This is a genomic window from Neolewinella aquimaris (genome assembly GCF_014197245.1).
In the GTDB taxonomy this organism is placed as follows: Bacteria; Bacteroidota; Bacteroidia; order Chitinophagales; family Saprospiraceae; genus Neolewinella; species Neolewinella aquimaris.
In genome coordinates this window covers 1-115343 of record NZ_JACIFF010000005.1, presented here as the reverse complement: position 1 = coordinate 115343, position 115343 = coordinate 1, and the positions used below count along the sequence as shown (strand labels likewise).

Annotated in this window: 98 protein-coding genes and 1 tRNA gene (1 of these 99 running past the window's edge); 33 read left to right on the top strand and 66 right to left on the bottom strand. The window is 58.2% G+C overall.

All coding sequences use genetic code 11. The features are described 5' to 3' along the window. On the bottom strand, positions 1–196 hold the 5' end (the start) of the coding sequence (locus GGR28_RS10720; protein WP_183495786.1) for a GDSL-type esterase/lipase family protein. 464 nt of this gene lie to the left of the window's left edge; 196 of the gene's 660 nt are visible here — the first part of the coding sequence; the start codon lies at positions 194–196; its stop codon lies off the left edge, out of view. A 130-nt stretch (positions 197–326) separates the two neighbouring features. On the opposite strand from GGR28_RS10720, the gene hisF reads away from it, so the two are divergent. After that, complete coding sequence (gene hisF / locus GGR28_RS10715) at positions 327–1091, top strand: imidazole glycerol phosphate synthase subunit HisF (protein WP_183495785.1); 765 nt, start codon at positions 327–329, stop codon at positions 1089–1091. On the opposite strand, the gene GGR28_RS10710 is transcribed toward hisF, so the two are convergent. Beyond that, on the bottom strand, positions 1081–1560 hold the full coding sequence (locus GGR28_RS10710) for a hypothetical protein (protein WP_183495784.1): 480 nt from the start codon (positions 1558–1560) through the stop codon (positions 1081–1083). The genes hisF and GGR28_RS10710 overlap by 11 nt on opposite strands. Before the next feature lie 39 nt (positions 1561–1599). Here GGR28_RS10710 and hisIE point away from each other — a divergent pair, with 39 nt between their 5' ends. From hisIE to GGR28_RS10690, 4 genes are all read left to right on the top strand, one after another. Continuing rightward, positions 1600–2211: a bifunctional phosphoribosyl-AMP cyclohydrolase/phosphoribosyl-ATP diphosphatase HisIE gene (gene hisIE / locus GGR28_RS10705; RefSeq protein ID WP_183495783.1), complete on the top strand. Its 612-nt coding sequence runs from the start codon at positions 1600–1602 to the stop codon at positions 2209–2211. A 121-nt stretch (positions 2212–2332) separates the two neighbouring features. Further along, the gene (locus GGR28_RS10700) at positions 2333–2779 is read left to right on the top strand and encodes a GatB/YqeY domain-containing protein (RefSeq protein WP_183495782.1); all 447 of its coding nucleotides are present in this window, start codon (positions 2333–2335) and stop codon (positions 2777–2779) included. 16 nt (positions 2780–2795) lie between these two features. Further along, positions 2796–3887 (top strand): LptF/LptG family permease, encoded by a 1092-nt coding sequence (locus tag GGR28_RS10695; RefSeq protein ID WP_183495781.1) that lies wholly within the window; start codon positions 2796–2798, stop codon positions 3885–3887. 76 nt (positions 3888–3963) lie between these two features. Next, positions 3964–4785 carry a prohibitin family protein gene (locus GGR28_RS10690; protein WP_183495780.1) on the top strand — a complete coding sequence of 274 codons (822 nt, stop codon included), beginning with the start codon at positions 3964–3966 and terminating at the stop codon, positions 4783–4785. On the opposite strand, the gene GGR28_RS10685 is transcribed toward GGR28_RS10690, so the two are convergent. The 14 genes from GGR28_RS10685 to GGR28_RS10620 form a co-directional block, all read right to left on the bottom strand. Beyond that, on the bottom strand, positions 4782–8834 hold the full coding sequence (locus GGR28_RS10685; RefSeq protein WP_183495779.1) for a tetratricopeptide repeat protein: 4053 nt from the start codon (positions 8832–8834) through the stop codon (positions 4782–4784). The two genes, GGR28_RS10690 and GGR28_RS10685, sit on opposite strands and share 4 nt — an antisense overlap. Before the next feature lie 448 nt (positions 8835–9282). Continuing rightward, positions 9283–10068: a hypothetical protein gene (locus tag GGR28_RS10680; protein ID WP_183495778.1), complete on the bottom strand. Its 786-nt coding sequence runs from the start codon at positions 10066–10068 to the stop codon at positions 9283–9285. A 90-nt stretch (positions 10069–10158) separates the two neighbouring features. After that, the gene (locus tag GGR28_RS10675) at positions 10159–11178 is read right to left on the bottom strand and encodes a beta-ketoacyl-ACP synthase III (protein ID WP_183495777.1); all 1020 of its coding nucleotides are present in this window, start codon (positions 11176–11178) and stop codon (positions 10159–10161) included. A gap of 92 nt (positions 11179–11270) precedes the next feature. Further along, on the bottom strand, positions 11271–12812 hold the full coding sequence (locus GGR28_RS10670; RefSeq protein ID WP_183495776.1) for a sodium:solute symporter: 1542 nt from the start codon (positions 12810–12812) through the stop codon (positions 11271–11273). Between the two features lie 57 nt (positions 12813–12869). Then, entirely contained in the window at positions 12870–13175 is a 306-nt protein-coding gene (gene trxA, locus GGR28_RS10665; RefSeq protein ID WP_183495775.1) for a thioredoxin, read from the bottom strand. A 309-nt stretch (positions 13176–13484) separates the two neighbouring features. Further along, entirely contained in the window at positions 13485–15614 is a 2130-nt protein-coding gene (gene ligA / locus GGR28_RS10660; RefSeq protein WP_183495774.1) for an NAD-dependent DNA ligase LigA, read from the bottom strand. Positions 15615–15652: 38 nt separating this feature from the next. After that, the gene (gene gldE, locus GGR28_RS10655; protein ID WP_246416625.1) at positions 15653–17110 is read right to left on the bottom strand and encodes a gliding motility-associated protein GldE; all 1458 of its coding nucleotides are present in this window, start codon (positions 17108–17110) and stop codon (positions 15653–15655) included. A 76-nt stretch (positions 17111–17186) separates the two neighbouring features. Next, positions 17187–17621: a single-stranded DNA-binding protein gene (locus GGR28_RS10650; RefSeq protein WP_183495773.1), complete on the bottom strand. Its 435-nt coding sequence runs from the start codon at positions 17619–17621 to the stop codon at positions 17187–17189. Between the two features lie 92 nt (positions 17622–17713). Then, positions 17714–18802 carry an A/G-specific adenine glycosylase gene (gene mutY, locus GGR28_RS10645; RefSeq protein ID WP_221233864.1) on the bottom strand — a complete coding sequence of 363 codons (1089 nt, stop codon included), beginning with the start codon at positions 18800–18802 and terminating at the stop codon, positions 17714–17716. A 93-nt stretch (positions 18803–18895) separates the two neighbouring features. Beyond that, entirely contained in the window at positions 18896–19417 is a 522-nt protein-coding gene (locus tag GGR28_RS10640) for an RNA polymerase sigma factor (RefSeq protein WP_183495772.1), read from the bottom strand. A gap of 303 nt (positions 19418–19720) precedes the next feature. After that, entirely contained in the window at positions 19721–20971 is a 1251-nt protein-coding gene (gene nusA, locus GGR28_RS10635) for a transcription termination factor NusA (RefSeq protein WP_183495981.1), read from the bottom strand. 5 nt (positions 20972–20976) lie between these two features. Continuing rightward, positions 20977–21447 (bottom strand): LSm family protein, encoded by a 471-nt coding sequence (locus tag GGR28_RS10630; RefSeq protein WP_183495771.1) that lies wholly within the window; start codon positions 21445–21447, stop codon positions 20977–20979. 156 nt (positions 21448–21603) lie between these two features. Further along, on the bottom strand, positions 21604–23319 hold the full coding sequence (locus GGR28_RS10625) for a SulP family inorganic anion transporter (protein WP_183495770.1): 1716 nt from the start codon (positions 23317–23319) through the stop codon (positions 21604–21606). 5 nt (positions 23320–23324) lie between these two features. After that, on the bottom strand, positions 23325–24701 hold the full coding sequence (locus GGR28_RS10620) for an MBL fold metallo-hydrolase (RefSeq protein ID WP_183495980.1): 1377 nt from the start codon (positions 24699–24701) through the stop codon (positions 23325–23327). Between the two features lie 235 nt (positions 24702–24936). Here GGR28_RS10620 and GGR28_RS10615 point away from each other — a divergent pair, with 235 nt between their 5' ends. The 4 genes from GGR28_RS10615 (at position 24937) to GGR28_RS10600 (ending at position 30809) form a co-directional block, all read left to right on the top strand. Further along, the gene (locus GGR28_RS10615; RefSeq protein WP_183495769.1) at positions 24937–25509 is read left to right on the top strand and encodes a heme NO-binding domain-containing protein; all 573 of its coding nucleotides are present in this window, start codon (positions 24937–24939) and stop codon (positions 25507–25509) included. Then, complete coding sequence (locus tag GGR28_RS10610; RefSeq protein ID WP_183495768.1) at positions 25484–26275, top strand: sensor histidine kinase; 792 nt, start codon at positions 25484–25486, stop codon at positions 26273–26275. The genes GGR28_RS10615 and GGR28_RS10610 overlap by 26 nt, the downstream gene beginning before the upstream one ends. A gap of 8 nt (positions 26276–26283) precedes the next feature. Next, positions 26284–26715, top strand: coding sequence for a response regulator (locus tag GGR28_RS10605; RefSeq protein WP_183495767.1), 432 nt, complete (start codon positions 26284–26286; stop codon positions 26713–26715). 227 nt (positions 26716–26942) lie between these two features. After that, on the top strand, positions 26943–30809 hold the full coding sequence (locus GGR28_RS10600) for a PI-PLC domain-containing protein (protein ID WP_183495766.1): 3867 nt from the start codon (positions 26943–26945) through the stop codon (positions 30807–30809). 166 nt (positions 30810–30975) lie between these two features. On the opposite strand, the gene GGR28_RS10595 is transcribed toward GGR28_RS10600, so the two are convergent. Continuing rightward, positions 30976–31968: an AAA family ATPase gene (locus GGR28_RS10595; RefSeq protein ID WP_183495765.1), complete on the bottom strand. Its 993-nt coding sequence runs from the start codon at positions 31966–31968 to the stop codon at positions 30976–30978. A gap of 700 nt (positions 31969–32668) precedes the next feature. Between GGR28_RS10595 and thiL the strand changes: the two genes are divergently transcribed. The 7 genes from thiL (at position 32669) to GGR28_RS10560 (ending at position 39709) form a co-directional block, all read left to right on the top strand. Further along, positions 32669–33700 (top strand): thiamine-phosphate kinase, encoded by a 1032-nt coding sequence (thiL, locus tag GGR28_RS10590; RefSeq protein ID WP_183495764.1) that lies wholly within the window; start codon positions 32669–32671, stop codon positions 33698–33700. Between the two features lie 142 nt (positions 33701–33842). Then, positions 33843–34130, top strand: coding sequence for a Sec-independent protein translocase subunit TatA/TatB (locus GGR28_RS10585; RefSeq protein WP_183495763.1), 288 nt, complete (start codon positions 33843–33845; stop codon positions 34128–34130). A gap of 131 nt (positions 34131–34261) precedes the next feature. After that, on the top strand, positions 34262–35806 hold the full coding sequence (gene lysS, locus GGR28_RS10580) for a lysine--tRNA ligase (protein WP_183495762.1): 1545 nt from the start codon (positions 34262–34264) through the stop codon (positions 35804–35806). A gap of 27 nt (positions 35807–35833) precedes the next feature. Then, a complete protein-coding gene (locus GGR28_RS10575) occupies positions 35834–36745 on the top strand; it encodes an aldo/keto reductase (RefSeq protein ID WP_183495761.1) in 912 nt (303 codons plus the stop codon). A gap of 5 nt (positions 36746–36750) precedes the next feature. Then, positions 36751–38166 carry a GMC oxidoreductase gene (locus GGR28_RS10570; RefSeq protein ID WP_183495760.1) on the top strand — a complete coding sequence of 472 codons (1416 nt, stop codon included), beginning with the start codon at positions 36751–36753 and terminating at the stop codon, positions 38164–38166. 16 nt (positions 38167–38182) lie between these two features. Continuing rightward, entirely contained in the window at positions 38183–38986 is an 804-nt protein-coding gene (lgt, locus tag GGR28_RS10565) for a prolipoprotein diacylglyceryl transferase (protein WP_183495759.1), read from the top strand. Positions 38987–39094: 108 nt separating this feature from the next. Continuing rightward, on the top strand, positions 39095–39709 hold the full coding sequence (locus tag GGR28_RS10560; RefSeq protein WP_183495758.1) for an HAD family hydrolase: 615 nt from the start codon (positions 39095–39097) through the stop codon (positions 39707–39709). A 409-nt stretch (positions 39710–40118) separates the two neighbouring features. On the opposite strand, the gene purQ is transcribed toward GGR28_RS10560, so the two are convergent. The 4 genes from purQ to GGR28_RS10540 are packed head-to-tail and all read right to left on the bottom strand — an operon-like array spanning position 40119 to position 43457. Further along, the gene (gene purQ, locus GGR28_RS10555) at positions 40119–40826 is read right to left on the bottom strand and encodes a phosphoribosylformylglycinamidine synthase subunit PurQ (protein ID WP_183495757.1); all 708 of its coding nucleotides are present in this window, start codon (positions 40824–40826) and stop codon (positions 40119–40121) included. Between the two features lie 28 nt (positions 40827–40854). Further along, positions 40855–41565: an NAD-dependent deacylase gene (locus GGR28_RS10550; protein ID WP_183495756.1), complete on the bottom strand. Its 711-nt coding sequence runs from the start codon at positions 41563–41565 to the stop codon at positions 40855–40857. Further along, positions 41565–42323 (bottom strand): enoyl-CoA hydratase/isomerase family protein, encoded by a 759-nt coding sequence (locus tag GGR28_RS10545; RefSeq protein ID WP_183495755.1) that lies wholly within the window; start codon positions 42321–42323, stop codon positions 41565–41567. The genes GGR28_RS10550 and GGR28_RS10545 overlap by 1 nt, the downstream gene beginning before the upstream one ends. A gap of 39 nt (positions 42324–42362) precedes the next feature. After that, positions 42363–43457 (bottom strand): L-dopachrome tautomerase-related protein, encoded by a 1095-nt coding sequence (locus GGR28_RS10540; protein WP_183495754.1) that lies wholly within the window; start codon positions 43455–43457, stop codon positions 42363–42365. A 188-nt stretch (positions 43458–43645) separates the two neighbouring features. Here GGR28_RS10540 and dusB point away from each other — a divergent pair, with 188 nt between their 5' ends. Continuing rightward, entirely contained in the window at positions 43646–44644 is a 999-nt protein-coding gene (gene dusB / locus GGR28_RS10535) for a tRNA dihydrouridine synthase DusB (protein WP_183495753.1), read from the top strand. On the opposite strand, the gene ypfJ is transcribed toward dusB, so the two are convergent. From ypfJ to GGR28_RS10510, 5 genes are read right to left on the bottom strand one after another with little or no spacing between them, the layout of a single operon-like run. After that, positions 44639–45532, bottom strand: a complete 894-nt coding sequence (gene ypfJ, locus GGR28_RS10530) for a KPN_02809 family neutral zinc metallopeptidase (protein ID WP_183495752.1) — start codon at positions 45530–45532, stop codon at positions 44639–44641. The genes dusB and ypfJ overlap by 6 nt on opposite strands. Positions 45533–45553: 21 nt before the next feature. After that, positions 45554–46279, bottom strand: a complete 726-nt coding sequence (locus tag GGR28_RS10525) for a DUF4197 domain-containing protein (protein WP_246416623.1) — start codon at positions 46277–46279, stop codon at positions 45554–45556. A 56-nt stretch (positions 46280–46335) separates the two neighbouring features. Next, positions 46336–46815: a dihydroneopterin aldolase gene (gene folB / locus GGR28_RS10520; protein WP_183495750.1), complete on the bottom strand. Its 480-nt coding sequence runs from the start codon at positions 46813–46815 to the stop codon at positions 46336–46338. Continuing rightward, entirely contained in the window at positions 46812–47570 is a 759-nt protein-coding gene (locus GGR28_RS10515; RefSeq protein WP_183495749.1) for a tetratricopeptide repeat protein, read from the bottom strand. Before GGR28_RS10515 ends, folB begins: the two co-directional genes overlap by 4 nt. After that, positions 47570–48133 (bottom strand): RNA polymerase sigma factor, encoded by a 564-nt coding sequence (locus GGR28_RS10510; RefSeq protein ID WP_183495748.1) that lies wholly within the window; start codon positions 48131–48133, stop codon positions 47570–47572. Before GGR28_RS10510 ends, GGR28_RS10515 begins: the two co-directional genes overlap by 1 nt. Positions 48134–48335: 202 nt before the next feature. Between GGR28_RS10510 and GGR28_RS10505 the strand changes: the two genes are divergently transcribed. After that, positions 48336–49115 (top strand): septal ring lytic transglycosylase RlpA family protein, encoded by a 780-nt coding sequence (locus GGR28_RS10505; RefSeq protein WP_183495747.1) that lies wholly within the window; start codon positions 48336–48338, stop codon positions 49113–49115. Positions 49116–49118: 3 nt separating this feature from the next. On the opposite strand, the gene GGR28_RS10500 is transcribed toward GGR28_RS10505, so the two are convergent. After that, positions 49119–50369: an ABC transporter permease gene (locus GGR28_RS10500; RefSeq protein WP_183495746.1), complete on the bottom strand. Its 1251-nt coding sequence runs from the start codon at positions 50367–50369 to the stop codon at positions 49119–49121. Between the two features lie 224 nt (positions 50370–50593). Between GGR28_RS10500 and queA the strand changes: the two genes are divergently transcribed. Further along, positions 50594–51658, top strand: a complete 1065-nt coding sequence (gene queA, locus GGR28_RS10495) for a tRNA preQ1(34) S-adenosylmethionine ribosyltransferase-isomerase QueA (RefSeq protein WP_183495745.1) — start codon at positions 50594–50596, stop codon at positions 51656–51658. Between the two features lie 194 nt (positions 51659–51852). Here queA and GGR28_RS10490 read toward each other — a convergent pair whose 3' ends face one another. The 3 genes from GGR28_RS10490 to GGR28_RS10480 all read right to left on the bottom strand — a co-directional run bounded on the left by GGR28_RS10490 (position 51853) and on the right by GGR28_RS10480 (position 56790). Further along, positions 51853–55449: a hypothetical protein gene (locus GGR28_RS10490; protein ID WP_183495744.1), complete on the bottom strand. Its 3597-nt coding sequence runs from the start codon at positions 55447–55449 to the stop codon at positions 51853–51855. Positions 55450–55511: 62 nt separating this feature from the next. Beyond that, a complete protein-coding gene (locus GGR28_RS10485; RefSeq protein WP_183495743.1) occupies positions 55512–55946 on the bottom strand; it encodes a hypothetical protein in 435 nt (144 codons plus the stop codon). 52 nt (positions 55947–55998) lie between these two features. Beyond that, positions 55999–56790 carry a ParA family protein gene (locus GGR28_RS10480; RefSeq protein WP_183495742.1) on the bottom strand — a complete coding sequence of 264 codons (792 nt, stop codon included), beginning with the start codon at positions 56788–56790 and terminating at the stop codon, positions 55999–56001. Between the two features lie 698 nt (positions 56791–57488). Between GGR28_RS10480 and GGR28_RS10475 the strand changes: the two genes are divergently transcribed. After that, a complete protein-coding gene (locus GGR28_RS10475; protein ID WP_246416622.1) occupies positions 57489–60044 on the top strand; it encodes a TonB-dependent receptor in 2556 nt (851 codons plus the stop codon). A 121-nt stretch (positions 60045–60165) separates the two neighbouring features. Here GGR28_RS10475 and GGR28_RS10470 read toward each other — a convergent pair whose 3' ends face one another. Next, positions 60166–61353, bottom strand: a complete 1188-nt coding sequence (locus GGR28_RS10470; RefSeq protein ID WP_183495741.1) for an MFS transporter — start codon at positions 61351–61353, stop codon at positions 60166–60168. Then, complete coding sequence (locus tag GGR28_RS10465) at positions 61346–63031, bottom strand: M3 family oligoendopeptidase (protein ID WP_221233863.1); 1686 nt, start codon at positions 63029–63031, stop codon at positions 61346–61348. Before GGR28_RS10465 ends, GGR28_RS10470 begins: the two co-directional genes overlap by 8 nt. A gap of 136 nt (positions 63032–63167) precedes the next feature. Here GGR28_RS10465 and rpoN point away from each other — a divergent pair, with 136 nt between their 5' ends. From rpoN to GGR28_RS10445, 4 genes are read left to right on the top strand one after another with little or no spacing between them, the layout of a single operon-like run. Then, on the top strand, positions 63168–64664 hold the full coding sequence (gene rpoN, locus GGR28_RS10460; RefSeq protein WP_183495740.1) for an RNA polymerase factor sigma-54: 1497 nt from the start codon (positions 63168–63170) through the stop codon (positions 64662–64664). A 55-nt stretch (positions 64665–64719) separates the two neighbouring features. Then, the gene (locus tag GGR28_RS10455) at positions 64720–65013 is read left to right on the top strand and encodes a GNAT family N-acetyltransferase (protein ID WP_183495739.1); all 294 of its coding nucleotides are present in this window, start codon (positions 64720–64722) and stop codon (positions 65011–65013) included. Beyond that, the gene (locus GGR28_RS10450; RefSeq protein WP_183495738.1) at positions 65014–66096 is read left to right on the top strand and encodes a glycosyltransferase; all 1083 of its coding nucleotides are present in this window, start codon (positions 65014–65016) and stop codon (positions 66094–66096) included. It abuts the gene before it with no gap. 17 nt (positions 66097–66113) lie between these two features. Next, complete coding sequence (locus tag GGR28_RS10445; RefSeq protein WP_183495737.1) at positions 66114–66656, top strand: PepSY-associated TM helix domain-containing protein; 543 nt, start codon at positions 66114–66116, stop codon at positions 66654–66656. 96 nt (positions 66657–66752) lie between these two features. On the opposite strand, the gene GGR28_RS10440 is transcribed toward GGR28_RS10445, so the two are convergent. Next, positions 66753–67307: a thioredoxin family protein gene (locus GGR28_RS10440; protein WP_183495736.1), complete on the bottom strand. Its 555-nt coding sequence runs from the start codon at positions 67305–67307 to the stop codon at positions 66753–66755. A gap of 189 nt (positions 67308–67496) precedes the next feature. Between GGR28_RS10440 and GGR28_RS10435 the strand changes: the two genes are divergently transcribed. Together GGR28_RS10435 and GGR28_RS10430 are read left to right on the top strand one after the other, a co-directional pair. Next, positions 67497–68696, top strand: a complete 1200-nt coding sequence (locus GGR28_RS10435) for an ATP-grasp domain-containing protein (protein WP_183495735.1) — start codon at positions 67497–67499, stop codon at positions 68694–68696. Between the two features lie 88 nt (positions 68697–68784). Further along, complete coding sequence (locus tag GGR28_RS10430; protein ID WP_183495734.1) at positions 68785–69630, top strand: DUF2911 domain-containing protein; 846 nt, start codon at positions 68785–68787, stop codon at positions 69628–69630. Between the two features lie 73 nt (positions 69631–69703). On the opposite strand, the gene GGR28_RS10425 is transcribed toward GGR28_RS10430, so the two are convergent. Then, a complete protein-coding gene (locus GGR28_RS10425) occupies positions 69704–70717 on the bottom strand; it encodes an SDR family oxidoreductase (RefSeq protein ID WP_183495733.1) in 1014 nt (337 codons plus the stop codon). A gap of 77 nt (positions 70718–70794) precedes the next feature. On the opposite strand from GGR28_RS10425, the gene GGR28_RS10420 reads away from it, so the two are divergent. Together GGR28_RS10420 and GGR28_RS10415 are read left to right on the top strand one after the other, a co-directional pair. After that, entirely contained in the window at positions 70795–71319 is a 525-nt protein-coding gene (locus tag GGR28_RS10420) for a GAF domain-containing protein (RefSeq protein ID WP_183495732.1), read from the top strand. A 40-nt stretch (positions 71320–71359) separates the two neighbouring features. Continuing rightward, complete coding sequence (locus GGR28_RS10415) at positions 71360–72157, top strand: segregation and condensation protein A (RefSeq protein WP_319936725.1); 798 nt, start codon at positions 71360–71362, stop codon at positions 72155–72157. A gap of 8 nt (positions 72158–72165) precedes the next feature. On the opposite strand, the gene apaG is transcribed toward GGR28_RS10415, so the two are convergent. The 6 genes from apaG to GGR28_RS10385 all read right to left on the bottom strand — a co-directional run bounded on the left by apaG (position 72166) and on the right by GGR28_RS10385 (position 77373). Continuing rightward, positions 72166–72561: a Co2+/Mg2+ efflux protein ApaG gene (gene apaG, locus GGR28_RS10410; protein WP_183495731.1), complete on the bottom strand. Its 396-nt coding sequence runs from the start codon at positions 72559–72561 to the stop codon at positions 72166–72168. Between the two features lie 11 nt (positions 72562–72572). Further along, on the bottom strand, positions 72573–72950 hold the full coding sequence (locus GGR28_RS10405) for a DUF3127 domain-containing protein (RefSeq protein ID WP_183495730.1): 378 nt from the start codon (positions 72948–72950) through the stop codon (positions 72573–72575). An 86-nt stretch (positions 72951–73036) separates the two neighbouring features. Beyond that, entirely contained in the window at positions 73037–73498 is a 462-nt protein-coding gene (locus GGR28_RS10400; RefSeq protein WP_183495729.1) for a Fur family transcriptional regulator, read from the bottom strand. An 18-nt stretch (positions 73499–73516) separates the two neighbouring features. Further along, entirely contained in the window at positions 73517–75742 is a 2226-nt protein-coding gene (locus GGR28_RS10395; RefSeq protein WP_183495728.1) for a RelA/SpoT family protein, read from the bottom strand. Positions 75743–75808: 66 nt separating this feature from the next. Further along, a complete protein-coding gene (locus GGR28_RS10390; RefSeq protein ID WP_183495727.1) occupies positions 75809–76720 on the bottom strand; it encodes an LpxD N-terminal domain-containing protein in 912 nt (303 codons plus the stop codon). A 26-nt stretch (positions 76721–76746) separates the two neighbouring features. Beyond that, the gene (locus GGR28_RS10385) at positions 76747–77373 is read right to left on the bottom strand and encodes an SH3 domain-containing protein (protein ID WP_183495726.1); all 627 of its coding nucleotides are present in this window, start codon (positions 77371–77373) and stop codon (positions 76747–76749) included. A 367-nt stretch (positions 77374–77740) separates the two neighbouring features. Here GGR28_RS10385 and GGR28_RS10380 point away from each other — a divergent pair, with 367 nt between their 5' ends. Next, the gene (locus GGR28_RS10380; RefSeq protein ID WP_183495725.1) at positions 77741–78406 is read left to right on the top strand and encodes a hypothetical protein; all 666 of its coding nucleotides are present in this window, start codon (positions 77741–77743) and stop codon (positions 78404–78406) included. A gap of 24 nt (positions 78407–78430) precedes the next feature. Further along, on the top strand, positions 78431–79345 hold the full coding sequence (locus tag GGR28_RS10375; RefSeq protein WP_183495724.1) for a nucleotidyltransferase family protein: 915 nt from the start codon (positions 78431–78433) through the stop codon (positions 79343–79345). Here GGR28_RS10375 and GGR28_RS10370 read toward each other — a convergent pair. The 13 genes from GGR28_RS10370 to GGR28_RS10310 form a co-directional block, all read right to left on the bottom strand. Continuing rightward, positions 79334–80152: a sulfurtransferase gene (locus tag GGR28_RS10370; RefSeq protein ID WP_183495723.1), complete on the bottom strand. Its 819-nt coding sequence runs from the start codon at positions 80150–80152 to the stop codon at positions 79334–79336. The two genes, GGR28_RS10375 and GGR28_RS10370, sit on opposite strands and share 12 nt — an antisense overlap. 25 nt (positions 80153–80177) lie before the next feature. Beyond that, a complete protein-coding gene (locus tag GGR28_RS10365; RefSeq protein WP_183495722.1) occupies positions 80178–80600 on the bottom strand; it encodes a DUF2141 domain-containing protein in 423 nt (140 codons plus the stop codon). A gap of 98 nt (positions 80601–80698) precedes the next feature. After that, positions 80699–81118 carry a BrxA/BrxB family bacilliredoxin gene (locus tag GGR28_RS10360; protein WP_183495721.1) on the bottom strand — a complete coding sequence of 140 codons (420 nt, stop codon included), beginning with the start codon at positions 81116–81118 and terminating at the stop codon, positions 80699–80701. Between the two features lie 244 nt (positions 81119–81362). Continuing rightward, positions 81363–82781 carry a TonB-dependent receptor gene (locus tag GGR28_RS10355; protein ID WP_183495720.1) on the bottom strand — a complete coding sequence of 473 codons (1419 nt, stop codon included), beginning with the start codon at positions 82779–82781 and terminating at the stop codon, positions 81363–81365. 232 nt (positions 82782–83013) lie between these two features. Next, complete coding sequence (locus GGR28_RS10350) at positions 83014–83955, bottom strand: N-acetylornithine carbamoyltransferase (protein WP_183495719.1); 942 nt, start codon at positions 83953–83955, stop codon at positions 83014–83016. A gap of 53 nt (positions 83956–84008) precedes the next feature. Continuing rightward, positions 84009–85157: an aspartate aminotransferase family protein gene (locus GGR28_RS10345; protein ID WP_183495718.1), complete on the bottom strand. Its 1149-nt coding sequence runs from the start codon at positions 85155–85157 to the stop codon at positions 84009–84011. A 65-nt stretch (positions 85158–85222) separates the two neighbouring features. Continuing rightward, positions 85223–86188 (bottom strand): N-acetyl-gamma-glutamyl-phosphate reductase, encoded by a 966-nt coding sequence (gene argC / locus GGR28_RS10340; protein ID WP_183495717.1) that lies wholly within the window; start codon positions 86186–86188, stop codon positions 85223–85225. Further along, positions 86185–87381 (bottom strand): argininosuccinate synthase, encoded by a 1197-nt coding sequence (locus GGR28_RS10335; RefSeq protein ID WP_183495716.1) that lies wholly within the window; start codon positions 87379–87381, stop codon positions 86185–86187. The genes argC and GGR28_RS10335 overlap by 4 nt, the downstream gene beginning before the upstream one ends. Before the next feature lie 18 nt (positions 87382–87399). Beyond that, positions 87400–87978: a GNAT family N-acetyltransferase gene (locus GGR28_RS10330; protein WP_183495715.1), complete on the bottom strand. Its 579-nt coding sequence runs from the start codon at positions 87976–87978 to the stop codon at positions 87400–87402. A gap of 310 nt (positions 87979–88288) precedes the next feature. Then, positions 88289–91222, bottom strand: coding sequence for a right-handed parallel beta-helix repeat-containing protein (locus GGR28_RS10325; RefSeq protein WP_183495714.1), 2934 nt, complete (start codon positions 91220–91222; stop codon positions 88289–88291). A gap of 190 nt (positions 91223–91412) precedes the next feature. After that, positions 91413–91487, bottom strand: a tRNA-Gln gene (locus tag GGR28_RS10320). Between the two features lie 57 nt (positions 91488–91544). Then, positions 91545–92303: a metallophosphoesterase gene (locus GGR28_RS10315; protein WP_183495713.1), complete on the bottom strand. Its 759-nt coding sequence runs from the start codon at positions 92301–92303 to the stop codon at positions 91545–91547. A gap of 90 nt (positions 92304–92393) precedes the next feature. Further along, the gene (locus tag GGR28_RS10310) at positions 92394–92639 is read right to left on the bottom strand and encodes a GlsB/YeaQ/YmgE family stress response membrane protein (protein WP_183495712.1); all 246 of its coding nucleotides are present in this window, start codon (positions 92637–92639) and stop codon (positions 92394–92396) included. A 225-nt stretch (positions 92640–92864) separates the two neighbouring features. Here GGR28_RS10310 and GGR28_RS10305 point away from each other — a divergent pair, with 225 nt between their 5' ends. Next, positions 92865–94100 carry a LamG-like jellyroll fold domain-containing protein gene (locus GGR28_RS10305; protein WP_183495711.1) on the top strand — a complete coding sequence of 412 codons (1236 nt, stop codon included), beginning with the start codon at positions 92865–92867 and terminating at the stop codon, positions 94098–94100. 116 nt (positions 94101–94216) lie between these two features. Here the strand turns inward: GGR28_RS10305 and GGR28_RS10300 are convergent, their stop codons facing one another. Then, positions 94217–94990 carry a hypothetical protein gene (locus GGR28_RS10300; protein ID WP_183495710.1) on the bottom strand — a complete coding sequence of 258 codons (774 nt, stop codon included), beginning with the start codon at positions 94988–94990 and terminating at the stop codon, positions 94217–94219. 17 nt (positions 94991–95007) lie between these two features. Then, the gene (locus tag GGR28_RS10295; RefSeq protein WP_183495709.1) at positions 95008–95967 is read right to left on the bottom strand and encodes a CotH family protein; all 960 of its coding nucleotides are present in this window, start codon (positions 95965–95967) and stop codon (positions 95008–95010) included. Between the two features lie 220 nt (positions 95968–96187). Here GGR28_RS10295 and GGR28_RS10290 point away from each other — a divergent pair, with 220 nt between their 5' ends. Then, positions 96188–97516, top strand: a complete 1329-nt coding sequence (locus tag GGR28_RS10290) for a GntP family permease (protein WP_183495708.1) — start codon at positions 96188–96190, stop codon at positions 97514–97516. Between the two features lie 52 nt (positions 97517–97568). On the opposite strand, the gene GGR28_RS10285 is transcribed toward GGR28_RS10290, so the two are convergent. From GGR28_RS10285 to GGR28_RS10235, 11 genes are all read right to left on the bottom strand, one after another. Then, the gene (locus tag GGR28_RS10285) at positions 97569–98495 is read right to left on the bottom strand and encodes a bestrophin family protein (RefSeq protein WP_183495707.1); all 927 of its coding nucleotides are present in this window, start codon (positions 98493–98495) and stop codon (positions 97569–97571) included. 72 nt (positions 98496–98567) lie between these two features. Next, positions 98568–99668 carry a glycine cleavage system aminomethyltransferase GcvT gene (gene gcvT / locus GGR28_RS10280; protein ID WP_183495706.1) on the bottom strand — a complete coding sequence of 367 codons (1101 nt, stop codon included), beginning with the start codon at positions 99666–99668 and terminating at the stop codon, positions 98568–98570. A gap of 10 nt (positions 99669–99678) precedes the next feature. Beyond that, a complete protein-coding gene (locus GGR28_RS10275) occupies positions 99679–100671 on the bottom strand; it encodes a sensor histidine kinase (protein ID WP_221233862.1) in 993 nt (330 codons plus the stop codon). A 3-nt stretch (positions 100672–100674) separates the two neighbouring features. Next, on the bottom strand, positions 100675–101700 hold the full coding sequence (locus GGR28_RS10270; protein ID WP_183495705.1) for a hypothetical protein: 1026 nt from the start codon (positions 101698–101700) through the stop codon (positions 100675–100677). 209 nt (positions 101701–101909) lie between these two features. Beyond that, positions 101910–103307, bottom strand: coding sequence for a tetratricopeptide repeat protein (locus GGR28_RS10265; protein WP_183495704.1), 1398 nt, complete (start codon positions 103305–103307; stop codon positions 101910–101912). A 6-nt stretch (positions 103308–103313) separates the two neighbouring features. Next, a complete protein-coding gene (locus GGR28_RS10260) occupies positions 103314–104690 on the bottom strand; it encodes a hypothetical protein (protein ID WP_183495703.1) in 1377 nt (458 codons plus the stop codon). Further along, positions 104683–105435: a type III pantothenate kinase gene (locus GGR28_RS10255; protein ID WP_183495702.1), complete on the bottom strand. Its 753-nt coding sequence runs from the start codon at positions 105433–105435 to the stop codon at positions 104683–104685. The genes GGR28_RS10260 and GGR28_RS10255 overlap by 8 nt, the downstream gene beginning before the upstream one ends. 80 nt (positions 105436–105515) lie before the next feature. After that, positions 105516–107042, bottom strand: coding sequence for a bifunctional phosphoribosylaminoimidazolecarboxamide formyltransferase/IMP cyclohydrolase (gene purH / locus GGR28_RS10250; RefSeq protein ID WP_183495701.1), 1527 nt, complete (start codon positions 107040–107042; stop codon positions 105516–105518). After that, positions 106996–108000 carry a hypothetical protein gene (locus tag GGR28_RS10245; RefSeq protein WP_183495700.1) on the bottom strand — a complete coding sequence of 335 codons (1005 nt, stop codon included), beginning with the start codon at positions 107998–108000 and terminating at the stop codon, positions 106996–106998. The genes purH and GGR28_RS10245 overlap by 47 nt, the downstream gene beginning before the upstream one ends. A 466-nt stretch (positions 108001–108466) precedes the next feature. Further along, complete coding sequence (locus tag GGR28_RS10240) at positions 108467–110101, bottom strand: ABC-F family ATP-binding cassette domain-containing protein (RefSeq protein ID WP_183495699.1); 1635 nt, start codon at positions 110099–110101, stop codon at positions 108467–108469. Between the two features lie 214 nt (positions 110102–110315). After that, complete coding sequence (locus GGR28_RS10235) at positions 110316–112460, bottom strand: catalase (RefSeq protein ID WP_183495698.1); 2145 nt, start codon at positions 112458–112460, stop codon at positions 110316–110318. 455 nt (positions 112461–112915) lie between these two features. Between GGR28_RS10235 and katG the strand changes: the two genes are divergently transcribed. Next, on the top strand, positions 112916–115240 hold the full coding sequence (gene katG, locus GGR28_RS10230; RefSeq protein ID WP_183495697.1) for a catalase/peroxidase HPI: 2325 nt from the start codon (positions 112916–112918) through the stop codon (positions 115238–115240). Positions 115241–115343 lie beyond the last annotated feature (103 nt).

Sequence of the window (115343 nt, the reverse complement as noted above, 5' to 3'; positions counted from 1 at the left end):
GGTGGCCGGGCAAATCTTCCGCTACGGTATTCCACTTTACAATCGAGGACGAGCCGACGAACAAGATCACACCGGGCGCTACGGGCTCCACCTCATCGGCTGCCTCAAAGGCCTGAATGGAAGACTCGAACCGGGTCGCATCCTGGGCGGTGAGGAGCGAGCAGGACAGCAGAAGGGAGAATAATAGGTAGCGCATTATAAGTTGTTGGGCGGGTTCGCGGGAGCGGTGAAAATACCGTGGCAGCCCGTGAATTTACTCCTTCCCGAAGTAGTGTTCAACAACCTCCCGTCGGCGGGCGGCGTTCCCCGGCTTTAACTTCTTCCCCGTGCTCGCAAAAAGAATCATACCCTGCCTCGACATCAAGGACGGCCGAACCGTAAAGGGCGTCAATTTCGTCAACCTGCGCGACGCCGGCGACCCCGTCGAGCTCGGTGCGAAGTACAGCCTGGCCGGGGCCGATGAGCTGGTCTTCCTCGACATCACCGCCACCCACGAACGCCGCAAGACCCTGGCCGACCTGGCCCGCGACATCGCCCGCCACCTCAACATCCCCTTCACGATCGGCGGAGGAATCAAGGCCCTGGAGGACGTTCACGTTCTGCTCGACGCCGGGGCCGATAAGGTTGCCGTGAACTCCGCCGCCGTACGCCGCCCGGAACTGATCGACGAGCTGGCCTACGCCTTCGGCAACCAGTTCGTCGTGCTGGCGGTCGATGCAAAATTGGTCGACGGGGACTGGTACGTCCACCTCAACGGCGGCCGCATTAAGACCGAGCAAAAGCTGTACGACTGGGTCGGAGAGGCGCAGGAGCGGGGTGCCGGTGAGATCCTCTTCACCAGTATGGACCACGACGGCACCAAAGCCGGTTTTGCCAACGATGCCCTGGCCCGCATGAGCGAGCAACTGAGCATTCCTATCATCGCCAGCGGCGGAGCGGGAAACAAGGAACACTTCGCCGAAGTCTTCACCAAGGGCAAGGCGGATGCCGGACTGGCCGCCAGCATTTTTCACTTCGGGGAGGTAGAGATTTCCGACCTCAAGGACTATCTGGCCGGGGAGGGCGTACCGGTGCGGCCGATCAGCCGATGAAGGCCTCAGCACCCGCGGCCAGCGTAGCGAAAAACATCAGGGCGGTAAAGCCCAGGTAAGCGATGGTCAGTATGCCGTACAGCTTGAACAGTCGGGCCAGCGCACCCAGCGCATCGCTCACGGCCCGAGAATTCCCGTGATCGATGCCCACGGTCGCTTCGGCCCCGAATTTGTACAGCAAATAAGACAAATAGAACAAGAGCAGGAAGATGGCGGCGTAGACGGCAAGCGTGATGGTGAGCAAGACTCCCCCACCGTTAAACGGGGCCATTCCTCCCGTCGCCCCGACAAGTGCAAGGAAGGTTCCGCCGAATAAGACCGCCACCAGCAGAAAAATACCGACAAATGCCATGCTTACGATACCCAGAAAGCGACCCCACTTGCCGGCTTTGCGTAGGTTTGCGGCATCTTGGCGGGTCAGGGTCAGTTCGCTGCCGTAGCCGTCGTCTAGGGTGGAGGATCGTTCCATATGATCGGGAGGGGTAAGTAAGTGATTAAGATAACGTCAATGCAAGTAACCAGCGATACCGTAGCAGCACTCGATTTCGGTAAAGAAAACGGCTTGATTCCCGCAATAGTGCAGGACGGCACGACCCGCGTGGTCCTGATGCAGGGATACATGAACGCCGAAGCACTGACCAAAACCCTGGAAACGGGCCGGGTCACCTTCTTCAGCCGCAGCAAGCAGCGCCTCTGGACCAAGGGGGAATCCTCCGGCAACGTCCTGAACCTCATCCGCATCGATGCCGACTGCGACCGCGATTCCCTCCTCATCCAGGCCACTCCCACCGGCCCCGTCTGCCACACCGGCTCCGATACCTGCTGGGACCACCAGAACGAGGGCGACTTCATCGCTCACCTCGAACGCACCATCCAGGACCGCCGCGACAACCCCAGCGAAAGCAGCTACACCACCTCCCTCCTCCGCCGCGGCATCAACAAAGTCGCCCAAAAAGTAGGCGAAGAAGCCGTCGAGCTCGTCATCGAAGCCAAGGACAACGACAAGGACCTCTTCCTCGGCGAAGCCGCCGACCTCATGTACCACTACCTCGTCCTCCTGGCCGCTAAGGGCTACACCCTCGCAGAGGTAAAGGACGTCCTCCGCAAACGTCACAAATAAGGCGGGAACGCAGGAGCAATCCCCTCCCGCAACCAATCCACACCCCCGGGCTGTTATCCCCTCAATCCCCCACCCCCTCAATCCTTCAATCCCTCACCCCTTCCCTCCCTCAATCCCTCCCATGACCCTCCAAGAACGCATCACCCCCGACCTCAAAGCCGCCATGCGCGCCAAGGACCAGGCCGCCCTGCGGGGCATCCGCGCTATCAAGAACGCCATCCTCCTGCAACAAACCGACGGCAGCGGCGATACCCTGGATGAGGCCGGCGAGATCGCCCTCCTGCAAAAGCTCGTCAAGAGCCGGCAGGAAAGCCTCGACATCTACGAAAAGCAGGGCCGCGAGGACCTCGCCCAGCCCGAGCGGGAGGAGATCGAGGTGATCAGCCGCTACCTGCCCGAGCAGCTGTCAGACGAAAAGATCGAAGCCCTCGTTAAGGAAGTGATCGCCGAAACCGGTGCCACCTCCATGCGCGATATGGGCAAGGTGATGGGCCAGGCCAATGCACGGGCCGCCGGTCGGGCCGACGGCAAGCAGATCGCCGCCACCGTCAAACGACTGTTGGCTTAGGAGTTCCCTACTTACTATGCTGAAGAAACTGGATTGGTACATAATTGGGAAGTTCCTCCGCACCTTTTTCTTTACGGTGCTGATCTTCTCGATGGTGAGCATGATCATAGACTTTAGCGAAAAGGTCGAACGCTTCATCGAGTCGGACATCACGAAGGAGATCATCGCCTTCGAGTACTTTCCGACTTTCCTGCTCTTCATTCTCGGATTCCTCTGGCCTATGCTTACGCTGATCGCCGTGATCTTTTTCACGGGGCGGATGGCGGACAATTCCGAGATCATCAGCATCCTCAATGCCGGGGTGAGTTTCTGGCGACTGATGCGGCCCTACCTTATCTCGGCCGGCTTCCTTTTCCTGCTCTACCTGGCAGGGATTCACTACCTAGTGCCCATGGCCAACGCCCACCGGACGGAGATCGAACGCGTGTACTTCAGCAGCGGCCGCGATGAGGGAAAGACGACCAACGTACACTTCTTCGTCGCTCCCGACACGAAGGTCTACATGACCCATTACAGCAAACGGGACAGCGCGGCGCGCAACTTCCGGATCGAGCACCTCGTCGACAATCAACTGATCAGCCTCACCAAGGCCCGGTCGGCTAAGTTCGTGGATGGCGACCCGGCGATTTGGCGGCTCGATAACTACGAGATGCGCACCTTCGACGGCCTGCACGAGACGATTACGATTGGGGGAAGGGAAACCCTCGATACCGTCCTCAACCTACGGCCCGAGGACTTCGTCGACTACCGCGAGCAACAATCGGCCCTCACCACGCCGGAACTCCTCTCCCAGATCCGCAAGCAGCGGGAACGCGGTGCCGGCAACATCCGCAAGTACGAGGTCGAACTGGCCCGCCGCTCGGCCGAACCGTTCACCATCTTTATCCTAACCCTGATCGGGCTGTCGGTCGCCGGCCGGAAGGTTCGTGGTGGAATGGGTATTCAGCTGGCCCTCGGGATTTTTATGGGAGCGCTCTTTGTCTTTCTCAGCCGCTTCGCCTCCACCATAAGCGCCGGCACCAATCTGCCCGTATTCCTGGGTATGTGGATGCCCAACCTGATCTTCTTCGCCGCGGCCATGTTCTTCGTGTCGCGCGCCCAACGCTAGACTCACATCTAATCCGGGTGTCATTTGTTAAATTCAGACGTGCCCGCTCCGCGGTTGGCCGCTAAATACCAAGATAATGGACCAGAAAAAGTTAATGACCTGGGGAATCATCGGATTCTTCCTCCTCATCATATTCGCAATGATCAGTAGTGCCACCTTCGTTACCATCGATTCGGGTGAACGGGGCGTGCTATTCCGGCGATTCGCAGGACTTGAGAAAGAACACATCTTTGCCCCCGGCTTCCACGTGGTTGCCCCCTGGAATAACATGTACGTCTACGAGGTGCGTGAGTCGCAAATCGAGGAGGCGATGGAAGTCCTTTCCAGCAACGGCCTCAATATCAGGGTAGACGTTACCGTTCGGGTACGCCCGAACTTTGCTGATGTCGCCCTACTGCACGAAACCTTCGGTAGGGACTATATGGAACGACTCATCCGCCCCGAGGTACGTTCGAGCGTACGTCAGGTCATCGGCAAGTTTACTCCCGAGGAACTCTACTCCACCAAGCGCGATGAGGTACAGACCCTGATCACCCAGGAACTGTCGAATACCCTGACCAACAACTACATCGACCTCCGCGCCATTCTCATTCGCGATATCGAACTGCCCGACAAGGTGCGTACCGCCATTGAAGAGAAGCTTGAGGCCGAACAGGGCTCACTCAAGTACGAATACATCCTCACGCGGGAAAAACAGGAAGCCGAGCGGCGGCTCATTGAGGCTCAGGCCAAGGCCGACGCCAACCGTATTCTTACCGCCAGTCTCTCGGAGAACATTCTCCGGGACAAGGGCATCGAAGCGACCCTCGAACTCGCGAAGTCTCCCAATAGCAAAGTGGTGATCGTAGGCGATGCGGGCAGTAGCGGCCTTCCCCTTATTCTCGGCGGCGGCAATTAAGCCGACTGCCGCAGGTGAGACAAGTGGTAGTTGTAGACAAATTTAGGCGTCTCTTCGTACAATTGCTCGTATAGTTTGAGCGCGCGCTGGCGGGAGGCATCGTCCGTCTTTCCGCTGATGTTGTAATAAGCGAGGTAAGCCTCCGCTTCCTGCTCTACCGTGAGGGTAGCCGACTCGAGCAGTTCCTCGATGACGCCCTTCGCCTCCACCGCATTCGCTTCATCGTAGGCGACCAGACAGCGGGCGTGCAGGAGCCTGGCACCGAACAGCACGTCGGGGTTACCCAGGTCCTCGGCAACCGCTAGCGCTTCCCTTTCTACTTCCTTAACGGCATCCAATTGTCCGTCTGCCAATAGCACGAGCCCTTTCTCGTACAGGCTGGCCCCCAGCACCAGGCGGTTGTTGGTGGAACGGGCAATTTCGATCGCCTGGTCGTAATATTCTCCCGATAGGTCGTACTTCGCCTGGAGGTAATAAATATCGCCGAGGGTGTTAACTGCCTTCGCCACCCCCTTGCGGTAACCCAGGTCACTACTGATCGACAGACAGCGATCGAGGTGGGCGATGGCCTTCGAGAAGTTGCCCATCACGCTGTTGATGTCACCCAGTAGCCCTTCGGTAACGGCAATACCCTGGCGGTCGCCGATCTCGTAACACATCTTGAGGTCCTGTTCGTACAGCTCAAGCGCCGCTCCGTATTTACCCTGTCTTTCCTTAATGTTGCCGAGGCTTCCGAGTCCGATGGCCTGCAGGCGCCGGTCGCCCAGCTCACGCGCGAGTTGCAGCCCCTGCCGGTGGTGATTGAGGGACAGATCGTAATCGCCGCTTTCGAAGTATACGATCCCCAAATTGGTGTGCAGGGTGGCGAGCCCCATTTTATCGTTGCTCGCCTCGTGCCGTGGAATTTGATCCCGGATGACCGCAATTGCCTCCTCGTAACTGCCGAGGTTCATGTACGTAAGTCCCAGGTGACTGATCGTGCCGGCGGAAGTGGTCGTCCCGGCCTCACTCAGGCCGCTGTCGAGCGATTTTTTGTAGTAGGTAAGGGCCTTGTCGTAGTGATTGGTGCGAAAGTACAGGTTGCCCATGTTGCTGTACGCCCGTGCGATGCCGAAGATATCGTCTACCGACTCGAATAGACCGGCGGCTACTTTCAGAAAATCCATGGCCATATCGTACTCCCCCCTGAGGGTGTGTAGTTGTCCCAGGGCATTGTTGGTGCGCCCCAGCAGCACCACGTCGCGGCTGGTCTTGGCTATATATTGGGCCTCCTCGTAGGCCACTTGTGCCTCTTCCCAGCGGCCCACGATCTCGTAGATCCCTCCCTGGCTGAGGTAGATGTTGACGCTGATGTCCTCGCTCGGGCTCTGGCTCAGCTTTTCGATCAGGCGTTTATAGAGGTCGAGGGCCTGCTGATTCTGGTAGTTGGCCCGGGCGTAACTGGCAGCCTTGCTCAGGTACTCGATCGTCTTTTCGTTCTCTCCGCTGTGTTCGTAATGGAAGGCCAGGTCGACGTAGCGTTCCTCGATGTTGTCTCCGTATAGTTTCTCGATTGCCCGGGCGATCTGCCGGTGGAGTTGCTGCAGGCGGGTGGTGAGCTGCATTCCGTATACGGCTTCCCGGAGCAGGCTGTGGCGAAAGATGTAGCGCAACTCGTTCATGGCACTCCATATCTGGCCGCGCTCGGCTACCTCAATCTGCTCCTCCAGCAGCTGCATGATATTTTCCGTCCCGTTAAAGCCGGCATCCATACGCATCACCTCGGTCAGTACCGGGATATCGAACTCACGCCCGATCACCGCCGCCGCCTTCACCGTTTCCCTGACCATGTCCGACAGCCGGTCGATACGCGCCGTCAGGATGGAGGTGATACTTGTCGATAATTTGATGCTCTCGTCGCTGAGGTGTAGCAGACCGTCGCTTTTCTCGTGCAGCAACTCATTTTCCCGGAAATACTCCAGGATCTGTTCGAGGTAGAAGGGATTGCTGTTGGTTGCCCGGAGGAGCGTTTTCAGGGTAGGATCGGAGATGGCTCCCCCCAGCGTGGACTCCGCAAGTTCGCGCACGGCCTGGGTGGTGAGCCCGCCGATCTCTACCGAAATGATGGGTAGCTGCAACTGTTCACGCAGGCTCTCGGGCACCAGCTGTGGATATTGGCCGTCATCGTCCGGGCGGGCGGTGGCAACAATCAACAACGGAAGTTGCTCAATTCTTCTTACCAGTTCCCTTACTATCGTGAGGCTGTCCTCATCGATCCAGTGGATGTCCTCCAGTTCCAACACCGTAGGCTGAAGCAGGCACTCGGCGATAATTAGCGTAACGATACCGTCAATGGTGTTCTGGTAGCGCCCCTGGGCGTCGAGCTGGGTCCACAGGGAACCCGGCATCACGATCCCCAGCTGGGCCGCGAGTACGGATTGGGTGCGCACCAGTTCTTCGGCAAGCTGGCGGGCCCTGTCCGTACCCCTACGCTGAAGGCTCAGTTGCAACCGGTCGATCTTAAACTGGAACCGGCGCAGGTTCTGTTCCGTCCCGAGGTCAATGCTCTGGCGGAAGAGGCGCTCGAGCATGTAGGTGAAGGGGTTAAAGGACTTGCGCAGAATTTGGTCGCAGCTTCCGAGCAGCCAGTTGACTGCCTCGATCTTGTTCATGCGGTGGCGCAGCTCGTAGGTCAGGCGACTCTTGCCGATGCCGGCTTCCCCCCGAACGTGAGCGATCCCCGCCGGCCGGCGCTCGTGCAGCGGGGCGGAAAATTCCAGAAGTCGCGCAATTTCCTCATTTCTACCGATGGGCTTCCCTCCGTAGCTGGGCTTACCGATCGACTGCCGACGTCCCTCGAGAGCGAAGGTGGCTTCCGGCTCCTTGATCCCCTTATACCTCAGCTTACCCTTGGGCATAAACCGGAACTGGGGATTGGCGGCAATCTCTCCGTCGACCAGTACTTCCTTCCAGTCGGCCTCCGCCATAATCCGTGCGGCCAGGTTCACCCGGTTACCGACGCAGGCGTACTGCGCCCGCTCCTTTCCCCCCACGATACCGGTGAAGGCCGTTCCCACGGTCATACCCATTCGGAAGCGGAAGCTTCGTTTGGTAGACGCACTCAGTGCCTCCAGTTCCTGCTGCACCACCAGGGCAAATTCGACCGCCCGCGTCACGTTGTTCTCGTAAGAAACCGGAGCCCCGAAAAAAATGACCATCAGGGCCCCCTTGTCCCCGTAATCGACTTCCTTAAAGTAGCCGCCGAAATCTTTCACCTGATTCAGGACCACCGTAGCAAATTGGTCGAGCTCATCGTGGGTACGTACGGCATCGAAGGATAGAAAACACGACACCACCGTGCGAAATTCCCCCGCCTGATCGTAACGGACCACCTCCGGCGGCAGAAAGGCAACGGCCGTCTCCGCATCAATGACGGGCAGGGCAACCGGCTCAATCTCAAGGTCTATCACGGTCGACACGTCACCCAGTACCCGGTAGGCACCCGTGGCGACCTCCTCCGTGTAGACGATACTCCCCTCAATGAGCGTATGCACAAAATCACTCACCACAATTTCCTGTTCTCCGGCGAGGGTCTGGCACTTTGCCGCCTGATCGATCGCCGGCCCGCGGAAGTAAAAGGCCCGAAGTTCTTCTCCGACGATTCCGTAGCGTACCGTACCGGCCGCCACGCCTGCCTTGATTCCGATCCTGAATTTGTTGCCGAATTTGTTGCCCCGGTCACGGAACAGTTGTCGGGCACGCTCCGCCGTACGCAGCAGATGCATGGCGTGAACGCGGTCTAGCGGCAGGGGAAACACTGCCGTAAAGGCATCGCCCGCGAAATAGGGGATGATCCCCCCCGAAGCGTACACCAATGCCACCAGCGGCTCGAACACCTCATTGAGGATCATCGACAGCTGCTCGGCACCCGTAAGTCCCTGCTGCATCAGGGTCTCGGTGAGGGGAGTAAAACCCGATAGATCGATGTTGAGGGTAAAGGCCCGCAGCTCACCGTGTAATTCACCGGCAATAAGCTTCTGCTGTATGAAAGGAGGAATAAGCGGCTGCACGATTAGATGGATGGGGCCGGATAAAGATAGTCCGTCGCTGAAAATAAAAAACGGCCCCCCGCATGTACGGGCGACCGTTGGTGATTCTTATGTAATCTTAGGTATTTTACCGCGGGGTGCAACCACCGCGGCCTAAAAGTGACGCGTGCCGTCGAGTAATGCGGACGTAAGACTCAGGCCACCACCCAGCGCACAGGCGGCCATCAGAACGAAAAGAATAGTCATGAGTTGAAAGTTAGAAATGAAGACTTTGGTACGATCAGAAAGCCCCGGAAGCATGGGTTTTGCGCGTTACTACATTCAATACACGCCTTTACTTCCGGGCTTGCGTGCAATAAACATAATTACGGCAAGCTATCCAAGCGCTCCGAACCTGCTTTTCACATTTCTTTCCATTTCTTCCCCTTCCGCTCCTACTACCCTGCTAAACAGCACGGTAGCCGTCGATCTACTCTACCTGAATATCGACAATCATAATGGGGGTTTCACCGCTGCGGGGCGCATCATCCCGGCCCTGAACCCATTGGTAGATCCTTAGTTGGTCGTTGTGCTCCGCAATCTTGACCGCATAAAGCCCACCGAGCTGCCGGGCGCTGACGATCTCCGGCTCCTGTTCCTCCGTGTCCGCTCCGCTGAAAATGTAGTACGCGTGGCCCACGGGTGGGGGCGGTACGTCGGAAAGATCAACGAGGGCTACCCCGACTCCGGCCAGCACGTGTACGTGTATCGTGCCCGTATCCATGGGCTGATCGATGGACGTCAAGTTTTCCCAGTTTGCCGCCGCTGCTTCGATGGCCGCCCGGCTCCGCTCCATGTCGAGGCGGTGACTGGCATCGTCCTGGGCGTGAAGCGCCCGCTCGGTGATGAGCTCGCCCCGAACGTTTTCCTTAAGCCGGAAGAGGTATCCGCTGAGAAAAACCAGCAAGAAAATAATTGCGATGAGCACGTAACGCCAAATGTTGAGCGTGTGGTTGTGCTCCATCATGGCGGTAATCATCTCGTGGTCGAGATCCTGAAAATCCTCCGCACTGCGGGCCTCCCGACCGGGCGGCGGCGGGCCGATGTTGCGTGAGTCGGCGTAGGCGTTCAGGTCTTCGCGCAGCCGCTCCACTTCCTGCTCGAGAAAAGGGTCCTCACGCATCAACTGCTCGACCTCGGCCATCCGCTCCGGCCCTAACAGGCCGAGCACATACTGATCCAACAGTCCGCTTCGCTTGAGTTCTTCCCTATTCATATACTTCCCCGGGGTACTACTTTCTGAAAACACCGCGCATCCTTCATTGTGCGTCCGGTAGTACCTAAAGACCAATTGTAGTCCGCATGTTTAAATTTCCGGCGGGGACGCAGGAGCAGGGTCATAGGACCACTTGAGATACAGGGCACCCCAGGTGAACCCACCGCCAAAAGCAGTGAGGATCAGGTTGTCCCCCTTACGGAGCCGGGGTTCGTAATCCCAGAGACAGAGCGGCAGGGTCCCGGCCGTCGTATTGCCGTAGCGTTCAATATTCACCATCACCTTATCTAGGGGAAAGTCGACCATTTTACTCACCGTCTGGATGATCCGGATGTTGGCCTGGTGGGGCACCAGCCAGTTGACGGTATCGGTAGTCAGGCCGTTACGCTCCATAACTTCCAGGACAACGTCCGACATGCCCTTTACGGCAGCCTTGAAGACGGGCCGTCCGTTTTGCCGGACGAAGTGTTCGCGGGCCATGACGGTGTCGACGGTGGCCGGTCTGCGGGATCCGCCCGCGACGAGGTAAAGGTGTTCCTCTCCACTTCCGTCGCCGTAGTGGCGGTAGTCCATGAAACCGGTACCGTCGGTGGTCGGCTCCAGCATAACGGCCCCGCAACCATCGCCAAAAATGACGCAGGTGGTCCGGTCGGTATAGTCGATGATGGAAGACATCTTGTCGGCGCCCACTACGATTACCTTCTTGTGCTGACCGGCCTCGATGAATTTCGCCCCTACGGTAAGGGCGTAAAGGAAGCCGCTACACGCCGCGCTGACGTCGAAGCCGAAGGCGTTGTTGATGCCTGCTTTGTAACAAGCCACGTTGGCCGTATCGGGAAAGATACTATCTCCCGTCACGGTCGCGCATATGACCAGCTCCACGTCGTCGGGATCGGTATCGGTCTTTTTCATCAGGCCGCGCAGGGCTTCGGCCACCATGAAGGAAGTGCCCATGTTGTCTCCCTTCAGGATGCGGCGTTCGCGAATCCCGGTACGGGTGGTGATCCACTCATCGCTGGTATCGACGATGGTGGCCAGCTCGTCGTTGGTGAGCACGTAATCCGGTACGTATCCTTGTACCCCCGTAATGGCGGCGCGAATTTGACTCATGGTTAGTGGGGTAAGCTGAATTTAGGGCCACAAGGTAAGTAGGTCGCCCCCGCCCCACAACTCAGATTGCGGCACGATTGCCGGTGGCTAACCTATATCCGATCGGTTTCACTGAACTCGCTCAGCGCGATCAGCCCCAGAAAGGTGAGTAAGCCGTTGAAGGCTAGAATGAGAAATCCGAACTGAAATCCACCGAGCAGTTCCGCCGAATAGGTATCGACCAGAATGGACGCCACCGGAGAAAGCAGACAAATCAGCACGAGTGCGGGCACTTCCAGGCCGCCGATGGTAACGACCTCACGTACCCGATAATTCGTCAGCAAGCCGAAGGAGAACAGGCCCAGCAGCGGCCCGTAAGTGTAGCCGGCTGCCTTGAATAAGCTGTTGATGACCGCCTCGTCGTTGATCAACTGGAAGGCCATGATGACACAGAACAGCAGTACGGAGAAGCCGGAATGCACCAACAAACGCCGCGTTTTGTCCGAATCACGTTGCACCTGCGCGCCGCCGCCCGCTTCCGCCCGGTCGCCCATGCCCAGAAAGTCGACGCAGAAAGAGGTCGTAAGCGCAGTGAGCGCACTGTCGGCACTGGAGTAGGCCGCCGCCACAATCCCCAGCACAAAGAGGATACCCGCCACCGGAGGCAGGTTGACCAGGGCGATCGTTGGGTACAGTAAGTCGGAACTCCCGGGAATGGCCAGGCCTACGGTAGCCGCGTAAATGTAGAGCAGGGCTCCAAGTGAGAGGAACAGGAGGTTAGCGAACACCAGCACGATGCTGAACACCAGCATATTCTTCTGCGCATCGCGGAAGTTGGGCATGCTCAGGTTTTTTTGCATCATGTCCTGGTCGAGGCCCGTCATGACGATGGTAATGAGCGCCCCGCTAAAGAATTGCTTGAAGAAGTTATTGGGATCGCTCCATCCCCCCTCAAAGAAGAACCACTGGCTGTAATCGCTCTGCTCGATGAGGTTGGCCACGCCCCCGAGATCGGTATCCAGGGCATTGGCAATGTAGTACACCGTGATGCCCGCGGCGGTGAGCATACACACCGTTTGCAGGGTGTCCGTCACGATGATCGTCTTGATGCCGCCGCGGAAGGTATAGAGCCAGATCAGGAGGATGGTGGTCGCTACGGTTACGAAGAACGGAATGCCGATGGGCGCCGCGACGAACTGTTGCAACACCACCGCCACCAGAAACAGGCGGAAGGAGGAGCCGATGGTACGGGAAAGCAAGAAATAAAACGCGCCGATCTTGTAGCCGTGACGGCCGATGCGGGTGCGCAGGTACTCGTAGATACTGGTGAGCCCCATGCGGTAATACAGCGGCAGCAGCACCAGCGCGATGACTAGGTACCCTAGTAGGTAGCCCATGACCACCTGCATGTAGCTGAAGGCCTGGTTGACGCCCCCGGCCCCTACCGCCCCCGGAATACTGATGAAGGTAACGCCCGACAGACTCGAACCCACCATGCCGATGGCCACCAGGGGCCACGGGGACTTACGACCGGCAAGAAAGAAATCGGCGTTTTCGCTTTCCCGCTTACTGGTGAGGAAAGAAACGAGCACGAGCACCGCGAAGTAAACGGCAACGATGCCGAGGATGGCAAGTGGGCTAAGGGATGCATTCATGGGGAGGGCGCAATTTATACAATCCCCGCTGAAGTAGTTTATCGCCCTCCGACCGGCCTAGCTCAGTTTGGCCAGTTCGTCCCGGAGCGTCTGGGGACTCTGCACTCCCGCCGCCCGAAATTTTAACTCTCCCTTGTGAAAAATCATGGTCGTCGGCATGGCCTGCACCCCGAGCTTCTCGGTGATCTCCGGATTGCGGTCCACGTCAATCTTGACCAGCCGCATGCTGTCGCCCAGCTCCTCCTTCAGTTGCTTCAGAATGGGAGAATAGGCGTGACAGGGGCCGCACCAAGTAGCAAAAAAGTCGATGAGTACGGGCTTTTCGCCGTTGACGAGGTCCTGAAATGAGGTCTGCTGGGCCATGGTTTTTTTGGGTAAAACGGGTAGCGGCTCGCGTAGGTTCGTGGTGTCCCGCCGCGGTCACGGTTCGTGGCATCCCGCCGCGGTATCGGTTCGTGGCGTCCCGCCGCGGTATCGGTTCGTGGCATCTTGCCGCGGTCACGGTTCGTGGCATCTTGCCGCGGTCACGGTTCGTGGCATCCTGCCGCGGTCACGGTTCGTGGCATCTTGCCGCGGTCATGATCGGGAAGTCACTCATAACCCGTAATGACCCCGGCAAGATGCCGGGAACCGCCCCACCCCGGCAAGATGCCAGGAACCAACGAAAACCAGTCAGATCAACGCCAAAAACTCCGCCTCCGTCAATACCCGCACCGTACCCAGTGCGCCGGCCTTCTTGAGTTTAGAGCCGGGTTTTTCTCCGACCACCAGCACGTCCAGTTTACCGCTGACGGCCGAGACGATGCGGGCACCGGCGGCCTTGGCCTTCTCCTGGGCTTCCTTGCGGCTGAGCTGCTGGAGGCTACCGGTGAAGAGCATGGTCTTGCCGACAAAAGGGCCCTCGGTAACTTCCGCGGCCGGGCGGTCCTCGTCGGTGGGGCGTACGTTCACCCCGAGCTCTTCCAGCTCCCGAAGTTGCGTTAGGTGAAGTGGATTTGCGAAGTACTCCATCACGTTGGTGGCTACGGTGGGACCGATGTCCTTGATGTTCAGAAACTGTGCTTCCGACCAGTCGGCCAGGTCGAGAACGTGGTCGACGTGCTGGGCCAGCAACTGACTCGCCTTCTTACCGAGATGGTGGATGCTTAGTCCATGCAGCAGACGCCACAGCGGGTTGCGCTTAGCCGTTTCCACGCTGCGTCGCAGATTTTCGCTCGATCGCTCTCCGAATCCTTCCAGGGTAGCGATCTGGTCGTAGGGCAGGCGGTAAACGTCCACGATGGTATGCAGCCACCCCAGCTCGTAAAACTGCTCCACGTAGCGGCGGCCCATGCCGTCGATGTCCATAGCGACCTTGGAGACGTGGAAGATGATCCGTTGCAGGTTCTGCGCGCCGCACACGCACACGGGACACCGCCAGGCGGCCTCTCCTTCAGCACGGACGAGCGGCACCTCGACGTCGGTCCGATTGATCGGACAGGTCAGGGGCCACACAATGGGCTGCTCGCCGCCGTCGCGCAGTTCCGCCAGCGGCTTTACAATATAGGGGATCACGTCGCCGGCACGCTCCAGGAGCACCTTGTCGCCGAGGCGGAGGTCTTTCTCCCGGATGAAGTCCTCATTGTGCAGACTTACGCTACTGATCATGACGCCGGCGAGAGCAGCGGGTTCGGTCTTGGCTACCGGGGTAATGGTACCGATCTTGCCTACCTGGTACTCTACCCCCAGGAGGGTAGTCGTAGCCTGACGGGCGGCAAATTTGTAGGCAATGGCCCAGCGGGGGTGATGACTGGTATATCCGGCCCGCTCCTGAAGGATGAGGTCATCGACCTTCACGACCATGCCGTCGATCTCGTAGGGATAGTCCTCGCGCTGCCCCTCCCACTGCTTGCAAAAGGCGGCGGCGGCGGTGATGTCGGGTGACTGTATCCGCTCGAATCCGGCAGTGGGCACTTTGAATCCCAGCGCGGTCAGTATATCCAGGGCGTGGGTGTGGGTGCCGAGGGCCTGCACGGCATCGTTACCCGCCTCATCGGTGCCGTAACCGAAACTGTAGATGAAGGCTTCCAGGTTGCGGTCGGCCACTTCGGTCGGGGACTTCATGCGCAGCCCTCCAGTAGCCGTGTTGCGGGGATTTGCGAAGAGGGCCAGGCCGGCAGCGGCGCGGGCTTCGTTCATGACGGCAAAGCGGTCCTTTCTGATCACTACTTCACCCCGTAGTTCCACCCGGTGGAGGCCGTAGCGGCTGAAGGCGGCGGTCAGGGGGATCGACTTGATCACCCGGGCGTTGTGGGTAATTTCCTCTCCGAGTACGCCGTTGCCGCGGGTGGCGGCGCGCACCAGCCGGTCGTTTTCGTACACCAGCGCAATGCTTCCTCCGTCGAACTTCGGTTCCGCGGCGTAGGCGATGGGGGTGGCTTCGTCCATGTTCAGCATTCGCTTCACCTGGCGGTCGAACTCGGCGAGGTCGTCGGGATTGTAGCTGTTGCCGAGGCTCAGCATGGGCACCAGGTGGGGCACGCTCTCGAACTCGCCGGTCAGGTCGCTACCGACGCGCTGGGTGGGGCTGTCGGCCGTCACGAGGTCGGGATGTTCCGCCTCCAGTGCCTCGAGTTGTTTGTAGAGCTGGTCGTATTCGAAATCGCTGATTACCGGATCGTCGCCGACGTAGTATCTCCACTCATGGTAGCGGAGCAGGGAGCGCAGTTCGGGCAGTTGCTCGGCCGGCGGCAGGGTCAGGTCACCTTCGAGGTATTCCTTGGAGCGCACATAGAGCTGCCGCTGTTCTTCTTTGCCGTACATAATCGCTTCGCGTTCTTTGGTATTCAGGCTTTGGGCGGCTAAGCGCGGGAGCCGGGGGAATCCGTTTCGGTGCCGGGTAATTCGGGAAGGGTGATGAGTACTTCCTGGATGCGGCGTTTGTTGACCGACATCACCTGAAAGCGGTAGCCTTCGAACACGATCTCCTCCCCCGCTTCGGGCAGTCGGCCCAGTATTTCGAGCAAGAGGCCGGCCAGGGATTCGGCCTCCCCCTTCACCGGATCGAAGGTGGAAGTCGTGATCTTGAGCACCCGGTACACGTCGTTCAGCAGGGTCTTGCCGTCAAAGACGTAGTTGAGGTCGTCGATGCGCTGGTAGATGATCTCGTCGTCTTCGTCAAATTCATCCTGGATGTCGCCAATCACTTCTTCCAGCACGTCCTCCAGGGTCACGACGCCCTCGGTACCGCCGTACTCGTCGACGACGATCGCCATGTGGGTTTTCTCGGTCTGGAATTCCTTCAGCAGGTCGCTGATCTTTTTGTTTTCGGGTACGAAGAGAATGTCTTCCCGCACCAGAGTAGTCCAGTCGAAATCGGCGGGCTCGTGGCGGTAACCGAGCAGGTCCTTCACGTACAGTAGGCCCCTGACCTTATCGAAATCCTCCTCGAAAACCGGAATGCGGCTGTAGCTCGAATCCCGCACCACGGCGACCAGTTCGTGGTAGTTGATTTTTCGGTCAACGGCCACCACGTCGCCGCGCGACCGCATGATCTGGCGTACCGTTACGTTGTTGAACTTGACGATCCGCTTCAGGATATCGACGTCCTGCCGTTGCGTTTCCTCTCCATTGTCGTCGGTGCTTACCGTCAGGTCGATGGCTTCGTCGATGTCTTCCTGGCTGGCGGCGGCGGCGTCCATCGTGTGGTTTTCCAATCGGCGTTCGATAAAGGAGGCGCCCTGCACCAGGCTCGAGGCCAGGGGATGAAAAGCCCGCATCATGACCTGTATGGGTCGGGCCATGCGGGTGGCCAGCTGCACCTTGTTGTAGCTGGCGTAGACCTTCGGGGCCACTTCACCGAAAAGTACCAGGAGGAAAGTCACGCCGATCACCGTAATAGTAAAGGCGATGGCGGCGGTCAGGCCCTCGGAGGAAAATTGGCGCATCATGGCGATGTTTTCCTGCAGGGCCCGGGTCCAGGCGGCAAACATCGAGGCGGGGAACAGCTTGCGCAGCATGATCTCCGACACTAGGACGATGGCGATGTTGATGAAGTTGTTGGCGATCAGGATGGTGGCCAGCAACATGCGGGGTTTCTCCCTTAGCTCGTAGAGTAGGCCACGTACCGGATTGTTTTCCTGCTCGATCTCCTCGTAATCGTTGGGGGTAAGGGAGAAGAAAGCGACTTCCGAGCCGGACACCAGGCCCGACAGCAGGAGCAAACCCAAAATTGACAAGAAGCCCAGGAACAGCTCCGTGCCGGTGCTCAGCAACAGCATGCCGGGCAGGATAGATAAAAGGGGATCGGTGGGGTCCAACGGTAGGATTTGGTGACGGCTACAAAGATAGGACGCACCTTTCACTAGTGGTCGTCACCCAACTTGTGCAAAAGATCTAAAAGGGCAAATCCTCCTCCGCTTCCATGACCGGCTTAGCGGCCGGTGCCGCGGTGGTCGTTGTCGTGGGGGTCGTAGCCCCGTCCGCCGAATCATCACCTTCGTCCCGCTTACCGTCGAGCAGCCGCAACATGGCACCAACGACCTCCGTCGTTTTGCGGGGATTTCCCTCCTTGTCCTCCCACTTCCGGTGGGCGAGTTTTCCCTCCAGGTAGACGAGCGAACCTTTCTTAGCGTACTTCTGCGCCTTTTCGGCCAGGTGGCGCCACAGCACTACGTCGTGCCACTGGGTATCCTCCTGCCACTGCCCCGCCCGATCGCGGTAATTATCCGTAGTCGCCAGGCGTAGTTTAGCGACCATGGTGCCGTTGCTCAGGGTGCGTATTTCGGGGTCGGCTCCTAAGTAGCCGGCCAGTGTGATCCGATTAATCATCGTCGTATACAGTTTGACGCAAAGCTACACCCTTATTCGCGGGCGCGCTACCGCCGGGAGTACAATCTAAACTTTTTGTTGGGTAATTAACGTCAGAAACCGAGCGTAGGGCTTGCGTCCTCCAGAAAGCGGGTGATCACGCGGGGGAAGGCGAAAGCGCTGAATCCTTGCTTTGCGACAAGCTCGTAGGGCGACGGGGGCTCACCCACCGCCGAGGAATGCGTAAAGACGTGGAATACGACACTGATCTGTTGGTGGGATAGCTGATGCCGAAACACCTTGCTCCTGCGCACCGCCGCCAACTTATCGGTTGCCAGCCACTGCGGCCACTGCTCGGAGGGAAACAGCTGGTCCGGGCCGAGGTCCGCCGACTGCGTTTCTATGAGGGGAAACTGGTAGAGATCCTGCCAGACGTCGCCCGCTCCGCGTCGGTGCAACAGGTAACGGCCTTGGGAATCAGAGACGACGAGGTAATGAAAAAAGCGTTCACGCCGGCTTGCTTTTTTGCCCTTTACCGGGAGCTGGTAGACCTTATCCTGCCGCCGCGCCCGGCATCCTGCCGCGACCGGACACTGTGCACAACTCGCCAGCTTCGGGGTACACATCAGGGCGCCAAAGTCCATAATGGCCTGGTTGAAGGTAGCTGCGGGTGCCGCCCCCATGGCCGCGTCGGTCAACGTCTGAAAGTGTTTGCGGCCCTTCCCCCCGTCGATCGGCGTAGCGTCCGCAGCGAAACGGGACAGGACCCGGTAAACATTGCCGTCCAGCACGGCGACCTGCCGGCCGAAAGCGAAGGAGGCGATGGCCGCGGCCGTGTAAGGACCCACCCCCGCAAGCCCGAGCAGTCCCTCGTACGTATCGGGGAACGCACCCCCCAGTTCTCCGGAAACCTGGCGGGCGGCCCGGAGCAGGTTGCGGGCCCGGGAGTAGTAGCCGAGTCCTTCCCACAACTTCATTACCTCGTCGTCCGGGGCATTTGCCAGATCGTGTACGGTAGGATAGGCGGCCACGAAGCGCTCGAAGTACGGCAGGCCCTGTTCGACCCGCGTCTGCTGGAGGATGATTTCGCTAAGCCATATTTTGTAGGGGTCGGGTTCCTGTTTCCAGGGCATGGGGCGGCGCTCGGGGCGGTACCAGCTCAGGAGCCCGTCGCGGAATAGTTGCCAATCGATATCGCGCATAGGTAAACAAACAATGGTCCGCCGCGAAGTTGCGACGGACCAGTCTCATGAGATTTTGGGACACGGATGCCCCTCAGACGCTACATACAAACATTATTTCTCCCGAAGCTTGCCGTACTGGCGGGCGATCTGGGCCTTCAGGTCCTTTCGGGCGAAGAAGATACGACTCTTGACGGTACCAAGGGGAAGTTCGAGGTGATCGGCGATCTCCTGGTACTTGAAGCCCTGGTAGTGCATGAGGAAGGGGATGCGGGTGGAATCGTCGAGATCGTCGATCATCACCGTCAGCTCCTTGATCAGAATGTTGCTGTCTGCATCATTTTCAATGGCGTGCGAACCTGAGTTGAGGTAGTAGAGGTTATCGGTATTGTCCATGATGGTATTCGCCTTCACCTTCTTGCGGTAGTTGTTGATGAAGATGTTTTTCATGATGGTGAAGAGCCACGCCTTGAGGTTGGTGCCCTGACGGAACTTATCCCGATTGGTCATCGCCCGGAAGGCCGTCTCCTGATAAAGGTCCTTGGCATCCTCCGAATTTTTGGTCAGGTTGTAGGCAAAAGAATGGAGGAGGGTGGTCTGCCGATCGAATTGAGCGAAGAAGTCAAGCTGCGTCATGGGAAGGGCCGAAGCCGTTTGTTGAAGTAAAATTAGATAATGCTTAAATATAAGCCGATGTTCGGGTCTACACCCTGTGAGCATCATTCACACAATTGGCTCCTCCTGACATACATCACCACTAAAAGATTGCTTATCAGCCTTTTGGGCAAATTAAAGCGATAAAATCCACTTATATAATTTTCAGAAATTAATGAAAATTAGCGGCTGGCCGTCATTTGCCTCCGCGGTCGGCGGTTTTCCGCCCACAAAAAAGCCCGCTTCCTCCAAGGAGAAAGCGGGCTTAGTTTTGGTTGCATCGGGCTATTCCTCGACGTAGCGTACGTCGTCGAATTCGGCGGCCAGGGTGCGCAGGACGTTGATGATCGTTTCCTCTTCGAGGTCGGTGCGGCGTACCAGGTCTTCGGGGCTCATCTCGATGACGGAGCGGGCCGTATCCAGGCCGATGCCCTTGAGGGCGTCGATTACCCAGCCTTCGATCTCGTCGCTGAATTCTTCCAGGTCTACGTCGTCCACTTCGACTTCGTTGTTGCGGTACACGTCGATCTCGAAATCTACCAGACGACTGGCAAGTTTGATGTTGGTTCCTCCCTTACCGATGGCCAGGCTTACCTGATCGGGCTCCAGGAACACCTTGGCACGGCGGCTCTCCATGTCAAGTTCGATGTTGGAGACGCGGGCCGGGGTGAGCGAACGCTGGATGTACAGGTTGGTGTTGTTGGTGTAGGGGATCACGTCGATGTTCTCCTGATTGAGCTCGCGGACGATGCCGTGAATCCGGGATCCCTTCATACCTACGCAGGCTCCGACCGGGTCGATGCGGTCGTCGTAGCTCTCCACGCTCACCTTGGCGCGCTCGCCGGGGATGCGCACGATGCCCTTGATGGTGATGAGGCCGTCTTCGATCTCGGGTACTTCCTGCTCCATCAGTTTGGCGAGGAAGCGCTCGTCGGTGCGGCTCACGATCACGACGGGGTTGTTGTTGCGCATCTCGACCTCCTTGATGACGCCGCGGACCATATCACCCTTGCGGAAGTAATCGCCGCGGATGGTTTCGGTACGGGGCATGACGAGTTCGCGGCCGTTGGCGTCGTCGATGACCAGCACCTCGCGCTTCAGGATCTGCTGTACTTCACAGAGGACGAGTTCGCCCACCCGTTCGGTGTAGCTGCGGTAGATCTCGTCCTTCTCGAGGTCCATGATGCGGCTGATGAGGGTCTGCCGGGCGGCCATGATGCTGCGGCGGCCGAAGTCCTTGAGGAACAGCTGCTCGTAGCACTCCTCGCCCACGTCGTAGGCCTCGTCGATGGCGATGGCTTCGGAGTAGGAGATTTGGGAGAGCTCGTCGGTCACTTCACCGTCGGGCACGATATCGCGGACGCGCCACAGTTCGAGGTCGCCCTTATTGGCGTTGACGATGATGTCGAAGTTCTCGTCGGTGGTGAATTTCTTTTTGATCAGCGTGCGGAACACGTCTTCGAGTACCCGCACCATAGTGGGGCTGTCGATGCTCTTACCGGAGCTGAATTCCTTGAAGGTTTCTACCAGGTTCATCATGGCTAGAAGGATATTTTGACGATTGATTTTTTAATGGCATCGGTAGCGATCGTGATGTCTTCCACGATGGTTTTCTTGCGTTTGCCCTCCTTGATCCGCTGTTTGGCTTCCAGCACGACCTCGGTGGGGGTAGCCGCCTTGAGCAGACCGTTGTAGGTCTCGCCTTCGGTGGTGGTGACTTCCAAGTTACGGCCTACGTTCTTAAGGTACTGACGATAAAATTTCAGGGGGCGGTCGACGCCCGGGCTGCTCACGTTGAGTACGTATTCCTCGCCGAGGGGCTTCTCCTCATCGAGGTAGCTCTCCAGGTAACGGCTGATGCGCTGGCACTTCGCGAAGGTCATCGCCGAGTCGCTGTCTACGAACACTTCCAGTTTCTTGTTGGAGTGGTTGACGTCGACGACGAAACAGTCCCGGAATTCCTCCTCGGTGTCGAAAAATGTTTCCAGCAAGTTAGAGATCGTTGCTTCCATTGGTTTTCATTGCACCCCCGATGGCGATCGGGGCACCCCGCCCAAAAGCTTGGGTGGGGACACAAAAAAGAGGGAACCTCGCGGTTCCCTCTGTTGACGTTTTTACGGCCTTGTTTGGCAAAGATAACGAATTGTGCGCGATATGGTTGAAGTTTTTCAGTCGTGCTGCACCGCGGGCAGATCCCAGTGGCGCTGACCCCCACGTTCGCGGTGGTAGCGGATCGCGTCCTGAATCGACAGAAACTGACTCTCGGCACCCATCCGTTCCATGAGGCCGGACCGAAACAGGATGTCGCGTACGGGCCCGATTACGCCGCTGAGGTAAAGATCGATCTTGCGGCTGCGCAAACTTTCGAAGAGCTGTTCGAGGGCGTGCAGCCCGGTGGTATCGAGGTCGTTGATGGTATGGGCATCAATGATTACCGCCCGCAGGCAGTCACCCTTCGCTTCGGCCATCGCCAAAATGCGATCACCGAAGAACTCCGCATTACCGAAGTAAAGTTCGGCATCAAAACGGACGATCAGCAGGTCGGACTCTACCTCGGCATCCTCGAAGCGGTTGACGTTGCGGAAGGCATTGGTCCCCGGGATGCGACCCAATTCAGCTAAGTGAGGCCGGGCAGCGCGTAGAAAGACAAAGATGAGCGACAGGAACACGCCCCCCGCGATACCGTACTGCAGCCCGGCGAAGAGGGTGAACAGGAAGGTGACCAGCAGCACGGCGAACTCCCGGGGAGCCAACTTCCGTAACCGCTTCATTTCCTCCAGGTCGAATAGCTTACCCACCGAAAAAATAATGATCGCCGCCAGCATCGTCAGGGGCAAATAGTAGAATAAGGGGGTGAAATAAAGCAGCACGGCCCCCAACAATACAAAGGCCACCGCCCCGCTCAACGGCCCCCGACCGCCGCCGGCCTCCACCACCGCCGAGCGGGAGAAACTGGCCGAGGTAGGAATGGCGGAAAACAAACTGCCGGCCACCTTCGACAGGCCCAGCGCAATGAGCTCCCGATTGGGCTGGACGCGGTAATACCCGTGGTGGGCGGCAAAGGAATTGCCGATGGAGAGGGTTTCTACGAAACTGATGAGGGCCAGGACCAACGCTACGGGTAAGAGGCTAAGCCAGGTGGCGGCATCGAATACCGGCAGGGTGACGGGCGGCAGGCCATCCGGAATTTCCCCGACAACGTCGATTCCCGCCAGATCGAGCCGCAGCAGGTACACCAACAGTGTCGCAACCACGATCCAGGTCAGCATCACGGGGGCCCGGGGCAGGTAGCGCTTGCCCAGTAGCAGCACGGCCAAAGTCGACAGCCCCAACGCCGCCGTAGGCCAGTGAAAGCTACCGAGGCTGCGGAATACTTCCACCACCGTATCGTAGAGGTAGGCCGTCCGCGGCATATCGAGACCCAGAATCGGTTTAAGTTGAGAAGCCACGATCAGGACCGCGGCGGCCGAAACGAAGCCTGACAGCACCGGCCGGCTCAGCAGACTCACCAGCCCGCCCATGCGCAGCAGGCCGAAGGTGAACTGAATCAGCCCCGTCAGCCCCGCCAGCAAAACGGCGTAGGCAATGTACTCCGCGCTTCCCGGCTCGGCGATGGCACCCAGACCGCTCAGGCACAGCAGGCTGGCCAGGGCCGTAGGCCCGACCGAAACGTGGGGGGTACTGGCCAGCAAGGTGTACACCAGCAGAGGGACGAGGGCGGCGTAAAGGCCGTACACCGCAGGCACACCCGCCAGCAGGCCGTAAGCCATGGACTGGGGGATCAGGACCACGCCCAGCGTCAGCCCCGCCAGCACATCGCCGCGGATGCCCGACCTACCGTAGTCAGCCGGGAGGGGAAACCAGGAACGTAAGAGTCGACCCACCCCGCTCAGGCGTCGACCGACTCGGTAGCGAGAATATCGGCCACCTTATCCTGTACGTTGATCAGCCGGTCGAAGCCCCGCGATTTCAGGATGCTCGTGGCGATGGTAGACCGGTAGCCGCTCCCGCAGTGAACGTGGTATTCTTGCTTGGGGTCCAGTTGATTGGTCTTTGCGGAAAGCTCCGACAGGGGAAGATTGCGCGCCTGACTCAGGTGGCCACCCTCGTATTCACTGGCTTTGCGTACGTCGAGCACGTTCCTGGCCCGTTCGGGGTCAAACTCCGCCGCCGAAATGGTCGGGATCGCGTCCACTTCGCCGCCGTAGGCCCGCCAGGCCGCGATGCCGCCGTCCAGGTACCCCAAGGCATTGTCGTAGCCCACCCGGCTCAGTCTTTCCACCGTTTCGGCCTCCTTACCGGGTTCCGTTACCAGCAGGATGGGTTGCTGCAGATCGGGGATCAGTTCGCCCACCCAGGGGGCAAATCCCCCGTCGATGCCAATGAAAATGCTATTGGGGATAAAGGCCTTTACGAATTCCTCCTTCGGGCGCACGTCCAGCACCAGGGCCATTTCCCGGTTGGCCACCTCCTCGAATTGCTCGGGCGCGAGGGCTACCGCTCCCCGGTCCATTACGTCCTTGAAGGAGTCGTATCCTGCTTTATTCATTCGCACGTTCTCGCTGAAGTAGGCGGGTGGCGGGAGTAGTCCGGCCGTCACTTCCTGCACAAACTCTTCCCGCGTCATATCCGCCCGCAGGGCGTAGTTGGTCGCTTTCTGGTTGCCGAGGGTGTCGGTGGTCTCGCGGCTCATTTTCTTGCCGCAGGCCGATCCGGCGCCGTGGGCGGGGTAGACGATGATGTCGTCGGGCAGCAGCATAATCTTGCGGCGCAGGCTGTCGTAAAGCAGTCCGGCGAGGTCTTCCTTGGTCAGGGCACCCTTCTTCTGGGCCAGGTCGGGCCTGCCGACATCCCCGATAAAGAGGGTGTCGCCGGTGAAGATCGCCTTCGGCGTTCCGTTGGCGTCGAGCAGCAGGTAGGTGGTGCTTTCCAGGGTGTGGCCGGGGGTGTGCAGTACCCGGATCGTAAGGTCTCCGAGCCTGAATTCTTCCCCGTCCTTCGCTTCGTACTTCTCGTAGTCGGTTTTCGCTCCCGGTCCGTATACGATGCGGGCGCCGGTTTCGCGGGCCAGATCGAGGTGGCCGCTTACGAAGTCGGCGTGGAAGTGGGTTTCAAAAATGTACTTGATGGTGTCCCCGGCCGCGCGCGCCTTGTCCAGATAGGGCTTCGGGCTGCGTAGCGGATCGATGACCGCGGCCTCCCCCTTGCTGGAAATGTAGTAGGCTCCCTGGGCCAGGCATCCGGTGTAAATCTGTTCGATGACCATGTCGCTTACGTTATATGAAGGAATCATCATATGAAGGCGTAGGGGGGAGGAATGGTTGACCGGGGGAGGTTTTCGGGCGGCGGGGCGCAGGTGCAGTGTACCCTGGAACTGGAGCAATGCGCTCACTCCGGCCGTTGGGGGTTCAGGTTGTACCTTCGTTTCGCTTCAGACCGTTTTACTTTTTGTAGCGAGTCTACCGTGTTTTACGGTCAGCGCACATCTTCAAGCCATCAGAATGAAAGGAATAATTTTTAATATCCTGGAGGCTTACCTGCTTGAGAACGCCGGGGAGGAAAAACTGGACCACATCATCGCATCCGCTGAGCTGTCGACCCGCGACCCCTTCGTGGCCCCGGGAACCTACCCCGATGAGGATTTTCTGAAGATCGTGGGACAAGCCACCGAAGAATTTGGCTGGAGCCACGCCGAGTTTTTCCGACACCTGGGAAAGTTCGCCTTCTTCAAATTGGCGGAGAGGTACCCCGGTTTCGTGAGCCCGCACCGGGACCCGAAGGAATTTCTAAAAACGATCGACCAGGTCGTCCACGTGGAAGTACGCAAGCTCTATACGGATACCTACCTGCCCACCTTCACTTACCGGGAACCTTCACCCCGGGAATTGGTCATCACCTATTATTCCAAAAGAAAAATGTACGATCTAATGGAGGGGTTGATTGAGGGGGTTGCTACTTACTTCGCCGTCGGGATCGAGCAAACCCACCGAATCTATACCGAAGACGAAATAGAGTATTGCGACTTTTACCTTAATTTCCTTCCGGATCATGAAAAACGAACAAGCGACAATTGAGCAGTACCGACGAAAGCTTGATACAGCAGAAAGAAAAGTGCGGATCCTGGAGGATATGATCGAAGATCGCACCAGGGAGCTTCACCTTAAGGGGGAGGAAAATCAGGAGCTGGAACTGTTTGCCTACTTGACGTCACACGACCTACAGGAGCCCCTGAGGACGATCATGAGTTTCGTGGAGATCCTCGAGGAAGAGTACGCAGACAGGCTCGACGGCGACGGCTCTACCGCCTTAAATTTTATCCGGGAAGGTGCTGACCGGATGTCGCTACTCATCAAGAGCTTACTGCACTACTCAAAGGTCGGGAAGAACAGGACCAGAAGATTGGTCAACACGAATAAAGTAGTTGAAGACATCCTGAGCAGGTTGCAAACATCAATTCAGGAGGCAGATGCCAAGATCAGTTACGGTAGCTTACCCGTTTTGAACGTATTCGAAGTAGAGTGGGCGCAGCTGTTTCAAAACCTCGTCCACAATGCGATTAAATTCAGAAAGCCCGACGTCGCTCCGGTGATCAGCATTGGTGTTCAGCAGCGGGAAGACGAGTACCTGTTTTTCGTCAGGGATAATGGCATTGGCATTGAAGAAAAATTCCGGGAAAAGGTATTTGTCATATTTCAACGGTTGCACAGCAACGACCTGTACCCGGGTACGGGCATCGGACTGGCCAACTGTAAGAAAATCGTTGAACTGCACGACGGCAAAATCTGGTTGGAGTCAACGGTCGGAGTCGGAAGCACCTTTTACTTCACCATTAAGAAGTAGTGGTTGGAATGAGTTTGCCACGAAAGCGCATATCCATCCTACTCGTGGAAGACAACCCGGCGAACGTCTTTTTACAAAAACGGATCATCGAAAAGCTGGATTGCGCCGACCGGGTGGTGGTAGCCAGGACCGGCCAGGAAGCCTACGAACGGATGAAAGAATATGCCGCGGATCCACCCTCCCTGCCAGACCTTGTCTTCCTTGACATCAATCTACCCGCCATGAATGGGTGGGAGTTTATGGAACTGTACAACCAGCTGGAAATACCCGCCGCTGCACAGCCCGTGGTCCTGATGTTGACCTACTCCAACCACCCAAACGACAAACGCCGGGCCGCGCAAACGCCGGGAGTCAGCGGCTTCTACAACAAGCCCCTCACGGTACCCCTGCTGAATTTAATCCTGGAAGCTCACTTTCCGATTCTCTTCGAGGATCACTGAGGGCACCATACCCACAAATCGACGATTCGGGTCCCGGTTTTCCCGATGCATCGGGGGGGGAACGGGGTTTTAACCTATCTTCCCAATCCGTCAGTCCGGTAGGAAAGCGCTTTTCTATAGCGTCGCCTACCCATTGCTGGTCCTTTTGGTCCGCTGTTTTTTGCAGTTCGGCTCATCGATTATCCCCTTACACTCCCTTCGATCAACACAATTATACGCCGATGCATTTGTCGACCAGAACCAGTCAGAGTCTCCGTACCGCTGCTTTGCTCTTGGTGCTTTGCCTGCTCCTGTGCACCGCCGCCCAGGCCCAGCCGGATGCAAATGGCGTATGGCAGTACAACGAAGAACTGGAGGGCCACCACTGCGACGACGCCGGCTGCTACGCCTTCTGCACCAGCTCCTACCTCGAGAACAGCAACTCCGCCAACAACAGCGAACCGAGCGCGGCACTTCAGTCCGCCGTTGCGGATTGGATGAAACATATTCCGGACACGATGAAGATGAACGGACTCTCCATCCCCGGCACCCACGACTCCGGCGCCCAGTGGGGTGGTACCGCGGCGGAAACCCAGAGCTGGGACATCAAACAGCAACTCAGTGGGGGCATCCGGTTTTTCGACATCCGGCTGAAGCCGAACCCCGACGATCCGAATGGACTGGCCGTGTACCACGGCGACTTCCCCCAGTGCGAGGACACCGACTGCTTCGGGGCGTGCGGGCTGACCTGTGATCGCCTCACCTTCACGCAAATCCTCAACTGGATGAACACTTTCCTGAAGGACCACCCCACCGAGGCCATCATCATGGAAGTGAAGTACGAGGAAGGACCTACGGATGCTTCGATCAGCGATACGCAAAGAATAGAATGGGCGAGAAGATTCAACGGCATCCTGTTTGACGAATCGAATAAGCAGGCGGGTATCCAATTTAATTCCGACACCTTTAGATTTCCGGGGCTTATCTACAACCTGGATACTACGATACAGGGCAATTTTAATGCAACCATGCCCACCCTCGATGACCTGAGGGGAAAAATATGGATATACCAAATATCCGATGTTGCTAAAACCTGGTATTCTAATAATATACCCATTAATCAATTCATCAGGAATATAAGCAGGCAAAACAACTACACGGAAAGTGCCGCCACGCTGGGAAATCACGTAATTAATTACATCAAAAGTGCCCGGGGAAGCATCGGCGCGGGGAACTGGGTACAGAACTGGACGAACGGCATCAACCTCCTGACCCCGGCCATACCCGTACCGGCCGATGTAGCGAGCTACGTCAACAAGGATGCTTTCCACGCCCTCAACGAATTTGATAATGCTTCGGTGGGTACGATGGTGATGGACTTCCCGGGTGAGGGACTGATCTACCGCATCATCAAGCGAAATTTTCCACACAACAAGCTGGTCGATCTTACCGTAGCGATCGACTGTCACCATAGCCTGCTTACCGGCGGAGCTTCAGAAAGCGACATTTCCGTAACCCTCTACAACGGAGGCTACCTGATGGGGGCCGTCGCGCACCCGGCCGGATGCTCGGGCCTGGGCGACGCGTTTTACCAGGTCAAAACCATCATGCGGGCCATGCCGCAGGAGTACACCCACCTGCTGGTCCAGAATCAGAATCCGAAACCTGGAGACGGCTTAGGCATCGACGAAATTTACGTCAACCAGACCCGGTACGGACTGGGCTGCTACAACGGTGGCGTTGTTGACGACGAGCTGGAAAAATGGGGGCAGGACGGCGGTGACCTGTGGTGCGCCGGAGCGGACGGCGACGCGGAGTACGGCGCCGATGTGATCTGTAATACATCGTGGAACTTCGTATCCGGCGTTCCGGGAGGATCGGCGGGAGCTTACAACCTTCCCGCTGAGCTGAAACAGGAAATCCTTGACTATAGTCTTCGCTGCACGCCTTTGGAAAAACAGCACTATACGGTGAAGGGCCGGTCTAGTATCCCCCCGCTGCCTACCGCCTTTTGCGGTCCGAATGCGGCCATCGTCTGGGATGTCGATTCCACCCTAAACGAAAATTACACCCTGGTCAGTTTAGGCGGATTGACCGTGACGGCGGGAACCGTGATCACCATACCGCGGGGCAGGACGGTCACCATCAATAAAGGGACTACGTTTGAGAATAATGGAACCATAATAAATAATGGCAGGCTCATTGTTAATACCGGCGGCACCCTGAAGAATACCGGAATTATAAACAGTACCGGCCAGTTCTTTAATTTGGGTACCACGGTGAATGCGGGTGAGATATACAATCCCGTAGGATCCTACGGGCAGGGGCTCGGGGGGAAGCAAACCACGGTTAATGAAGTTATTCCGGGCTACCTACTCGGCCCTGCCAATACGGATGGCGGCAGGATCGTATGCGAAGATTACCTGAATGGCCAATGGGTTTCCAACGCATGCACCCTTGACAACTTCTGGCTTCAGGAGGATCGCACCCTCAAAGTAGGGGAGGAAGTAACGCTAAACATCACCGGGCTCCTCAGCAGCTATGGCATCGTCAATAATGCGGGAGAGGTGAAAGGGACAATTAACAACTGTGGAGCATATGCAGGCGCCGTCCCGTCCCCGGGAAAGTTGCTGGACTGCGAAGAAAGCGAGGATGCCTCAATGTGCAAGCAACGCCTGGGCGGGCAGTGGGACGAAAGCGTACAGACGTGCTACGTAAATACCGACACCACCATAAGTGCGCCCCTCACCATTGCGGCGGGGGTTACCTACCGAATCAATGCTCCCGTACTTATTTCGAGTACCATCGTGAATATGGGCACCATCGACAATTACAGCGTCATCGACAACAGCTTTACAGGGACCATTGATAACTATGGCTCAATTAACATGAATCACGACAGTGACGGTTTCGGGTCTATTATCCTGTGCGACGGCATTATTCAGAATTTTGCTGACTTCCACAATATTCAGGGCTACGGCAATGGCGGGATCCGGGGATCCGGCTTTTTCGATAATCTATGTGGCGCGAAGTTTACGGGATCGCAACCCCTGGGTGTGCGATTTTATAACCAACCGATGCCGGAAACCGTCCCACCCCTTGTTTTCGCCAAAAACGTCACCATTCAACTGGATACTTCCGGTCGGGCCTCCATCAATCCGGCCAATGTGGACAACGGAAGCTACGACAAGTGTACTGCCCGGGAAGATTTGGTCCTTCATCTCAGTAAATCCACCTTCTCCTGCGAGGATCTGGGGACGAATACGGCCACATTCACGGTTACCGACGAAAATGGCAACGTAGCATCGACCGAAGTACAGGTGACGGTCGAGGACAAGGAGCAGCCCCGCATCAAAAGTCAGGAGGACATGTTTGTCATCGCGCTGAACGCGGCCGGTCGGGCCAGCATCGAGCCGATGGATGTCTACAGCGGAGCCGAAGACCCCTGCGGAATCGCATCCTATGTCCTGGACCAAACCGACTTTAGCTGGTGCGATATCGGCAGCCAGTCGCTGACCCTAACCGTGGTTGACAATGCTGGAAATCAGTCATCCGCATCCGTTGCAGTGACCGTCGAAAATACTTTTCTACCCCAGCTGACCGCCACTCAAATCCTCACCTGCGGAACCACGGGGGCCATCGAAGTAGCCGTACAAAATGCCGACGACCGCTACAGTTTCGACAACGGCCTGACCTTCGCGGAAGCCAACAAAAAAACCGGCCTCGAAGCCGGCACTTACGGAGTGGTCGTCCAAAACGCAGCGGGCTGCAATTCCGTATCGACCACCGCCACCATCACTTTCCCCGACGCGGATAACGACGGAGTCTGCGACGAAACCACCTCCACGAGGAACGAACTGGTCGCAAAGCCGAAACCGGGCTTCTATCCCATCCCCATGGCAAATGCCCTTCACATCGAAACGAACGACATTTCCACGGGTATGTACACCTTAATTATTCTGGATATCACGGGCAGGGAGATATTGAGCCACGAAGTGGACGTAAAGGGCACCGAAGGACACCACGAGGTCGATGTCACGCAAGTCGTCCCCGGCATGTACACGGTGATGCTGCGCAAGGCCGACGCGCTATTTACCGCAAAGATCATAAAGTAACCCAGTCTCGGACCGGAGGTAACTTAGCCTACAAGCCAACTCCCACAATACGAGCGTAGCGAGCATCCCCACAATACGAGCGTAGCGAGCATCCCCGCAAGCACGAGCGTAGCGAGCATCCCCGCAAATTATAAATGGTAAATTTTACATTGTAAATTGTAAATCCTTACGGCACCTCCACCACATTCAGCACCCGCTCGATAATATCCTCCTGCCGGATATTCTCCGCTTCCGCCTCGTAGGTTAGTCCGATGCGGTGGCGCAGTACGTCTTCGCATACCGAGCGCACGTCTTCCGGCGTCACGTACCCCCGGCGTTCGATGAAGGCCTGGGCCTTGGCGGCAAGGGCGAGGTTGATGCTGGCGCGCGGACTGCCGCCGTAGTTGATCAGGGGCTTCAGATCGCCAAGTCGGTATGCTTCCGGCTCGCGGGTGGCGAAGACAATGTCGATGATGTAGCGCTCGATCTTGTCGTCCATGTAGATTTTGCGTACCGATTCCCGCGCCCGCATGATGTCGGCCGGAGTAGCAACGGGGTTGATCGTCGCGAAGCCCTTGCCCAGGTTGCGGCGGATGATCTCGCGCTCGTCCTCTCGGGTGGGGTAGCCGATGTTGACCTTCAGCATAAAGCGGTCGGTCTGCGCCTCCGGCAGGGTGTAAGTGCCTTCCTGGTCGATCGGGTTCTGGGTTGCCAGGACGAGAAAGGGCTCTTCCAGCGCGAAGGTCTCGGTACCGATCGTCACCTGCCGTTCCTGCATGGCCTCCAGGAGGGCCGACTGCACCTTTGCGGGTGCCCGGTTGATCTCGTCGGCCAGTACGAAGTTGGCAAAAACCGGCCCCTTCCGCACGCTGAAATCGTTCAGCGTCGGGTTGTAGATCATCGTACCCACGATGTCGGCCGGCAGCAAGTCGGGAGTGAACTGGATGCGGCTAAAGTCGGCACTGATGGTTTGGCTCAGCGTCTTGATCGCCAGTGTCTTGGCGAGCCCGGGCAGGCCCTCCAGCAGGATGTGGCCGCGGCTCAGCAGGCCGAGCAACAGGCGGTCGACCATATTTTCCTGCCCTACGATCACCTTTGCGGTTTCCTGGCGGATGCGCTCGACGACTTCGCTGTCTACGCGGATCTGCTGGTTGAGGGTTTCTATATCTACGCTGGCCATACGGGGTTGGGGAATTACGTTAAGGGCGGGGTCGCGGGTGCAAGGTAAATAGAGAAAGCGGAACATCGCCGGCCCCCCATCGACCCCTCGTCGGCCCCTCGTCGGCCGAGCCTAAGCTCGTCCGCCGAGTCGGGCCCGGATAAACACCATCGCAGCCCACCACTAAGAAAAACCCACTAGCAAGTCGGCGGACGAGCCTCGTGCCTCGGTCGGCCGACGACCGGCCCCCCATCGGCCCCTCGTCGGCCGAGCCTAAGCTCGTCCGCCGAGTCGGGCCCGGATAAACACCACCGCAACCAACCACCAAAAAACCCATCAGCCAGTCGGCGGACGAACCTCGTGCCTCGGTCGGCCGACGACCGGCCCCTCGCCAGCCCCTCGTCGGCCGAGCCCTAGCTCGTCCGCCGAGTCGGGCCCCGGATAAACACCATCGCAACCAATCACCAGGAAAACCCGCCAGCCAGTCGGCGGACGAGCCTCGTGCCTCGGTCGGCCGACGACCGGCCCCTCGGCGGCCGAGCCTAAGCTCGTCCGCCGAGTCGGGCCCCGGATAAACACCACCGCAACCAACCACCAAAAAATCCCACCAGCAAGTCGGCGGATGAGCCTCGTGCCTCGGTCGGCCGACGACCGGCCTAATAAACTTTGCGCCTCGGCATACCTTCCCCTAAATACCTCCGTGGTTTAAACCCAACCAACTATGCAGCGTACCGACGTAAACACCCTCGGCGAATTCGGCCTCATCGATCACCTCACCGAAAATTTTGTCAACAAACAGCAAACGACCATCCTGGGCGTAGGCGACGACGCGGCCATCATCGCGGGAGGCGACGAGCAGATCGTCATCAGTACCGATATGCTGGTCGAGGGCATCCACTTCGACTTTACCTATACGCCGTTGAAGCACCTGGGGTACAAAGCCGTAGTGGTCAACCTGTCGGACATCGCCGCGATGAACGCCCGCCCGGAGCAGATCACCGTGAGCATCGCCCTGAGCAACCGCTTTTCGGTGGAAGCCCTCGATGAGCTTTACGCTGGCATTGCGGCCGCGTGCAAAACTTACGGCGTCGACCTCGTGGGTGGCGATACCACCAGCTCCAACAAGGGCCTCATCATCAGCATCACCGCCATCGGGCGCGCGCCGGCCGGCCGCATCACCCGGCGAAGCGGGGCCAAAGTAGGCGACCTCATTTGCATTACCGGCAACCTCGGCGCCGCCTACCTGGGCCTCCAACTCCTCGAGCGGGAGAAGGCCGTCTTTAAGGACAACCCCGAGATGCAGCCCAAAATGGGCGAACACGCCCCCTACCTCCTGCAGCGACAGCTGCGGCCCGAAGCCCGAACCGACATGGTCGACACTTTCGCTAAAGAGGGCATCGTACCCACTTCCATGATCGACATCAGCGACGGACTGGCCAGCGAGATCTTCCACATCTGCAAAGCCTCCGGCGTAGGTGCCATCATCGAGGAAAGCGGCGTGCCGATCCACAACGACGCCCAGCTGCAGGCCCTTGAATTCAACCTCGACCCCATCACCACGGCGCTGTCTGGAGGAGAAGATTATGAGCTTCTTTTTACCATCGACCCTAAGGATACGGAGAAGATTCGCTTCCTCCCCGACCTCTACATCGCCGGCGAAATCGTCGCGAAGGAAGACGGCGTAAAACTCCACACCAAGGGCGGAAATATTCACCCCATTAAGGCGCAGGGCTGGAACCATTTCGGAGAATAAATCGGACGTAAGCGGTCAGGCCGGGCGTAACTTTGGGTTACCGTGGCGACTAAAGTGACCACATTAGGGCAACTCCGGCGGGGGACGGTACGTTATCTATCAACTTGCGTTATCTTTGGTGACGCTTTCAACTACGATGATGATGAATACCACGCTACTTTTCCTCAACGCCATCGGCCCGGAGATGATCCTGGTCTTCTTTGCTATTCTACTCCTCTTTGGTGGCAAGAAAATCCCCGAACTCATGCGCGGCATCGGTAAGGGCATCCGCGAATTCAACACCGCCAAGGGCTCCCTCGAAAAGGAACTCAAGGACGGAATGAAGGAAGAAGAACAACGCGAAAAGGACGCCCGCGAACTCCGTGAGCTCCGCGAACGCGAAGCCCGTCGCGAACGCGAAGAGTCCTTCATTACCCGCGACAACGACTAGTAAACCGGGCCCCATTTTGGCCTCCAAAGCTTCTCTACCCCACAGGGGTAGAGAAGCTTTTTTATTGGTAGCGACGGCTTCAGCCGTCACGCTGCCTTACCTTCGCCCCTCTTCAACCAACGCTACCCCAAATGGAACTCACCGACCAGGAAAAGACCCGGCGCGAAAACCTCGCCAAAATCCGCGATCTCGGCATCGACCCCTTTCCGGCCGCCCTGTTCCCGGTCACTCACCTGGCCGCCGATATTCTAGCCAAGGTCGAAACCGACGAGGAAGGTAAGGTCACTAACCTCCAGGAAGTCACCCTGGCCGGACGCATCATGTCCCAACGCATCATGGGCAAGGCCGCCTTCGCCAACCTCCAGGACAGCAGCGGGCGCATCCAGCTCTACGTAAGCCGCGACGACATCGCCCCCGGAGAAGACAAAGCGCTATACAACGACCTCTTCAAGAAGTACCTCGATCTGGGCGACTTTATCGGCGTAAAGGGCTTCGTCTTTAAGACACGGACCGGTGAGATTAGCGTGCACGTCAAGGAACTTACCTTCCTGGGCAAGTCACTCCGCCCCCTACCCTCCCCCAAGCGCGACGACGAAGGACACGTCTACGATGAGTTCAAGGACCCCGAGTTGCGCTACCGGATGCGGTACGTGGACCTCACCGTCAATCCTCAGTACAAGGAGATTTTCCGTAAGCGCAGCCGCCTCATCACCTCGATGCGGCAGTTCCTCGACGATCTCGGTCTGATGGAAGTGGAAACGCCGATTCTCCAGCCCATCCACGGAGGCGCCGCCGCCCGCCCCTTCAAAACCCACCACAATACGCTGGACGTACCCATGTACCTCCGCATCGCCAATGAGCTCTACCTCAAGCGGCTCATCGTGGCCGGCTTCGACGGGGTCTACGAATTCGCCAAGATGTTCCGCAACGAGGGCATGGACCGTACCCACAACCCGGAATTCACCGCCGTCGAGTTCTACGTCGCCTATAAGGACTACAACTGGATGATGGACACCTGTGAGCAACTACTCGAGCACGCAGTACAGTCCGTCAATGGCACCACCAAGGTAAAGGCCGGTGACCACGAGATCGACTTCCGGGGTCCCTATCGCCGCCTCACCATGGCCGATGCCATCCGCGAGCACACCGGCGAAAACATCGACGGCGCCGACGAAGCCGAACTTCGCGCCATCGCCAAACGCCTGCACGTCCACGTTGACAACACGATGGGTCGCGGTAAGCTGGTCGACGAAATCTTCGGTGAACACGTCGAGGCCAAGCTGATCCAACCCACCTTTATCACCGACTACCCCGTCGAAATGTCGCCCCTGACCAAGAAGCACCGCAGCAAGGAGGGACTGGTAGAACGCTTCGAACTCATCGTCAACGGCAAGGAGATCGCCAATGCTTACTCGGAGCTCAACGACCCCATCGACCAGCGCGCCCGCTTCGAAGAGCAAGTCGAACTCGCCCGGCGCGGCGACGACGAAGCAATGGCCACCGACGAAGACTTCCTCCGTGCCCTGGAATACGGGATGCCCCCCACTGCCGGTATCGGTATCGGCATCGACCGCCTCGTTATGCTCCTTACCGGGCAGAAGTCGATCCAGGAGGTCCTCTTCTTTCCACAAATGAAACCACAGCCGGGCTCCACGGGAAAAAATAAAGAGGTTTAGCCTCCGTTGAATAGATTAGCTGACCTTATGTACACCGCCGAACGAGTCAATTTGGGTTTCGGAACCTCCTCTCTGGGGAGGAATAATACCGTACGCGGTGCTGTCCGCAACCTGGAAACCGCTTTTGACCAGGGTGTGGTCCACTTCGATACCGCCCCGGCGTACTGCTTCGGCCACGCGGAGATGCTCCTCGGTAAGTTTATCCGTGATCGCCGCGACGCGGTAACCGTCACGACCAAGTTTGGCATCACGCCGCGGCGAATCCCCTTTGCCCTGATGCCGGCCCTCAACCTGGTACGTGCCCCCCTCAAAAAACTATTTTCTACGGCAGTCAAAGTATCCGGCAGCCAGCATCACCACGCGTTCACCTACACGACCAGTATCGACCCCCAGCAACTGGTAAGCAGCCTCCACAATAGCCTGAAGGAACTACGTACCGATTACGTCGACAATTTCATGCTGCACCGCATCGATTCTTCCCTGGCCAACCAGGAGGATGTTGTAGCGCAGCTGCTAAAGCTTCAGGAGGAGGGCAAGGTGCGCCACCTCGGTCTGGCCGGTAGCTTTGCCGACATTTACGAGGGCGAGCCGCTGCGGGAAGTGTACACCGCTATCCAGTTTGGCGACGACCTCGGCAAACGATTCCGGGAAACCATTACTGATGATCTGCCCGGTCGCCGGTACTACCGGTTCGGCGTCTTCTCGATCATGGGTCGGGCAAAGGCATTTCTGCAGGAAAACGAGCTGCCCGGTATATCGGCCGCCGAACTGTGCCTGGCTTACTACAAGGAGGACAAAGAGTTTGGCCTCACCCTCTTTTCCTCCTCCAGAAACGAAAACATCACGGAGGTGGTCCGGCTGTGGAATTCAGACAAAGAACTGCCCGCCCCCGTAATCTCCCGGTTCCAGGAGTACCTCCTGAAATCCGACAAGCAATAGCTCCTATGAATCGACCCAGCGTATGTATTATTGGTTGTGGCACCTACGGGTCATACCTGCTCCGACAGCTCCGGCAACGCCACGGCGACAAGCTGGACATCACCGTCATCGAAGTAGGCAATGAAACTACCCAAAGCTCGGAAGAGGCCGGTATAGCTACCGTTTCGGATACGAGCAAGGTATCGCGTTTCGGTCGGTACTTCGGACTGGGCGGCACCTCGGCCCGCTGGGGCGGACAAATCCTCTTCTTCGACGAGCGCGACGTCGTGAACGATGACCCGGACTGGAACTACGTCGTTGATCTGAACAACCGCCATCGCGACCGGGTGCTCGGTGAACTGCTCGGCCAGAAGAAAAAACTGCGCGAAAAGGAAGATTCCCGAGTCAAGAACGGCATCTGGCTGGGCTACTTCAAACGCAATCTCTTCAAGCGCCTCGGCAAGAAAGACAAGGAAGCCGTACGCTGGCTAAAGGACACCCGCGTAACCGGATTTACCACGGCGAACGATGGTTCCGTCAGGGAGGTCCGCATCCGGACGGTCGCCGGCGAAGAATCTGTCGTGCAGGCCGATCGTTTCTACCTTACCACCGGGGCCCTCGAAAGCTGTCGGCTGCTGAACAAGCTCGACAACGGAACCCTCGGTCAGACCGATCTGGGCAAAAACCTCGGGGACCACGTCAGCGTGGAACTGTTCCAGGTGAAGAGTTCCCCACCCGTCCTGCACGGTGTCGATTTCACCCCACAGTTCATTGGCACCTCCCTGTTCACCAAGCGCTTGTTGGTGCACACCGAGAACGGTCGGGTAAACTTCGCCCACGTTGTCCCCAACAAAGACGTAGCCGCCTTTACCGTACTTAAGAAGGCCATGTTCGGCCGACAGGAGGGCAGCACCAGTTTCAGCGAGGTGGTTCAGAGCTTTAAGTTTCTGGCACTGTTCGGCACCAAATTGGTATTTATGCGCAAGCTCCACGTTCACCAAAACGACTGGAGCCTGCAACTCGACATCGAGCAGGGGGACGTCACCGATAATGAAGTGCTGGTTTCGGAAGAAACCGACAAGTTCGGAGAGCCGGGCATCCGCGTTAAGTGGGCGGTAAGCGCCAACGACCGCGCGACCATTGCCGAAGCAAAAAAGCAGATCAAACAAGTGCTCGACGCGGAAGGCCACACCTACGACGAGCTATTTACCGACATTCATGAATACGAAAAACTGGAAGATACCTACCACCCGGTGGGCTTCATCCGTATGGGCCAGGACCAGCGCGCTCCGGTCGACCGCGACTTCCTGGTGCGGGGCATACCCAACCTCTACCATTTCTCTACCGCCATGTTCCGGAGCGCGAAATCCATCAACCCTACCGGCGCGGGCTTCTGTTTGATCGAGGAACACCTCGACCGAGCCTATCCCATGACCTCCTAGGGCCTTCAACCAAGCTATGCTGTTATACATTACCTGGGACGCCTCGCCCGATATCTTCACCATCGGCCCCATTACCCTGCGTTGGTACGGCATGATGTTCGCCGTCGGCTTCCTACTGGGCTTCATGATGGTGCGCCGGATGTTCCTACGCGAGGGAGCTCCGGAAGCCTGGCTCGACTACTGCTTCTACTTCCTCATCGGCGGTACGATCCTCGGCGCGCGGCTGGGGCACATCCTCTTCTACCAGTGGGACTACTACAGCCAGCACCCAGGCGACATCATCAAGGTCTGGGAGGGCGGACTGGCCAGTCACGGCGGCGTCATCGGTGTAGTGACGGCCCTCTGGCTCTTTAGCAAATTCGTCAGCAAGAAGTCCTTCTTCTGGATCAGCGACAAGGTTGCCGCCCCCATCGCCCTGGTCGGCGCCATGATCCGCTTCGGCAACCTCATGAACAGCGAGATCGTCGGTACCCCCAGCGATGCCCCCTGGGCCTTCCTCTTCGTCAATGCCGTACCCAAGAGTCTGGCCGACGTACCCCGCCACCCGGTACAGATCTACGAGTCCCTGAGCTACCTCCTCACTTTCCTGGTCCTCATCGCCCTCTACTGGAAAACGGATGCCCCCAAAAAGCCCGGCTTCCTTACCGGTCTCTGGTTTGTCCTCATCTTCGGTTTCCGCTTCATCTGGGAATACTTCAAGAGCGACCAGGGCGGCTTCGGCGTAGCCCTCACCACCGGCCAGTGGCTCAGTGTCCCCCTCGTCCTCGGCGGCGCACTGATGATGGCCCTCGCCCGCCCCAAGCCCGGCCACCTCGGCTGATCGCTTTTTCCCCAAATCCACCGCACCCGCGCCCCCGCCCAACTATCACGCCTACAACGCCTCGCCACTCAACAATTAAAACCCTCAACAACCCTCCAACCCCCACCCATGCCCCACACCATCATCTTCGACCTCGGCAATGTCCTCATCGGCTGGCAACCCCGGGCGCTCTTCGAAAAGGTATTCGAGACGACGGAGGAGGTTGATCACTTCCTGGCCAACGTAGCGACCCTGGAGTGGAACGAGAAGCAGGACGCCGGCCGCACCATCGAGGAAGGCACCCGCGAGCTGATCGCCAAGCACCCCGAATTCGAGCGGGAAATAAAGATTTACTACGACCGCTGGACCGAAACCATCACCGGCCCCATCACCGGCACGGTAGAAATTCTTCAGGCGCTGAAGGCAAGTGGCAAGTACCGCCTACTGGCCCTCACCAACTGGTCCCACGAACTCTTCCCCTGGGCCCGACAGACCTTCCCCTTCCTGGAGCTTTTTGAGAACATCATGGTCTCCGGCGAGGTAGGTCTCCAAAAACCAGACCCGGCCATCTACCGCCTCCTCCACGAAACCTACGACCTAAAGGGCTACCACGACTGCGTCTTCATCGACGACAGCCTCCGCAACGTCGAAGCCGCCCGCAAAGAAGGACTGGACACCATCCGCTTCGAAAATCCGGAACAGCTAAGGAGGGAACTCAGGGAACGTGGGGTGGAAGGAGTTTGAAATTTAAAATTGCCAATTTTAAATGTAAAATTTAGCTGCCGCACGTGATTGCTCGCTGCGCTCGTGGGAGGGTCCCTCACCTCAAATCATGGCAGCCCATTCCATTCAATAAAATTGAACTAGCGCTAAAGCTGGACAAATATTAAATTTTCGCCCTAGTCGGCGGTCGGATCGCAACGTGCCACAGCAAATAGCAAGAACAAGCACTGCGGCCGGAACAAATTTTAAATGTGAAATTTTAAATTATTCCCCCTCCGCGCGGCAGCCAAATGGTACATGGTACATCCGTAAATTGTAAATGGTAAATCCCCCTACCCCTTAGTCGTCGGACGAGCCTCGTGCCTCGGTCGGCGGACGACTTCCGCGTGCGGCAGCCAAATTTAAAATGTCAAATTTTCAATTTTCAATTTCACCCAGCTTCCGCCACCGCTTCCGCCAGCCCCTGAAAAATAGAGTAGCCATCCCGGTTGCCTAGGATCATTTCGCTGGCACGCTCCGGGTGGGGCATCATGCCGAAGACGTTGCGGGCTTCGTTGCAGATGCCGGCGATGTTGCCGACCGAGCCGTTGTGGTTGCTGGCCAGGTTCACCTCACCGGCACCGTCGCAGTAGCGGAAGAGGATCTGGTCGTTCTGATTGAGCTGGAAGATGGTTTCCTCGTCGGCGTAGTAGCGGCCTTCGGCGTGGGCGACGGGAATTTTCAGTACCTGACCGGGCGAGAGGCGGCGATTGGTCGGGGCGTTGTCGGTTTCGGAGCGGATGAATAAGTTCTTCGCGATAAACTTCTGGTCGCGGTTGCGCAGCAGGGCGCCGGGCAGCAGGTGGGCCTCACAGAGGATCTGGAAGCCGTTGCAGATGCCGAACACGTAGCCGCCGCGGTTAGCGAAATCGATGACCGACTTCATGATCGGGGAAAAACGCGCTACGGCACCGGCACGCACGTAATCGCCGTAGCTGAAGCCGCCGGGTACGATGATGCAGTCGTCGGTGGTGAAGCCCTCGAGGCTTTCTTCCTTGTGCCACAGTTTCACGGTTTCCTGACCGAGCACCGTACCGAGTACGTGTACCATGTCGTCGTCACAATTGCTGCCGGGGAAAACGATTACTCCGAATTTCATACGTCGGTATTTAGGGGGCGAAGATAAGCTACAACAAGGTAGGCAGCAGCTCGCGGGCGCGTTCCATGCCTTCACTGCCCCCCATTTCCAGTACGTAGAGGTTTTCCCGGCCGCGCAGTTCGTAGCCGACCGCCGGAGCGGGATCGATGTACAGGACGGGCGCGGACGCAGGAGCAAAGGAAATGAGGCCAGCAGCGGGGTAAACTTGAAGTGACGTACCAATGATGATTACGGCGTCGGCCTGCTGTACGGTAAGGGCGGCATCCTCGATCAGCGGTACGGCTTCGCCGAACCATACGATGTGCGGGCGAAGTTGGATGCCGTTGTCGTCGAGGTCGCCAATGGCAAGATCACCCTCCCATTCCTGTACCGTTTCGTTCCCGCTCACGGGCCGCACTTTCGTCAGTTCCCCGTGCAGGTGAATGACGTTGGTGGAACCCGCGCGTTCGTGGAGGTCGTCGACGTTCTGGGTGATGACGGTGACGTCGTACTCCGCTTCCAGGGCGGCAATGAGTTTGTGTCCTACGTTGGGTTTTGCCGTCTTCAGCTGGGCCCGCCGCAAATTATAGAAGCGCATCACCAGTTCGGGGTCCCGGACGAAGGCTTCGGGGGTTGCGACGTCCTCCACCCGGTGTTCCTCCCAGAGGCCGTTGCTGTCGCGGAAGGTGCGCAGACCGGATTCAGCGCTGACGCCGGCACCGGATAAAACGACGATATGGGGGCGTTCGGAACGGGCCACTACTTCTTCTTGAACTTGGCGAGCGCGTTCTTGGCTTCGTCGGTGAGGACCAGCTTACCGGTTACGGCGGCCCGTTCGGCGAGTTCCTGGGGCCAGTGGTCGGTGCCGGACCAGAGGCTCTGCTTGAGTCGGGTGGACGCGGCCGGACTGTGCTCCGCGAGGCGCTTGGCCAGCAGGCGGGCTTCGCGGAAGAGTTCTTCGGGGCCGGCGTAGACCCGTTGGTACAGTCCCTTCGCTTTGGCCCACTGGCTATCGTGCCACTCCGTATCGAGGCAGAGCTCGCTGGCGGCCGAAACGCCCATCTTCCGAATGAGGGCGGGCAGAATGACGAAGGGCCCGATGGCGATGGCCAGTTCGCTCAGTTTGACCTGAGCACCTTTGCACCCCAGGGTATAGTCCGCCGCGGCGGCGATGCCTACTCCCCCCCCGATCGCTTTGCCCTGTACGGCTACGACGATTGGCTTCGGACAGCGGCGCATGGCCAGGATGACGTTGGCAAAGCCCATGAAGAAATTCTTTCCGGTGGCTTCATCTTCGATCGAGAGCAACTCGTCGAGGTTGGCACCGGCACAGAAAGTATCATCACCGGCGCCCCGTATCAGGACAGCGCGAACGGAAGCGTCCGCCGCCGCATCGTCGATTTGCTTCACTAGTTCGGCCAGTAAGCTCGAGGGCATACTGTTGTGACTGGGGTGAGAAAAAACGATGCGGGCGAAGCCCATCCGGTGATCGGTGGTGATGGTTCCTTGTTGAGTCATGGGGTGAAATTAAGTAAGGGATGGCAGAGTACCGGGCGATCACTCGGTCGGCAGCAACATCCGCCAGATCGGAAAGGTCATATTCGCCACGGTGGAATCCGCCTCGGGAAGTTTTGAATTGGTAAAGTAGAGGTAGCCGTCGTACTCGCTGAAGGTATCTGCCCACCCCACCCGGGGCCCCGCGACCAGCGTGGCGACGGACCCGCCATCCGTAACACTGACTACGGCCTGCTTTTCCAGATCGGCCATGATCGTTCGGCCACCGGTGCGCCACATGCCGTCGGGAGCGGGAGTGGTGGCGATGGTTTCCACCGCATCGCCTAAATTCCGGGCCTCCGGATCGGACAGCACGGAAAGCGGAATGGCGTAGAGGGTATATCCGGAGAGTGCGTGAAAGAGCAGTCGGTCGTTGATGGCGTCCAGGGCGATGCCATCGGAGGGAATCTTTCTTTTCCAGGGTTTGCCGGCAATCACGAGGCTATCCAGGGTAGCCTGTACGGCGGGGTGACCGTCGAGCACCCGCCAGCTGTTGCCGGTTTCGAGGTCGAGTACCATCAGGCCGCCCTGTCCGGAATCGGTGAAGTAAACCTGCTGACGACCCCGATCGATACGAAGATCATTAACGTAAGTCTTCGGTACGGTGGTTCCGGGCGTGAGTTCGTAGGTGCGGAGTAGCTTGTCGGTAGCCAGGTCGTAGAGGTGGATGAGGGGTGGAGCGATCAATACCTGGATTAACGGATTGCGGGTATCGGCAACGTAGAGCGTATCGCCGACGGCAACGGCGCTCTGGACATTGACCAGCTTATCGCCGGGCTCCTGCCCGATGTCCCAAGCATTCAGGTCGGGGCTGGGATAGGGCCGGGGCTGGCCGTCGACAATTTCCGCCAGCGTGTACGGCACCCCCTTGCGCCAGCGGGGGAAGGTGGCGAATACCCTTCCCTCATCGGTCACCGTAACGCCGGTCACCTGTACCCCTTCGATCTCGGCGACCAGCTCCAGCGTTTCCGTGGAAGAATCTTCCGTGCGTGTAGAATTATTCAGCTCCTCCCCCGGTCCCTGATTTCTGCAGGAGGAAAGAAGCATAGCCAGGGCGATCAGGATCGCGGGGGCTATTTTGTAATTGATGAATGACATAGCGGACATTTACCATTTAGTGCCGCAGCACCGGGAATGTTCTACCTCCCGGGAAATACTTCCGCCTCCGCCTGCTTGGTTTGCTGTTTTTGGAGTTGCACGGCACCTGCGACCCCGCCCGGATGCGTTGGAAGGAGGCAACTGCCAATTGAACATTGTAATTGGTAGATTGTAAATGGTAAATCCCAATGGTCAAAATAGCTAACATCGAACTCGGGGAATTCCCCCTCCTCCTCGCCCCCATGGAGGACGTCAGTGACCCACCCTTCCGCGCCCTCTGTAAGGCTCAGGGATGTGACATGATGTACACCGAGTTTATCAGTGTGGAGGGCCTGATCCGCGACGCCGACAAGAGCGTGGCCAAACTCGACATCTACGACTACGAGCGGCCGATCGGCATCCAGATCTTCGGGGCGAACCTCGATAGCATGGTGCAGGCCGCCGACATCGTTACGGAAGCCAACCCGGAGGTACTGGACATCAACTTCGGCTGCCCGGTCAAGAAGGTGGTTTGTAAAGGTGCGGGTGCCGGTATTTTGCAGGACATCCCAAAAATGGTGGAGCTCACTAAGGCCATTGTCGACCGCACCCACTTGCCCGTAACGGTGAAGACCCGGTTGGGCTGGGACGACAACAGCAAGTACATCGAGGAAGTCGCCGAACGGCTGCAGGATATCGGGATCAAAGCCCTGAGCATTCACGGTCGTACGCGCAAGCAGATGTATAAGGGTGAGGCCGACTGGTCGCTGATCGGCAAAATCAAGGATAATCCCCGCATCAAAATTCCCATTTTCGGCAATGGCGACATCGACTCGCCCCAGAAAGCCGCTGCCTACCGCGATCGCTACGGCGTCGATGGCATCATGATCGGCCGGGCCGCCATCGGGTATCCGTGGATCTTCCGGGAAGTGAAACACTACTTCGCAACGGGGCAACTTCTAGATCCGCCCACCGTAGAAGAGCGCGTTGCCGCCGCCCGCGAGCACCTCGAGCGGAGCATCGACTGGAAGGGGGAAACCCTGGGCATTCTGGAAATGCGTCGCCACTACACCAATTACTTCCGCGGGCTGCCCAACATCAAGCAGTACCGCAAGGTGCTGGTGAGCGAGTTCGATAAGGATGCGCTGTACGGCACCCTGGAAGAGATTGGGGAGGTGTACGGCAATTCAGCCGCGGCGGTCCTATAGTGATCTTGAGGAGAAGTATCTGTCGAGGGCTGCCTTGCTTGCATCGCCACTCTGGTAGCCTTCCGTGAAGGCACGTACGCGCTGTTCCGAGGTGCCGTGGGTGAAGCTTTCCGGTACGACGTAGCCCTGGGCTTCCATTTGCAGCCGGTCGTCGCCGATGGCGGTGGCGGCGGTAATGGCTTCCTGAATATCCCCCTGTTCGAGCAACTGGCCGTCCTGGTTGGCGTAATTGGCCCAGACGCCGGCGAGGTAGTCGGCCTGTAGTTCGAGACGAACCGACATGGCATTGGCCTGCTCCTCACTGGAGCGCTGACGGGCCTGGTTTACCTGCTGGCTGTAGCCGAGCAAATTCTGGACATGGTGCCCGACTTCGTGGGCAACGACGTAGGCCAGGGCAAAGTCGCCCGGTGCTCCGAAGCGCTTGCGTAGCTGATCGGCGAAGGACAGGTCGATGTAGACTTTCTGGTCGGCCGGACAGTAGAACGGCCCCGTGGCGGCACTGGCGAATCCGCAGGCGGAACGATCCTGACCGCTGAAGAGCACCAAAATCGGCTCCTGGTAATTACGCCCGTAATTCTGGGGGAACACCGTGTTCCAGACGTTTTCCGTTTCCTGGAGGGTTACGCTCACGATGTTGGCGTAGGAGCCCGTTTCGTTGAGGTCCTCGCCCGGTTCGCCGGTGGTCGTTTCCGTAGCCTGATTGCCGCCGCCGCCGATGCCGAGGTACTCCAGGGGGTTACCACCGAGAAAGAATACGACCACCATAATGATGATGGTACCGATGCCGAAGCTGCCGGCCCGACCGCCGCCGCCGCCGAACATGCTGCCGCCGCTGCGTCCGCGACGATCCTGGATGTTGCTGCTGCCTTTTCTTCCCTGAAGTTTCATTGTACTGCTGGTTAAATTTGATTAATTGACGGCGTCCTGCTGGGCGAATACCCGACGCAGTAGCTCCGTGGTACGGGCCGATACGTTTTGGCGAATGTCGATCTCTTTAAGGGCTACCTTCTTAAACAGGCCGTTCAGCGCCTGCTCGGTAACGTAAGCCCCTAGATCGGTGTTGACCTCCTGGCGGGTCAGGGGAAAATTGTTGTAAGCCGTAGCCGCATCGCGCCACACCTTGTTGGCGTCGTACTTATCGAGACTCGCATTGATCACCGGGGCAAATTCACCGGTCAGCGCCTGGGTAGTGCTCTGTTCGAGGTAGGACGTAGCGGCCGTGTTGTTGCCCTTGAGGATGCCGACGGCGTCCTGAATGGTCATCTGGCGAATGGCGTCCACGAAGATCGGGGCGGCCTTAGTGGCTGCGTCTTCCGCTCCCTGGTTGATCTTTTTCAGGATGACCTCCTCCAGGTTATTAAACCCCGGTACCCCCTGCAGCCGGTCCGTCACCTTGCGCACTTCTTCGGGTAGGAGAATCCGGTACGTAAGGTCATCGAAGTAGCCGCCCGGCTTGGCCAGTTCTTCGGCTCCCTCCCGTGCCCCGATTTGCAGGGCTTCCTTGAGGCCACTCGCAATATCGGCGGAGGTAAGTCCGCCGTTGAGTACGGTATTGAGGGTTTGGTTGATCTGCTGGCTGGTACAACCCAGCAAGAGAAAGGGAAGAAACAGGAAGAGGAGGCGGCGTAGTGGCATAGGCTGAATGGGTAAAGCCCCTCTATAAGCCGATTTACCCGCCATTAGTTTGCTCACTAGAAGTTGAAGCCACTGATGTCGAAGCTGCCGGGGGGCTTGAAGTCGTCCGGGTAGTCGTCCTCGGGATCCTCAAAGGTGTGCTGCCCCGACTGCGGTGCCGCGGGCATGGCCCCTCCGGCTCCGCCCAGGTTTACCTCCACAAAGGCCGCCCCTACCCGCCCGCCCAGGGGCGGACTGAGTTTCCGGAGCCGGAGGCGCACGGAGACCACTTCGTCGAACTGGTTCATGATGCGGCTGCCCATGCGGTAAGCGAGTGCCTCCAGCAGTTGGGTGGGCTTCTTCATCTCGGCCTGCAGCAGGTAGTAGATGGTGGCGTAATTCACCGTTCCGCCCAGGTCGTCTTCTTCGGCCGCAACGGCAACGTTGGCCTCCACTTCCACGTCGACGCTAAACTCATTGCCCATCAGGTGCTCCTCCTCGAAGAAGCCGTGGGGGGCGTGAAAGCGAACGTCTTCGAGTCCGATCTTTGCGATCATAAATTTTCGAGTAACTGGCGGGCCTCGCGATTCATGGGATGATCGGTGTTGCCGGCAATCCTGGTGATTTCCTCTCGTGCCTCGGTGGTCTGGCCGAGTCCGATGTTCGCAAACGCCAGGTAATACGCCGATTCCTGGGTGAGGTTGAAGTCGGTCGCCGTGGCGAGGTCGAGAAAAATATCGCGGGCGGGGGCATACTTTTCCTGGGCCAGGAGGGTCTGGCCGAAGTAGAAGCGGTCGACCGGATCGGTGGTGTTCAGGGCGACAAATTCACGCTCGGCGGTGGCGTAGTCGCCGTTTTCGTAAGCGGCGTAGGCGGTGGCGCGCTGGTCGGCGGCATTGCCCGCACCTTTGGTGATGCTGTAGGCGATGTTCGGGTAGGGTTCGAACTCGGATAGGGCCAGTTGTCCGGAGGCTCCTGGGGCGGGGCGGAACAGGAAGTAGCCGGCTACGAACAGCACGAGGGCGGCGGCGGCGACCGTGGTCAGCCAGCCGGCGCGGCGATTATGCCGGAGGGGAATCACCTTGGCACCAGCCTGTGGGGACTCGTTAACCATACCGGCTTCGAGTTTACGCAGGCGCTCCTTTAGTTCCTGCTCTTCCCTCAGTGTGACGGCGTCCAGGGCCAGTCGGGTGGTTTTCATTTCTTCATTTAGTTGGGGATTCGCGTCAAGCGTACGCTCGAATGCTTCGCGATCGGCCAGGTTGCCGCGCAGATACTCATCGATGCGGTCTTGCTGGTCTTCAGTATTCATTAGGTTTCTTTAACGAGCTTTTTGAGCTCCTTTAGGCACCGCATCTTCCTAATGCGGGTCGCGCCATCCGAGGGGAGGTCCAGGGATTGCGTAATACTTTCAATTGGATAATGGTGGTAATAATATAGCGTAAGTATCTCGCGGCACACCTTGCCGAGCTTATCCATTGCTGTAATAAGACGGGTACGATCGTGCTCTTGTTCGAAGCGGTCGATGAGGCTCCAGTCCAGTTCATCCGCCGGATTCACCCCCGCCTCGTGGTCGGTCGGCAGCTCACGCTGTCGCTGGTGATTGCGCCGGTACACGAGACGTTTACCGATGCTGAAGAGGTAGGTGCGAATGGAGCAGGTGAGGACCTGCAGCCGACCGCTGACGATGTTTTTGTAGAACGCGATTACGGCATCCTGAAAACAGTCGGCAGCGTCTTCCTCCGTGGCGTACAGCTGACGCTGGGCGTAGGTGACGAAGGCATTGCGGTGTCCTAGGTAGAGCTCGTCGATGAGTTCGTACCGACCATTCTTGATGGACTCGAATAAGGCATGATCCTCGCTCTGCGTGTGCATCGGTACCGTTGCGTGATATAATTGGTTTCTAATCAAATGTAATGTTTTAGTTAGCCAATCCCCACGGTTAGTGGGCTTTGTCGTTATATTCCGTCATTTTAGAAAATGTTACACCCCTTCGGGGTATTTCCCCAGGCAAACTTTACCTACACCGGGCCCATTCCACTCATCCGTCCTACTCACCTCCGCAAAGCTTAGTTACATGCCCAGCCTTTTCCACCTCCGTTCGCTATTCCCCTGTCTCGCCCTGCTGTTCCTCTCCCTGCCCGCCGTGGGCCAGCGTACGGAAGGAATGGCCAGCTACTACGCCGACCGATTCCACAATGCCTCCACCAGCACCGGAGAGAAATACGATAAACATGCCCTGACCGCCGCCAGCAAGGAGTTTGACTACGGTACGGTCCTGGAAGTGACCAATGTGGTGAGCGGCAAACAGGTCGTGGTACGCGTCAACGATTGCGGCCCCCACCATCCCGACCGCATCATCGACCTGAGTCGCGCCGCCGCCCAGAAGATCGGCCTGCTCCGCCCCGGTTCCGCCATGGTACGCCTGCGGGTGATCACGGCCGGCACCCAGGGCCCCACCTGCGAACGTTCCGCCTGGGCCAAGCGCGAGGCCGCCCGTAGGGACAAGGAGGTGCAGCCCACCGATGTTGCTACCGTCGTTACCCCTGCTCCCGCGCCCCCCGCCACCAACCCCGGTGTCCAGGCCAAGGGCCCCGACGCACCCCGCCGCCGCCGCTTTGCGGCCGACGACATGCTCTTTGGCGTACAGGTAGGCGCCTTCGGCAAGGAAAGTAATGCCGTAGCGCTGGCCGCGCAGTTGACGGAACTGGGATTCGGAGAGGTATGGACCACCAAAGTGGGCCTGATCCACCGCGTCTTTACCGGAAAGTATTACTTCCAGGACGAGGCCCAGGGACTGCGCGACCGCATCCGGGAAGCCGGCTACCGCGACGCCACGGTGCGCAGGGTGCAGTAAAGATCAGCTACGCATCGCCTCTACGGGATCCATCCGGGCGGCAAGTAGGGCGGGAATCAGCCCGGCAAGGATGCCCACTACCGCCGACAGCACGACCCCGATTATGGCGTATACAATACTGAGCGAAATCTGAAAGCCGGGCAGAAACTGGTTGATGATGGAGGTAATGCCCACCACCATCGCCAGACCGATGAGCCCGCCGATGATGCACAGAATGATGGACTCGGTCAGGAATTCCAGCAGGATGACGTACTGACGTGCGCCCAGTGCCTTCTTGACGCCGATCAGGCTGGTACGTTCCTTGACGCTGACGAACATGATATTGGCCACGCTGATGGCCCCCACCACAATGGAAAAGCCCCCGATCAGGAAGCCAATGATGTTAAGTACACCGAAAAACTTGCCCAGGGCATCGGCCGTCATGCTCAGCTGGTTCAGCGCGAAGTTGTCTTCTTCCCGCGGACGCAGCTGCCGTTCGGAACGGACGATGCCGCGAATATCGTCCTGCAGCCGCTCCATCTCTACCCCCGGCTTGGCCTTTACCGCTACGGTACCGCCGTACTGATTGCGGTTCTTCAGGTTGATGAAGCGGGAGGCGTTGTTGTAGGTGACAAGGATAGCGTCGTCAAAGTCTAGGGGATTGATCAGGTCGTCACCGGCCGGGGCCAGGGTGCCGATCACCTGGTACTTGCGGCCCTGCATCTTGACCGTCTTGTTGATCGGGTTGATGGGGCCGAAGAGTTCTTCAGCCAGGGTATTACCGAGCAGGATCTTATCGGTGCCGTTGCGGTATTCGGAGGTGGACCAGTAGCGGCCGCGGTTAACCTCGATGTTGAAGAGGCGGTCGAGCTCGTAGGTCGTCACGAAAAGGTAGCCGCCCTCGACGGATTGGCTTCGGTACTTGAGGGTGCGGTTGCCGGGCACGGTCCAGTAGCTGACGATGCTGGCCGTCGCCATATTTTCCTTCAGCGCTTCGTAGTCATCGTGATCGGGGTAGGGGCGCTGGAAGTACTCCCACCAACTGTCGCTGTTGTCCTTCCACGGCCACTTATCGATGTACACGACATCGTCGCCGAGCTTAGCCAGGCTGCCCGAAACGTTGTCCTGCAGCGATTGTACGGCGGAGAGCACCCCGATGATGCAGAAGATCCCGATCGAAATGCCCAGCAGGGACAGAAAGGTGCGCAACTTGTTGCCCAGCAATTGCTGCCAGGCCTGCCGCAAACTTTCCGCAATAACTTTCGATAAGATCATGTGTCTCCGGATTAAAGCACAAAAATAGGGGCGGCGGGGGCGCAGGAGCAGTGAAATAGACGAACGGCCGGGTTTATTCCACCGGGAACAGCCAGTAGGGACGGGTCGCACAACTTTCTGGAAGGCCGTTGCATTACTTCACCAGGGCCGTTGTGAGCGAGTTGCAAAAAACCCTTACTTTTGCCGGCTGTTTCGCATATAAGTATACAAAATATTTTCCCGGGATGAGGACGAAATTATCGCAATTTAAATTTGAGCTCAACGATAAGCTGATCGCCAGAACGCCCAGCAAACGGCGCGACGACAGCCGCCTGATGGTCGTTAACCGCGCCACCGGGGAGATCGAACACAAGCAGTTCACCGACCTCCTGGACTACTACAGCGAGGGCGATAGCCTGGTCTTCAACAACACCAAGGTGTTCCCCGCCCGCCTCTACGGCCTCAAGGAAAAAACGCAAGCCCGCATCGAGGTCTTCCTGCTCCGCGAGCTCAACAGCCAGGCCCGCCTCTGGGACGTACTGGTCGATCCCGCCCGCAAGATCCGCGTCGGTAACAAACTCTACTTCAACGACAAGCGCGGCAACAACCGCCTGGTCGCCGAGGTCGTCGATAACACCACCAGCCGCGGCCGCACCATCCGCTTCCTCTACGACGGACCCAACGACGAATTCACCAAGGAGCTCCACTCCCTCGGCAACACCCCCCTGCCCAAACTACTGGAGCGGGAGGCCGACAGCCGCGATGCCGAACGCTACCAAACGGTCTTCGCATCCGAAGTAGGCGCCGTAGCCGCCCCCACCGCCGGCCTCCACTTCAGCCGCGAGACCCTTATGCGCATGGAGCTGGCCGGTATCAAGAAGGCCGAAGTGACCCTCCACCTTGGACTGGGTACCTTCCGCGACATCGAGGTCGAAGACCTCTCCAAGCATAAGATGGACGCGGAGTACTTCCGCATTCAGCAGCCTGCCGTAGATACCGTCAACGCCACTAAGAAGGATGGCGGCCTCGTCTGCGCCGTCGGCACTACCACCCTCCGCGCCGTGGAAAACAGCGTCAGCGCCGAGCGCCTGCTGGCCACCAACGAAGGCTGGACCAACAAATTCATCTTCCCCCCCTACGATTTTCACATTCCCGACCACCTGCTCACCAACTTCCACCTCCCCAAGAGCAGCCTGTTCATTACCACCTGCGCCTTCGGCGGCATCGACCTTATCCTCGAAGCATACGCCCAGGCCCAGAAGGAGAAGTACAAGTTCTTCGCCTACGGCGATGCGATGCTGGTGATATAGAATGGTGAGTTGTTGAGTTGGTGAATTATTGAATTGGTGGGTTGATCGACGGTCGCTTCGCTCCATAGTTCAGGAGTATTCTTCGGCTTTCTCCCCGTGACGGGCCCGTATTTTCCTATACGTCACCGTAGCGCACCGAATAAAGCGAGCGGCGATACGCAACCCACCAACTCAACAATCCCCTAACCCAACAACTAAAAGTCCATTCCAAGCGACACATGCAGCTTACCCGCCTGCCGGTTGCTGGTTTCTACGCCCCAACCGTAATCGGCGCGGATGAAGTAGCCGAACAGCGTAGTGCGTACTCCGACACCGTAGCCGTAAACGATGGGCTCGCGGAAACGGCGGACGCGGACGCGGACCGGACTGTAGCCCGTAGTATTCTGGTCCGGATACTCGGTGATGTTTACGGGGTTGTCCTCGTCAAAGGGACTGGAGCCGGCCCAGGCGGTACCCACATCGAAGAAGGAGACGATCTGAAAGTCGCGGAGGAAGGCAGACCGGAGGTTATTGAACAGGTAGTTGAAGACCGGCACCCGGAGCTCGGCATTGGCGAGGGTATAGGTGCTGCCGTTGCGAATGTTGATGTCGAAGCCGCGCAGGGGGTTGGCTAAGTCCTGGAACACAAAATCGCCCGTCTGCGGCGTGGGAATACCATCGTTGAAATTATTGATCACGCTATTGTCGGCCCCACCGAGGTAGTACAGCACCTTTTGTTTGCCGAAATTAGTGGCGGCGGCCAGCCGCAGGGCAAGCACGCTACGCTTAAGGATGCGCTGGTAGTGGCGCGCGTCAAATCCTACGACTCCCAGCACGCCGGGCTCGAATTGTGAGTCTACTCCCTCATCGAAGGAAATATTGAAGCTCTTGAAGACGTCGCTATACAGCTTATAGCGGGTCCCCATGCGCAGATTTCTGCCCAGCGATAGGGTGTTATCAAAGACATACTCAACCCGGAGTCCCACCCGCTCGGTGCTCAGGGGCTCGGTCTGAAGGGCGGCCAGCTCGGTAGGCAGGGTTTGAACCCGATCGCGGCGTACGGTGGCGGTAGCACGCAGGCTCTGGAAGATATCCAGGGGATAACGTATGCCGTACTGCGCCATCAGGGTATTTTCCTCGATCAACCGCGGTCCGTTGAGGGAGGTGGAATTGCGGAATATGCCATCCTGGTAGCGCCGGTTACGCCGGTAAATGGTATAAATGCGATCGAGGCGACGGCGGCGATCGGCACCCGTTATGAAGTACTCCGTTCCGTTGAAGCTGGTCGGTATCCTCACCCCGCCCTCAATGACGAAATCCTCCATCAGGTCGAGAATATTGCCCTTCAGCAGGATGCCAACCGGCTGTTGGGTGTAACCGTCCGGATTTGCCGCATAGCTGTTCAGGCCATCAAAGAGGGGTTCGTTATCTGCCGTGGTCTTTACGTAATTGACGCGGAAGGTGGTCCGGTACGACGTCACCCGACCGGGACGAAACTGGTATATCCGGTTGAGTTCCGGTACGGGCCGCTCCCTCCGCACGGTAGGCGTGACCTGACCGCTGCTGCGGCGGGCTGCGTTGTTCCGTCCGTCCACTACGGTGAGGGGCGGGCGGGTGCCGGTACTATCCGGAGCGGCACCGGTCGGGGGAATCCCGGTGGTTTCGTCGTCCCCATCGAGAATAGTAGCATCCGCGGGAGCAGAGTCCGTAGGGGGCGGGGGCACTGGATCTTCAAACCGCGTCTGGAAGAGCAGCCCTTCATCGTCCCGGTTAATCTCGGGATTGATCTTGTTAGGCTGAATGACCTGGTTTGCCGGCCGTCGGCCGGGATTGGTAAACTGGGGCACGACCTGTCCGGCCGCCCGGTAACTCCTGCGTCGGAAATTGGTGGGCGTAAGGCTCACGGTAGCCGTTGTATCGAAGGTGAAGCGACGAACGATCGTCGTGCCACCGTCGATGAAGCTTTCCACCCCTACCGGTAGTTTTCCGCTGGCATCCAGCGTGAGGATATTGGTCCCGTAGTTGGTCAGGGGCTCGATGACCGCTCGCTCCTTGATGACCGGATAAATAACGATCGAGTCGATCAGGGCGGTATCCAGCTTTTCTAGGGTGGAGTCGCCGTGCATGGTAATCTCCGTCCCGTCGGTCAGGTGGATCGTCTGCTCGTAATGGTGGATAAAGGTCTCGAGGTGCGCCTGGAACCGGTTGAATATTCCATTGGCATCACTCAGGTAGGCAAAGTGCTCCCCGTCGATCGGGGCCGGTGACCGCTCGTCGGACAGGGGGGTGTCCGTGATCCGGACCAGTTCCCCGGGTTTGTTCTCCAGGTCGTAATAGAACAGATCGTAGCGTCCCACCGGCAGCAGGGTGTCGAGGCGCTGGGCCAGGAGCGAAGTATCCGGTCGGTTGCTGGCGAAAACCACCCCCCGCCTTCCGCGAATGTTGACGGGCACGGCGTCCAGATCATCCCAAAAATCATTGGTGATCTTTACCGCCTGGCGGGAGGCCGGGTAGTAGGTGTAAATATCGCTGAAGCCGTCGGCCATCGCCGAAATCAGAAAGGTGCTCGGGTCGTTGTAAGCCATGGTGAGTACGCGGTCGAGTCGAATACCGAGAATGTCGGTCGTCTTCGCGCCGGTATTCAGGTCATACAGCAATAGCTTTGGCTGATCCCGAAATTCGTACATGATCGCCAGCTCCTGGTTGGTCGGCGAAAAGTCGATGATGGGGTAGCTGTAGTCCGTGGCCTGCAGCAAATTCCGTTGCCCTCCCTTCAGCAGCAACTCCCGCTCGCCGCTGTTCACGTCCTGCAGGTACACCTTGTATTTACCGATTTCGTTGAGCACGTAGGCAATCTTTTGCCCGTCCTGACTCACCTTCACCTGGGTAATTGGCAACTGCTTTTTGTTCTTAACGGTGAGCTGGTCCTCGGTCGGAGTGTTTCGCCCCCGGGCATCTTCATTGTAGCGGTTGCGATAGAACTCCAGCCAGTTGAAGAGCACCGTTTCATAGTTGCTGCCCAGTACGTACAGGAATCCGTTTTCCACGGAGCGGTTGATCCGGGTCAGGTAAAGCAGGTTCGACACCGTCGGCTTACCCAGGTTTTCGGCGATGTAATACCAGAAGGAGTGGCCCGCGAGGCGGGGATAGTCGGCCGCCAGATCGTTAAAATCTTCGTACTCTTCCGTAGCCATCAGGTCGCGCAACTGGTCGTCGAGGCGGGTGTTCCAGTCTTCGCCGAGGTAGGCCACCAGTCCGGGTTTGAACCACGCCGGCAGATTGAGTAGCACAGCGTTCTGTACCACCTCCTGCACCGAGGAGCCGTAGAGTAGCTGTTCGATATAGACGCTGGCCATGGCTTCGCGCACCTGTCGCCGCAGGTCGGTATGGTCCCCGTTGAAGTAAACGAAGGCCTTGTTGCCCAAGAATTTTGCCTGGGTACCGGAGACGTAGCTCGTGTTGGTATTTAGCGACTGGTTGCCGGTAAGCTCAAAGACCTCCTCGCTGCCGATGTTGCTCTGCTTTACGTCGGTGATGTCGCGGTAGGTGATGAGCTGCACCTTCTCGTTCATCCGGCTTTCCAGCATCTTCTGGATGTAGGCAAAGTCGTACTCGGCAAATTGCACGACGGCCTGCCCTACGCCCTGATTGTTGCCGTACCAGTAGGTAATGAAGTTGTCGGACTCGTACTTCTCCCACTCCTCAAAGTCGCGGTGGTACTGCACACGGTTCTTCCCGAACTCCACGCGGGAGGTCTGGGCGATGAGGCACGTCAGGGTACAACACGCTACAAGGGTAAAAAATATACGCATCGGGGGGACCTTTTACGACGTTATCACGGGGAAGATAACGGAAAAGGGGGCGATAGGTTAAGCTACTTCTCTAGGTACTGCGCAACCATCTCCTGTACGACATCTTTGAGGTACATCTTACGCTCCTTGGCTTCCTCCTTGAGCGTGAGCAGGTGCTCTTTATTGAACACCAGGGTTACCCGCTTCGTGTCGGGCTTGGGCGCTTCGGCGGGTTCTTGCTCGGGATCGTCCTGTACGGTGCTGCGGATGAGGTAGTCCAGACCGGTGCGGCGGCGCTTGGTGCGGGGGGCGGAGGCGGCGCGGCGTGAATCGTCGCCCAGGAACACGTCGAGGTTCTGGGTGAAGTTCTTGCTGGAGATCTTCTTCTTGGCCTTTTTGGTTTTGACCGGCACGCTCACTTCCACCACTTCCTCGTTGCCGTCGGCGGGGTCGTCTCCGATGAGGTAGTTGTCCTCAAAGAGTCCGGATAGATCGTCGGTAAAGCGTTTCTTAGCCATCTCGAATTACTTGTAGCGCCGGCTTTCGTCGGCTAGCTGCAGTTTGGTGCTGTTATGCAGGTACGTCTTTTTGGCGGGGCCGCAGGTGCATGGGATTTTCGGTTCGAGCAATGATTTCCTTACACACCTTCAGGTAATCCTTGGCTCCGTGGCTCGACCGGCTGTACGTAAAGATGTCCTGCCGGTTGGCCGGGGCCTCGGCAAGAGAAACGTTATCGCGGATGTAAGTTTCGAAGAGCAGCGGTCCGAAGTATTTTTTGATCGTTTCCACTACGTCGCGGTTCAGCACTTTCCGCTGGTCGTACATGGTTGCCAGAACGCCGCTGATGTGCAGTTCCTTGTTGAGGCGCAGCTTCACCTTCTGGATGACCTGCTTGATCTTGGCCAGTCCCTGCATCGCCAAAAACTCGGTCTGCAGGGGAATGATCACCTGCTGGCTGCTCGTAAGCGCGTTGAGCGTGAGCAGGCCCAGGCTGGGCGGACAGTCGATGATGATGAAGTCGTAATCGTCGTCGACGCCGGAGAACAATTCGCGCAGGATGAACTCCCGACCGGCTTCGTTGACCAGTTCCATTTCCGCGCTCGACAGGTCGAGGCTCGAGGTGATGACGTGAAACCCTTCCTTCACCACGTAGGGCGACAGGTCGGACTCGCCCATCATACTTTCGTAGATCGTCACCGACTGCCGGGGTATACCCAGGCTCAGCGTCAGGTTGGCCTGGGGGTCCAGGTCGACGAGCAGTACGCGCTTGCCGAGTTCTACAAGGCCGGCTCCGATGTTAATGGCGCTGGTCGTTTTGCCGACGCCTCCTTTGTGGTTCAGTAAGCTTAATACAGTTGCCATGCGAGGTGCTTGGTGGAGCGGCGAAGGTAATAAATATTTGCTAGTGCGCTGGTTGCCAATCTCTCTAGTTCCCGGCATCCTGCCGGGGCATGTCGGTTCCCGGCGTCTCGCCGGGGTCCTTGATAAGCAGAAGCAAGAACTATCTGTAGCATTGATGGGAGTAGTGACCAGAGATGACCGCGGCGAGACGCCACGAACCGCTAGTGGTTCCCGGCGTCTCGCCGGGGTCCTTGATGAGCAGAAGCAAAAACTGTCTGTAGCATTGATGAGGGTAGTGACAAGTGAAGACCGCGGCGAGACGCCACGAACCGCTAGTGGTTCCCGGCGTCTCGCCGGGGCATGTTGGTTCCCGGCGTCTCGCCGGGGTCCTTGATGAGCAGAAGCAAGAACTATCTGTAGCACTGGTGGGAGTAGTGACCAGAGATGACCGCGGCGAGACGCCACGAACCGCTAGTGGTTCCCGGCGTCTCGCCGGGGCTCCAACGAGCAAAAGCAAAACCCGACTATGGCAATAGTAAAAGCAGCAACCGCGGCGAGACGCCACGAACCATACACCCGGCAGGATGCCGCAAACCGAAACCGCGGCGAGACGCCACGAACCGAAACCGCAGCAAGATGCCGCGAACCACCACGAACCGCATACCCGCAGGCAAGATTGCGCTTACCTTTGACGTTGGCCCTTTGCACCCCCGGTAAACATGACGTTAAGAACCCTGATCTTTAGCTTGATGATCGTCCTCTGTCCCGATGGCTATCGGGGCATCAGCGCCCAGGTAGAGACGGCGACGATAACGGGACGGGTGACCGACCTGGTAAGTGAGCTGCCGGTAGATTTCGTGACCGTCTACGTCAAGGGAGCGACCACCGCCGCGGAAACCGGAGAACGGGGTAGGTACGTAACCAGCGTTCCGGCGGGGGAGTCGTTCATTCTGGTTTTTAGCCGGATTGGCTTCCGGGAGACGGAAGTGAATGTAGCCGAGCTGCCCGCGGGCTCCCGCAAGCAAATCGACGTAGCCCTGGCCCCCATCGAAAGCGACCTGGAAGTGGTCGTGCGCGAAAGCAAGATCGAGGAAGGCGGCATGATCCGCGAAGATCCCGCCCAACTGCGGCTCCTGCCCTCCGTGACCGGCAACCTGGAGAGCATCCTGCCGAGCATCGCCCTGGGCGTGAGCAGCGGATCGGGCGGTGAGCTGACCAGTCAGTACAATGTCCGCGGCGGCAACTACGACGAAAACCTGGTGTACGTTAACGACTTTGAGATCTACCGGCCGCAACTGGTGCGACAGGGGCAGCAAGAAGGCCTCACCTTCGCCAACTCCAACCTGATGCGCAGCTTGAGCTTCAGCTCCGGGGGATTCGAGGCACGCTACGGGGACAAGCTCTCTTCGGTGCTCGACATCAAGTACAAGCGCCCCGATAGCCTGCGCGCCTCCCTCGATGCCAGCTTCCTGGGCGGATCGGCCCACGTGGAGGGCAGCAAACAGCTCGGCAAGACCAGCTACCAGCGCCTGCGCTTCCTCGGCGGTGCACGCTATAAAACCACCCGCTATCTGCTGGGGTCCCTGGAAACGACGGGTGAGTATCTACCCAACTTCTTCGACTTTCAGGCTTACATTACCTATGATTTCAATCAGACGCTGCAGTTAGGCCTCCTCGGTAATTACAACCGCAGCATCTACAATTTCACCCCCGTCCAGCGGTCTACCGCCTTCGGTGGCTTCTTCGAAACCCTGCAGCTGTTCACCAACTTCGAGGGGGCCGAGAAGGATGACTTTCTTACTCAGATGGGTGGTCTTTCGCTCACTTACATTCCGGAGCGGCGCGCCAACCCACTGTTTCTCAAATTCCTCACCTCGGCCTTTCGCAGCGACGAGGACGAGGGCATATCCATCGGCGGCCGCTACACCCTCGGCACCCTGAATACCGACCTCGGATCCGATAATTTCGGTGAGATCGGTAGCGTCATCGGGGTGGGCCTACAGCAGGAATTCGTGCGCAACTTCCTCAATATCCAGGTCTATAACGCCGAGCTCCGCGGCGGACTGGAACTCAACGGCGGAGATGCCACCACCAACCGCTCACACTTTTTGCAGTGGAGTGTTAAGGCCCAGCACGAACGGATCGACGATTACATTCACGAGTGGGAAAGGCTGGACTCCGCCGGTTACAGCCTCCCATTCGATGAGGATGCCGTGCGCCTGTTCAGTACCCTCAATTCCGTAAATCAACTGGAAAGCAACCGCTTCAGCGCCTTCTTTCAGGATACCTACACCTGGCGGCGGGACGGGAGTGCCGACATCCGCCTGAGTGCGGGCGTACGCGCCGTAGCCTGGGACCTGAACAAGGAAGTGAACGTGAGCCCCCGTGCCCAGCTCCTCTACAAACCCCTCGGCGGCAGCAAGGACATCACCTACAAGCTGGCGGGCGGCCTCTACCAGCAACAGCCCTTCTACCGGGAAATGCGGGCCCCCGATGGCACCGTGAATACCGACCTGCGCAGTCAGAAATCATTTCACCTGGTCGGTGGCCTCACCAGCGATTTCTACTACGGCAAGCGCAATCCTAAGAAATTTCGGCTCATCACCGAGGCGTACTATAAATCGCTCTGGGACTTGGTCAGCTACGAGATCGAGAACGTCCGCATCCAGTACTCGGGCCTGAACGACGCGAGCGGCTACGTGGCCGGACTCGACTTCCGCCTCAACGGAGAGTTCGTCCCCGGCGCCGACAGCTGGCTCAACCTCAGCCTCCTCCGTGCCCGGGAAAAACTGCGCGACGTGGAGCACCGCGAAGTAACCGGCCGCGGCCCCAATGGCGAAGTGCTCGATGAAGTGGTAGAGTACGTCCCCCGCCCCACCGACCAGCTCTTCCAGCTTTCCTTATTCTTCCAGGATTACCTCCGCAACAACCCCAACTTCCGCACCCACGTCAACCTGACCGTCGGCGGCGGCCTCCCCTTCGGCATCCAGGGAAGCAATACCGTGTACCGCAACACCCTCCGTTTCGACACTTACCACCGCATCGACATCGGCTTCAGCTGGCGCCTCTACGACCGCGAAACCTCCCGCCGCCGCGCCACCTCTCCCCTGCGCTTCACCCGCTCGACCTACCTCAGCCTCGAGGTCTTCAACCTCATGAACGTAGGCAACCAGGCCGGCAACACCTTCATCAAAACCATCTTCGAACAGCAGTACGCCGTACCCAACCGACTGACGGGGAGAAGGGTGAATTTGCGGTTGAAGGTGGAGTTTTAGTTGTTGGGTTTTTAGTTGTTGAATTGTTGAGTTGTTGCATCGCCCTACATGTAGTGCACGTACGACGGGCAAATTCAACAACTCACTAACTCAACAACTCACTAATTCCACAACTCACCAACTACAATCTCCCCTCCCGCGGAAACGCCACCCAGAAAAACACCGCGGCTCCCACCCCCACGCAGGCCGGCACGAGCCAGATCGACCACCAGTCGTGGGTGCCATCGGGTAGTACGTTGCTGCTGACGACCTCACCGGCGATCCAGCTGCCGAGGAAGACTCCGATGCCGAGGTCGGCGAAGGAGACGAGGCCCTGGGCGGTGTTGCGGAGGGTTTTGGGTACCCGGTTATCGATGTAGATCTGGGCGGCGATGATGATCCAGGCGAAGGCGACGCCCTGCACGACGATGCCGGCGTAGAGAAGCCATTCGTTGTCGCCCGGCCGGCCGATCCCGAAGGCGAAGTAGCGCAGTCCCCAGGCCATGAGTCCCCAGAAGATGATGTTGCGGAACCGAAAGCGCCGGAAGACGAAGGGCATCGCCAGCACCACCCCGATCTCGAAGAGTTGGCCGATGGCCATTTTCGCCGCGGCGGCCGGCCAGGCTACTTCGTTGAGGAAGGGATTGAGAAAGCTGTAGTAAAAGGAGGAAGGAATACAACTTGCCAGCAAAGCAATGAGCAACACCACCATACCCCGCTCGCTGAATATCTGACGCAGCTCGCTCCCGCGCACCGCCGCCCAGTCAAAGCCGGATTGCGGTGGCGTGTGCGGCAAAAAATTGGAATACACCGCCAGCAGTAGCGATACGATGCCACCGGCCAGCAACGGCAGGGGAGACACCTCGACGTGAAAAACACTCAGCGCCACCCCCACTAGCATAAAGGAAACCGTGCCCCACACCCGCACGAAAGGGTACTGCTCCGCCGGATCATCGAGGTGATGAAAACACATGGCCGCCGCCAAGCTGAAGGTGGGAATGAAGCAGAGGTTGAACAGCAGCATCCAGCCGTAAAACCAGCCGAAAGAAGTCGTAAAGTAGCAGGCAATGAGCGCCACGCCACCGATCGCGTTCAACACCCCCATGAGACGCTCCGAGGGGAAGCGACGGTCGGCCAGCCAGCCCATGAGCGGCGGGGTGACGGTGGCGGCAATGGCATTGGTGGCGTAGATCATCCCCACCTGTAAACCCGTAAAGTCAAGGCTGTGGAGCAAGTAGGTGCCCAGGTTGATGAGCCAACTCGACCATACGCCGAACTGCAGAAACAGCAGCAGGGACAGCCGAAAGGTGAGCCCCCTCCCCTCAGACATCCAGCCGCTCCCGCATCCGGTCCGCGATCTTCTTCACCACGCCGTCCTCGAAGGGATTTTCAAGCCCGGCCAGTTCGACGAGCTCCAGGAAGGATTTTGAGCCGCCGGCCTTGCAGAGACGGACGTAGTCGGCCCAGGCCGATTCGTGATCCTGCTCGTCCTTCAAGAAAAACTGGAAGGCACAGATCTGGGCCAGGCAGTAATCGATGTAGTAAAATGGAACGGAGAAGATGTGCCCCTGGCTCTGCCAGAAGGTGCCGTCGTGGAGGTGATCGTGGTCGGAGTAGTCGAGGTGGGGCAGGTACTTCGCCTCCATTTCTTTCCAGATCGCATTGCGACCGGCATTGTCGAGCTCGGGGTTTTCGTACACCCGGTGCTGAAATTCGTCAACCGCGCAGCCGTAGGGCAGAAAGCGAAAGCTGCCGGCCACATGGCTGAAGTAGTACTTGTCGGTGTCGGGCCCGAAAAAGCCTTCCATCCAGGGGTAAGTGAAGAACTCCATGCTCATGGAATGGATCTCGGCGGCGTCGTAGGTGGGCCAGTTGTACTCCAAGGGGCGTTGGTCGCGGCTGCTGTAGACCTGAAAGGCGTGGCCGAACTCGTGAGTGAGCACGTCGATGTCGTGGCTCGTCCCGTTGAAATTGCTGAAGATGTAGGGCGACTGGTAGTCGTTGATGAAGGTGCAGTAGCCGCCGGGGGCCTTGCCGTCCTTCGCTTCCAGGTCCATAAGGTTCTTATCCCGGAGATAGCGAAAGAAGTCGCCGGTTTCCTTACTTAGTTCCTGGTACATCCGGTCGGCGTGGGCTACGATCTCGTCCGGCGTACCCTGGGGTTTGGGGTTGCCGGTGGGAAAGCGGAACGACAGGTCGTAGTAGTGCAGCCGGTCGACGCCGAGGCGCTCGCGCTGCTTGTCGTAGAGCTTCTGGGCGATGGGTACGATATGGTCCTGAATCTGCCGGCGAAAGTTGGCCACCTGTTCCGGACCGTAGTCCGTACGGTTCATGTTCGCGTAGCCGAGGCCGACGAAGTTGTCGTAGCCCAACTTGGCGGCCATGCTGGTCCGCAGCTTCACCATTTCCGCGTAAATGTCTTCGATGCGTGCCCGGTTTTCGGCAAACCACTGCCACTTGGCGGAGCTGGCTTCCTTGCGCTTCTCCCGGTCGGGCACTTGTTCCAGTGGCGTGATGCTGGAGAGGTTGTAGGTTTCTCCTTCCAGTTCGATCTCCGCGCCGCCGCGCATCTGGGTGAATTCACTCGATAGCTTATTTACGGACTGCAGCTCCTCCAAAATTTCGGGGCGGAAGGTGCGGATGCTTACCTCGGCGGAGTCGAAGAGTTGTGCCCCGAAATGTTGCTGCAGTGCCTCCCGGTGGGGATTGTCCAGCAGGGCCCGGTAGTAATCGACTTTCCACTGCTCCGTGCGCGGCAGGTGCTGGTCGAACCAGTCTTTCTCCCCACGGTAGAATTCGTCCCTGGTGTTAATGCTGTAGCGAATGTACCCGATATTATAGGCCGTGGATACGCTGGCGCGGATGCTGTCGATCTGTTCCACGGCAGCGATGGCATCGTTAAGGTGGTCGGCGGCCTTGAGTTCTTCCAGGACAGCGTTGAAGGCGGTTTCCAGTCGATCTAGATCGGGCCGTTCGTAAGTAAATTCGGGAAAGGTAATTTGGGACATATTTGGTTGTTCACAGTTATTCCTTGGTAAGACAAATGTACTTCATGCAAGGTTCCGGGCGGGGACGCGGGTATATCTCCGGTAGCCGGCCGGGTTGTGAACCTTAGCCCTAACTTGCACCGTTCCATCATCAGCCATGCTCGGACAGTCCCTCAAGCAATCACAGCTCCAGAAGCTCAGCCCCCGTCAGATCCAACTGATGCAGCTTATGCAGTTACCGCTGTACGAGCTCGAGCAGCGGGTCAAGGAAGAGCTCGAGCGCAACCCCACCCTCGAAGAAGCCAGTCACGAGCCCGCCGACGGACCGGCCGACCGCGACGAGCAGGAGACGGAACGCGGCGACGGAGACCCCTTCGAAATGGAGGAGCTGTTTCAGCAGTACATCGACGACGATCCCACCAACTACCAGCAGTCCGGCAACAACGACGAAACCTACGACGCCCCCGGCAGCTATACGGCCGATGAGTTCACCTTCTTCGAGTACCTGGAGGGACAACTCGCCAACCTGGAGTTCGATACGCCCCTCGACCGCACCATCGGACTGCAGATCATCGGTAACCTCGACGACGACGGCTACCTCCAGCGCATGCCCAGCGCCATCGCCGACGACTTGCTGATCAACTACGACATCGACGTCGACTCCCGCCGCATCAAGGACGTGCTAAAGATCGTCCAGTCTCTGGAACCCCCCGGCCTGGCCGCCCGCAACCTCCGCGAGTGCCTGTTGCTCCAACTGAACTACAAGGTCGATAACGGTGAAGACCTCGATGACCACACCTTCGCCGACCTGGTCCTGGCCCAGACGGTCATCCGCGATCACTTCGAACTCTTCAGCAAGAAGCACTACGATAAGCTGCGCGAAAAGCTGGAGGTCGACGAAGACGAACTGCGGGATGCCCTCGGCGAAATCCTAAAGTTAAATCCCAAACCCGCCTCGGGACTCGGTGGGCGCGCGGGGGGACGGGCGGCCCGGGTGGTGATCCCCGATTTTCTGGTCACGGTGGTCGACGACGAGCTCAGATTGAGCCTCACCGCCCGCAATGCTCCCGATCTTAAAATCAACGACTACTACCAAAAGCAGCTGGCCGAGTACCGCCGCAAACAGAAGGAATCGGGCAAACTCACCATCGCCCAGAAGCAGGCGGCCGGCTTCATTCGCCAGAATATCGATTCGGCCAGCTGGTTCATTGAGGCCATCCAGCAGCGACAGCAGACGCTCTATAGCGTAATGCACACCATCGTGCGCTACCAGGAGAAATTCTTCCGCACCGGCGATCTGAAGACCCTGCGCCCGATGATCCTCAAGGACATCGCTGGCCCCACGGAACTTGATATCAGCACCGTGAGCCGGGTGGTAAACTCAAAGTTTGTACAGACCGACTTTGGCACCTTCTCCCTACGTGAATTCTTTAGCGAGGGGATGACCAACGAAGACGGCGAAGAGGTCAGCACCACCCAGGTGAAAAAAGTCCTGGCCGAGATCATATCCGCCGAAGACAAGCGCAAACCCCTCAACGACAGCAAGCTGCAGCGTGCCCTCAAGGATGCCGGCTACGACATTGCCCGCCGCACCGTTGCCAAGTACCGCGAGCAACTCGGTCTTCCGGTTGCCCGTTTGCGCAAGGAATTGTAGCAAACATCTAAGGGAAATGTGCGTACTATTGCCTACGTTTTCAAAGCAACTGTGTATGTCAAACCCCACTGAGTCTGTCGTTAACAACCAGGAGAAGAGCCGTTTCGAAGTCGTCAACGGTTCCCAGGTATCGAAGCTGCTGTATCAGATGAACGGTAGCGACAAGATCGACCTCGTCCATTCCGAAGTACCCGAAGACCTTGCCGGTCAGGGCATCGGCAGCGCCATGGTCACCACTGCCCTGCAGTACGCCCGCGACAACAACCTTATGGCCATCCCCTCCTGCCCGTTCGTCGCTTCCTACGTGCAACGCCACCCCGAGTGGAACGACGTCGTAGCCGAACTCTAGGTGTCGGGGCTGCTCCTGCTGGCCGCGGCCGTTCAACTTCTTGCCTGGCGCTTTATCCTGTCCCGGGCCTTCCCCTCCCCCGATCCGTCACCGGTTGCCGGCCACACGGCCCCCGTTTCCGTAATCGTCTGCTTCCGCAACGAAACCGCCGGCCTGGAAGCCTGTCTGCGTAGTATTTTAGCCCAGCATCACCCCCATTTTGAGGTAATCGCCGTAGACGACAACTCGACCGACGCCTCCCCCGGCATCGTGCGGCGGCTCCAACAAACGTTCACCCACCTCCGACTCGTCACCCCCGGCCCCACCCGACCCGGAAAAAAGGACGCCCTCACGGCCGGTATTGGAGCGGCTGCCCACGACATTCTGCTCCTGACCGACGCCGACTGCATTCCCGCCACCCCCGAGTGGCTGACCCGCATGACCGCCCCCCTCACTGTGGGCGCCGAACTGGTGTTGGGCTGTTCACCTTACCAATCCGGAAACGGTCTGCTCAACCGTTGGCAACGCTTCGAAGCGACCTACGTAGCCCTCCAGTACCAGGGATTTGCCCGCACCGGCCACCCGTACATGAGCGTGGGGCGCAATCTCGCCTACCGAAAGAGCTTCTTCCGACGAGCGGAAGGATTCACTGCCCATGCCCATGTACCCGGGGGCGACGATGACCTCCTCATAAACCGCCACGCACAACCGGCAACCACCGTAAGCGTGACCCATCCCGCTTCCTGGACCTACTCCCGAACCTCCTATACCTGGCAGGCGTACCTGCGGCAAAAGCTGCGGCACCAGTCCGTTGGCCCCCTGTACCGCCCATTGCACCGTGTCCTGTTGGCGGCACTGGCGCTCAGTCACGGCCTGTTTTACCTGGTCGGTCTGTACCTGCTCTTCACCCTGGCCTGTGGTTGGGCGCTGCTTCTTTACGCGTTACGGGCGGCCATCGTTTTAGGGGTTTACCGCCGCCACCCCGTGCGTAAATTTTTGGGCGGGGACGCAGGTGCAGGGTTCGTTCTGTTGGGCGATGCCCTCCTTGCTCCGTATTACCTCTTCCTTGCCGTAGCAACTGCCCTGCCCCCCGGGCGTTGGTAAAGCAGTAGCAGACAACTATGGAAGAACTCACCTCCCGACAAAAGCAAGCCCGCATCCTGCGACAGACGCGCCGTATCCACCGCTGGACGGGTGTCACCCTATTCATTTTCTTTTTCGTCATCGGAATCACCAGCGTCCTCCTCGGCTGGAAAAAGGACGTGGACTACATCATGCCCCCCACCTCCCGCGGCAGCAGCACGGAACTTACCGAATGGCTCCCCACCGCCGATTTACTCTCAATGGCCCAGGTCGCGCTCACCGATTCCCTCGGTCCTACCTACGACCCCACCATCGACCGCATCGACTACCGCCCCGACAAGGGATCCCTCAAATTTCTCTTCAAGGATCACTACGGTGAAGTCCAACTCGACGGCACCACCGGCCAGGTCCTCAGCATCGGCATCCGCCGGGCCGACTTCATCGAGCAAATCCACGACGGCTCCATCATTAACGACACCGTCAAGCTCATCTATTCCACCATCATGGGCCTCGCCACCATCATTTTCACCCTCTCCGGCTTCTGGCTCTGGTACGGCCCCAAACAAATGCGAAAATCTTAACCCCCTAACCGACTAAAATACTACCGTACTAAAGCACTACCGTACTACCGTACTACCGTACTAAATAACTACCCCCTACCCCCTACCCCCTACCCCCTACTTCCACTTTATCCCACACCCCGCACTCGGATACTGCTTCTCCGGGCTCGGCCTTCCCGCAAGCAGATCGTCCATTGCAGCGCGCAGATCGGCCCCCGTCACCTGCTTCCCGGAGCGGGGACGGGCATCGTCGAGGCGACCACGGTAAAAGAGTTTCCGGTCTCCGTCGAAGAGATAAATGTCGGGCGTACAGGCCGCATCGTAAGCTTTCGCTACTTCCTGGGTCTCATCGTAGAGGTAAGGAAAGGAAAACAGGTTGTCGAGGGCAAAGGCCTCCATATTATCCGGACTGTCGACGGGATAGGCTTCCACATCATTACTGCTGATAGCCACCGTCCCGATGCCCCGATCCTCGTAATCGTTGGCTACATCCACCAGCGCCTCGATCGTGTGAATGACGTAAGGGCAGTGATTACAAATAAACAAAATGAGCGTCCCCTTCGGTCCCTTCACGTCGTCATAATTCAGTTTCGCCCCCGACACCGCATCTTCCAGTTCAAAGGGAGGAGCGAGCGTGCCGATTTCGACCATAGTAGATTCCGTCAGTGCCATATTTATACCGTATTGTAGTTGATTCGTTAGCTTGCTGTCTAGTACCTAATAGAAGACGCAACCCCTCCCCGAGGTTGACTCCCCCTACCGTACTACCGTACTAAAAGACTACCCTACTAAAGAACTACCCTCCTAAAAGACTACCGAACTACCGTACTAAAAAACTACCGTACTAAAGAACTCCCCCCCATGACCTTCCTCTGCATCTCCTGCTACTTCAAAGGCGCCCCCTTCCTCCGCGCGTGCAAAGCCGCCGGCAATACCGTCTACCTCCTTACCGTCAAAAAGTTGGAGCACGACCCCTGGCCCCGCGAAGCCATCGACGAGTTTTTCTTTCTGGAAAGCGACAGCAACGCCCCCGCCGCACTGGCCAATATCGCGAAGGGAGTCGCCTGGATGATGCAAAGTCGCCCGATCGACCGGGTGGTTGCCCTCGACGACTTCGACGTGGAAAAGGCCGCCTACCTACGCGAAGAATTTCGCTTGCCCGGTATGGGACAAACCACCTCCCGCTACTTCCGTGACAAACTCGCTATGCGGATCCGGGCACGCGATCACGGAGTCCCGGTGCCCGCCTTCACCAGCCTGTTCAACGATGTGGCCCTTACTGAATTCGCCAATCGGGTCGAGTATCCCTGCCTCATTAAGCCACGGGGAGAGGCCAGCGCTACCGGCATCACGAAAGTGCATTCTGCTCAGGAACTGTGGGAGAAAGTGCACCAACTCGGAGAACGCCGCCAAGAGTACCTCATCGAGCAGTTCAAGCCGGGCGACGTCTACCACGTTGATGCCATCTCGGTCGATGGCGAGGTCGCTTTTTGCCAGGTCTCTCGCTACCTGAGTACGCCCTTCGAAGTGGCACACGGCGGCGGCATCTTCCGCTCGGTGAGCATACCCTACCACGATGAAGAGGCCGTAGTCCTGCGCCGGCTCACGGGAGACGTGATGCACGCATTCGGCATGCAGTTCAGCGCCTCCCACACCGAATTTATCAAGACGCAGGACGGGAATTTCGTCTTCCTGGAAACCGCCAGCCGCGTCGGGGGTGCTCACCTCGCCGAAATGGTGGAGGCCGCCACCGGAGTAGGCCTCTGGACGGAGTGGGCCAAACTCGAAACTGCCATGGCTACCGGACAACCCTACTCCGTGCCGGAACGGCGCTACGATCAGTCCGGCATCGTGGTGAGCCTCTCCCGCTTCGAGCACCCCGACACCTCCTCCTTCACCGATCCGGAAATTGTATGGCGCATGGACAAGAAGCAGCACATCGGGCTTATCGTCGCTTCTGATTCTACCCACCGCATCCGCCAGCTGCTCGATGATTACGCCCACCGGATCGCTCATGAGTTCCACGCCGCCGCTCCGGCCCCGAATAAGTCGACCCACTAACCGCTGACATTGCACTCCCGATAGCTATCGGGACCCCCGCCCCACTGATTGCGTACCTTTGCGCTACAAACCAAAACAAACCACAACAATGCAACTAAGAATTCTTACCCTTTGTCTCCTGCTGTGCGGCACCGGCCTCCAGGCTCAGATCCAGTCGCCCCCCGCCTCGCCCGCCGTGAAGATGGAAACCACCGTTGGACTGACCGACGTGAAGATCGAGTACAGCCGCCCCGGCATGAAGGAGCGCACCATTTTTGCCGCCGACGGTCTCGTCCCCTACGGAGAGATCTGGCGTACGGGTGCCAACCAAGCGACGAAGATCACCTTCGGCGATGCCGTTACGGTGGCCGGAAAGGAAGTGCCCGCCGGCAGCTACGCCATCCTGAGCAAGCCCGCCATGGACAGCTGGGAGGTAATGTTCTTCCCCTACGAAACGGGCGACTGGACCAGCTACGTAGAAAAGACACCCGCCGTGACCGTCACCGGTAAGCCGACCAAGCTCAGCGAAGCCGTCGAAACCTTCACCATCAACCTCGGCAACTATACCCTCGACGGGGCCGACCTCGTGATGATGTGGGACAAGACGCACGTAGCCCTGCCCATCACCACGAACGTAAAGGAAAGCGTGATGGCCACCATCGACCGCGTCATGGCCGGACCGAGCGTAAACGACTACTTCCAGGCCGCCAGCTTCCTAAACGATTCCGGTGCCGACAACGAGAAGGCCCTGGAGTACATCCGCAAGGCCAACGAAATGTCGGGAGAGAACGCCCGCTTCTGGATGGTACGCCGTGAGGCTATCATCCTCAGCGACCTCGGCATGAAGCAGGAGGCCATCGAAGCCGCCAAGCGATCCAAAATGCTCGCCGAGGAGGCCGGCAACATGGATTACGTGCGCATGAACGAACAGTCGATCGAAGAATGGTCGAAGTAAACCGACCGCTGCTTTAAAGCAAGAAGGCCCGGAAGAATCGAATCTTCCGGGCCTTTCTCATTCTACGCTTGACCTATCGCCGGGTCAGGGAACTCGTGATCAGGCTGGTGGCCGCGATCACGGTACCGAAGACGAGGGCGGAGGTCAGGGCACGCACCGTCGATCCCTTCATGACGATGCCGCTGTTCTTGGCCTTATCGTCGAAGTCGCCGTGGCTGCCGTGGTCGCCGGGTACGGACTCGAAGAGGTAATCCTGGTGATGGGTCGCGTCTTTATCCGTCTTCTGTCCGCTCACTGCTGACTTACCGAGGAAAAGATCCATCAGCCCGGGGAAGAGCTTGCTGCTCAGAATGGTCTGAACGGCGGGAAGCCCTACGTAATACTCCCTGTCGTTGGTACCGGCGGCGGTCACTACCGCGCGGGCGGCGACTTCCGGCTGGTAAATAGTGCCCATCGGGCGGGGCTGCTTATCGAGCTTGTTGCGGACCAGGCCGAACTGCGTAGTGTTGACGCCGGGCAGCTGAACCATGGTGGTCATGACGTTGCTGTTCTCGTGGACGAGCTCGGAACGGAGGCTATCGTAGAATCCCTCGATGGCGTGCTTGGCACCGCAGTAGGCGGTCTGCAGGGGAATGCCCCGGTACGCCAGCGCGGAACCGACAAAGACGATACTGCCACGATTACGGGGCTGCATCCGCTTGAGTGCGCACTTTGCTCCGTATACCGATCCGAGATAGGTTACTTCGGTCACCCGCTTAAACTCGTCCATATCCACGTCCTTAAAGAGGCCGAGGACGCTGGTCATGGCGTTGTTGATCCATACGTCGATGGGGCCGAAGGTTTCCTCCACCTTGCCGGCTGCCTCATCGAGGGCCCGAAAATCAGCTACATCTACTGGCAATACGAGCGCCTCACCGCCGAGTGCTTCGATCTCTTTACGGGCGCCTTCCAGTCCTTCCTGGTTGCGGGCGATTAGTCCGATACGGGCGTGCTCCTTAGCAAATTCACGGGCGATGGCGCGACCGATACCCGCGGAGGCACCGGTAATTACGACGGTTCGCGGTCGGTCAAATTGATTGTTACTCATGTTTGTTAGGTTTGTTTATTGCAGAACTTCTGCACCCTTTTACAACCGGAACCGTAGGGGATGATGTTCGGATATCCATGTCCGCTACCGCCGAAATGCCCTACTTCATCAAGCCATCCGTTAACCTCGGTCGGCAAGATAAGGAAGTTGCCTACTCACAGGCCTACGCCGCCATCCTGGCCACCATCGGCGAGGAGCGCAACGAGGTGATGAAAATGGCTACCATCAATAGCTTACTTAAAACTTACCTGCCCTACTACTACTGGGTCGGCTTCTACCTGGTACACGAAAATCGTAGGCTGATCGTCGGTCCCTACCAGGGTACGCTGGGCTGTCTCTACATCGACTTCGGTCGCGGAGTCTGCGGTACCGTCGCCGAAAGCGGCCAAACCAAAATCGTGGCCGATACCCACGTCCTGGAAGAGGGCAAGGAACACATCGCCTGCGACCCCAACAGCCGCTCCGAGATCGTGCTGCCGGTACACCGCGCGGACGGCACCCTCATGGGCGTATTCGACGTAGACAGCAGCGAGGAAGCCTCCTTCGACGAAGTCGACCAGCACTGGCTGGAGCGGATCCTCAGCAGTACCTTTGGACAGTGAGATTCCGGACTCCGCCAACGAGCTGCCGCGCAAATTTTAAATTGCCAATTTTAAATTTCAAATCCCCCCCTTCCTGAGCTACCAAATCCGACTCCCCCAGTTCGAAGGCCCCTTCGATCTTCTGCTCTTCTTTATCGAGCGGGACGAGCTGGATATTTACGACATCCCGATCGCGACGGTCACCGATGATTTTCTGGAATACATGCGGGCGGCGGATCGCATGGACATCGACCTGGCCAGCGAGTTCGTCCTCGTAGCGGCAACCCTGTGCCGGATCAAAGCCAAGATGCTGATCCCCCGCAAACCCGTCGATGAGGAAGGCAACGAGATCGACCCGCGGGAGGAACTGGTGGCCCGACTGCTGGAATACAAGCGCTACAAAAGCGTACTGAAGGAACTGCGCACCCTGGAAACCGAGCGCGGAATGCGCAACTATCGCGGCAACATTACCGATGAGCTCGATCAGTTGGCAACTAAGGCCCTGGTCGATGTAGAACTGGAGAGTGTTACCCTATTCAAATTATTGAGAGCGTACGAGCGCATGCTTGGTCGCCTCGAGGATGCCAACCGGAAGCCGGTCGTACATGAGATCGCCCAGTTCACCCACACCATTGAAGAGCAACAGATCCGGATCATGGAGTTGGTGGAGGCCATCCGCTTCGGCCAACCGCGCCCGGGCTTCGTGGATATCTTCGGAGTATGCCATACCCGCATCCACGCCATCGTAACCTTCCTCGGCCTGCTCGAACTGCTCAACATGCGCCAGGTGCGCCTGATTCCCGGCGACGTGGTCAACGAATTCTGGCTGGAAGCCGGCGACGGGGGAGAAGAGGAATAGGTGGGGTACTAGTTTAGGATGGCCGGTACGATGTGGAGGAAGCGGGGCACTTCCACTTCGAAGTAGTTCTCTACCCCGTCATCATCCCGGCGGTACATTACGTAGCTGCCCTCCATTGCTCCGAACGGGGTGGCGAACTGTATCCAGCTGTTGTACTCGTAACTGTCGCCAGGTAAAATGACGGGCTGCTTGCCCACTACGCCCTCGCCTTCCACGTGGCGGCGTTCGCCCGTAGATTCAATCACTTCCCAGGTCCGACTCAGCAACTGCACCGGCAGTCTCCCCTGATTTTCGATTCTGATCCGGTAGGCGTGCACGTACTGCAACGCCTCGGGCTGAGAATACTGCTCCTGATAGAAGCTTTCGGCGCTTACTTTAACGCGCTGGGTGGTCTGGTTAGTCATAACGTAGGAATTTAGAAAGGCAGGTCGTCGTCCGCCTCTACCATGGGTTCATCGCTTGCGGAAGGGAAGCCGCCGGGGGTGTCGTTGTTGCTGGCCGGGGCGGCGGGGGTGTTTCCTGCGGTCATGGCCTCTACGCGCCAGGCGTTGAGGTTGGTGAAGTACTTATCCTGCCACTGGCGGCCACGCAGATCGAAGTGTACCTTGATCTCGTCGCCCTCGTTCATGTCGTCGATGATGGAGGTGCGGTCCTGGGTGGTCTGAAACTTGACGAAATTGTCGTACTGTCCGCCGTCGTTGGCCTTAATGACGAAGTCGCGTACGCGGAAGCTTTCTCCCTTGGTTTCGACTTCGTACTTCTTAACGAGCGTTCCGGTAATTTCGAATGACATAAGTTAGGTTTTTATCTTTTTTATCAAGCAAGTAAGTGAGTGTCCCGGTTCGGGTTCACTGGTTAATTTAGTAAAATGCGGGGATGTTACTGCGTCCGCTCACACCCACCGGCACATTCGCCGAACAAGTTGAGGCTGTGGCCGGTGACCTTAAAATTAAGGATATCCCCCATCATATTTTTAATCTGCTGTACGCGGGGGTCGCAAAACTCGAGCACTTTGCCGCAGGTGTTGCAGATCAAGTGGTCGTGCTGCTTGTAGCCGTAGCTCTTTTCGTACTGGGCCAGGTTCTTACCGAACTGATGCTTCTTGACCAAGTCGCAGCTCACCAGTAGCTCCAGCGTATTGTAGACCGTAGCCCGGCTGACCCGGTAGTTGTTGGTCTTCATGTGGATGTAGAGCGACTCGGCGTCGAAGTGGTCGTCGCGGCCGTAGATCTCTTCCAGGATGGCAAACCGCTCCGGCGTCCGGCGGGCTTTACGCTCGCGGAGGTGTTCGGAGAAAATGTCCTTGACCTGCTGAAAATCGGTAGTCGGGTTAGTCTGCATGCGTGGAAGAAACGGAAATTATTCTACCCGGGAAACGGTTGAAACGTTATCTAAGTTTTGTAAAGCTCTGGTAGCCAACCGGAGTTGGTCGGTATTGCGCACCAGCAGACTAATCTGCGCGGTAAACGTACCACTCTGGGCCGCGATCTGGAAGCTGCGTATATCCAGGTCCATCTGCGTGATCTCGTGACTGATGGTTTCGATCACCCCCTTGCCGCTATCGAGCCCCGTAAGCTTCAGTTCTGCCACGAAACTGTGCTGACTGGTACTCACCCATTCGGCCTTCATGATGCGGTAATCGTAGTTGGCCATGAGGTTTTCGGCGTTCGGACAAATGACGCGGTGGATCTTCAGTCCGGCATTGGAAGTCAGGTAGGCAAAAACCTGGTCGCCCTGCACGGGGTTGCAGCAACTGGCCATGGTATACTCCAACTGGTCGCCGGGCTCCCCATTGATGAGCAGCTTGGTCGTGCCCTTGATCTTGGTGGCTCCGCTGCGCCGGGTCCGGCTGTCGGGGTCCTTTTCCTGTACGGGCGGGGACGCAGGAGCAACGGGTACCAACTTGCCGTGATCTACGGTAAACGGCTTAAGCACCTGCGCGATACTGATTTCCTCCCGACCGATGTCGTAGAACAGATCGACGTGGCTACCGTCCGTATGGTGGCGGGCCAGCGTTTCGATGGCCGCCTTTTCGTCCTCTACGTGCAGTTTTTTGAGCTTGCGGAGCAGCGCCTCGCGGGCCAGCTCCCCCTGCTTGCGCTTCTCTTCCTTCAGCGACTGACGGATCTTTGCCTTCGCCTTGCCCGTCTTCACCATGTCGAGCCAGTTGGGATTGGGCTTCTGGTTGGGACTGGTATTTACCTGCAGGCGATCGCCGTTCCTCAGTTCGTACGACATGGGTACGATGCGCTCGTCGCAGAGGATGCTCTGGCAGTGGTAGCCCACCATACTGTGTACGCTAAAGGCAAAATCGAGGGCGGTGGAGCCCTTCGGCAGGGCCTTCATGTCGCCGTCGGGGGTGTAGACGTAGACCTCCTCGTTGAAGAAACTGTTCGCCCTAAAATCTCCGAGAAACTGAACGGTGTCGCTGTTCGGATTTTCCAGGATGTCGCGCACGCTCTCGAACCACTGCTCGTACACATCGCGCTGGTTGTTGATGCCCTTGTACTTCCAGTGAGCGGCAAAGCCCCGCTCGGCGATCTCGTTCATCCGTTCGCTGCGGATCTGTACTTCCACAAACCGCGCGTCGGGCCCGACCACCGTGGTGTGCAGGCTTTCGTATCCGTTTGATTTCGGGATGGTGATCCAGTCTTTGAGCCGGCTCGGTACGGCCTGGTACTCGTCCGTGATGGTGCTGTAAGTGGCCCAGGCGGCCAGCTTTTCCTTGTCGCGGGGAACGTCCAGTATGATGCGGACGGCAAAGAGGTCGTAGATCTGCTCAAAGGGAACCTGCTTCTTCTTGATCTTATTGGAGATGCTGTAGATCGACTTCGGCCGGCCGAAAATGCGGTACGGATAGCCCAGGGTGTCCAGTTTCTCCCGTAGCGGTCTGATGAAGCTTTCGATGTACTTCTCGCGGGCGGCTTTCGTCTCCTGTAGCTTGCGGGCCACGGCGTCGTATTCGTCGCGCTCCAGCACCTTCATGCACAGGTCGAGGAATTCCGAACGGAAGTTGTAGAGGCCGAGGCGGTGGGCCAGCGGGGCGTAGATGTAGCTGGTCTCGGCGGCGATCTTCAGCTGCTTGTGCTCCGGCATACTCCGGATGGTCCGCATGTTGTGCAGACGGTCGGCCATCTTGATGAGTACGATGCGCACGTCCACGATGAGGGTGCTGAGCACCTTCTTAAAGTTTTCGGCCTGCTGGCTTTCCGACTGGTAGGCGCTGTCGAGTTTGGTGAGTCCGTTGACCATCTGGGCGATCCGGTCCCCGAATTGCTCCTGCAGCTCTTCGATGGTGACCGGCGTGTCCTCCACTACGTCGTGCAGCAGGGCGGCACAGATGGCGGTTGCTCCCAGTCCGATCTCCTCGGCGCAGATGTGGGCCACCGCGATGGGGTGAAAGATGTAGGGTTCCTTCGATTTACGTCGCTGGTGCCGGTGGCTGAAATTGGCCAGTTTGAAGGCGCGGTCCATCTGTTCCCGGTCTTCCTGGGAATAGGGAGTACGCATACTGCCGATCATGGCTTCGTAGGCCTGGCGTATTTCCGTTTCTTCGGCTACCGTTATGTCAAGTACTTCTGCCATACCTACTTAATAACAAATTATTCGCACCAAGTTGCCAACGGAGCGGGTCGTCAACCTGACTTCCCCTCACTTCTCTCCCAGTTTTCGCAGCTTCACCAGGTCGCGGAACGCCTTACGCGCTTCCTGTACCGGTGAGCCAAACCACGACTTCCCCCCCTCCAGATCGCGACCTACACCGCTCTGCGCCATGATGACCGTTCGCTCCCCCATGTGGACGTTCTGGGCAATGCCCGCCTGCCCCTGAAGGATAGACCAATCGTCGATGGTACAGTTGCCCGCCACCCCTACCTGAGCGGCCATCTGCACGTGGGCCCCGATCTTGCAATCGTGACCGATCTGTACATGCGCATCCAGCTTACTCCCCCGGCCGATCACCGTCGTAGACGACACGCCGCGGGCGATGGTGCAGCAGGGTCCGAGAAAAACGTCGTCCTCGAGCAGAACGCTGCCCCCGCTCCGCCACGGAATTAGCCCATCTGCCGTTCGCTTAAAGTAAAACGCCTCTTCACCGATTACGGTACCCGCACTTACCGTAACGCGGTCACCCAGCACGCAGCCGTCGCCGATGACGCAGTTGGGTCCGAGGTGGCAGTTCTTTCCAATGACCGCTCCCTTACCGATGACCACTCCGGGTGCGATGATCGTTCCGGCACCTACCGTATAAGCCTGCTTTTCGTCGTTCCACTGCACCTGCGGCCGCGCCTCCCATACCAAACGGTTGTATACGGCGAAGGGCTCGGGGTGAATGAGGAGGGCCTTACCTGCCGGACAGTCGGTTTCCCGGTCGATGAGCACGACGGACGCCGCCGACGCCAGGGTGGGCGCGTAGTAGCGGGGGTGATCGACGAAGCAGAGATCGCCCGGTCCCACATGGTGAATTTCGTTGAGGCCGGTGATGCGGATGTCGCCATCGCCGAGGAGTCGTGCGCCCGTGCGCTGGGCCAGTTCCGCCGCCGTAGTTGCCGTAGCCAGTCGCATGCAAATAATTTTTAGGAGGTCGTGCCTCAATTTACCACACCTTCGAGTCGGTGCTTATAGTAGCTCACGCCGGCACCGTACACCCAACCCAGCTTGCCGTCCTGCAGCCGAACTTTGACCCACGGCTCGGTCGGCGTAACCTCGCCAAGGTCGATGGTATGGAGCGAATCCGTCACCTCATTCATAAAGGTCACCGGCTCATAAAGCTTCAGCCGCGCCACGATCGACGCTCCCAGATGGGGCTGCACCCGCACGTTCAGGCCGTCGATGGTGCTGTACAGCGTTGTTTCCTTCTTCACCACCACCTGCGCCGGCCTGCCGGGCACGTAAAAGGTGCTGTCCCCGGGCAGGGGTTGGGTACGTGCGCGCAACAGGGCCGCCTCCCGTGCCAGCACTTCCTGCTCGGCCTCCGAAAGCAAACTCGCTTCGGGAGTAGCCAGCAAGGCCTGTTCCTGTAGCTTCCGAATGCTGTCGCGCAGTAGGCTGTCGCGCCGTTCCAGGTAGTCTTCCCGGGTATTGCGCTCCTCGATCATCGCGTAATCGTTGTCGTTGTCGCTGCACCGCCGCATCGCCCAAATCATAAAGAACAGGGTAACGAGCGAAACGATAATAAAGGGAACGAGCTGGGGAGTGCCGCGTTTTTGCGTAGCCATGGCACGAAGGTAGGAGGAATTATAATTTACAATTTACCATTTACGGATGTACCATTTATAATTGGGCTGCCGCACGGCAAAACAAGCCGGAACCGGATCGGTGGTGTCGTGTTCTCTTGTTACATAGTCGGCGGACGAGCCCCGATAGCTATCGGGGCGAGCATTCACGCAAATTGAAAATGGTACATGGTAAATTGTAAATGGTAAACCCTCCGAGGTGCGGCAGCTAAATTTACAATTCTACATTTCCCATTTTAAATTCCTCCTGCCTTAGTCGGCGGACGAGCCTCGATAGCTATCGGGGCGAGCTAAGCCGCAAATTGAAAATTGTAAATCTCATCTTGTAAATTGTAAATCTCAGATTCCCGTGCCCCGCCACTACTCCCAACTCTACCGCGAACTGCGCGCCGTCGACCCCGGCGACTACCACCGCATCATCCGGATGTACGAGGAGCGGGAGCAGGCCATCGGCCGCTTGGACGTGCTGGAAAACTTTGAGCTTACCGTCCGCTACGTCGACGCACTTTTCGAAACGGGAGCTTACCGCGAGCACCAGCTGATGGTAGACTTGGTAATCCACGCCAGCATCCGCCACGACATCCGGTACATAGCCGGGAGGGAGGAGGAGATTTTTGAGTACCAGCTCTTCCGCAAGGCGGCCAGTGCGTTTCGGATCAGGGAGTACGCCACTACCGAGCACGTGCTGCGGGAGTTGATCCGTATGCGGCCCGATCATCCGGTGTATGTGCGTTTTTTGCGCACCACCCTGTTTCGGCAGCAGGTGGGCCTCCTCCAGTTCGGCCGCGCGGCCTGCATCTTGTGTATGTTGCTGACTGCCCTGGTGGTAACCCTGAACCTACTGGTCGTGAGTAATTTCTTTCCCCACCTCTCCCCCACGGTGACCTGGCTGAGTATTGACATATTTGGCGCAGGAATGCTTGCTTTGTTTGGTGCATATGGCTACGGCTACTACCTTACACACCGCGAAGCCACTCAATTTCGGGCTGCGCAAGCAAACAAACGGCGCAAATAGTCGCTCTTACAGAAAAGTACTTTCATGGCAGTTACCAAACCCACCTTAGTCATCCTCGCCGCCGGTATGGGCAGCCGTTACGGAGGCCTCAAGCAGATCGACGGCGTCGGCCCCAGCGAAGAAGGAATCATCGAATACTCGATCTACGACGCCATCCGCGCCGGGTTCGGCAAGGTCGTATTCGTTATCCGCAAAGACATTGAAGCCCCCTTCCGCGAGAAATTCGACGGTAAATTCGGTGACAAGATCGAAGTAGCCTACGCCTTCCAGGGCATGGACAGCTACGTTCCTTCCGACGTCGACCACACCAAGCGCGAAAAGCCCTGGGGCACCACTCACGCCATGCTGGTCGCCAAGGAAGTCACCCATGAACCCTTCGCCGTCATCAACGCCGACGATTACTACGGGACCGAAGCATTCCAGAAAATGGCCTCCTTCCTGGTAGCTGATGCCGACGAGGAAACCTTCGCGATGGTCGGTTACGTGCTCCACCGCACCCTCTCCGATCACGGAACCGTCAACCGCGGCGTAACCGTGGTAGCCGAAGATTACCTGCTCCAGGACGTTAACGAGCGCCTTAAGATCCAGCGCGGCGACGACGACAAGGTCCGCTACCTCGGTGAGGACGGTCACCAGTACGAACTGGCCGACGACAGCGTCGTCTCCATGAACTTCTGGGGCTTCCACCCCTCCATTTTCGACCGCATCCAGAAGGGCTTCGAAGAGTTTGCCCGCGACAACAAGGACAACCCCCGCGCCGAATACCTCATCCCCGAGCTCGTCGACGGCATGATCAAGGACGGCACCGCCAAGGTCAAAGTGCTGGTCAGCGAAGACAAGTGGTACGGCGTCACCTACCAGGAGGACAAGCCCAAGGTACAGGAGGCGTTCGCGATGCTCGTCGCCGAAAATACCTACCCGACCCCCCTATTCTCCTAGTAGATATTCACTCCAGCTGCCCGGATACAGCGCCGGCAGCTCCCCGAAAGCGTAGTAGTACGCCAAAATGTTGTGACAGGCCGTCACGCCGGAGCCGCAGTAGAACACGTTCTGCTGCGGCTCTTTTTTAAGGCCGGCAAAGCGCTCCCGCAGTGCCTCCCGGGACTTAAACTTCCCGTTCTCCAGGTTATCCGGCCACGGCAGGTTGATGGCCCCGGCGATGGCTCCGGCCACCGGGTCGATGTTCTCGTTTTCACCGCGGTAGCGATCCGATGTCCGGGAGTCGATGAGTACGTGCGCTTCGTCGCTCCGCAACCGTTCTACCTGGGCGCGGTCGCAGGTGCGAAGTAATTCCGTAAAAGCAGTGGGATACGGTGGCGCGGGTGTGGCCTGTTCCTGACCCGCCACGATTGGGAGGCCGGCGGTTTGCCAAGCTGGAAATCCTCCGTCGAGTACCGCGACTTTCTCGTGACCGATCCACTTAAGCAACCACCAGGCGCGCGCCGCGATGCCGCCGCCCTTATCGTCGTAGGCGACTACGGGACGATCCGGTGTGAGTCCCAGGGCTGCCATCCGATCGGCAAAAGCCTGCCGGTCCGGTAGCGGGTGACGGCCCGTTTTGCCGGGTATGATTTCACCGGATAGATCGTCGTTGAGGTGGAGGTAGTGCGCTCCGGGAATATGGCCCGCCCGGTAATCTTCCTGTCCTTTGTCCAAGTCGAAAAGGTCGAAGCGGCAATCGAGGAGCAATGGCCTTCGGGGCAGCAGCGCATGAAGTTCGCTAACGGAGATGATGGGCGTGGTCATGCCCCGAAGATAATTATCGCGTCAGCTAATATTCGCGCCAGTGCCTTACCTCGATCTTCATTCGGCCGCCCCCCGCTACCGTGGTGGCCACTTCTCCGAATTCGGGTGCGCGCCACTTGCTCGGAGGGAGCTTTCCGAAGCCGTAGGGCTCGGTGGGTACGCCGATAAAATTTCGATCGAGCGTACCATTGTCATTGAGGTCCTGAAACACGGCAATCACGTAGTCGCCTTCCGTGGGAACCTGTAAAGCGAGCTCGGCGCTTTGGGCGGAGGCAGTCAGCTCCCGGCTAGCGGTAGAGATGGATTCTTCATTCTCGAACCCGTCGGGACTGTCGTATACGGCAACGTACACCTTCCCCCCGGCCGTTGAGCTCAAGATCTCCAGGTCCAGGTGCTGTGGTGCCCCGGCAGTAGTGAGAAGGAACAGGATGGAAAGAAGGTAGTACAAGCGTAATGGTTTGGTGTAGTAAGATAACAAGAGCGAAAACAGTAACGCCCCGTGAAAATGTATTCACGGGGCGTTAAAGCTATCTTATCGTTGTTGCCTTAGGCGGCGCAGTACTTGTCGAACGCCATCTTCAGGTTCTGGGCGATCACTTCGGCCGGGCGACCTTCGATGTGGTGGCGCTCCAGGAAGTGGACCAGCTTGCCGTCCTTGAACAGGGCGATGCTGGGGCTGCTGGGAGGATAGGGCAGCAAGTGCTCGCGGGCCTGGGCCGTAGCGGCCTGGTTGACGCCGGCAAAAACCGTGTACAGGTGATCCGGTTTATGCTCGTTCTGCGCGGCCATTTTCGCACCGGGACGGGCGTTGGCAGCGGCGCAGCCGCAGACGGAGTTAACGACCAGCAGGGCGGTCCCTTCGGTCTTGCCCAGGGCGGCATCTACCTCTTCGGGAGTGGTAAGCGATTCGAATCCGAAATTGGTCAGATCCTTCGACATCGGGATCGTAAGCTCGACGGGGTACATACAGGGTTATTTTCTTGTTGATGGTACAGGTTTCATAATTACACCTGGCTGTGGGGTTTGGTTGTCTGGAGGGTTGTCGGGTTAGGGAGTTGTTGGGTTGTTGGGTTGTGTATCGCCACTCGCTTCGCTCGGGGCGCTACGGTTAAGTATGGGTACAATGCGAACACTTACGGAGCGAAGCGACCCTGGCCACAACTCTCCAATTCACCCACTCACCAATTCACCAATTCACCAATTCACCACCTCAATACTCAAACTCCAGCTTCTCACTCGGGTACCCAAAGAGACAATCCTGCTTAACCAGTTTCGCCACGCGTTCGGGCACCATCTTCTCCCAGCCGTCTTCGCCGTCGCGGATCATGTCGAGCACCTTGCGGGAATAGATGTGCAAGTTTTCAACTTTGTAATTTTCGATGTCGACGATCTGCCCGCTGTCCAGTAGGTGGCGGTAAAGGAACTTGACGCCTTCCGGTATGGGCACGTTCTCGGCAGTCATCAGTTCGGCACTTCCCTCCTGCTGGGCGGGGTAAACGTACAGCTTCACGTTGCGGGTGAAGATCTCCCCGAATGCAGCCAGTAGGCGACCGTCTTGATTGGCGTAGTACTTGTCGCTAATGAGCTGCAGCAGGTCGTTCACGCCCACTACGATGCCGAGCGGCGATACTTTATACAGGGATAAGTATTCGATGAGGTCACCGTAGCGGTGGTAGTTGCTGATCACGACCGTTTGCCCCAGTGCATTGAGTAGCGTTGCGCGGTGCAGGTAATCGCGTTCGTTGAGCTCCGAACTGCCCTGCAGATTATCCATGGTCAGCTCGGTCAGCAGGAAGCTGGTGGAGGGGTCGATGTGCTCCTCCGCCCGGAACTGCTTATACCCTGCGTCGAGCATGTCCGCATTGACGAGGGTGGTCGGTCGGTAGCTGCCCCGTACGACCATCACGGCCTTCTTGTAGAGAAACTCGCTAGGGTGAATGCTGCGGCCCCGCGGATCGAACATTGTGATGTCAGTCAGCGCGTGCTTCACCATCCACAGGCTGAGTAAGCGGTTATCGACGGAAAAGTCCGGCCCGCTCAGTACCATCATGTCTATCGAGATCCGCCCCTTCAGGCTGTCGAGCAGACTTTCCACCAGTGTCTCCGGATCATCGTGCAGGTGATAGGCTCCGTAGATCATATTCACACCGAGGATCCCGATGGCCTGCTGTTGCAACTGATTGTCGTTGTCGAGCATGCGGGCGTGGAGCAGCATATCATTAGCTCCCCCATTCGGCGTGAGCTGAAACCGGAGTCCCAGCCACCCATTCCCGCGAATGGTCCGCGAATAATTAATGGCAGCCACCGTATCGGCAAAGACAAAAAAGTTGGTTTCCGGCCGATCGTGCCGCAACCGGTCCATCATCAAGTCATACTCATGGTCGACCATCTTATGAATACGGCTCTCGCACACATAGCGCCCGCTCGGCTCCGTCCCGTAGATCTGATCGGAGTACACCTTGTCGTAGGCGCTCATCGTCTTGGCGATCGTACCCGCCGCGGCACCCACCTGAAAGAAATGACGGGCTACCTCCTGCCCCGCACCGATCTCCGCAAAGGTGCCGTAGATACGCGGATCCAGATTAATCTCCAGGGCTTTCTGTTCGGTTTCGAGTAGCTGACGCGGCATGAAATGTACAATTTACAATTTCAAATGTACAAGGTACAATTTACGTGGCAGCTTGCCGTGACGGCTACCGAAGCCAGTTCTATAGTCGGCAGACGAGCCTCGTACCTCGGTCGGCCGACGACCTCCCCCACGAGCCCCCATAGCTATCGGGGCGAGCATCCACGGAAGACGAGCGGAGCGAGCTGCCACGCAAATTTGAAATTGTAAATGGTAAATTTGAAATTGTAAATCCTCACCCTCCCAAAAGCCCCGCCAGCACCGCCGCCGCCGCCCACGTCCGATTGTCCGCTTGCCGGAGGACCAGGGAGCGGTCGCTGTCGAGCACACCGTCGGTCACGACGACATTGCGGCGCACCGGTAGACAGTGCATGAAAAACGCGTCGTTGGTGAGGGCCATTTTTTGTTCGCTGACTGTCCAGTCGGGCAGCTGAGCCGTGGCGCCGTAGTCCGTATAGCTCGACCAGTTTTTGGCGTACACGAAGTCTGCCCCGCGCATCGCTTCTTCCTGATTGTGCAGCACCCGCGCCCCCGCCGTAAATTCCGTCGCCAGATCGAAGCCTTCCGGGTTGGCGATCGTGAGATCGACCTCGTCCCACTTGACCATCCACTCGGCGAAGCTGTTGGCTACGGCCTGGGGCAGCTTGCGGGGGTGGGGTGCCCAGGTCAGAACCACCTTGGGCCGGTCGGTCTGGCGGTGCTCGGCGATGGTGACGCAGTCGGCCAGGCTCTGCAGCGGGTGGCGAATGGCGGACTCCAAACTTACCACCGGCACCGTAGCGTACTTCACGAAAGCGTTGATGATACGGTCTTCGTAGTCGGCCGTGCGATCTTCGAGGCCGGGAAAGGAGCGGACGGCAAGGACATCGCAGTACTGACTCAGCACGCCGGCGGCTTCCTTCACGTGCTCCGCGCTATCCAGATTCATCACCGCCCCATCCTCGAATTCGAGTTTCCAGCCGCCGCCCGCGTCCATGGTGATCACCTGAAAGCCCAGTTCGTAGCCGGCCCGCTCGGTGCTGAGGCGGGTGCGCAGGCTGGGATTAAAAAACAGGTTGATGAGCGTCTTACCGTCGGCCAGCTCCCGGTTTTCGTTCCTGGACGCCTTATAGTGGCGGGCTCGATTAACGAGGTCGGGAATGGTAGTGGCGTCGTGTACGGAAAGGAAGTTCTTCATCGGGGCGGGTGCGCGGGTGCAAGGTTTTTGGTAAAAAGCGGGGGAAGTTTGACTTAGCGGAGCGATACTTCCTCGGGGTTCAGTGCCTGCTGAAAGGCTTCGATCATCCGGTCACATTCTTCCCGACATACGTTCAGCGGAGGAAGCAAACGAATGGTATTGGGATCCTTGGCAGAACCGGTGAAGACGTGGTGTTCGAAGAGCAGCCGTTTGCGCAGTTCCCCGATCGGCCCGTTCATTTGTAGTCCGATCATGAGTCCGTGGCCGCGTACCTCGGTAAAGAGACCGCTAGCCTCCAGGGTTTCCATCAAATAATTGCCCTGCGTACGGGTATTTTCTAGTAGGTTCTCTTGCTCGATTACGTCGAGTACGGCAATGCCCGCGGCGCAGGCCAGGTGACTGCCGCCGAAGGTCGTTCCTAACATGCCGCTCTTCGGTTCCAGTTCGGGCGCGATGAGCACTCCGCCGATGGGAAAGCCGTTACCCATCCCCTTGGCGACGGTGATGATGTCGGGCCGCACCTCACTGTGCTGGAAGGCAAAAAACTTACCGCTGCGCCCGTAACCCGACTGCACCTCATCGAGGATGAGCAAGGCCCCGTTGTCGTGACACAGTTCCGGCAGCGCCTCCAAGAAGGCAGCTTCGGGCACGTGAATGCCGCCAATGCCCTGGATGCCCTCGATGATCACGGCCGCCACGTCCCCCTTATCCAGCTCCTCCCGGACGGCAGCGAGATCGTCGAGCTCCAGAAAGGTGATCGGGTAATTGCGGTTGATGGGTGCCTTGATCGCCTCGTTATCGGTAGCATTCACCGCTGCGGAGGTGCGCCCGTGAAAGGCTCCCCTAAAGGCAATGATGCGACTGCGGCCGGTCCGGAAACTGGCCAACTTCAGGGCATTCTCATTAGCTTCGGCACCACTGCTGACCAGGAAAAGCTGGTAGTCATCCAGGCCGGAAAGCCGTCCCAGTTTGTCCGCTAGCTCCTGCTGCAGGGGATTCTCCACGCTGTTGCTGTAGAACCCGATCCTGGCTACCTGGTCTGATATCTTTTTGACGTAGTGGGGATGAGCGTGACCGATGCTGATCACGGCGTGCCCCCCGTAAAAGTCCAGGTAACGCTTACCTTCCTCGGTAAACACGTAGGTACCCTCGCCGCGGACGGGCTCGATGGGATAGAGGGAGTAAACGTCGAAAAGGGTCATGGTAGGTAGTTATTAGCGGCCACTCGGCGGACGAGCCTCGTGCCTCGGTCGGCCGACGAGGTAGTCTAAAACATCGAGGCCTTAAGGTTAAGTCCCAGCTTCTCCGGCAGCCCGAGCGCCAGGTTCATGTTCTGCACCGCCTGTCCGCTGGCCCCCTTGAGGAGATTGTCGATGGCGGTGGTGACGAGCGCCTTGTCGCCGTGCTTTTCCACGTGCACCAGCCCCTTGTTGGTATTGACGACCTGCTTCAGATCGATGGAGTCGTCGGTAACGTGAGTGAAAGCTGCATCGGCGTAGAAGTCGTTGAAGAGTTGTTTCAGTTCCGCTTCGGAGGCAGAAGTGTCAAGGTAAGTGGTAGCAAAGATGCCGCGGGCAAAGGGCCCTCTGACCGGCAGGAAGTTCAGCTTGTCCGTAGCGATGCGACCGACCTGGGCGGCACTGCGACCGATTTCCGCCAAGTGCTGGTGGCTGAAAGCCTTGTATACGCTCACGTTGGCGTTGCGCCAGCTAAAGTGGGTAGTGGGTGAAGGACTTTGCCCCGCTCCGGTACTTCCCGTAATGGCGTTGATGTGCACCTCCCCTTCCGCCAGGCCGGCCGCCGCGAGGGGCAGTAGGGCCAGTTGGATCGCGGTAGCGAAACAGCCGGGATTGGCGATGCGCCGAGCACCCACGATTTTGTCACGGTTGATTTCGGGCAAACCGTACACCCAGCGTTCGTCCATGCGGTAGTCGGTGCTCAGGTCTACCACCAGAAGGTCTTTCTTCGGCCGGCGGGCTTCCACCCAACCGCGGGAGACTCCGTGGCCCATGCACAGAAACACGGCATCTAACTGGTCCAGCATTGCACCTGCGGTCCCGACGAATTGAAGGTCCGTTTCGCCGACGAGGTCGCTGTGCACCTCGCTGACGGCCTTGCCGGCCTGACTGCCGCTTTCCACCACGGCGATTTCTACTTCCGGATGGTGAACGAGCAACCGCAACAGCTCACCCGCCGTGTACCCACCGCCGCCAATTATACCTACGCGGGTCATGCTTTTCCGTTTTGTACCGCGTTGCGGATGCGGCCCGGTACGCTCAGGATCTTGGTGAAACCGCGGACGTCGTCGCCGCTCCAGCCCTTGTTCATCTCGCCATAGCTGCCGAATCCGGCACCCAGCAGGTCGTTGGGCGAGCTGATGCCGTCGAGGGTATAGCGGTGGGGGTGGAGGGTCAGGTGGACCGTGCCGTTGACGGTATCCTGCGAGCTTTCCAGGAAGGCCTCTACGTCGCGCATGACGGGATCGAGAAACTGCCCTTCGTGTAACATCATGCCGTACCAGTTGCTCAGTTGCTCCTTCCAGAAGAGCTGCCACTTGCCGAGGGTGTGCTTTTCGAGCAGGTGGTGGGCCTTGATGATGAGTACGGCGGCCGCGGCGGCAAATCCCACCCGGCCCTTAATGCCGATGATGGTATCGCCCACGTGTACGTCGCGGCCGACGCCAAAGGGAGCGGCCAGTTTTTCCAGCGCGCGGATGGCGGCAACCGGGTCGTCAAACGTTTCCTCGTCGAAGCCAGTAAACTGCCCCTCCGTAAAGTGTAGATCGAGCTTCCGCGCCTCCGTTTCGGTCACCGGCACCGGCCAGGCGTCGTCGGGCAGGGGTTTGTCGCTGGTGAGGGTCTCGGCGCCACCGACGGAGGTTCCCCACAGGCCGGCGTTTATGCTGTACGTGCCCTTCTTTTCGGGCCACTGCAGGCCGTGTTTGGCGAGGTAGTCGACTTCCTCCTGCCGGGAAAGTTTGAGGTCGCGGATTGGGGTGATGATCTCCAGTTCGCGGCCGCTCAGCTCGAAGGCCAGATCGAAGCGTACTTGGTCGTTGCCGGCACCCGTACTACCGTGAGCTACTCCATCGGCACCGATCTCCACGGCGTAGCGGGCGGTGGTCATGGCCTGGAACATGCGTTCGGCGCTGACCGACATCGGGTAGGTCTGGTAGCGGAGGCAGTTGCCGTACACCAGGTAGCGGAGGCACTCTTCGTAGTATTCCCGGGTCACGTCGACGCTGCGGTAGGAGGCGGCGCCCAGGGCAAGGGCCCTTTCTTCCATTTCCGCTAATTCTTCCTTCGAAAAGCCGCCGGTATCCACGGTGAGGGCGTGTACTTCGTAGCCCTTTTCCTCGGTAAGGTACTTGACGCAATAGCTGGTGTCGAGTCCACCGGAGTAGGCGAGTACGATCTTTAATTTCACGGTATATAGTTTAAAAGTCTAGCCTTCGACGATCATGTCGGACAGGTCGACCACCATTTTTCTCGCCTCTACGGCACTGGGGGCCATCATGGCGGTGCACAGGCACATCCGGCGGTGGTTGCGCTCGAGAATATCGTGGTTGGGGCAGGTTTTGCAGCCGGCCCAGAAGGCATCGTCCTGGGTGAGTTCGGAGAAGGTAACGGGCCGGTAGCCGAGGTCGCTGTTGATCTTCATCACGGGTAAGCTGGTCGTGATGCCGAAGATGCGAGCTTCGGGGTACTTCGTGCGCGACAGATTGAAGATGGCCGCTTTGATCCGGCGAGCGAGGCCGTGACGACGGAAAGCGGGATTCACGATCAGGCCGGAATTCGCCACATACTTGCTGTGTTCCCAAGTTTCGATGTAGCTGAAGCCGCCGATCTCCCCATTGACCAGGGCGATGATCGCCTTGCCCGTGAGCATCTTTTCGATCACGTACTCCGGTTTGCGCTTGGCAATACCGGTGCCGCGGGCCTTGGCCGATTCTTCAATAAGGTCACATATTGCCTGCGCGAAAACGGTGTGTTCCGGTTGGGCCACCAGTATCTTGATCTGCATAACTATGGGAAAAGACGACCTTCGATGGAGGTCGGAATGGTAGGATGGGGAGGGTATCGTTGGATCGCCGGTACACAATGACCGATCTCTTCCGGGCCGTAGCGGGAAGCGTATTAAATCCTTCGCCTGAGCAGGCGGATGCGGGGAGATACCGTTAGCATACCACAAAGTTAGGGCTATTTTTTTAAAAGCGTACCATCGAGGGCGGGTACGCAGGAGCAGGCCAATTGGTTTGGCCACCGTAAAAAAGAGCCGGGCCACCAGCTTGGCGACCCGGCTCCCGGTAGTGAACGGTAAGTGAGAAAGAAGCTTACTGCTTGACGATCTGCTTGCTGTACACCTTGCCGTTGATGAGTAAAGACAGGTTGTAAGCGCCCTTGGGAAGCGTGCTTACGTTGAGGGTATTCCGGGCGGCGCCGAACTGGCGACCGCCGACATACCGTCCTTGCATATCGGAAACCAGCACCGTAAAGGTGGTGATTGAGGGGTCGCTATTGATGATGTTCACCACGTCTACCGTCGGGTTCGGGAAGAACTCCAGCGACAGGCCGCTCTGCGCGATGGGTTCCGCCACGGCGACGGAACGGTCCGCACCGTACTCGATGGCGCCGATGTCGGGCATATCGTCGCGCTCGGCCCGGAAGAAGTCAAGTTCGGGCACCAGGGGCCCGGTCGTGCCTGCGTTGATCAGCGGGTTGTTGCCGTCATCGAAGAGCAGGTCTACCTCCGGAAAATCGGTAAAATCACCGAAGGGGTCGGTGAAGATGTCCTCGACATCTACGGTAACATCAACCACGTCTTCCCCGCTCTCTACCGTAATCGGCAGTTGGGGAGTGGGGGTACTGCTGAAGAAGTTGCCGCCGAGCGAAACGACGTTCAGTTCTCCAAATCCGACCGGATCGTTGGCGTCGCCGGTGTTGAACTCAAGGCCGAGGCTTTCTTCATCCACGCCCGACTGGAAGAAGGCGTTGTTTTGGATGGTCAGTCGTACGGAATTGGTGTCGGCGTCGGTGTTGCCGGGCTGATAGATCGCTACAGCGTTACCGGTGGAACCCGGAATGGTATCTACGGCGGGCCGCCCTCCGTCGGTGTTGTCGAAGAAAGTGTTGTTGATCAGGTAGTTGTCCAGTTCCGCACCGAGTACGTTGCTGCCGTTGATGATGATGGCACCACCGCTACCGCCGGTTTCCGCACTGAGTGCGTTGCCGATAAAGATGGAGTTTTTTACCGTCAATCCGGCGGAATTTAGGTTGATCGCGCCTCCCTGCAGGGCCGAGCTGTTGTTGAGGAAGAGGCTTCGCTCTACCAGTAGAGTGGGTTCGCGGTTGACGTCGTAGGAGAATGGCCGGACCGCCACGCCGGCCGTGTCGCGCAGAAGTGTACGTGTGATGTTGATCGCGCCGCCCGCTCCGGAAGTGGAGTTACTGCTGAAGTCGCTATCCGAAATTTTCACTTCTACGCCGTCGACCGCCTGTATGGCACCATCGGCGTCATCGTTGGCCGCATTACCCAGAAAGGTCGAGCTGGTGACGTTCAGGGTGGGTAGAGTGGGCGATCCTCCGGAAACGTAGATTGCCGCGCCGCCGCTGATGAAGTCATCATTGGTAACAACGTTGCCCTGGAAGGTGCAACTGTCGACGTTCAGGGCCGTGGGAAACTCGCCCCCGGTAAGGAAGGATGCGATACCGGCGCCCCGCGCGCTGATTATGCTGTTGATCTTCCCGTTATCGATAAACAGGTTATTAGTGAAATTGAATTTCTTGCCGCCGCCGGCGACGAAGACGGTTCCGGTATTGCCGGCGTTACCGCGGAAAGTGTTGTTTCTGATCTCGGAATCTATCGAGGTAACCCGCATTGCCGCTCCGAAATCATCACCGATCGTATTGCCCGTAAACTCGTTGTCTGCAATGACGGCGGACTCGTTCATGTCGGCCTGAGCCTGGATGTAGAGCGCGCCCCCGCCGAAGGTGCCGCTATTGTCGTTGTTTATGAATTTGTTGCCCGTGATCCGGTAGCTGGTCTGGTCGTTGACGTAGAGCGCGGCCCCGCCGCCATCGATGCTGTTGTTGCCGTCGAATTCGTTGTTGAGCAGTTCGTGTTCGTAGGTCAGCTCATCTTCACTGCCCGACAGCATGTAGATACCGCCGCCATTTGCCGCGAATGCCCCGGTGATTTTCGAGTTGGAAATCCGGCTGCTGGTGTTTTGCAGCCAGATCGCGCCGGCACCAATTTCGGCGGTGACATCCGTGAAGGTGCAGTTGTCGATAACGCAGTCCATAGCGTTTACTTCCCGATCGACGTCGAATTGTGATAAGTTGGAGAAGCCGACCGCTCCGCCCACTAAGTCAGAATACGAATTGCTGAAGCTCGAATTCTTCACCAAGATACCGGTGGCGTTAAGGCTCGTGACACAGGCCCCGAAGGTTCTGTTGGCTACGAGGTAGTTGTCAAAAGAACAACCATCGATGACCAGTCCCGTACCGAAAAGATACTCGATGGCACCCGTAAGTGTGGTGTCGCTGCCGCCCGTAAATGTGCTGTTCAGGTAGGATACGGAGTCGGCTCCGTTAGAAATATGGGCACTGCCTTCATCAATGTAGTTGTCGCTACTACTTACTTCGCTAAGTGTGGAGCCGGTAGCGGTATTGGTGTAAAAGGCCGTAGCCGATCCGAAATTTGCCCGATTGTCCCGGAAGCGCACCCGCGATACCATGGTCTTGGCAAACGATAAGATCCCCCCTCCGGAGTAGGGAACGATTGATCCGCTCCCGGGGAATTCGGTAGTGATGACTCCATTGGCGATGGTAAATCCGTCAAGGGTTACCATAAACTGGCTGGTTTCAGCCGTGTCGATGATCGCAAGCACCCGGTTGTTGTCCGCCATAAGGGTAGTATCGTAAGTGCCCGAGGGATCATTCCCCATCACATCACCGCTGAGAATGGTTTCGTTGGCGGTGGGATCCGCCTCGTCCAGGCTGGTTTCCCCGCCGGCGAAACCACCGTACAGCGACATTTCCCGATCGATAAAGAAGGAACTGGAGTCGGGAGTCACGTAGCGTCCCGCGGCAACCCACAGGGTACTACCTGCATCGGCACTATCAATGGCCATGTTGAGGTCGGTGTAGGCATTTTCCCAGGATGTCCCATCGGCGGTGCCGGTAGCCGCTACGTTGACGTAAACCACCTGGGCGTTACCTACCGCCACTGCGACGAACAGGCAAAAGAGGAGTAAATAATGCTTCATGAATGTGTAGTTAGAAAGTGTCGGAGGGACCGGTCGGAAATTAGGCAAACCGTAATTTCATCCAGCGGAAATTGCGCCACAACGCTAAGCAATAAAACTTACTCCGCCCGTAACAAAGCGGACAAATATAGCGATTTGCCCAAATTAAAAAGCCAGCCTCCCCGGACGGGAAGGCTGGCTGACTGTAAGCTGGTAGACCCACAAGGACTCGAACCTTGAACGACAGAACCAAAATCTGTTGTGTTGCCAATTACACCATGGGTCTGAGTGCCGTTAGCGGCCGCAAATATACGGTGGCGTAGAATATCTCACAAGCACACGCCTATTTTTGTAACTCCTCCCGCACCGTGGAAGTTGCGTAGGCGGTATAGCGAAAATCTCCCCCGCAGGTCCATTCGAGGAGTTGGCAGCCGGGGGCCCGATCTACCATGTGGAATTCATCCGCCGCGGGATCGATGTAAAAACTGGTGGGGGGGCAGAGGTAAACGTCCAAATTTCCGTGACTTACCGTGCGGACGGAGTGATAATGGCCGCAGAACACCCGTCGGCGAATCCCGTCGCCCATGATCAGGTGCAGCAGCCGCTCCGTGTCGCGCAGTGGATACTTGGCATCCATGAAGCGCACACCCAGTGCGATCGGGGGATGATGAATGACGATGTCGGACTGCGGATGTTGTGCTAGCGCACCGGCAAGCCAGTCTAACTGTCTTTCGTCCACGAACCCCGGGCTTGAGTCAAGGAAGAGGAACGTGCGATCCTTAACCTGTACCAGGTCGCAGATTCCTTCATTTCCCCGGCCCGGTAGTTGAAACGCATTCCGCATCATTTGCCTCCCATCGTGGTTGCCGGCGGTGAGGTAGTAGGGGGCGGGCAGTTGGTCGAGGCGGTCGCGGAGCCGGTGGTAAACCTCCTGCACCGGTTCGTGGGCGCAAAAATCTCCGGTAAAGAAGTACGCGTCCGGGTCCAGCTCTTCGGCTAACTGAAGCACGTCTTCGAGTCGGGTGTTTACATCAAGACCCATCAGGGCTTGGCCGGGGGCAAGCAAATGAGGATCGGTTATTTGAACGATGCGCGACGACACGATCGAATTTTTAGGTGGTGGATGGTAAAATAACAAAAGCGACCTCCCCGCTAGTACGGAAAGGTCGCTTTAATTACGTCGTCGAGCCGTTTATGCCAGTTTCCGGTACAGAAACAGGAGGACAATAGCACCAAGTACGGCGATCAGGATGGAACCGATGTTGAATCCGTCAACGCCGCCAAAGCCGAGGGCGCCGCCAATGAAGCCGCCGATCACTGCACCGACGATGCCGATGAGGATGGTGACGATCCACCCACCGGGATCCGGACCGGGCATGATCCATTTGGCGAGAGCGCCGGCCACGAGGCCAAGTAAAATCCAGGCGAGAATACCCATAAAGCGTGTATTTGTTGTTTTGATGAAATTGTACTGCTTAGTAGCCAGAAAATAGGGTATTTGTTCGCAATCCGTCAAATAAGGATTCAAACGGGAAGACATTTTTGGCTATCGGAGGGCAATTTTTACCCATCTCCTACCCTCAGAAGCCGATTCGTGTACCGATCAGCGGCGTTACCTTTAGGCCTTGCCGCAACGCACCGCCCCGATCATCTTACTTCTGCCATGCGCCGATTTCTCTCTCTTTTCCTGCTGCTTCCACTCAGCGTAGCTGCACAGACTACGCTCGGGCTCTCCGCACACTACCCCTTTGAGAGCAACCTCGGCGACGCCAGCGGCGAATCCTCCAACCTTGGCGTACCGGCGGGTGCCGTAGATTTTGACTGTGGGGTGATCGGACAGGCCCTCAACCTGGGCGGAACGGAAGATTTTGTACGCATTCCGGGAGGAGCGACCAACAACGTCAACCGGGAATTTGATGATGAGGACTTCACCCTCAGCCTCTACTTCAAATCTACCGGGAGCGGCGGCAACCAGTACCTGATTGCCAAACGCGATACCAACTGTGCCGATCAACAATATTTCTTCCTTCGCTACGCACCCGCGATGCGTACGCTAGAGGCGACCCTGCGGCAGGGCAACGAAGCGGCCTCCCTAACCCATGTCATCACCAACACTTCCTGTTGGCAGCACGTGGTGTTGGTGCGGGAGAACACCCGCTTACGCCTCTACCTGAACGGCGACGAAGTAGCCGATGTCCTTACCAGCAACCGCATTAACATAGACAACGCCGGAGACCTGCTCATCGGCAACGCTGCCTGCCCGGAGGCCGGTAGCAGCCCCTTCGCCGGACTGATCGACGAGATCCGCATCTACGGCCGTGCCCTGCCCCCCGCGGAGGTGCGTGAGCTGTACGTGTTTCCCGACCGGATTCTCACTCCCCCTACCCTACTTTTTCTCAGCGAGAGCATCGACATCAGCCTCAACAGCAACTGCGGTACCGCCTTCAGCTGGACCCCCCAGGCGGGCGTAGACGCTCCAACCGATGCCGAGCCGACCATCACCCCCGTGGCGGCCGGCCGCCGGGTCTTCCGGGTCCGGATCACGGACGACGTCAGCAGCTGCGTGGCTACCGATAGTATCGCGCTGCAGGTGATCGATCCCAATTCCCTGGATTGCAACCAGTTGTTCCTACCCAAAGCGTTTACGCCAAATGGGATCGGCCCGGTCGCAAACGAAACTTTCGGAATCTCCAACCCCTTTGCGGTACCCGATTTGATCACCTTCGAGATCTATGACCGCTACGGCGGACAAGTATTCCGCACCGACGATGCCTTTGCCCGCTGGGATGGCAGTTTTCGCGGTCAACCGGTCAATCCCGGAGTGATGGTCTGGCGGGTGGTATACCGTTGCGAAGATCAGGAGCTGGTCCGCAGTGGAAGCGTTACGATTCTGCGATAGCGGAACCGGAGGACGTGCAATTGAACTACTTTGCTCCGCCGTGGATGCCCAGCCGTGCTGCTTGCGGATTATTCATTGCACCCGCGCGCCCGCCCAGGAAGTTTGCAGGAATTGGTTCAGTCGAACGATTCGGCGCGCAGCAGCCGCCTCCCCCACAGCAACACCTGGAAGCCGTAGGTAGTGAGCCAGAGCAAAAGCACCGTATAGGAAAGTGACTGGACGCCCGCGTACCATTCCCGGTTGCGAAGGTCTACAAACAAGTAGTTGTAGCTGATAAAATCGCTCACCGCGAGGATGGCATAGGCGATCACGAACAACATGCTCCCCTTCAATAATTTACGCAGGTACCAGAGAAGACGGGGCAGGCTCCGGCGACGAAGTTGCGCACGTTTGCGGCGTAGATACTGGTAGGCAAAAATGATGTAGGCCGGCCAAATAATCAGGTAAAGGGCCTGCTCCAGTCCTCCGTAGAAAGGACTGTAAAAGTACCTTCCTTCCGGCCGGCGAAAACTGGGAACCACCCAGAGCGAAACAAAAAACAGCAACTGGGCCAGGGGGAAGATGAAGTGCTTGAGGTCAGTCCACCGGAGGCGGTAGTGAGGGTACAGGCTCAACTTCACGTGAAAGAACAGCAGTACCGGCAACCAGAGCGTGAAGTAAATGGGGAGAAATTCCAACGCGGGGTGCCGGTCGGTGAGCCCCGAGAAGAGCAACAGAAAGTGCAACTGGGTGAGTCCGCCGGCGATCAGTAAGCCGCCGTAGAGCCGGTTGGCCCGCATCTCTCCGCTGCGCTTCAGGAAGAACAGCGCGCCAATACCGATGGCCGCCAGTAAACTGACGGCCATCAGGGCAACGGGCAGGTAAAAGCTGATGAGGCGGGCGGCGTTCATGCGGCGAAGGTAGGCTGTTATACCCCTACCTTGCCAGCCTTCAGGTCGCGGAAAAAGCATTTGAGATACTTGGTGATCTCGCGCTTGCTCTTGTCGGAAAGCAGCTCGTTGTCAGTAACCTGCTGCATTAGGGGGTCTTTGAGTATCATGAACTCCGCGGCGGTGGATTCGATATTGGGAATGGACTCGAAATCCCAGACGAACTGCCGCTCGGTCAAACACATCTTGCTGTAGGTGGGATTGACCAGGCCGCTGAAGTCGAAGTCGTAGGGTACGGCAGTGAAGCGTCCGTTTTCCGTACGCATCATTTTCAGGTTGCGGTTCATGCGGGTACTGAAGTCCGCGTTGCCGATCATGTACTGGAACAGCGTGACGCGTTCGATGTTATCGTAATTGTCCAGCGGGGTGGCGTAGCAGTCGCTGCAGTTGTTTGCGCCCAGGCGGTCCTTCAGCTCATCGGTGTCCTCGATCAGGATGGCGTAGCCGGTGGAGGTGCTGCCGTCGGCGGTATTGACGTATATGATGGTGAGCAGTTTGGTACGGAAGCTGGCTCCCGGGTCCACGGTGCGGTACAGGTCGTAGGCCAGCTGCTCGCGCAGGATGGCGTCTTGCCCGTCCTCATCGTCGGTGCAGTGGGTGACGAGTTTGTAGTCGTTGTGGGTATTGAGGCCGGCGTTGCGGAGCAACTCTTTGTCAAACTGCAACTTGATGGGCGGCATAGCGCAGGTGCGGCGACGGTACCGACCGCGAACCGAGATGTCGACGGTGAAGTGGATGCCGTTGTCTACGACGGTACCGCTGATCTCGTTGTTGGTGAAGCGGTTGGCTTCCAGGCTATCGAAGTCGAGGTGCAGTTCGATGGTTTTATCAGCCGTGTGGCTCCAACGATCGAAGATGCTCTCCCCCTTCTTCGCAGAAAGCGGTGCCGCAGCGAAGACGACGAGAAGGATGATGAAAAGGGTGGAAGAGCGTGACATGGTAGTAATTGCTGAGTGGTTGGTGAACTAAAGACGGAACTGAATCCGCGGGGTTGCAAGTCGAATTGTGGTGATTAATCCCTTTTTCGAGCTGATGTAACTAAAGTCGTCCTTTTTTATGCTTCTGTCAACTTAGTTCGAGCACTCCTAGGAATGCATCGACGAATGCTTGTAGACTACCACGAACGCAGCGTACATTCGACGGAAACCCGATTTTCCCTTGCTCAGCGGACCTTTGCTACTTCTGGCTATTCTCGCCTCCATTGCCTTTATCGTACTGGGCAGTACCCGGCTGGGGTGGCATCCTTTCTTCTGTTTGTTGCTGGCTACCGTCGGACTGGGGCTCGTTATCGGCTTTGCTCCGCTGGAGGTGATCGAACTGGTCCGTACGGGATTCGGAAGCCTGTTGGGCTCCGTCGGGCTGCTCATCGTGCTCGGCAGCATCATCGGGGTGGCGCTGGAGCGATCGGGGGCGGCCCGCCGCATTGCTGATCTGCTGATTGGTGATGGGGGGCGGCCCGGACTAAGGTTGACGACCCTGGGGGCGGTGGTATCGGTACCCGTATTCTGTGACAGCGGCTACATCATTCTGGCCGGCCTGTTGCCCGCCCTGGCCGCACGCTCGGGTAAGCCGGTAGCGGTGCTGGCCCTGAGTCTGGCCGGGGGGCTTTACCTGACCCATACGCTCATGCCGCCCACCCCCGGCCCGCTGGCGGCGGCGGCAAACCTGGGCGCTACTGATAGCCTGGGCACGATCATGCTGCTGGCGGCGATCGTTTGCGTGCCGGTCTTACTCATCATTTGGCGCACAGCGGCTTACCTGGGTGCAAACGTGGTGGCCGTACCACCGACCCCCGCCGACGCCGACTCTACGACCAGTATGCCCACCGCCACGGCGAGTCTGCTGCCGCTACTGGTACCGGTGCTACTGATTGCCCTGGGATCTCTGCTACGGTTGTTAACGACGGAAGAATACGGCCTGCTCTATTTCCTGTTCGACCCCACCGTGGCACTTCTCGTCGGCTGCGGACTGGCCCTTCGCCTGCCCCACGCCGGCGACCGTCCGGGCTGGATCGGTAGCGCTCTCGGCCTTGCGGGTCCCATCCTCATCATTACCGGTCTGGGGGGTTCCTTCGGGGCGGTCCTCAAGGCCTCGACCCTTGCTGCCGACATCGCTGGCTGGATGGAAGGGGAAGCGGTCTCCGGCACCTCTCTTCTCCTGCTGGGATTTGGCGTGGCGGCCCTGCTCAAAACGGCGCAGGGAAGCAGTACGGGTGCCCTGGTCATCGCCTCTTCCGTATTATTTCCCCTGCTCCCGCTTGCCGGTCTTACCGGGGAAGTAAACCTGGCCCTGATGACCCTGGCCATCGGCGCGGGTGCCATGACGGTAAGTCACGCCAACGACAGCTACTTCTGGGTCGTTACCCGTTTCGCCGGCATCCAGGTCGGAGATGCCTATCGATCCTATACGGTGCTTACGGGCGTAATGGGACTCGCTAGTTTCGCAGTGGTTTTAGTGATGTACTGGATAAGTGGATTGGTAGGGTAAGTGGAGGAGTGGATGGGTGCCGAGCCAACCCGATAACCCAACAACCCAACAACTAAAAAACCTTCTCGTACAGCTCTTTTTTCAGCTCCGCCGCGGGTGTCCGGTCTTCCAGGATTTCGAAGATGTTCCGCTTAATGGTATGGGCGATATCGCCGGTGGGTAGATCGTTGCAGTCGAGGCCGAAGGGGTCCTCAATTTCCTCCCCCATGAGTTCTACGCCAATGAGCGCGAAGGCGATTAGCATGGCCAGGGGAATGGTGCCCCAGCCGAACTGCTGGGATAGGCCGAAGGGCAGGAGAGCTGCATACGCCGTAACAAACACTTTGAGGTAAACGGTATAGCTGAAGGGGATCGGTGTCTTCTTAATGCGCTCGCAGGCTCCCAGAATATCGAGTAGGCTCTGGTGCTGGGCTTTGATGTTGATGTAATCGCCCTCGTTGATGTCGCCCTTCCGGTGCGCTTCGGCGATGCGCTGGAAGATGCGCAGGGCGATGAAGTTCGGTATGTGGTCCTTGGTTTCGTAGTAGGCCTGCTCTTCGGGATGGAGGTACACCAGCTTGTCGACCTTCGTTCCCTGCCGGAGGTGCTCGGGGAGGGCTAGACAGAAGTTGGCAATGTGCTTGGCCATAAAGCGGCGGATGGACAGGTCGGACTCCGGCCACATGCTGTCAACGTAGATTGCCATATTCCGGCTATTGTTAACCAGGGCACCCCATTGCTTACGGGCTTCCCACCAGCGATCGTAGGCCGTGCTGGTTCTGAACCCGAGAAAGATCGACAGAATCACGGCCAATAGGGAAAAGACCGTGCTATCTACCTGCAGGTACCGGTGAAGGTCAAACCACTTGATCACGGCAATAACCAGTATGGAGTATCCCCCCAGCAGCGCGACGGCCATCAGGATCCGCCGCATGGTGTAGCTGGAGGTTAAGTGGGTAACGTGGCCGAACCAGCTGCCGTTGGATTTATAAATGATCATGTTCTGCGGCTTTAATTTGGAAAATTGGATGGTATGTACTACAACCGTCCAACGGGTACCGACCGGGTGTACCTACAGTTTCACCACCTCCGCCGCCATCGTTTTCCGGCCCAGGTCGATTTGCAATTTAGTACCCACCTTCTGGTAACCATCTTTCACGTACCCCAGTCCCAGGGGATAATCAAGGCTCGGCGCGTGGGTCCCACTGGTCACCTCGCCGATTCGCTCGCCCGCCTCGTTGAGGATGGGATATCCGTGGCGGGCAGACCGACGATCGTGAATCCGGAAGGCGACCAGCCGGCGGGTAATGCCCTCCTGCTTCTGCTTCACCAGAAAATCCTTTCCCACGAAGTCGTCGCCGCTCAGTTTAGTGATCCAGCCGAGACCGGCCTCTAGAGGGGATGTGGTGTCGTCGATGTCGTTGCCGTACAGACAGTAACCCTTTTCCAGGCGCAGGGTGTCGCGTGCACCCAGTCCGGCCGGGATCAATCCGTGGGGCTTACCTACCCGCAAGATCGCGTCCCAGGCAGCCTTTGCGCGGTCGGCGTCCAGGTAAAGCTCAAAGCCGCCGGAACCGGTGTAGCCCGTCGCGGAGATGATGACGTTGTCGACGCCAGCCAGCGCCCCGCGCACGAAACTGTAGTAAGGAATGGCGGCCAGATCTACATCCGTAAGCGGCTGCAAGATCTCGGCGGCCTTCGGCCCCTGTACGGCCAGCAAGGCGGTGCGGTCGCTGATGTCAAGCATTTCCGCGCCGAAGGTGTTGTGCTGCTCGATCCAGTCCCAGTCCTTCTGGATGTTGCTGGCGTTGACGACGAGCATGTAGCTGGGGTGATCGCTACTCATGCCCATCCTGGGGTTCGGCGGCAGGTGGTACACCAGGAGGTCGTCCACAATGCCCCCTTCGGGTCGGGGGAGGCAACTGTACTGGGCCTGCCCGGCGGAGAGCTTCCGGACGTCGTTGCTCGTTACGTACTGAACCAGCTCCTGCGCGCCCGCCCCCCGGATGATGAATTCTCCCATGTGGGAAACGTCAAAAATGCCGGCCGCCTCGCGGACTGCCCGGTGTTCGTCCTTGAGGGAGGTGTAGGTCAGGGGCATCTCAAAACCTGCGAAGTTGACGAGCTTGGCGTCAAGGAGGCGATGGGTTTCGGTCAGGGGAGTGGTCTGCATTATAGAGTGGTTAGCTTACGGGTAGATACACCCGGAACACGGTGCCCCGCGGCTGGTTGTCCCGGAGCTCGATCTGCCCGCCGTGTTTGTCGATGATCTGTTTGACGATAAAGAGGCCCAGGCCGGTGCCCTTGGTGCTACGGGTATCCTCGTTGCCGACGCGGTAAAACTTGGCCCACACCCGCCGCTTTTCGTGGTCGGGGATGCCCAGGCCGTTGTCCTTTACGGTCCAGACGATCTCGCTTTCGCCCCCGCGCTGCAGGCTGGTGTAAATAATGGGCTCGGGTTGGCTGTACTTGGCGGCGTTCTCCAGCAGATTGACCACGACGCTGGTGAGCCCCTGGCGGTCGCCGGAAATGAGGGGAATGTCGGGCTCAATGTCGACGTTCACCTTGGCACCCCGGTACTTCATCACGACGCGGTCGGCGGCATCCTGCACCAGCTCACCGAAGTCGATGGGCTCCCGGTTGAGCTGGTACATGCTCTCCAGTTTGGCACTAAGCAGCAGGTCATTGACCAGGGCGGTCAGGCGGTCGGTTTCGGCCAGGGCATTGGTACTTAGCTTCTGCTGGATTTCAGGCTTGAGTTCGCGGCGCTTCTGGAAGGTCTCCAAAATGAGGCGGATGCCGGCCAGCGGAGATTTAAGTTCGTGGGTGATGCTCAGCAGAAAGTTGCGTTGCTGCTCGGCGGCGCTGATCTCCTTCCCCAGGTTGCGGAACAACAGGTAGATTCCTCCGATCAGGCTCAGCACCAAAAATACCGCCTCCCCCAGAATCATCCGCTGCTGCCGCTCGAAGCGGTCGGTAAGCAGCATATAATTTTCGGTTTCCCGAAACTCGCTGGCCCGCTCGATTTTTTTCTGCACCGCCAGTTCGATCGCCAGTTTATCGACCCGGGCGATGTGGGCCTCCTCATTCTTGCGGAGCAATAGGATGCACCACCAGCCGAAGGCCAGCAACATGTAGGCGATAATGACGTAGCTGATGGGGGGGAGTCGCCGCATCCGCTAGTTGAAGAAGGAGTCGTACTGGTTGGAGCTGCCCGTTTGCCGCTGCCGTTCGGCGATCGGCGCGTCGAGGTCCAGTACGTCGCTGTCGTTGTTGGCCTGCAGGAGTAGGTTCGTCTTTTCCTCGCCGAGCAGCAGGCTGTTGGATTCCTTTTCCCACTCTTCGAGCATATTGAGGCCTTCTTCTTCGAATACTCCGTTTTGGAGGTCGACCGAGTCCATAAAGTTGGCCGACACTTCCATGAAGCGTTCCATTTCGCCCACCTTGTTGGCAACGTCCTCGGTGATGCTCTCCATGGCCATATCGAACATGGCCCGCTGGTCGGGGTCGCCCTGAATGACGCTCATGGCGGAGGTCATCGCACCGTGGCTGGCGTGGATCGCCTTGCGCTCCTGTTCCTTCACGGCTACCTGGTCCTTGATGTCTTCGGCCAGGATGGAGCTGTTCTCGTACATCTTGGTGAGCACCCGGTAGAGGACCTCCATCTTTTTGTAGAGCTCCTCGAGTTTGATGTTGCTGTCCTTCAGGCGGCCGGCGCGGCGGCTCTTCAGGATCATCACGTTGCGCTTGTTGGTTTCCTTGGCTTTGCCGGCGATTTTGAGGTTGCTGCTGATCTCGCGCTCGTTGTTCACGATCACTTCCTTGAGCTTATGCATTTGCGCGCGCAGCTGGCTGATCTGCTTGTTCATCTTGCGCAGGTTGCCCTGGAGTTCGTCGACGTAGGTCTTCAGGATACCGATCGGATCGATCTGGACGAACATTCCCGTTATGGCCCGCATCACGCTTTTGTACATATAGAACACCAGGTTACGCGTCTTGGGATCCGCGATCATGTAAATGAGTCCGAGCACAATGAGCCCGGCTACGACCAGCCCAATGGTCGTACTGATGAAGCTCAGGATGGCGGCGCCGAAAGTAACGGCAACAAAGCCCAGCACCCCGACGAGGGCCACCAGGAAGAGTAGGCCGGTGACGCCCTCGGGTCGCTTCCAGAAGGATTTTGGTTTCATCTGTGGTGCTTCCATATTCATATCGTTTTGGGGCCGTCGTCAAAGATAACGGTCAGGCTCGCGATTACAAAGGCCGGAGGGGCCCCGCAAGTTTTCGGCCCTCGACCAGTATCCCTAATTTATCGACAATTTTCGGGGCGGCGGCGCGCAGGAGCGGTGTAAGCAACAAAAAAGCCCGTCCGATGGGTACGGACGGGCTTCTTTTTCGGTTGCTGCGGTGTGGATTAGAACCGTAGGGTTACGGTTTCGCCGATCCCACACTCTACGCGGAGTTTCTGGCCCTCCTCGAACCCGCGCTGGAATGCTTCGGAGCGAATGGGCATCGAGCTACGGTAGTTGCCGATGCGGCGGTTGGCGTCGGCGGCGACGTCACTGTCTACGCTCTTGGCGTAGTTGTACTTGTCGATGGCGGCGAGTACGGCGAGGCGCTGATCCCAGGCATCGCTGCAGTTGCGGCTCATGCGGCCGTAGAGGTCACCGATCAGGATGTAGGGCTTGCCCCAGTTCGACTTCAGTTCCGCGGCGCGGTTGGCGTTCTGGCGGGCGGCACCGTACTGGCCGAGTTCGCTGACCTGCAACTGGGCCATGTAGTAGTAAGCCTGTGCCTTCTTTTCGTTGTCTTCGGTTGCTTCGATACCACGCTGGTAAGCTTCCAGGGCTTCCTGGTACTTGCCTTCCTTGGTCAGCTCGGAACCTTCGTAGAGGGGGTTCAGGCGGCGGCGTTCGGCCTCGTACTCGTCCTTCTTCACGGCGTAGAGCTGGTCGTAGAGCATCTGTACGTGCTGCACGTCGGTGTCGGTCGAGTCACAGCCCTGCACCTTCAGTTTGGTGATGATGTACTTGAGGACGTCGAGGCTGTCCTTGTTCTCCTCTACTTTGGGCATCAGCAGTCCCTTGAAGTAATCGCAGTCGAAGATTTCGTCGGCGAATTCAAGTACGTCTGCTTCCAGGTTATCCTTTCCGGCCTGGTAGTAGGGGGCGTAAGTTTCGTTGTTCTCGATGTTGTAATCGGCAACTTTGGCGGCCTTGTCGTAGAGTTCGCGGACGCGGGTGTTGTCGATGGTCTTCTCCTTGAAGTAGTAGTTGAGCAGCTTTCCGAGAGGGGCGAGGACCACGTACTCCGTATCGTTTCCGCCCGCGTCGATGGCCTTTTCAATGGTCGTCATGGCATCTTCGCTGTAGCCGACGAGGTAGAACATATCGGAGCCCTTACGTCCCAGCAGGTAAGCTTCGTACTTGGGGTAGCACTCCAGCTCCTGGTCGTACAGCTTAAAGATCATATCGGTGTACTCCTGCTTTTTGGCCTCGTCCGTAGCCTTCTGGGCCATCGCCTTGTAGAGGAGCCGCCCGTCGCGGTAATGAAAAGGGCGGTTGCCGTCCGCCGCGGGTGCGATGTCGTAGGCTTTTTTCCAGTTGTTAAAGGCGTCGTTAAATTCTGAATCGGAGAGGGCAGCAAGCTCTTCGGCCGTTTTACCCTTTATGAAATTACGGTACGCTACGTGAGCATTCTCAGCTTGCTCTTTTTGTGGCGAATCTACCCAGGTCACGCACTGAGCGTTCGCCAGGGATACGGAGCCGCAAAAGACCAGCGTTAGCGCGAGGGTGCGGAGGATGGTTTGCATATTGGTTTAATTAAGTTTGCGTTTAAAGAACCAGGAGTTGTCGTTGAGACTAAATCCTAGCATTAGTTGTACATAGGTCTCATCAAGCACGTCGGGCACCCCAAATTTACCATATTCGACGGCAAGGTCAAGAAAGGAAACTTGCTGTCGGGGCAAACGTATGGGGAAACCTAGCCCTAAGGTAACGGCATTTCGGCGAGCCTGCACCCCACTTACGACCCGCGGGTCGTCCTCCAGACGGGCACCGAGGCGGTAGCGAACCCGCTGCCAGTACCGATTGTAGGAGTCGTAGTTGGGGATGTATTGTATGCCCACGGCGATCCGATTGACGTCAGCCAGTTGTTCGGGTTGGGCATCGTTGGTATAGTTGCTGTAAGCCGTACCGCCGTATTCGGCACCGACGTAGAGTCGGTTGAAGTCTTCGAAGGCAAGTCCGACCGAATAGCTGGCGGGTAAGCTTACGTTGCCGCCGACGCCCTCCTCAAAGCGGACGGTATCGCGGATGGACACATTACCCGAGGGACTAAACTTGCGGAAAAGAAGACTCGACTCGGAGTTGACGTTACCGCCCAGCGTCCCGTTGGCACCTACGATGATCCGCTTACCGTTGGGCACTTTTAGTCCGGCTTCGTCGATGTCGGTAAAGTTAATGGCGTACTGTAGGCCGTAACCCAGGCTGAACCCACTTACGCTGAGCTCTTCCAGAAATTCGGTGGCCAGGGCCTCGGGAATGCTGTCAAAGGCCAGGATGCGGCTGTTGGTGATCTTTCCGAAATTATAGTTTACGTTTAATCCGCCGGATAGGCCGCGGTAGCGCAGGGCGGTCGACCAGCTGAACCGGTACGCCCCCCCCGTGCCCTTCAGCTGATTGGAAGTGGGGCCGGTAATGTCGTCTTCACTACGAAGTTCCAGGTCGTAGCCCACGAGGGTGGTGGGGGCCAGGGAGAAGGCCATTCCGCCGTTCCAGGAGTTCATCAGCCGGTCGAGGTTCAGGTTGATCGGATTGCGCAGGGGAAAGCCCAGGGCGATGTAGCGCAGGTTACCCTGCCAGGCGTTGGCACTGCCACTGGCGTCGGTCAGTTCGGAGTTGCGGGCGTAAATCCCGATTTCGAAACTGGTGGCCTGCAGGCTGGCCAGGCTGGCGGGGTTGAGCAGGTTGAGGTGGTAGGCATCTTGATAAGTGGACTGCAAGCCTCCCATGCCTGCCGCCGCGGCGTGTACCTGATCCATAGGGTCACCCAGGCCAAAGCGGCTCAGGGGACTGTTTTGTTTGGGACGAATGTCAACGAAGTCAAGCCCCGGTGTCGTCTGCGCAACTACCCCGCTACCGTAGGCCAGGAAGACCAGGAGCAGCGCAAAGGGAAGCAGACTTGATTTATACATGCTTGTTGACATAAGTTGACAATATTTGATTGAGCCCAAGTAGGACCAAATTGGGGTAGCTTAAAACGTCAATGGAAAAATAGGGAAGAAGCAGGGGCGCATCGCCTCCCGTCAGCACCAACTGAAGATCGCGGTGAACGGTAAGCAGGCGCCCAAACAGCCCCTCGATCTCGTACACTACGCCCAGTTGGCCGCCGTGCAGCAGTGCCTGCCCGGTCGAGCGACCTACCAGGTCGGTCGCCGTGCCCGTCTCGATCAGGGGAAGACGTGCGGTGTGCTCGTGCATCGAGCGCAGTCGCATGGTCACGCCAGGACTGATGTTGCCACCGAGGTAGCGATCGTTACGATCCACCAGATCACTGGTCACGCAGCTGCCCGCATCTACGATGAGGCGTGCCGTGTGCATCCTTCCTACCGTACCGGCTACGACCGCGATGCGATCCTGGCCGAGCGTATCCATGGTTTGGTAATCGGATTGAAACGGCAGCGGAAGCGTGCGGTCGAGGGAGTAAACCCCGAGTCCGGCCTTTTTCCATTTATCCGTCCACCGTTGGGATGGCACGTTTGCCACGGTAGAATAGATGATGTTTTGCACCCCAAGGTTGGTTACCATTCCGTCGATGGCCGACCAGTCGCCGGATTTAACCCGGGCGACCGGAAGCATCATCTCACCGTCGGTAAAGGCCGCGGCCTTTGTGCCGGAATTTCCGACATCGACGACAAGATTGCGGGATGGTGAGCTCATCTTAAAGTCGGCTATAAGACGCGAAAACCGTGGGGGTGGGTTCTTAAGCGGAAGTTAAAGTCCGGAGTGTTTTATTCTGCCTAGTGCTTGAAGTGCCGAACACCCGTCATGACCATAGCGATATCGGCCGCATTTGCTGCGTTGATGGAGTCCTTGTCCTTGATCGACCCTCCGGGCTGTACCACGGCGGTGATGCCGGCTTCTCCGGCGATCTCGACGCAGTCAGAGAAGGGGAAAAAGGCGTCCGAAGCCATCACTGCATCTTTAAGCTCGAAACCGAAGTTCTTGGCCTTGGTCATCGCCTGCTTGAGTGCGTCGACGCGGCTGGTCTGGCCACAACCCATGCCGATGAGCTGGTTGTCGCGGGCCAGCGCGATCGTGTTGGACTTCAGGTGCTTGGCGCACTTGTTGGCGAAAACGAGATCAGCGGTTTCACGGCCCGTCGGCTGGCGCTCGGTGACGATCTCGAACTGATCGGCGCTTTCGGTCTGTAAGTCGGTATTCTGCACGATGACTCCGTTGAGGAGACTCTTGAAGGTATCCAACTGCTGCTGCAGGTGGTGGTACTGCAGGAGTACGCGGTTCTTCTTCTTACTGAGCAACTCTAGTGCGGAGTCGGTGAAGTCGGGCGCGATCAGTACCTCGTAAAAGAGCTTGTCGATTTCCTGGGCTACGGATAGCTCCAGCGGCTGGTTGGTAATGAGGATACCGCCAAAGGCCGAGATCGGATCGCCGGCCAGGGCGGCCTTCCAGGCTTCGAGCTGGGTGGGGCGGACGGCCACGCCGCAGGCATTGGTATGCTTGAGAATAATGAAGGTGGGGTCGGCGTCCTCAAACTCCTTCATGAGGGCCACGGCGGCGTCGATGTCGACCAGGTTGTTGTAGCTCAGTTCCTTACCGTTGAGCTTGGTAAACATCTCGTTGAGCCGGCCGAAGAAGGTCGCTTCCTGGTGGGGATTTTCGCCGTACCGCAGGCCATTGGCCTTCATCTCGCTGCGCTTGAAGACGGGCAGTTCGCCATCTTCGTTAAAGTAGCTGAAGATGGCCGTATCGTAATGACTGCTTACCGCGAAGCCGCGGCGGGCCAGTTGCCGGCGTTCCGCTAGTTCCGAAACGCCCGCTCCCTCTTCGATGATCCGTTGCAGGGTGCTGTAGTCCTCGCGGCTGGGTACGATCACTACGTCGTTGTAATTTTTGGCGGCGGCCCGAATCAGGGCAATGCCACCGATATCGATCTTTTCGATGATGAGTTCTTCTTCTTCGGTATTGGCGACCGTCTCCTCGAAGGGGTACAGGTCAACGATGACCAGGTCGATCTCGGGAATTTCCAGCTGCGCCAGTTGCAGGAGGTGCTCCTCCTCGCGCTTAGCCAGAATACCGCCGTGGACCTTGGGGTGCAGGGTCTTTACGCGACCGTCGAGGATGGAGGGGTAGCCCGTGAGCTCCTCCACCGGCACCACTTCGATCCCGCGATCGCGGATAAAAGTTTCGGTGCCACCGGTGCTATAAATCGTTACGCCGAGTTTGTTCAGGCCATCCACGATGGGGCCGAGGCCTTCCTTATGATAAACGGAGATCAGTGCGGAGCGAATCTTGCGTGATGTCATGGGCACTTGTTGGTTTAAAGGGCGCAAAGATACGCTTTTTACGTCCGCCACAGGAATCCTCCCCCCTTCCGGATTTTAGGCCCAGCACCCAGCCCTCGTGGTTGACTACCCGGCGGTGAAGCTTATCGCCTGTCCCCCAGGGCCGGTGGAGCAGCCCCCTTAGCTCTTCCCGCTGCTGCCGGTCACGCAGCCACCGTACGTAGCTTTCTACCTGCTCGCGGTCGCGGATGGCATCCGTAAGGGGAAGGGTGATCATGCTGGGATAGATCTCTGCATGCAGGATCATTGCTCCCGCGTTCCCCGCCCAGTGCTCCTCAAACGGCCAGATAAAGGAACGGTCGCTCAGGCCGGAGTGATCGCGCAAGTACCGCACGCGCGGAATACCGAGTAAGGCCTGGCTACCCACGCTCCCCGTATAGGCCAGTTTCCAGGCGGGCTGCATGCGCGAATGAAGCCGTTCGGTGGCCCGACGCTCGTTCAGCAAGCCCCGACGGGTCGGCACCGGGTAGTTAAAATCTTTGCGCGACCCCAGGAATATGCCGCTCTGTCCCGTGGGTACGCCCCAGAATGGTCCCGCGGGCGCTCCCGTGCGCTGATTGAGCATCGCCCCTACGCAGAAGCGATTGTTGCGGTTGTCCGGTTCGTCCGTCACCAGCTGGTCGATGCAGTCCCAAACGGCTCGCCAGGCGGGCTTGCCCTTAAGCCGCAGTGCCTTCGCGAAGCCTTTCGGATAGCCGAAGGAGAAGTCCCAACCCACCAGCACCCGCTCACCGTGCAGCGCCAGTAGCCGCGCTTCTACGTACGCTACACACGCCTGCCGGGTCCGGAAATAACGGGTAGCCACCTCGCTCCCCTGCCGCGCGCTTCCCTCAGCCAACCAAACCGCATCCTTACTGGGCTTAGCGGGACTGGGCACGTTGCGGGCACTCCAGTCGATGGCGAAGAAGTGGGAGAACATGGGGGTAAATTTTAAATGTGAAATTTAAAATTTAAAATTGCCGGCGCACACTCGCTGCGCTCGACGGGCAGTCGTCGGCCGACCGAGGAACGAGGCTCGTCCGCCGACTGGATTGGAGAGGTAGGAATTTACCATTTACCGTTTACGATGTACCATTTACCATTTGGCTGCCGCACGTGAAGTCGTCGGCCGACCGCAGCGATAGCGAAGGCTCGTCCGCCGACTGAGAGGAGGGGAAATTTAAAATTGAAAATGGGAAATTTAAAATTGCCGGCGCACACTCGCTGCGCTCGACGGGCAGTCGTCGGCCGACCGAGGAACGAGGCTCGTCCGCCGACTGGATTCGAGAGGTAGGAATTTACCATTTACCATTTGGCTGCCGCACGTGCCACACCAGACGAGCTCCCGCAGAGCGAGCATCCCCGCAAATTGTAGATGGTAAATTCGAAGTGGTAAATGGTAAATTTTACGCTACCATCTCATAAATCCCTTCCCGCTTTTTCTCAATCTCGTCTGACTCTACGTACTCGCTGTAGGGCATTAGGCTGTCGACCATGCCACCGGGGCCGATCTCGAGGATGCGGTTGGCGACGGTTTGTACGAGTTCGTGGTCGTGGCTGCTCATGATGAGGTTGCCCTTGAAGTCCTTGAGCGCGTTGTTGAGTGCGGTGATGCTTTCCAGGTCAAGGTGGTTGGTGGGCTCGTCGAGGAGGAGGAAGTTAGGGTGGTTGAGCATGGCTTTCGACATCATGCAGCGCACCTTTTCGCCCCCGCTCAGGACGCTCACGTTCTTGTGTACTTCTTCGCCGCCGAAGAGCATCCGTCCGAGGAAGCCGCGGATGAACTGCTCGTCCTTATTCTGGGAGTACTGCCGCAGCCACTCCACGAGGTCGAGCTGACCGACTTCTTCGGTGAAGAACTCATTGTTCTCGTTGGGGAGGTACTGGGGGGCAATGGTTTGTCCCCACTCGATGGTGCCGCTGTCGGCCTCGGTGATGCCGGCTAGTATCTCGTAGAAGGCGGTGATGGCGGCGGAGTCCATGCTGACGAGGGCGATCTTGTCCGGCCCGTTCATCGTGAAGCTGACGCCGGAGAACAGGGTGGTGCCGTCGGGTGATTTTTTGCTGAGGTTGCTCACCTTCAGGATCTGGTCGCCCGGCTCCCGTTCGGGCTGGAAGGCAATGAAGGGGTACTTGCGGCTGCTGGGCTTGATCTCCTCGAGGTTGAGCTTGTCGAGGGCCTTCTTGCGGCTGGTGGCCTGCTTCGACTTCGAGGCGTTGGCCGAGAAGCGCTGGATGAATTCCATCATCTCGGCACGCTTCTGCTCCATTTTCTTGTTCTTGTTCTGCATCTGCTGCATGGCCAGCTGCGACGACTGGTACCAGAAGCTGTAGTTGCCGGTGTAGATGGTGGCCTGCTGACGGTCGATGTCGACGATATGGGTACACACCATATCGAGGAAATAGCGGTCGTGGCTTACGACGATCACCGTGTTCTGGAAGTCGGCGAGGAAGTCGGCCAGCCAGTGTACCGTGTGGGCGTCGAGGTCGTTGGTCGGCTCGTCGAGCAGTAGGATGTCGGGATTACCGAAGAGCGCCTGGGCGAGCAGCACCTTCACCTTTTCGGGGCCGGTCAGTTCCTCCATCAGCTTGTAGTGGAGGTCTTCCTTGATGCCCATGTTGGAGAGCAGTTCGGCGGCGTCGGAATCGGCCGTCCAGCCACCCATTTCGCCGTACTGGTTTTCGAGTTCGGCGGCCCGCATTCCGTCGGCGTCGGTAGCCTCCGGATTCATATAGATGGCGTTCTTCTCCTGCTCGATGCGGTAGAGTTCCTCGTAGCCCATCTTTACGACTTCCAGCACTTCCTTATCCTCGTAGCCGAAGTGATTCTGGCTGAGTACGGCCATGCGGTTGCCGGGTTCGAGCGAGGCCTTGCCCCGGTTGGCGATCAGTTCACCGGAGAGCACCTTGAGGAAGGTCGACTTACCGGCGCCGTTGGCCCCGATAATGCCGTAGCAATTGCCCCGAACGAAGTTCAGGTTGACCTCATTAAACAACACGCGTTTACCAAATTGGACGGTAAGGTCCTGCACTGAAAGCATAACAATAAAATTTTAGCGTGCGAAGATAACGCTTTTATACGCAGGCGGTTGGGAGATAGATGTACATCGCCCGTCGGGTAACAACGAGTGCCCAAATCCACCGGTGGTCAATGCTCTACCAACCGCCGGGATGTCGCGAACGGACGCGAATACACATTCTCCCTTTATCAGGGTAGCGAGGTCGCGTTCTCCGGCCATGGATTCATCTGTCGAGTTAGGCGGGCACCATTTTGGCTACTTCCATCCGGTCGTAATTGCGGTGCTGGGCGATCGCCTTGATGAAGTCTTTCGGACTTCCATCCACGAATACGGCGGCGTCGTCCTTATGGTCTGCCACAAAGGTCGCGTCCAGCAGTTGCTCTCCCGCTCCGTCGGTGGCGATGGCCTTGCAGTGCTTGAAGGCTTCGTTGACGAACTTTTTGTACTTAGCTTTCTTCAGCAGCGCCTCGATCGATTTCTTTCCGCCGGGCACGTACACCGCATCGAAGAGTACGCTTTCCGTGGTCATAATCGCGGCATCCACCTTATGCTCGTGGCCCTTCGTACAGGTGATGGTGCCGCCGTGGGGAGCGACGATCTTCACCACGGCGTTTTCCCGTTCGAGGGCTTCCTTCATCGGTCCGAAGTCGTCGCCGTCGAAGCCGTCGGCCGCCAGAACCGCGATCTGCCGGGTGGCGATCGTATCGGTTTTGATGTATGTTTCGCTGAGGGCCGGAGACTTGTCGAGGTACACCTTCTTCTTGGGGGGCTGCATTTTTTCGACGTCGGCATCCGCGCCGATGGCCTGGTTGACGGGCCCTTCCACTCTATCGGGCACTTCCATACCCAGTCCGTCGGCAACCGTCTGGGCCAGGTCCTCGTCGATCTGGCTGATCAGGTACAGCATCCGTTTCTGGATGTGGGGGTAGTTGACTTTACCGAGTTCGAAGGTGTAGGCGTCGGCAGTGTGCGCCTTTTCCCAGTCCGTGAGGCTGCGGTAGAACAGGGCCGGTTGTGAATAGTAGTCGACGAAACTCTCGCTGCGCGCCCGGATCTTGTTGCCGTCGACCCGCTCGGTAAACGACTCGAAACCACCCTCGGCAATGCTGGTCAGGTACGGGCAACCTCCACCCAGGCTGTTGGGGAAGTAAGCCGTATTCCCCTTGGGGATCGACATTTGCATGTGACCGTCCCGCTCGTTGTTGTGGACGCCGTTGGTGGGCCGATTGATCGGGATTTGCTCGAAGTTCACGCTGCCCAGTCGGCTCAGTTGCGTGTCCCGGTAGGAGAACAGGCGGCCCTGTAGGAGCGGATCGTTGGAGAAGTCGAGGCCGGGCACCAGGTTAGTGGGCAGGAAGGCGACTTGCTCGGTTTCTGCAAAGAAGTTATCGGGGTTCCGGTTGAGCGTCATCTTACCTACGATCTTGACGGGCACCATCTCCTCGGGAATGAGCTTGGTGGCGTCAAGCAGGTCAAATTCAAACTTATGCTCGTCTTCCTCGGGGATGATCTGCAAGCCCAATTCCCACTCGGGAAACTGTCCGGCGTCGATGGCGTCCCAGAGATCGCGGCGGTGGAAATCGGAGTCGGCGCCGCTGATCTTCACGGCCTCGTCCCAGGTTACGGAGCGCACGCCCAGCAGCGGCTTCCAGTGGAACCGTACGAAGTGGGCTACCCCTTCGTCGTTGAGCATCCGAAAGGTGTGAATACCAAAGCCCTCCATCATGCGTAAGCTGCGGGGAATGCCCCGGTCGCTCATCACCCAGATGTGGTTGTGTAAGGTTTCGGGGGTCAGCGACACGAAGTCATAAAAGGTATCGTGGGCCGATGCAGCCTGGGGGATTTCGCGGTCCGGCTCGGGTTTGACCGAGTGGATCAGGTCCGGAAACTTCATCGCATCCTGGATGAAGAAGATGGGCATGTTGTTGCCCACCAAATCCCAAATACCCTCCTCGGTGTAGAATTTGACGGCGAAGCCGTGGACGTCGCGTGCCAAATCGGTCGATCCCTTTGAACCGGCTACGGTAGAGAAGCGGGTAAAGAGGGGCGTCTTACGTGAAGTATCGTTAAAGATGCCCGCCTTTGTAAACTGGGGGATCGCCTCGTACAATTCAAAATATCCGTGGGCCGCACTACCGCGGGCGTGCACGATCCGCTCGGGGATGCGCTCGTGGTCGAAATGGTTGATCTTCTCCCGCAGCAAAAAATCTTCGAGCAGCGTCCCCCCGCGAATGCCCGCCTTGAGCGAGTTGTTGGTGTCGTTGACCTTAAGACCGGTATTGGTGGTCAGGGGCTGTCCGGTGGGGTCGTTGCGGTACCGGTCCAGCTGCTCGTCTTTGTTCGTTGCGGCGACTTCGCCAGGGGTGTTCTTGTTGCTCATGGGTAGGTGCTTTGTTGATGGGCTTAGATTGACACAACCCCGCGCTAACGTCCATGTTCGGGGCGGCGGCGCGCAGGAGCGAGGTATCTCTATTCTACAGTCGGCGGACGAGCCTCGTGCCTCGGTCGGCCGACGACATACTCGTCGGCCGACTACAAGTCGTCCGCCGAGTAAGCCGGGGGGAAAAGATCCTAAACAGCTAGACGAATAGCATTACCTGTCACCAAGTCGGCGGACGAGCCTCGTGCCTCGGTCGGCCGACGACTTAGCTAGCATATAGTGTCTCGGACCAAAGGCTGCTCGACCCAAAAGACCTTGCACCCGCGCCCCCGCCCAAATGTGTTGCCGGAATGCCCCGCTAAATTGAACCATACCCCACCGATATTCCTTCTTACTAGCCAGCCTAACGGGTTGCAGCGGTCGGAATCCCGGCCCCAAAAATCAAGTAAACATATATGGATAACTCAAAAAAACCCTACCCAAACACCAACGGTACCGAACAGGCGGAAGGTGAAGCCCACGGCCAGTCGCAGAACCAGCAAAACGACCACGACAACGGCAAAGTCTGGGAAGTAAACGAATCAAGCCGAAGCTGCCCGTTTCTGAGCGGAGCCCACTCGACCGCCAGCGCCGGCACCTCCAACCGCGACTGGTGGCCCAACGCCCTGAACCTCTCCATCCTGCGCCAGCACTCCAATAAGACGGACCCGATGGGCGAAGAATTCGACTACGCGGAAGAATTCAAAAGCCTCGACCTGGAAGCCCTTAAGCAGGATCTCCGCGACCTGATGACCGACTCCCAGGACTGGTGGCCGGCCGACTTCGGACACTACGGGCCTTTCTTCATCCGCATGGCGTGGCACAGCGCGGGTACCTACCGCATCGCCGACGGACGGGGCGGTGCCGGATCGGGCGATCAGCGATTTGCCCCCCTCAACAGCTGGCCCGATAATGCCAATCTTGACAAGGCACGCCTCCTGCTGTGGCCCATCAAGAAGAAGTACGGCCGTAAGATCAGCTGGGCCGACCTCCTGGTCCTGACCGGCAACATGGCCCTGGAAACCATGGGCGTAAAACCCTTCGGCTTTGCCGGCGGCCGCGAGGACGTATGGGAACCCGCCAGTGACATCTACTGGGGCAAGGAAAGCGAATGGCTCGGCGACGAACGCTACACCGGCGACCGCCAGCTCGAAAGCCCCCTGGCCGCCGTGCAAATGGGACTCATCTACGTGAACCCCGAAGGCCCCAACAGCGAGCCCGACCCCCTGAAGTCCGCCCGCGACATCCGCGAAACTTTCGGCCGCATGGCCATGAACGACGAGGAAACCGTGGCCCTGATCGCCGGCGGTCACACCTTCGGTAAGACCCACGGCGCCGCCGACCCCGAAAAGTACGTAGCCGCCGAGCCCGCCGGAGCCCCCATCGAGGCCATGAGTACCGGCTGGCACAACAGCTACGAAAGCGGTCACGGCCCCCACACCATCACCAGCGGACTGGAGGTGACCTGGACCAGCACGCCTACCCAGTGGAGCAACGACTACTTCGAATTTCTCTTCAAATTCGACTGGGAGCTTTACAAAAGTCCGGCCGGTGCCTGGCAGTGGCGCCCCAAGAACGGCGAAGGAAACGACCTCGTACCCGATGCGCACATTCCCGGCAAGAAGCACAATCCGTCGATGCTTACCTCCGACATTGCCCTGAAGGTCGACCCGAAGTACCGTGAAATCTCCGAGCGCTTCCGCGACGACAATGAAGCATTCAAGGATGCCTTCGCCCGCGCCTGGTTCAAGCTGATCCACCGCGATATGGGCCCACTGAGCCGCTACCTCGGACCGGACGTGCCCCAGGAGGAACTGCTCTGGCAAGATCCGCTACCCAAGCGCGACTACGAGCTGATCGACGACGCCGACGTGCAAACCCTGAAGGATAAGATCGCCGCGACCGGACTTTCGGTACAGGAACTGGCCTACACGGCCTGGTCTTCCGCCGCTACCTTCCGCGGTTCCGATAAGCGGGGTGGTGCCAACGGTGCCCGCATTCGCTTTGCTCCCCAGCGCAACTGGGAAGTCAATAAGCCGCAACAGCTCAGGAAGGTGCTCGATGCACTGGAGGGCGTACAGCGGGACTTCAACGATGGGCAATCCGGCGGTAAGCAGGTGTCCATCGCCGACCTCATCGTCCTCGGCGGCAACGTAGCCATCGAGAAAGCCGCAAAGGAGGCGGGTAAGGACGTAACCGTTCCCTTCACCCCCGGCCGCGTCGATGCCCGCGAGGACCAGACCGACGTAGAAAGCTTCGAAGCCCTCGAGCCCTACGCCGATGGTTTCCGCAACTACATTAACCGCAACAATCCGATCAACGCCACCGGTGAGGAACTGCTCGTCGACCGTGCCCAACTGCTGACCCTGACCGCTCCCGAAATGACGGTACTGATCGGCGGTATGCGGGCGATGGGCCTGACCTACGACGATTCGAAGTACGGCGTCTTCACCGACAAGCCCGGCACCCTGAATCAGGACTTCTTCGAGAACGTACTGGACCTAGGTACCAAGTGGTCCGCTACCAGCAATGACGAAACCCATTTCGAAGGCAAGAATCGCCGGACCGGAGAGACCAAATTCACCGGTACCCGCACCGACCTGATCTTTGGTTCCAATTCGGAACTGCGGGCCCTGGCCGAGGTGTACGCGGCTGACGATGCCTCCGATAAGTTTGTCCGTGACTTCGTGAAGGCGTGGACGAAGGTGATGGATGCGGATCGGTTTGACGTGAAGCGGTAGGATTGCACCGCCTTTATGTTTGTAGTGTCCATTTTTCTGGTCACATTCTTTAGCGGCAAATGTGTAAATTGTTACGGCGGCCCTTCGCTAGAAGGCAGGGCCG

What these genes read in the sequence shown, in the direction of transcription:
- GGR28_RS10710 (WP_183495784.1), bottom strand. Translation starts at nt 1,560, where the DNA reads ATGGAACGATCCTCCACCCTAGACGACGGCTACGGCAGCGAACTGACC.
- hisIE (WP_183495783.1), top strand. Translation starts at nt 1,600, where the DNA reads ATGCAAGTAACCAGCGATACCGTAGCAGCACTCGATTTCGGTAAAGAA.
- GGR28_RS10700 (WP_183495782.1), top strand. Translation starts at nt 2,333, where the DNA reads ATGACCCTCCAAGAACGCATCACCCCCGACCTCAAAGCCGCCATGCGC.
- GGR28_RS10695 (WP_183495781.1), top strand. Translation starts at nt 2,796, where the DNA reads ATGCTGAAGAAACTGGATTGGTACATAATTGGGAAGTTCCTCCGCACC.
- GGR28_RS10690 (WP_183495780.1), top strand. Translation starts at nt 3,964, where the DNA reads ATGGACCAGAAAAAGTTAATGACCTGGGGAATCATCGGATTCTTCCTC.
- GGR28_RS10680 (WP_183495778.1), bottom strand. Translation starts at nt 10,068, where the DNA reads ATGAATAGGGAAGAACTCAAGCGAAGCGGACTGTTGGATCAGTATGTG.
- GGR28_RS10675 (WP_183495777.1), bottom strand. Translation starts at nt 11,178, where the DNA reads ATGAGTCAAATTCGCGCCGCCATTACGGGGGTACAAGGATACGTACCG.
- GGR28_RS10670 (WP_183495776.1), bottom strand. Translation starts at nt 12,812, where the DNA reads ATGAATGCATCCCTTAGCCCACTTGCCATCCTCGGCATCGTTGCCGTT.
- trxA (WP_183495775.1), bottom strand. Translation starts at nt 13,175, where the DNA reads ATGGCCCAGCAGACCTCATTTCAGGACCTCGTCAACGGCGAAAAGCCC.
- ligA (WP_183495774.1), bottom strand. Translation starts at nt 15,614, where the DNA reads ATGTACGGCAAAGAAGAACAGCGGCAGCTCTATGTGCGCTCCAAGGAA.
- GGR28_RS10650 (WP_183495773.1), bottom strand. Translation starts at nt 17,621, where the DNA reads ATGATTAATCGGATCACACTGGCCGGCTACTTAGGAGCCGACCCCGAA.
- mutY (WP_221233864.1), bottom strand. Translation starts at nt 18,802, where the DNA reads ATGCGCGATATCGATTGGCAACTATTCCGCGACGGGCTCCTGAGCTGG.
- GGR28_RS10640 (WP_183495772.1), bottom strand. Translation starts at nt 19,417, where the DNA reads ATGACGCAGCTTGACTTCTTCGCTCAATTCGATCGGCAGACCACCCTC.
- nusA (WP_183495981.1), bottom strand. Translation starts at nt 20,971, where the DNA reads ATGAACCTGGTAGAAACCTTCAAGGAATTCAGCTCCGGTAAGAGCATC.
- GGR28_RS10630 (WP_183495771.1), bottom strand. Translation starts at nt 21,447, where the DNA reads ATGGAAGCAACGATCTCTAACTTGCTGGAAACATTTTTCGACACCGAG.
- GGR28_RS10620 (WP_183495980.1), bottom strand. Translation starts at nt 24,701, where the DNA reads ATGGTCATCGAACAGATTTACACCGGATGCCTGGCCCAGGGAGCCTAC.
- GGR28_RS10615 (WP_183495769.1), top strand. Translation starts at nt 24,937, where the DNA reads ATGAAAGGAATAATTTTTAATATCCTGGAGGCTTACCTGCTTGAGAAC.
- GGR28_RS10610 (WP_183495768.1), top strand. Translation starts at nt 25,484, where the DNA reads ATGAAAAACGAACAAGCGACAATTGAGCAGTACCGACGAAAGCTTGAT.
- GGR28_RS10605 (WP_183495767.1), top strand. Translation starts at nt 26,284, where the DNA reads ATGAGTTTGCCACGAAAGCGCATATCCATCCTACTCGTGGAAGACAAC.
- GGR28_RS10595 (WP_183495765.1), bottom strand. Translation starts at nt 31,968, where the DNA reads ATGGCCAGCGTAGATATAGAAACCCTCAACCAGCAGATCCGCGTAGAC.
- thiL (WP_183495764.1), top strand. Translation starts at nt 32,669, where the DNA reads ATGCAGCGTACCGACGTAAACACCCTCGGCGAATTCGGCCTCATCGAT.
- GGR28_RS10585 (WP_183495763.1), top strand. Translation starts at nt 33,843, where the DNA reads ATGAATACCACGCTACTTTTCCTCAACGCCATCGGCCCGGAGATGATC.
- lysS (WP_183495762.1), top strand. Translation starts at nt 34,262, where the DNA reads ATGGAACTCACCGACCAGGAAAAGACCCGGCGCGAAAACCTCGCCAAA.
- GGR28_RS10575 (WP_183495761.1), top strand. Translation starts at nt 35,834, where the DNA reads ATGTACACCGCCGAACGAGTCAATTTGGGTTTCGGAACCTCCTCTCTG.
- GGR28_RS10570 (WP_183495760.1), top strand. Translation starts at nt 36,751, where the DNA reads ATGAATCGACCCAGCGTATGTATTATTGGTTGTGGCACCTACGGGTCA.
- lgt (WP_183495759.1), top strand. Translation starts at nt 38,183, where the DNA reads ATGCTGTTATACATTACCTGGGACGCCTCGCCCGATATCTTCACCATC.
- GGR28_RS10560 (WP_183495758.1), top strand. Translation starts at nt 39,095, where the DNA reads ATGCCCCACACCATCATCTTCGACCTCGGCAATGTCCTCATCGGCTGG.
- purQ (WP_183495757.1), bottom strand. Translation starts at nt 40,826, where the DNA reads ATGAAATTCGGAGTAATCGTTTTCCCCGGCAGCAATTGTGACGACGAC.
- GGR28_RS10545 (WP_183495755.1), bottom strand. Translation starts at nt 42,323, where the DNA reads ATGACTCAACAAGGAACCATCACCACCGATCACCGGATGGGCTTCGCC.
- GGR28_RS10540 (WP_183495754.1), bottom strand. Translation starts at nt 43,457, where the DNA reads ATGTCATTCATCAATTACAAAATAGCCCCCGCGATCCTGATCGCCCTG.
- dusB (WP_183495753.1), top strand. Translation starts at nt 43,646, where the DNA reads ATGGTCAAAATAGCTAACATCGAACTCGGGGAATTCCCCCTCCTCCTC.
- ypfJ (WP_183495752.1), bottom strand. Translation starts at nt 45,532, where the DNA reads ATGAAACTTCAGGGAAGAAAAGGCAGCAGCAACATCCAGGATCGTCGC.
- GGR28_RS10525 (WP_246416623.1), bottom strand. Translation starts at nt 46,279, where the DNA reads ATGCCACTACGCCGCCTCCTCTTCCTGTTTCTTCCCTTTCTCTTGCTG.
- folB (WP_183495750.1), bottom strand. Translation starts at nt 46,815, where the DNA reads ATGATCGCAAAGATCGGACTCGAAGACGTTCGCTTTCACGCCCCCCAC.
- GGR28_RS10515 (WP_183495749.1), bottom strand. Translation starts at nt 47,570, where the DNA reads ATGAATACTGAAGACCAGCAAGACCGCATCGATGAGTATCTGCGCGGC.
- GGR28_RS10510 (WP_183495748.1), bottom strand. Translation starts at nt 48,133, where the DNA reads ATGCACACGCAGAGCGAGGATCATGCCTTATTCGAGTCCATCAAGAAT.
- GGR28_RS10505 (WP_183495747.1), top strand. Translation starts at nt 48,336, where the DNA reads ATGCCCAGCCTTTTCCACCTCCGTTCGCTATTCCCCTGTCTCGCCCTG.
- GGR28_RS10500 (WP_183495746.1), bottom strand. Translation starts at nt 50,369, where the DNA reads ATGATCTTATCGAAAGTTATTGCGGAAAGTTTGCGGCAGGCCTGGCAG.
- queA (WP_183495745.1), top strand. Translation starts at nt 50,594, where the DNA reads ATGAGGACGAAATTATCGCAATTTAAATTTGAGCTCAACGATAAGCTG.
- GGR28_RS10490 (WP_183495744.1), bottom strand. Translation starts at nt 55,449, where the DNA reads ATGCGTATATTTTTTACCCTTGTAGCGTGTTGTACCCTGACGTGCCTC.
- GGR28_RS10485 (WP_183495743.1), bottom strand. Translation starts at nt 55,946, where the DNA reads ATGGCTAAGAAACGCTTTACCGACGATCTATCCGGACTCTTTGAGGAC.
- GGR28_RS10480 (WP_183495742.1), bottom strand. Translation starts at nt 56,790, where the DNA reads ATGGCAACTGTATTAAGCTTACTGAACCACAAAGGAGGCGTCGGCAAA.
- GGR28_RS10475 (WP_246416622.1), top strand. Translation starts at nt 57,489, where the DNA reads ATGACGTTAAGAACCCTGATCTTTAGCTTGATGATCGTCCTCTGTCCC.
- GGR28_RS10470 (WP_183495741.1), bottom strand. Translation starts at nt 61,353, where the DNA reads ATGTCTGAGGGGAGGGGGCTCACCTTTCGGCTGTCCCTGCTGCTGTTT.
- GGR28_RS10465 (WP_221233863.1), bottom strand. Translation starts at nt 63,031, where the DNA reads ATGTCCCAAATTACCTTTCCCGAATTTACTTACGAACGGCCCGATCTA.
- rpoN (WP_183495740.1), top strand. Translation starts at nt 63,168, where the DNA reads ATGCTCGGACAGTCCCTCAAGCAATCACAGCTCCAGAAGCTCAGCCCC.
- GGR28_RS10455 (WP_183495739.1), top strand. Translation starts at nt 64,720, where the DNA reads ATGTCAAACCCCACTGAGTCTGTCGTTAACAACCAGGAGAAGAGCCGT.
- GGR28_RS10445 (WP_183495737.1), top strand. Translation starts at nt 66,114, where the DNA reads ATGGAAGAACTCACCTCCCGACAAAAGCAAGCCCGCATCCTGCGACAG.
- GGR28_RS10440 (WP_183495736.1), bottom strand. Translation starts at nt 67,307, where the DNA reads ATGGCACTGACGGAATCTACTATGGTCGAAATCGGCACGCTCGCTCCT.
- GGR28_RS10435 (WP_183495735.1), top strand. Translation starts at nt 67,497, where the DNA reads ATGACCTTCCTCTGCATCTCCTGCTACTTCAAAGGCGCCCCCTTCCTC.
- GGR28_RS10430 (WP_183495734.1), top strand. Translation starts at nt 68,785, where the DNA reads ATGCAACTAAGAATTCTTACCCTTTGTCTCCTGCTGTGCGGCACCGGC.
- GGR28_RS10425 (WP_183495733.1), bottom strand. Translation starts at nt 70,717, where the DNA reads ATGAGTAACAATCAATTTGACCGACCGCGAACCGTCGTAATTACCGGT.
- GGR28_RS10420 (WP_183495732.1), top strand. Translation starts at nt 70,795, where the DNA reads ATGTCCGCTACCGCCGAAATGCCCTACTTCATCAAGCCATCCGTTAAC.
- apaG (WP_183495731.1), bottom strand. Translation starts at nt 72,561, where the DNA reads ATGACTAACCAGACCACCCAGCGCGTTAAAGTAAGCGCCGAAAGCTTC.
- GGR28_RS10405 (WP_183495730.1), bottom strand. Translation starts at nt 72,950, where the DNA reads ATGTCATTCGAAATTACCGGAACGCTCGTTAAGAAGTACGAAGTCGAA.
- GGR28_RS10400 (WP_183495729.1), bottom strand. Translation starts at nt 73,498, where the DNA reads ATGCAGACTAACCCGACTACCGATTTTCAGCAGGTCAAGGACATTTTC.
- GGR28_RS10395 (WP_183495728.1), bottom strand. Translation starts at nt 75,742, where the DNA reads ATGGCAGAAGTACTTGACATAACGGTAGCCGAAGAAACGGAAATACGC.
- GGR28_RS10390 (WP_183495727.1), bottom strand. Translation starts at nt 76,720, where the DNA reads ATGCGACTGGCTACGGCAACTACGGCGGCGGAACTGGCCCAGCGCACG.
- GGR28_RS10385 (WP_183495726.1), bottom strand. Translation starts at nt 77,373, where the DNA reads ATGGCTACGCAAAAACGCGGCACTCCCCAGCTCGTTCCCTTTATTATC.
- GGR28_RS10375 (WP_183495724.1), top strand. Translation starts at nt 78,431, where the DNA reads ATGGCAGTTACCAAACCCACCTTAGTCATCCTCGCCGCCGGTATGGGC.
- GGR28_RS10370 (WP_183495723.1), bottom strand. Translation starts at nt 80,152, where the DNA reads ATGACCACGCCCATCATCTCCGTTAGCGAACTTCATGCGCTGCTGCCC.
- GGR28_RS10360 (WP_183495721.1), bottom strand. Translation starts at nt 81,118, where the DNA reads ATGTACCCCGTCGAGCTTACGATCCCGATGTCGAAGGATCTGACCAAT.
- GGR28_RS10355 (WP_183495720.1), bottom strand. Translation starts at nt 82,781, where the DNA reads ATGCCGCGTCAGCTACTCGAAACCGAACAGAAAGCCCTGGAGATTAAT.
- GGR28_RS10350 (WP_183495719.1), bottom strand. Translation starts at nt 83,955, where the DNA reads ATGAAGAACTTCCTTTCCGTACACGACGCCACTACCATTCCCGACCTC.
- GGR28_RS10345 (WP_183495718.1), bottom strand. Translation starts at nt 85,157, where the DNA reads ATGACCCTTTTCGACGTTTACTCCCTCTATCCCATCGAGCCCGTCCGC.
- argC (WP_183495717.1), bottom strand. Translation starts at nt 86,188, where the DNA reads ATGACCCGCGTAGGTATAATTGGCGGCGGTGGGTACACGGCGGGTGAG.
- GGR28_RS10330 (WP_183495715.1), bottom strand. Translation starts at nt 87,978, where the DNA reads ATGCAGATCAAGATACTGGTGGCCCAACCGGAACACACCGTTTTCGCG.
- GGR28_RS10325 (WP_183495714.1), bottom strand. Translation starts at nt 91,222, where the DNA reads ATGAAGCATTATTTACTCCTCTTTTGCCTGTTCGTCGCAGTGGCGGTA.
- GGR28_RS10310 (WP_183495712.1), bottom strand. Translation starts at nt 92,639, where the DNA reads ATGGGTATTCTCGCCTGGATTTTACTTGGCCTCGTGGCCGGCGCTCTC.
- GGR28_RS10305 (WP_183495711.1), top strand. Translation starts at nt 92,865, where the DNA reads ATGCGCCGATTTCTCTCTCTTTTCCTGCTGCTTCCACTCAGCGTAGCT.
- GGR28_RS10300 (WP_183495710.1), bottom strand. Translation starts at nt 94,990, where the DNA reads ATGAACGCCGCCCGCCTCATCAGCTTTTACCTGCCCGTTGCCCTGATG.
- GGR28_RS10295 (WP_183495709.1), bottom strand. Translation starts at nt 95,967, where the DNA reads ATGTCACGCTCTTCCACCCTTTTCATCATCCTTCTCGTCGTCTTCGCT.
- GGR28_RS10285 (WP_183495707.1), bottom strand. Translation starts at nt 98,495, where the DNA reads ATGATCATTTATAAATCCAACGGCAGCTGGTTCGGCCACGTTACCCAC.
- gcvT (WP_183495706.1), bottom strand. Translation starts at nt 99,668, where the DNA reads ATGCAGACCACTCCCCTGACCGAAACCCATCGCCTCCTTGACGCCAAG.
- GGR28_RS10275 (WP_221233862.1), bottom strand. Translation starts at nt 100,671, where the DNA reads ATGCGGCGACTCCCCCCCATCAGCTACGTCATTATCGCCTACATGTTG.
- GGR28_RS10270 (WP_183495705.1), bottom strand. Translation starts at nt 101,700, where the DNA reads ATGGAAGCACCACAGATGAAACCAAAATCCTTCTGGAAGCGACCCGAG.
- GGR28_RS10265 (WP_183495704.1), bottom strand. Translation starts at nt 103,307, where the DNA reads ATGCAAACCATCCTCCGCACCCTCGCGCTAACGCTGGTCTTTTGCGGC.
- GGR28_RS10260 (WP_183495703.1), bottom strand. Translation starts at nt 104,690, where the DNA reads ATGTATAAATCAAGTCTGCTTCCCTTTGCGCTGCTCCTGGTCTTCCTG.
- GGR28_RS10255 (WP_183495702.1), bottom strand. Translation starts at nt 105,435, where the DNA reads ATGAGCTCACCATCCCGCAATCTTGTCGTCGATGTCGGAAATTCCGGC.
- purH (WP_183495701.1), bottom strand. Translation starts at nt 107,042, where the DNA reads ATGACATCACGCAAGATTCGCTCCGCACTGATCTCCGTTTATCATAAG.
- GGR28_RS10245 (WP_183495700.1), bottom strand. Translation starts at nt 108,000, where the DNA reads ATGTTCTCCCACTTCTTCGCCATCGACTGGAGTGCCCGCAACGTGCCC.
- GGR28_RS10240 (WP_183495699.1), bottom strand. Translation starts at nt 110,101, where the DNA reads ATGCTTTCAGTGCAGGACCTTACCGTCCAATTTGGTAAACGCGTGTTG.
- GGR28_RS10235 (WP_183495698.1), bottom strand. Translation starts at nt 112,460, where the DNA reads ATGAGCAACAAGAACACCCCTGGCGAAGTCGCCGCAACGAACAAAGAC.
- katG (WP_183495697.1), top strand. Translation starts at nt 112,916, where the DNA reads ATGGATAACTCAAAAAAACCCTACCCAAACACCAACGGTACCGAACAG.